Here is a 112,558-nt window from a genome sequence, read left to right as displayed (position 1 = left end):
GGCGTACGGCGGCGACGGCGTCTTCGTCCCCCGCCGTCATCCCCACCAGTTCACCCTGCTCGGCGGGAATGCGGGAGCCGGAGACCGGAGCCTCGACATACCTTCCGCCCGCCGCCCGGACGGCATCGTGCAGACCGGCCGAGTACTCGGCCGAGGTCGTGCCCATGTGGACGACGGTCCGTCCGGCCACGCAAGGGGCGAAGGCCGGGGTACCGCGCCCCAGCACGGCGTCCACGGCGGCCTCGTCGGCCAGCATGAGGAACACGGTCCCGGCCCGGGCGAAGACCTCGGCCGGGCTCCCGGCGACCTCCGCTCCGGCGGAGCGCAGGGCCTCGCTCCGGCCGGGGGTGCGGTTCCACACCACGAGAGGCGTCCCGGCCCGCGCGAGGTTGGAGGCCATGGGCTGCCCCATGGTTCCGAGGCCGATGAATCCCACGTACACAAGGCACCGCCTTGTCCGGCTCACGCCGAAGCCGAGCCGTTGCCGCACGCTATGACAGCGGTCATAGTAAGCGCAGCTATGACGGCGGTCATAGAGTGAACCCCCAACAGAATCCGGACGTGGAGGTCGGCGATGGCGGTGTCCGAGAGGGGAGCTCGGGAGCGGATGGTCTTCAGCGCGGCCCAGCTCATCCGGCGCGACGGGGTCGCGGCCACCGGCATGCGCGAGGTCGCCGCTCACGCCGGTGCGCCGCGCGGTTCGCTCCAGCACTACTTCCCCGGCGGCAAGGAGCAACTGGTCAACGAGGCGGTGGGGTGGGCCGGCCGATACGCGGGCAACCGGGTCTCACGTTTCCTCGCCGCCCTGCCCGAGCCGACACCGAGCGGGCTGTTCGCCGCGATGGTGCGCCAGTGGACCGAAGAGTACGAGGGTGCCGGGTTCGCGGGCGGCTGTCCGGTCGCCGCCGCCACGGTGGACTGGGCGGAGTCCACCGCGTCCACGCGGGCGGCGGTGGCGGAGGCGTTCGCGACCTGGACCGGTCCGGTGGCCCGGGCGCTGGCCGACATGGGCGTACCGGAGGAACGCACGGGAGCGCTGGCCACTCTCATGGTCAGCGCGCTGGAAGGAGCGATTCTCATGGCCCGGGCGGAGCGGGACACGCGTCCGCTGACGACCGTGGCCCGCGAACTCGGCCCCCTCCTCGACGCCGCGGTGAGCCGGGAGCGCTGACCGGTTCTGCTACGGCGGGAAGGAGCACAACTCCCTACGCCGACGGCGTCACCGGAGCCCACATGCCCATCCACTGTTCGGCGTCCCACTTCACGAACCGTCGCACCTCGACGAAGCCCAGCTTTGCCGCCAGCCGCATCGAGCGGGCGTTGGCGGTCTGGGTGTAGAGCACGACCGGCACCCCGGGAAGGGCGTCCGCGAACCAGTCGAGTGCCGCTGCGCATGCCTCGGCAGCGTACCCGCGCCCCCATGCCCGAGGAAGGAACAGATAGCCGATCTCGGCCTCCCCGGCGTCCGGCCGGACCTGACCCCGACGCTCCGCGTCGCGCCGGCTGACCTCGACGGTTCCGATCATCGCTCCGTCGAGCTCGATCACGAAATGGCCGGGGCGCTGTCCGGGCGTCTCGGGCACCGAGCGCTCGAGCTCATCGCGCGGTTGAGGGCCGCCGAGGTAGGTGTGCACCTCCGCTGAGGAGAGCAGCTCGACGAACGCCGGACGGTCCCTGGCCTCGGACGCGCGGAGCACCAGCCGCTCCGTTCTGATCGGGGCAACTGGCCAGGAGACAAGGGTGAGTTCAGTCATGGCGGGCAACGTGTCGTGCGTTGCTCACCGGGTTCGTCAGGAGGGCGCTCGTGACCACCTCGAAGAGGTGTTCTGCGCGGGCGGCGAGCGAGGGCTGATCGCTGAGCCAGGCCAGTGACCCGGCCAGCGCGAACAGGTCGGTGCCGTCGATGTCGCCTCGTGCCAGACCCTGCGCCTGGGCGCGGGTGAGGAGGCGTGTGCCGGCGGCGCGCATCGCGACGCACGAGGCGTGCAGCGCGGACTCCGGGTCCTCGATGGCCGTCACCATCAGCTCCACGACGCCGCGGTAGTTGTGCGCGCAGGCGACGAAGTCGCGCAGCCACGACATCAGCGCGTCGTCGGGCTCCCTCGACGTCTCGAGGACGCCCGCCTTGACCGCCAGTTCGTCGAAGTTCGTGCGCAGCAGCGCTTCGAGCAGTGCCTCGCGAGTGGGGAAGTGGCGGATCAGCGTGGCGAGTCCCACGCCCGCCCTGCGGGCGATGTCCCGCAGCGATGCGTCGACGCCCTGCTCGGTGATGACGGCGCCCGCAACGGCGAGCAGGTGGTCGTGGTTCTTCCTGGCGTCGGCTCGCATCTGCCTCACTTGACTATCCGGATCAGCGATCCATATATTCGGATCAGTGGTCCGGATATATGGACCACTGATCCGGACAAGCGTATCCCGCCGCACGACCAGAGGAGAAAACGATGCCGACACGCACGATGAAGGCGATCCGTCTGCACGAGTTCGGCGGCCCCGAGGTGCTGCGCCACGAGGAGGTGGCGGTCCCCGAAGCGGGTCCCGGCGAGGTGCTCGTGCGCGTACACGCGATAGGCCTCAACCCTCCTGACTGGTACGCGCGCGGAGGAATGCCCGACGTACCTCCCGAGCTCAAGCCCCCGTTCGATCTCCCCCTGATTCCGGGGACCGACGTCTCGGGCGTCGTGGAAGCCGTCGCCCCCGACGTCAACGGCTTCGTGGTCGGAGAAGAGGTGATCGGTCTTCTGCGCTTCCCCGCCGCACTCCAGGGCGGCGCCTACGCCGAGTACGTCACCGCCCCGGCGTCCGACCTCGCGCGCAAACCGGCTTCCGTCGACCACGTGCACGCCGCCGGTCTGCCCATGTCGGGGCTGACGGCGTGGCAGTTCCTGATCGAGCTCGGGCACGACCACCCCTCGCCGTTCCAAGCGGCCCGGCACCGCCCGATGCGGCTCGACAGCGAGACCACGGTGCTCGTCAACGGCGCTGCCGGTGGCGTGGGGCATCTCGCTCTCCAACTGGCCAAGTGGAAGGGAGCCCGCGTCATCGCCGTGGCGTCCGGCGCCCACGAGACGTTCCTGCGCGAACTCGGCGCCGACGAGTTCATCGACTACACCAAGGACCGGCCGGAAGAAGTCGCCCGTGGCGTCGATCTCGTCCTGGACGCCGTCGGGGGCCCCGGCAGCAGGCGCTTCCTGCACACCCTCAGGCGCGGCGGGGCCCTCTATCCGGTGTACTTCGGAGAGTTCGACGAAGACGAGAACAAGAAGCTTGGCGTCACCGTCACGGCCACCCAGGTCCGCTCGAACGGGCCGCAGCTCGCCGAACTGGGGCGCCTGGTCGACGCGGGCACGGTCCGCGTCGCGATCGACAGCACGTTCCCGCTCGCGGACGCCCGGGCGGCGCACGAACGCGCCGCCCGGGGACACATCCAGGGCAAGATCGTGCTTACGGTCCCAGAGAACTCCTGACGAGAGGGCTCCCGGCGGCCGGGCGGACGGATACCGGCGCCACGTGGTGCGCCCGGCATGACAAGCTGTGCTTCCCACTGCCCGAACCCAGGAGGTCACGATGACCGAAGAAGCTGCATCACCAGAAGGTTCGGAGCCGGCTGAGCCCGAGACGTCAGCGCTCGCGCCCGACAGCGACGGCAACTACGACCTCAAGCGCAAGTTCCGCGAGGCATTGGCACGCAAGCGCGGTGCCCAGGCGGAGGCCGCCGACGCTGCCACCAACCCCAACGCGTCGAAGATCCGCGGGGCACACGGCCCGGCGTCGAGCCAGCGGTCGTTCCGGCGCAAGAGCGGGGGCTGAGTCGGAGCGGTAACGGAATGCGGGCGGGGCGCTCGATGTCTCTGCGACCGCCTCCGGGCACCTCACGCCCTGCCGTCGGCTGAGGTGCCCGGAGCGTGTTCGAAGGCCCCGGCCCGATACACCGTTGATCGATGTGTCAGCGCCACATAGGTTCCGGCGTATGACGAACGTACGGATCGGTGTGATGTACGACCGCGACTGGGCCCCCGAGGGGCTGCCCGAATTCGCTCGGCAGGCCGAGGCACTTGGCGTGGACGACGTATGGGTGGTCGAGGACCTCGGGTGGAACGGCGGGGTGTCGGCGGCGGCCGTGGCCCTGGGAGCCACGGAACGCATCAGGGTCGGCATCGGCATCGCCCCCGCCCCGTTGCGCAGCCCGGCGCTCCTGGCGATGGAACTCGCCACGCTGGCAAGGCTGTTCCCCGGACGGCTGGTGGCCGGGATCGGGCACGGGGTGCAGGAGTGGATGGCCCAGGTGGGCGCCGCGGCAGGCTCGCCGCTGGCCCTGCTGGAGGAGACGATCACCTCGGTACGCGCGCTGCTGCGCGGCGAGCGGGTGGAGCTGGCAGGCCGTGAAGTCCACCTGGACGGAGTCCAGTTGACGCACCCGCCGGCCGAGGTCCCGCCCGTGGTCGCGGGTGTGGTGCGCTCCCGTTCCCTGGAACTGTCCGGGCGGGTCGCGGACGGCACCGTCATCGCGGAGGGGCACGGCCCGCAGGACCTGGAGAACGCCCGCGCGTCGACCGCCAAGGGCGGTGCCGCGTCCGACCACACCCTGACGGTCTTCGCCTTCGCCTGCGTCGGTGACGACCCCGACGAGGTGGCCCGGACCCTGCACCCGCACATCGAGGGCCACGGCGCCTGGCTCGGTCGCCCGCCGCACGAGGTGTTCACCGTCTCGGGCCCCGCCCCGCAGGCCGCCGAGCACATCCGCGAGCTGGCGACGGCCGGTGCCGACACGGTCGTACTGCGGATCACCGGCCCGGATCCGCTGCGGCAGCTGAAGGCCGTACTGGAGGCGGCCGGGCAGCAGAGCTGAGGAGCAGTGGTGAACCCACCGCGGTGAGGCATGCTGGAACCCGGTGGACCCGGGCCGGGAGGTGCGCAGATGCGACGAGGATGGGCCGTGGGGTGGGTGATCGCGGGGATGGTCGTCCTGATGGCGTGCGGCGGTTCGTCCGGCGGGCCGTCCGGGAGCGGCTCCGCGACGCCGTCGACGGGGGCGCCGACGTCCGAGTCCGGGGCGCCGCGCACGACCCCCGCCGCGAGCCCCTCTGTGTCACCGACCGCGAGCCCGACCGGACGGAGTCCGTCCGCGTCGGCCTCCGCACCCTCCTCGCCGAAGACCTGTGCCACCGGGCACGTGGACGTCACCGTGTCCCCTGACGATCCGCCCCGGCAGCAGGTGTGTGTACGGCCCGGGACCACCGTGTCGCTCGTCCTGCGGCCGCGCACGGACGGCAAGCGGTGGACCGCCGTACGCAGCTCCGCGCGGGTCTTCGTCCTGCCGTCCGGCTGGCAGCTGGACGCGGACGGCACCGCGAGGGCCTCGCTGCGGTGCGCGGGCACCCGGGGTGGCGCCGCCGACATCACGGCCCTGGCGAAGGAACCGGATCTGGCGGGCACGGGCAGCGTGGCCTTCACGCTGCAGGTGAACGTGGTGCCGCACACGACGGCGGGGTGACCCCGGAAACCGGGATCACCCCTTCACCGAGACGCCGATCCGTTCCTCAGTCGCAGTCCCGCACCTGGATCGTGTAGATGCCGCGGCCGTGCGTGGCCGCGTACAGCGTGCGCCCGTCGGGGCTCAGTTTCACCTGGAGCACGGCGACGGCCGGCAGCGAGCCGACACGCTGCCAGCTCGAGCGGCCGGGCGCGCGATAGACGACGCCGAGGTCGGTGCCGACGGCGAGGCCGCCGTTCGGGGTAACGACCGCGGAGTCGGCCGGCACGTCGGGGAAGTTCTTCGAGATGTCCTTCCACGTGGTGCCGCCGTCCTTGGACTCGAAGACGTGGCCGACGCCGGCCCCCGGCCCCTCGGTCCACTGCCGGGAGAACCCGTTGACCGTGAGGTAGACGTGGTCGGCGTTCTTCGGGTCAACGGCGAAGCCGCTGAGGTAGCGGTTGGGTACGGTACCGTCCGCGCCGGTGGCCGGCAGGGCGATGTCGTGCCAGCCGGTGCCGTCGGCGTTCCCGACGGCGATGCCGCGGGCGAAGCCCTGGTTGTTGCAGGGGCCGCACCAGGCCGCGTACACCTTGCCGCCCGAGGCGGCGACGGCGGTCGCGGTGTGGCCTTCGCCGAGGTCGTAGACGCTCTTCCACTCGTCGCCGCTGCGGATGGCGTAACCGTGGGTCTGCACCCAGACATGGCGGCCGCCGGCGATCCACGTCGAGCTGTTCTTCGCGTCGGCCGCGAGCGGGGCGATGAAGCGTGCCTCACCGGTGGCGTTGTCGGCCGGAGCGACGCCGTACGACGTGGCCTTGCTCGGGTCGGTGATCCAACTGCCGTCGTTCACGGCGCAGTTCTGCGTCACCTGAACGGCGAGGTAGACGTACTCCTCGGCGATGTTGCAGCCGTTGGCGGGGTCGGTGAGGGTGGCGCCGCCGTCGCCGCCGAAGTTGGAGCCCATCACCTTGTCGTTGCTGCGCAGGACGGACTGGCCGTTGTCCTGCAGGCCGCCGGTGACGGAGACGCCGCCGTGGTCCAGGTCCTTGCCGACACCGACCGAGTAGTACTGGAGGGTGTCGATGGTGCCGTCGTTGAGCGAGGTCCAGTCGGTGGCGTGCCCGGAGGAGTCCTGGGAGCCGTTGACGGGGCGCTTGTAGACGCCGCCGTCGTTGCCGACGTACACGAAGCTCTTGCCGTGGTAGCGGCCGATCGCGACACCGTGCTGGTCGGAGTGGGTGGTCGGGTTGCAGTCACCGGTCTGCTTGGCCGGGTCGATGCTCCAGCAGGAGAAACCGAAGTTCCAGTACGGCCCGACGGTCGACCAGCTGCTGCCGCCGTCCTTGGTCTCGTAGACCTCCTCCAGACCCGCGTACACGTGCTCGGGGTCGGCCGGGTCGACGGTGAGGAACTGGTTGTACCAGGCCTGCACGCCCGGCATGTAGCCCGGGGAGGTCAGTGCCGAGCCCGCGGCGGCCAGGCCCTGGTAGTCGGCGATCTTCGTCCAAGGCCCGCTCGGAGAGCCCGACTTGGAGACGTAGATGCCCTTGAGACCGCTGTCCGGATTGGTGTTCAGCTGCTCCGGCGACTGGTCGATGGCGTAGTACCGTGAGCCGTCGGCGGAGCGGGCGAAGGTGACGCTGCCGACGTCGTCCGCGTCGGTCGGCAGGTCGCCGAAGCCGCTGCTGATCCTGGTCCAGGTGCCGTTCGCCCTGGTGTAGAAGCCGTTGTAGTCGTCACCGCTGCGCCAGCCGACCGCGAGCACCACCTTGGAGGGGTGCTTCGGGTCGATCGCGATGTCGTTGGTGATGTTCTTGTACGGGGCGCTGGGATCGTCGGCCTTCGAACCGCCGGGTAGGTAGTCGGGGTTGGGCGCGTACTCCAGCTTCCAGGCACCGCCGAGCTTCTTCGCGGAGTGGCTCCACACGCCCTCGTTGGTCGCCGCCCACACCTTTCCCCCGCCGAAACGCAGCTGGTGGACGGTGGTGGACTCCAGTTCCTTGCCGCCGACCCGGCTGCGCGTGGAGAACGTGCCGTGGTGCGGGTCGGACAGGACGTAGACGCCACTGCCGAGGTAGGCGTCCGCGTTGGTGGTCGCCTCGCCGGTGCCCAGCCACAGCCGTCCGCCGCCGTCGAGCGCGAGCGCGCCCGTGGACTGTGCGGGAAGCCGGTCGCTGATCGGCTTCCAGTGCCCGCCGCCGCCTCGGGAACGCCACACGCCACCGCCTGCGCTGCCCGCGTACACATAGCCGTCGTTGTCGGCGGCCATGGCGGCCATCCGACCGGTGACATTGCCCGAGCCGCCGCTGGAGTTGGAGTCGATGTCGCGGTAGCGCGGGTCGTCGGAGTTGTACGGCAGGTCGGTGACATTGCGCCAACTGCCGCCGGTGCTGGGCAGTTTGGTGAGGCTGCTCCATGCGGCCCCGTACGCTCCCGGGGCGACGATGCCCGGCGAGGTGCGGGCCTCGGCGTACTGGTCCGCACCCTCGGCTATCTCGTCGGCCTCATTGCCGTCGTCGCCGTCGTCCTCCTTGACCTTGGGGCTCATAGCGCCCACCGACTGCGCGCGCTCAGCGGCGAGTTGGGCGAGTGTCCGGGCTCCGAAGGGGCTGCTGCCATGTGTGCCGGGCGCGGCGCTCGCGGGTATCGCGACGAGTCCGGCGGTTGCGGTGATGGCGCAGGTCGTGAGCCATCGTCTTCTACGAGTTGGTGCTGACACCAGGTCCTCCCAAGCGGGCGGTGATACAGCCGTCGCTGGAGACCCGACCACGAGGGGGAGGCACCATCCGGAGGTTTGGTCAAGCCTTGACCGGAACCTGCCACTGACGTACCCGAAGCGTGAAGGAACGTTCCGCGGACGAGGTGCGGGGGGTCATGACGTTGCCGACACCGCCGACGGGGAGTTCGGTGTTCCATGAGGGCTGCCGGGCTCCGGAGCTCGGCATTTTCCGACCTCGGTCAGGTACTCGCTCATCGCGTCACGATTGCGGGTGAGGACGTCGATCCGCTCGGTGAGCCGGTCCCGCTCGGCGGCCAGCATGGCCAGCATCTCCGGTGTCGCGTCGGGAAAGTGGATGGATCGAGGTTTGTCCAGGCACGGAAGGATCTGCTTGATGATGCGCGTGGGGAGCCCCGCGTCCAGCAGGCCGCGGATCTGGTTGACCCGGTCCACATAGCGGTCGTCGTACTCCCGGTACCCGTTCGCGCCCCGGTCCGGGACGATCAGTCCCTGCTCCTCGTAGTAGCGAAGCAGCCGGCGGGAGGCACCCGTCCGTCGTGACAGTTCACCGATCCTCACACCGCCGAAGCTACTCGGCACAGGCCGACTTGACCATCACATCTATGTGAGGGTTTCAGGATGCGGTCCATGACCGCCACGTCTTCCGACGCACGGTCCCGGACGCGACAGGCCGGCCTGCCATGGTCGGCGCTGTTGGCGCTGGGGACCGCCGTCTTCATCACGAGCTTGACCGAGACTCTGCCCGCCGGTGTGCTGCCCGACATGTCGGCCTCACTGGGCACCAGTTCGGGTGCCACCGGCCAGGCCGTCACCGTCTATGCGGCCGGGACGGCGTTGACCGCGATCCCGCTCGCCACGGCGACGGCATCGGTTCGGCGGAAACCACTGCTGCTCGGCGCCATGGCCGTCTTCCTGGTGGCCAACACGCTGACCGCGGCCGCACCGGGGTACATCGTCCTGCTCGCGGGCCGGTTCCTCGCCGGTGTGGCCGCGGGCCTGGCGTGGGCGATCCTCGCCGGTTATGCCCGTCGTATCGCACCTGCCCGCCTGGAGGGCCGCGCCATCGCCGTGGCGATGACCGGGATCCCTGTGGCGCTGTCCTTGGGGGTTCCGGCCGGCACGCTGATCGGTGAACAGGTCGGCTGGCGGGCGGCGTTCGGCGTTGTCTCCCTGGTCACTCTTGCCGTCATCGGCTGGATCGGCGTGTCCGTCCCCGGTGTGGGGCAACGCGCCGTCGAACAGGCTGACAGCAACCGTCCGGACTCCGCGCCACAGCCGGTGAAGTCGCCTCTGTTGCAGACCCTGCAGGTGCCCGGTGTCGCGGCCATCATGGTCACGGTCACCACGTTCGTCCTCGGGCACACGATTCTCTACGCCTACATCGCCCCCTACCTGCAGCACGCCGGGCTCGGGTCGGCGACCGACGCGGTTCTCCTTGTTTTCGGTGTCGCGTGCCTGGTGAGCGTTTGGTACGTCGGACGCCATGTGGACCACCGGCTACGGGCGCTGATGGTCACCGGCGCGGTGCTGTTCACTCTCGCCACCGCGGCTCTCGCCGTCACCACGACACACGCCATCGTCTGGGGCGCCGCTGTTCTGTGGGGCCTGGGGTGGGGCGGTGCCCCGACCTTGCTGCAAACCGCGGCCGGACAAGCCGGATTGCGGCGCAGCAGCGCTGCCGCCGACACCGCGCAAGCCGTCCTCGTCACCCTGTGGAACGCGGCGATGGCCCTTGGCGGCATCGTCGGTGGTCTGCTGCTGCAACGCTCGGGCGCCACCGTGGTCGCCGTGGCAGCCGCCGCCCTCGGGGCACTGAGTGTGCTCATCGTCGCCGGGGCCCGACACCACGCATTCCGCACCTCTCAGGCCACGCCATGACACGCGCCAACGCTTCTCCATACGGTCCAGGCACGGAGCCGAGTCGAGCCAAGGGCCGTACCGGCGCAACGTTGCCCGTCCGGTGCGAAACCGGGGACCTCAGCTGCCGGTGCGAACCGGGGACCTCAGCTGCCGCCTCGCATCTCCGCCTCGACCAGGGCACGGAAGCTGCGCGGAGCCCGGCCGGTGAGGCGCTGGACCGTGTCGGTGACGCGGTCCTCCGCCCCCGCGGCGATGGCACGGTCCATACCGGCCAGCAGGGCGGCGAACTCCACCGGGACCTCAGCCGTGAGGCGATCGCGCATCTGCTCGTAGGCCAGGCGCCGGTGGGTCACTGGCCGACCGGTGACCTCGGTGATGATCGTGGCGATGTCGTCGTGGCTGAGGGCCTCGGGCCCGGTGAGGACGAGATCGGTGTTGGGGGCCTGCTCGCCGGTCAGAGCGCGGACGGCGACGGCCGCGATGTCCTCGGCGTCGACGAAGCCGACCCGGCCGCTTCCGGTGGCGGTCCAGATGCTGCCGTCGGCACGGATGCTGCGACCGTGGGCGTGCGCGCCGGTGAAGTTCTGCATGAACCACGAGGGCCGCAGGACGGCCCACTCGGTGAACAGCCCGGGCAGGGCCTGGTGCACCCTTCCCACCGCCGGGCCGCCTTCGGGAATGGCCGAGGAACTCAACAGCACCGCACGGCGCACGCCGGCGGAGCGGGCCCGCTGGAGGAACGGCAGCATGACCGCCGCGGGATCGGAGTCGCCCACGGGCGGGATGAGGTAGACGCGGTCGGCACCGGCGAGCGCGGCAGCGTGGGTGACGGGGTCGTGCCAGTCGAAGGGGACCGGCACGGCGCCGGCCACCGGGGCGCCCCGACGGCTGGCGGCTTTGACGCGGTGGCCGGCGGCCGTCAGCTGTGCGGCGGTGCGGCCGCCGGTGGTTCCGGTGGCACCGATGACCAAAGTGGTCCCTGCGCTCGTCATCGGCCGCTCTCCGCGAAGTCGGTGCCGGGTGCCTGGACGGCCAGGGGATTCCAGTAGTCACGGTACGAGGTGATGCGCCCGTCGCGAACGGTCACGACGGCGATGTAGGTCATGTCGAAGGGAGCGCCGGTCTCCACCAGTCGGCCGACGCCGCGCATCTCCACCACGATGGTCTGCGGATCGGTCGTCCGGTGGATCCGCAGGTCGGGGAAGTCGTGCAGATCGATGTGGTCGGGATAGTGCCGCATGTAGTCGGCGACGGCCTCCTTGCCCTCCAGGCGCTGGGGCCAGCCCGGGGGAGCGAAGGGAAACTCCATGAGGCCGTCCTCGGCCCACAGGTCGACCCACGCGGGAATGTCCTTGTCGAGCAGCAGTCGCAGGCTGTGGCGGTACAGATCCACCGGCGAAGTCGGTGCGGACATGGGTATCCTCCAGTTCAGATGATCCGGACCTCGGGTCCGCTTCGACGATACGGACCGCGGGTCCGCTTTGCAAACGAGGGAGCACCATGCCCGAGCGCAAGTCCCGCAAGGACGCCGTCCGTAACCGGGAAGCCGTGCTCAAAGCCGCCGACGCCCTCTTCGCCTGCCGTGAAAGTCCCGAGGACGTCACCATGGCCGACGTCGCAGCGGCGGCCGGCGTCGGCAAGGGGACGCTCTTCCGCGCCTTCGGTGACCGCGCCGGACTGCTCCGCGCGTTGTACGAGGCACGGCTCGAACCGGTCCGCGAGGCCGTGGAGACCGGCCCACCGCCGCTGGGGCCGGCGGCTCCTCCGCAGGAACGCGTGCTTGCCCTGCTCGACGCCCTCCTGTGTTTCAAGCTCGACAACCGCCGACTCGCGCTGGCGCTGGAAGGGGGAGGAGTGAGCAACAGCCCCTACCAGCCGGAGCATTACGAGCGGTGGCACGGCATGCTTCAAGCCGTACTGGAGCAGATCCCCGGCCTGACCGACAGCGGCTTCGTGGCCCACGCCCTGCTCGCCGCCACGCGAGCGGACCTCGTCGAGCATCTGGCGGGAGCGGAGCGCGTGCCGCGGGAGAGGATGCGGGCACAGTTGGCGAACTTCGCCACCAGGGTCCTGGCCCCGGGCTCGGCGTGACCGCATGGGTCCCCCAGCTTCGTCGCCTCCTGGTCGATCCGATTCGTTCATTGCCAGATGTCGCGCCCTCCGCCCTGGCGAGCGCGGCTCACCCGCTGGTCGCATCACGCCATCACGCCATCACGCCATCACGCCGTCACACAGCCCACCCACAGATCTGGCAGCGCACCGCAGGGGAAAGCGATTGCCGGAGACGGTCGTTTGATTGCTTCGAATAAGACAACCTTTGCCAGAGCCTGAACGTCCAAAGAACAACAGGAGACACGTCGTCTCCGTTTAGGGGGAGCGTTCATGCTCAAGGTGAGCATCGTGGTGCCCGTGTACAACGCCGGTCGCTACATCGACTTGTGTGCGCCGTCACTTTTACAACAGACCCTGGGGGAGGACGCGTACGAGGTCATCTACGTCGACGACGGTTCGACCGACGACTCCGCGCAGCGGATCGATGAGTTGGCCGCCAAGCACGCGCATGTGCGCGTGATTCATCAGGAGAACTCCGGCTGGCCGGGCAAGCCCCGCAACGTCGGCATCCAGGAAGCCCGCGGTGAGTACGTCCAGTTCGTCGACCAGGACGACGAGTTGACCCCGGCGGCCCTGGAACACCTGCACCGGCTGGGCTCCCGCAACGGCTCGGACATCGTCCTGGGCAAGGTCGTGGGCACCATGGCGGGCCCGAGCAACGTCTTCAAACGCACCGTGGAGCGCTGCACGGTCGAGGACGCGCCTCTCATGGAGAGCCTGACCCCGCACAAGATGTTCCGCCGTGACTTCCTGCTCGCCCACGATCTCAGGTTCCCCGAGGGCCCGGTGCGCCTCGAGGACCAGCTCTTCATGGTCCGAGCCTATGTGCACGCCAAGACGGTCTCGATCCTCGCCGACCATCCCTGCTATGTGTGGAATCGCCGCGACGACGGCGGCAACAACAGCAGCCGCGCCGTCACCCCGGAGGACTACTACAGTCATCTGCGCACGGTCGTCGAGGCCATCAAGCAGGACACCGAACCCGGGCCCCTGCAGAACCACTTGCTGCGCCGCTCCTACCGCGTCGAACTGCTGCGCCCGGTCAACGAACCCCGTGTCCTGCAGCGTACCGGCAAGGACCTCGAGCGCCACTTCGACGTCGTACGCCGTATGGCCCTGGAGTCGTATCCGCCCGGTGTCCGCGACGGACTGCCCGCCCTGACCCGGCTCCGGGCGCACCTGTTGGAGGAGGGCCATCTGGACTCCCTCGTCGAACTCGCGCGCCGCACCCGGCGCATCAGGCCCGAACTCACTGTCGACGACATCCGCTGGCGCGACGGAAAACTCCATGTCACCACCACGATCGGCATGCGCCACGCCAACGGTGAACCCCTCGTCCTCGTCGAGCGCTACGGCCGTATGCTCCTCGACCCCGACCTGCTGGCCGGCATCAAGGGCGCCGAGGGCTGGGAGGCCCCGCACCCGCTCGGCCACGCCTACGGCGAACTCCTGGTCCACGACACGGCCCGGAACATGTGGTGGTTCCCGGACGCCGATCTGATCCCGTGCACCCAACCACTCGGCGGTGGCCGCCACCGTGTCGTGGTCACCGGGGAGACGGCCATCGACCCCCTCACCCTGGCCGGCGGCCGGGCGATGGAAACCGGCACCCACGTGGTGTGGGCGAGCGCCCAACTCCTCGGCGTCGGCCGCAGGGCGAGAGTGACACGCAGCGACGACGCCACGCGCGGTGCCGCTCCGGACCTCGGTCTCGGCGCGGGCCTCGGTGTCGGCTTCGGCTCGGTCAGGGTCGGGACCCCGCCCCACCTGGTGATCCCGGCCTGGGCCGGGGCGGCCGGCCAACTCCGCCTCTCCGTCCGCCCACCGGGCCAGGCCACACTCCCGCACCGCCTCTACCTGCGCACCACATCGGCCCCGCCCCTGCGCCGGGCAGCCCGCACGGTCCTCCACCGCCTGCCCCCGGACGTACGGCGCCGGGCGAAGAAGCTGGCGCGCAGGGCGGACCCCTGGAGCGGCGCCTGAGAAGAGGCGAAGGGGGGAGGAGAGCAGGCCTGCCGGCCCTCGCTCCGATCTCTCCTCACCAGTGCCGGCACCGGGCGACGTTCGCGTTGTCTGGTGCCCGGCAGAGGTGGCTGTGCAATGCACAGGGACGTGCGCCATGACTTTCGGCGGCGGGTCCGGTCTGCCCTGGCATGACTCGGATCAGTGCTGACATCTCTGTCTCGCTCGACGGCTTCGTCACCGGACCCGCCGCCGGCCCGGAGAACGGGCTGGGCACCGGTGGCGAGGCTCCACACACATGGGCGCTCTCCGACGACCCCGATGATCTCCGGGTCCTGTGCGAGGGGACGGACCGCTCGGTCAGGACGGCTGGACCTGGTCGAAGAGGGCGACGGCTTCGGCGGGGTCCGGGCTCACCAGGCGTTCCAGACCGGCAGCCGTGATCTTCGCCCACCTGCCGGCCCGTGCCCACATGCGTTCCTCGAAGGCGCGGACGGCCTTGTCCAGATCTCCAGATCCGGCAGCGGCGATGGACTCGGCGAGTTCGGCTCCTTCCAGCATCGCGAGGTTGGCGCCCGCCCCCAAGGGGGGCATCAGGTGCGCGGCGTCGCCCAGGAGCGTCACCCCGGGCACGTGGGTCCAGGTGTGGGACACGGGCAGGACGTGGATGGGGCGGTGGACGAAAGCGGCGCCGTGGCGGAGGAGGTCGAGGACGGGGGCGGCCCAGCCGTCGAACAAGGCCAGCAGGCTCGATCGCGCGGCCTCGACGTCGTCCAGGTCCAGGTTCGTGTGCCAGTCCAGCGGCGCGCGGAACTTGGCGTACACCTTGACGTGGCCGCCGCTGTTGCGCTGTGCGGTGAGGCTTCGGTTCACGCCGTACACAGACAGGGAACCGTCACCGATCAGCCGGGCGAGGTCAGGGTGGCGGGTGTCGACGTCGTCGAGGGAGGTCTCGACCGAGGTGACGCCGGTGTAGTGGGGCGTCACCGACGAGACCGCCGGGCGGACCCGGGACCAGGCACCGTCCGCGCCGACCACGAGGTCGAACGCCTCCTGTCGTCCGTCCGCGAAATCGACCCGTACGCCATCCCGAGTCCCCGGCACCACCTGCGTCACGCCCCGGCCCCACTGGACGGCGAGAGGGCCGAGCAGCAGGTCACGCAGTTGTCCGCGGTCGATCTCGGGATTGGCCAGGTCATCGGGACGGGGTCGCCAGTCGCGCAGGACGGTCCCGTCGGGGTCCAGGATGCGCATGGCCTGCCCCTCGGGACGAGACAGCGCCTGGAACTCCGCCAGCAGGCCCGCCTTGTCCAGCGCGAACTGACCCAGCCCCTCATGCAGATCCAACGTGCCGCCCGGGGGTCGGGCGTCGGGGGAGGGGGCGCGTTCGAGGACGGTGAACGGGTGGTCGTGGCGGTGCAGGACGCGAGCGAAGGTCAGGCCGGCAGGGCCGCCCCCGACCACTGCGATGCGATGTCTCATGTCGATACACTGTATTGGTCCGGTACAGCGCATCACAACGGTACGGTGTGAGCATGACTGTGTGGGACCGGCCGGAGCCGCTGCCTCGCCCTGTGCCGCTCGACCGAGCGCGGATCGTCGCCGCCGCCGTTGCGCTGGCCGACGAGGGCGGGCTGGAGGCCGTGTCGTTGCGCAAGGTCGCGGCCCGCCTGGATGCCGGCCCGATGCGGCTGTACAGGTACATCTCCACCAAGGAGGAGCTGTTCGACCTCATGGTGGACGAGGTCCAGGCCGAAATTCTCCCCGAGGAGCAGCCCGGTGACTGGCGGGGGGCGCTGCGCGCCCTCGCCCATCGCACCAGGCAGGCCGCTCTTCGTCATGAATGGCTGGCCGACCTGCTCGGCGGCCGCCCGGCTCTGGGCCCGAACGGCCTCGCCGTGACCGAGGCCACGCTGGCCGCCCTCGACGGCCTCGCTGATGTCGACACCGTCATGCGCGCCGTGGAGACCGTCAGCGCCTACTTCATCGGCGCGATCAGGCGCGAGATCGCGAATCTGCGGGCCGAGCGCGCCACGGGCCTGTCCAAGCGTGACTGGCAGCGCGCCCACGGCCCGCGCGTGGCGAGCATGTTGGCCACCGGCCGCTTTCCGGCGCTGGCCAAGGCTGTGTACGACGGCACCGACGTGGACGCCGAGACATCCTTCGCAACCGGCCTGGACTGGGTCCTCGACGCCGTGGCCACCAAACTCACCATGCCGTCGGTATAACGCTTTGCTCCACGTGGACGTTGGCCGGAATTCAACTGGACTCTTTCTGGCGGAGTCTTGCGCAGGTGACTGAAATATGGCCTGAAGCTGGTCATACGAAAAAGTGGAGCGCATTTTCGCGAGATTTGGGCGCCCGATCCTGGCACGCTTGCGGCGGCGCAGGCAGCCGGTACGAGCTGTCGCGTCAACGCATTCATTGTCGATCGGAAAGAGGAACCCATGCGAACTTCTCTGACCAGGGCACTTGTTGTCGCGAGCGCCGTCGTCGGCATGGCCGCCGGAGGACTCGCGGGTGCCGGTGCGAGCGTGGCGGCTCCCCAGCACGCCACCAAGCCTGCGGTCAGCAGCCCGCGTGCCTCGATCCTCGCGGTGAACAACCTCGGTCTGAACACGGCCCGGGCCAAGAACTGGCAGAACTGCCTGAACGCCTGGGGCTTCAACGCCGGTACCGAGGACGGCCAGCTGGGCACCAACAGCTGGAAGGCCGCACAGAGGATGCTCAACGCCTGGGGCTACAACGCCGGCACCGTCGACGGGGTCGTCGGATCCAACACCATCACGGCGCTGCAGAAGTTCTTGAACGCGGTCGGAGAAAACGCGGGAACTCCCGACGGAATCGCCGGACCGCAGACCAGGGCGGCGTTCTGGAATTACAACGCCACCGGCTGCTGAGTAATCCCGCATATCGCGTCGGGCTGGTCGATCGGGGAATTCCCTGATCGACCAGCCCGGAAAGTGAACGGTCAGGGCCGGCCATAATCCAGGAGCTGGTCGGTCTACTGGCTGCGTACGACGGCTTCCAACATCTCGTGGACGGTCTTCGCGGGGCGACCGATGGTGGCCTCCAACGTGGGAGCGGTGGCGTCGAACTCGCCATTGCGTGATGCCGCGAACATCGTCAGAGAGAACTCGGCAGCCGGCCGCGGCATCCCCTCGGCGACTGCCGCGGATGTCCACTCGTCGTCGTCCATGACGACTCGGGTGATGGTCCGGCCGGTGATGCGGCTGAGGATCTCGGCGACATCGGCGAAGTCCAGCGTGCGGGGTGCTGTCAGCGGCGGTGTGATTCCTTCGAGCGCACCGTCGTCCGCCAGGGCGGAAGCCGCGGCTTCTGCCAGGTCCTCGTGGGCTGTCCAGGACACCCGGCCGTCGTGCGGCACGGCCAGCTTGCCGGTTTTGAGCGCTGCGCCGACGTACAAGCCCAAGGTGGAGCCGTAGAACCCGTTGCGAAGAGCGGTGTACGGGACTCCTTGCCGTCGGAGATGCTCCTCCGTGGCCGCGTGGACCTTCTGCGGCGGGAAGAGAGAGGTGGGGGACGCGGCCTGGTGGCTGGTGTACAGGATGCGCTGGGCGCCCGCTTCCCGTGCTGCGTCGATGGCGGCGGTGTTTGCGGTCAACGCACCGCTGCCGCGTATGGACGCGGAGATGACCATGACGCGCTCGGCGTCCTCGAACGCGTGCTTGAGAGTGCCGGGTTCGGTGAAGTCTCCCGCCCGGACTCGGACGCCGCGCTCGGCGAGGTGGGCGGCCTTGCTCACGTCGCGCACACTGACGCCGATCCTGTCGGCCGGTACCCGTTCCAGGAGGCGGTTGACGATCAACGCCCCGAGTCGGCCGGTGGCTCCTGTGACGATCAGCATTGGTGGCTTCCCATCTGACGATGCCTCCAGTGGAACGAAATAAACGGTATCACTGATACTATCACTGGTAGCAGCGGGCGGTTGTTCAGCGGCGTGCTGCGATATCACCGATAACATCGCCTGTCTCACATGGGCGGTACCATCGGCCCCATGGCATCGAACGCGCAGCGGCGAGACATCACCCGGGACCGCATCGTGAAGGCTGCGGCGAGCCTGCTGCGCGACCAGGGGCCGGCCGCTGTGACCACGCGGCGCGTCGCCCAGGAGGCCGGACTGCAGCCTCCCGCTCTCTACCGCCTGTTCCAGGACAAGGACGCCCTGCTGGATGCCGCCGCTGAGCATGTCTTCGCCGAACACGTGGCGAGCAAGCAGACCGTCGCGCCCTCGGACGACCCCCTGGAAGACCTCCGCGCGGGATGGAACACGCAGATCGGCTTCGGCCTGGCCAACCCGCATGTCTACGGCCTGTTGTTCGACCCGGCCCGTGCACGCGACACCCCGGCCCAGGACCAGGGAGTGCGGATCCTGGCCGAGCGTGTGCACAGGGTCGCCGCCGCCGGACGGCTTCGGGTGAGCGAGGAACGCGCCGTCAACCTCATCCGCTCGGCGGGCACCGGAACCGTCCACACCTTGCTGACCCTGCCGCCGGAGCAAAGCGACCCGCACCTGGCCGATGCCGCCTTCGACGCGATCGCTCGCGCCATCCTCGCCGATGAACCCGCTGTTCCCACCCGGGACCCGGCGGCTGTCGTTGCGGCCTTCCGCACTCTCCTGCCCGAGCTGCCCAGCCTCACCGAAGCTGAGGCCGCGCTGCTGGATGAATGGCTGCAACGTTGAGCCGACACCAGTTCTCTGAGAGCCCATCAGCTCGATCCGGTGCCAGTGGCGCAGATCACTGAGTCCTCCTCACATCGGTCTCGTCCGACCCGCAACCCCAAGGGCCTTCGGACGTCTGTCCGGGTGGAGGCGCCTCCACTGCAGGGCCGCCGCACGGGAAACCGCCCGTGACGGACGGCCCGCCACCAGACCTCTACGATCCCTGTCACGGCCCACGCCGCATCCACCTCGTCGAACGCCCCCGCCGATTCGCGGAAGGCGCGCGCAGCCTCTCCGGCGAAGTCCACTTCCACCGGTAAGCACGCCAAGCCCTACGTGTCCGGCTCGGAGACGCCCGTTCCGGGTTCGGTGGAACCGGATCTACGGCGTGGGAATCGCGCCCTGAGACCGGGATCCGAGCGCACGACGCCGACACCAGGGGTTGGCTGAAACATCAACTCATCACACCTGAAACGCAGTTGTCGTACAGCCCTCTGGTTGGCAGACTCACCTCGCCGACCAAATTATGCGGACATGTGTGCGAATCCGTGCGCGGAAGCATCACGTCGGCGAACCGGAATCACATGACCAGACAGGGGGAACTTCCTTGAATCTCAGCATGCCCAGACGCGTCCTGGCCCGCGCCACCGCCACCCTCGGGCTGGCGCTGGCCATGGCCATCGGCACCACCGGCCTGCTCTCCGGCACCGAAGCGCACGCCCTGCCGGTCGCCCAGGGCTCCTTCAGCTTCAGCGGCGACGAGGGCGACTACATCAGCGGCGGCCAGTCCTACGCCTACACGACGGCGTCCCAGGACCGCATGAACGTCTCCGGCAACACCGACAACAGAGTGGTCTCCGTCTCCGTCGACGGAGCGAACGGCGACTGGTGGTACCTGGACCTCGCGGCGCCGGCCGGCAAGACGCTGACGCCCGGGACGTACACGGGAGCCACCCGCTACCCGTTCAATGACGCGACCGAGCCGGGCCTGTCGCTCAGCGGCAACGGCCGCGGCTGCAACCAGCTCACCGGCACCTTCACCATCTCCGCGGTGGAGTTCGGCCCCCAGGGCTATGTGAAGAAGCTCGACGCCGACTTCGTACAGCACTGCGAGGGAGGCACCCCGGCCGCGCGCGGCGAGATCCACATCGAGAACCCGGCCCCGCCGGCCGAACTCGGCCTCGACCTCGACATCGCCCTGAACGGCACCGCGAGCTCCCTCAACGGCAAGGCCACCTTCAACGGCACGGTGAGCTGCAACAAGCCGGTACAGGTGACCGTCGCGGGCGACGTCACCCAGGTGAAGAAGCGGGACCTCATCCGCGGTTCCTTCTCCACGTCGGTGTCCTGCACCCCGGGCGCCCCGGTCGCCTGGACCGGTACGGCCGTCCCCACCGGCTCGGTCCCCTTCCAGAAGGGGGACGTCGAGGTCGAGGGCCGTGCGACGGCGACGGACCCGGACTACGACCGGCCGTTGACGGTCAGCGAGACAGTGGCAGTCCGCCTCACCCGGGTCTGACCCACGCGTCGTAACGCACAGCCAGCCACAGCCACACCGCCTGGCGCGGGCGGTGTGGCTGAAGGCAACACCGATCGTCTGCCGCAAACGGAGCTACGGCCAGACGGTGGCCTGCGCCTGGAAGACCTCGGGATCACTGTCCACGGGCACCACGCAGACCAGATGCCCACCGGGTACGCGAAGAACGTGACACTCCAGCCACTGTGAGATCTGCTCCGCACCCAGACCGATCAGGCGCGCGGTTTCCGCCTCGACATCGTCGGTCTCGATGTCCAGATGCATCCGGGGCGCGTCGTCGACGGCCTGCACGGAGGTGATCAGTCCCGGCAGAGCCTCATGGAGCGTGGTGAACTGCGGTGCCGGTGGAAACGGTTTGGCGACGACGCCGAGAGCCGCCGACCAGAAGTCTGCCGCCCGGGCGGCCTCGGCTTCGGGCGTGTCGATGATGACCGCGTATACACGACTCCTGTGCACGTACAGGACCTCCCTCAGGGTTTGCGGGCGAGGGCGGCGGCGATGAGGTGTTCCCAGACCGTGAGTTGCCGTTCTCCGCTGTTGTTCCAGGGAGTCTCGGTCTGGTCCGGGCGCCACAGGGGCGCCGGGACGATACCGGGGTCGAGGATCTCCAGGCCGTCGAGGAGGGAAGCGATCTCCGCGTCCGTACGCCACCGGCCGCGGCCGAACGTCTGCTGCAGGACCTTCTCGGCCTCCTGCGTCTCCGGGTTGTTGCCGGAACGGAAGTGGCTGACGAAGAAATAGCTTCCGGACGGCACGCTCTCGCGCCAGTAACGCACGATGCCCGCCGGGTCCTCGTCGTCGTTGACGTGATGGAGGATGGCGCTGAACACGACAGCGACGGGCCGGGTGAAGTCGATCATGTCCCGGGTGTCGGGGTGCGTGCGGATGGCCTCGGGGTCGCGTACGTCGACCGCGACGACCCGGGTCCGGTCGTCCTTCTCCAGCAGCGCACGCCCGTGGACCAGGACCTGGGGGTCGATGTCGACGTAGACGACCCGGGTGTCGGGGTCGTGCCGCTGCGCGACCTGGTGGACGTTGTCGGCGGTGGGCAGGCCGCTGCCCAGGTCGATGAACTGCCGGATGTCGGTGGTTCTCACGATCTCCCCGACCGCGCGGGTCAGGGCCGCGCGGTTGGCGAAGGCGATGGCCACCGAGCCGGGCAGGTCCCGTTTGAACACGTCGCCGATCTCTCGGTCCACGGCGTAGTTGTCCTTGCCACCCAGCAGGTAGTCGTAGACACGGGCGATGCTGGGCCTGGACGGGTCGATGGAGGAGCCTTCGTACGTCATGCCGGCCATTTTTCCCTGCAACGGCCCCTGCTGACCACGGTTTTCGGATCCTGGACCGACTCCCGTGCGGGCGGCCAGGTTTTCCTGCCATGTGGGAACGGTGGGGGGTGCGCGCGGTCGTGGTGATCCGGGGCGATGTGCCGTGGCACGTGCTTCTCGACGTGGCCGGGCAGAGGGCTTCGTCGGCCCAGTCGGCCCCGTCGGTCACCGTCCGCGCCGGACAAGCTGCCGGCGTGCTTCAGCACGGACTGTAGTGCGACGGCGGTCCGGCCGGCACGGCGCTTGCCGACTTCTCGGTTGCCGGGGGTGGGGTGATGTTGCCGCTTCGGGGCATTCGGGAGGTAACACGTCAGCCAACACCAGGAGGAACGTCATGATCGCCCTCGGCATCATCCTGCTTGTCGTCGGTTTCCTCACCGGCATATCGATCCTGTGGACCCTCGGCATCATCCTCGCCGTTCTGGGTGCCGTTTTCTGGGTCCTGGGGTCCATGGGGCACGCGGTCGCCGGCCGACGTCACTACTGGTGACCGGGTCTGACCTCGAACGGCGTCTGACTCAAGGCCTGCCTGTCAAGAGAAAGGCTTTCGCAGCTGAACAGCCTCGGCGGCTGGGCCGACCAAGGCGCAAACCCCCTGATGCCCGGGCCGGCCGCCCGGGCATCAGGGGGTTTCGTGTACGAGCAGCGCCTACTGATAGCAGGGAGTCCCGCACCGGACCGTGACGGTGCCGATCTGTCCGTCTGTGGCGGCCGGGACTGTCGGGACGGCTGGGACCGCTGGGACCTTGCTGGCTTCCCACTGCATCGGCACCGCCATGGCGGGCGTACCAAGGCCACCGAGGGCGGCCTCTAGCGCACCGTGATCGTCACGCGCTGAGCCGGTGTCGACCCTGCAGCCAGGACAGAGCAGCAGCCGAGCACCAACAGTGCGATCAGTGCGGCCTTCACGGCACGCCCCATGTGGATCCCCCCGTAGTTCAACGGTTGCGAAGACAGTGCCACGCACCTGTACGAGCCGCTATGTTTTCGATCCCCTTCGAAACGTCGTCCCCGTGCCGGCGAGAAGGTTGAGTGCCAGAGACGTCGCCGTGTGCTCGACGTGCTTACCGTCGCGCCTGCTGACGACGAGTCCCGCCCCGCGCAGTACGCCTATCTGATAGCTCGCGCTGGCCGGTGCGAGTTCGAGGGCCTGCGCCACCTCGGTGGTGGTCCGTGTGGAATGGCCCGCCACGTCGACGAGAACCGCACTCCTGGTCCGGCCGAGCAGTCGCTCCAGCCGTTCCTCGCCGGCACGGGCGAGGTCGAGCGGCTGCTTCCTGACGGGGTAGACAAGGACGGGATCGAGACCGGGATCGGCAAGCGCTGTGGGCCTGCCCCAGCAGAAGTACGACGGTACGAGCATCAGCCCCCGCCCCTCCAGCCGCAGCTCCCGGTCGACGGGATAGTCGACGTCCAGATACGGCGGGTTCCACTGGGCGAAGGGGCGCAGGCCGCCAAGGAGGGCGGCGGTGCCTCCGTCCAGGACGGCGCGGGTGCGGACCGAGATGTCGTCACCCACGGCTGAACGGACATGCCGCCAGTAGGGCTCCAGCAGTGCCCGGAACGAGGCCCGCAGCGCCTCGGAGACCAGCTTGAGCGAGGAACCGGGCCGTTCATGCGGGCCATGCATCCAGCTCGGTAACGGTCGCGAGCCGGCGAAGCGGCTCAGTTCCGCGGCCAATCGGTCACGGGGCGTCGCCCGTAGCCTTTCGAGCCCCGCGTCCAGGCACTCGCCCGTGACCGGGGGCGTCAGGAAGTCGGGGATGTAGCCGGAGGCCGGGATGATGGTGCGCAGGGTGCCCAGGGCATGGGAGGCTCGACGGTCTCGCGACAGCCGCTGACCTGCCTCCCGGCGCCAGTGCCCGAACTCCACGACCCCCTGACGCGTCTGGAGACGGCAGACCGCGCACATCAACTCCCACAGGGGATCGGGCTGTTGAGCGACCCGGATGTTCTCGAGATCGCGCCAGCCGAAGTGGATACGAAGCAAGTGACTCCTCGAGAAGGGCGCTGCGGGCACAACCGCCGTCGCCCATCGATCCTGATGGACTGGGCCCGGCGGGGAAAGATGAGCGCGAGAAGAGGATGACCGCCTTGTCGATAACCTTTCACCTATGAGTGCCGGTGGCGGATCCAGTCCTAGGCGAGAGCCGAGCCTCCACCAACTCCGACTCTTTCTGGTCCTGGCCCAGGAGCTTCACTTCGGGCGCGCGGCAGCGCGGGTCTACGTCTCTCAGCCCGCCTTCAGCCAGCAGATCAGGTCACTGGAACAGCGGCTCGGAGTCGTACTCGTCGAGCGTGGCAGCCGGAACGTGCGGCTCACCGCGGTCGGCCAGTCCATCGCCGAGGAGGCCAGGACCGTGGTGACCGCCATGACCCGACTGCGGCAGGCGGCCGACCGGCATGCCGGCACGGCGCGTGGGCTCCTGAGGATCGGCAGCCTCGGGGCCGAGGCTGCCATGCCCTACGCGCAGGCCGCCCTCGCCCACCTCCGCGGTCACCACCCCGAACTGGAGATCGAGGTCCGCAACCTGACCTTCGTCGACATGTTCAGCACCCTGCTCAGCGGGGAGGTCGACGCCGCCTTCCTCCGCGGTCCCCTGCCCGGCGGGGTCCAGTCCCTGCGCCTGGCGTCCGAGACACGGGTGGTCTGTCTGTCCGACGACGACCCGCTCGCCGACCGGGACATCCTCACACTCGGCGACCTCGCCGATCGCAGAGTCGTCGACATGCCGCCGGAAGTACCCCGCTCGTGGTGGAACCACCTGACGGTCAATCCCCGCCCCGACGGCACCAGGGTCCGCTTCGGGCCTGTCGTCAGAGATACCGAGGCCATGGTCCTTGCGGTCACCCAGGGCAGTGCCATCACCTTCCTGCCCGCGGCGGCCCGGCGTCTGTACCCGCGGGCCGGCATCACCTACGTCGACTGCCCGGAGCTGGGCCTCTCGACGTCCGAACTCGCCTGGCTTCCCGGCAACCGCGACGAACCGTCCGTCTCCGCCTTACGCGAGGCGGCCCGCGAGACCGTCCGGAAAACCGACGGCCCGGTCTTCGACTCCACGTCCGGCGACTGAGGGGGCGGGTCCGCCGGAGAGACAGTGCGGGGCGTGAGGATCACGGCACGACCGGACGAGCTGCCGCCAAGGGGGACTGCTTCGCGGGCGTCTGGATCGTCCTGCGGTGGTGGGGATGGCTGCGCGCGAGTGGCGTCGCGGTGCCCGGCGCCGCTGGTGGCTGGTTCTGCCGATGCTCGTCACGGCCTGGTCCGGCAGGTCCTTGCCCCGCTCGGCCCGATGCGGGCGGCGATAGGCGTCGGACTCCTGTTCCGGACGGGACTGACGGCGGCCGAGGACGCGGGGCGCATGCGCAATTCCGCGACGGCGTAACTGATGCTCGTGTCCGGTGCGACGTCGGCAAGCCTCCGGCCTGCTGACGATCGCTGCGGGCGGCAAGGCCGACGTCCCGGAGTCCGGGATGCCGACCTTGCCGCAGCAGCTGGATCAGGCGGGACGGATGTTCTCCGCCTGCGGGCCCTTCTGGCCCTGGGTCACGTCGAACTCGACCTTCTGGCCTTCCTGCAGCTCACGGAAACCCTGGGCGGCGATGTTCGAGTAGTGGGCGAAGACGTCGGGGCCGCCGCCCTCCTGCTCGATGAAGCCGAAGCCCTTTTCGCTGTTGAACCACTTGACAGTGCCCTTGGCCATAACCGTCTCCTTCGAGGGAAACCGGGCCCGCGACCTGCGCGCCCGGAGGTGATCGCCCTGGTCCGGAGAGGCGCTGACACGCAAGAACGCCCGTGACGGCGATCACGGGCGAACAGGACTTCGGAACCACGACTGCTGAATCATGACGCTACACCCGAGAAGTGGCAGCCGCCACCGACACGGCGTCGGACTCACCATCAGCTGAGCGAGCCGGCGCTGCTCCATGATCGCTGAACCTGACTGTGGCGGGTCAGTAGTACTGGACCAGGCAGAATTCGTGCTCCTCGGGATCGGCCATCACGACGACCACACCTTCGTCGTAGTCGTGGCGTTCCCCGGTGAACCGGCCCCCGAGGGCGATGACCTGCGCGATGCCCTGGTCGATGTCGTCGACCGCGACATCGAGGTGCAGGCGTACCTTGTCGTGCTTCGGCTCGGTCACGGGCTGGAAGGTGAGGCGGGGCTGCGGGTCGCCGGGGCGGCCGAGGTAGACCCAGCCGGGGCGGGACGGCAGGGGCGGGCGGTCCAGCAGTGCGCTCCAGAATCTCGCGGTCCGTTCCACGTCGAGACAGTCGATGGTCACTCCGACCCAGCGGTTCGTCATGTCGTCAGCTCTCCTGTCGTTGTTCCTGGCGAACGCGCTGCTGGGCGAGTTCGCCGGCCGCGTCGGCCGGTGTGATCCCGTGGGTCCGGGCCGTGCGGAAGACGTGTCGGAGTGTCGTCGCGATGCCGGAGAGACGCCCGGTCAGCTGTTCCTCGGATTCCCCGCGCAGGTCGACTCCGGTGGCGTGGATGACTCCCCCCGCACTGACGACCACGTCCGGCGCCCAGAGGATGCCGCGCGCGGCGAGCAGGCGGGCGGTGGCCGGTTCGTCGAGTTGGTTGTTGGCCGGACCGGCGACTGCGGCGCAGCGCAGCAGCGGTACCGTGCGCGCGGTGAGGAGGCCGCCGAGTGCGGCCGGCACGAGGATGTCGACCTCCGTCGCGAGTGCGTTGTCCGGGTCCACCCAGGTCGCACCCATCTCCTCGGCCAGATCGCGGGCGGCAGGGTTGATGTCCGTCACGACGAGGCGCGCGCCGGCACGACTCAGGAGCCGGGCCACGTGGGCACCGACCGCACCGAGGCCGATCACACCGAACGTCCGGCCGGCCGGCTCCGGGGAGCCGAAGGCCTCGTCGGCCACCGCGCCCAGCGCCGCGAGGGTCCCGCGCGCGGTGTGGAAGGAGGAGTCGCCGCTGCCGCCGTCCTCGACGGGCCGACAGCAGACATGCGAGGTGCGTTCGCCGATCACCGACATGTCGACCGGGCCGCTCCCCACGTCCGGGCCCGCGATGTAGCGGCCGCCGAGCGACTCGATCGCGTCCCCGAGGTCGTGGAGCAACGCCGTACGCTCCGCGCCGATGGGCCGAGCCGCGGTGGGGAGGGCGACGACCGCCTTCGCGCCACCGTGGTCGAGACCGGCCAGCGCGTTCTTCTCGGTCATCGCAGCGGCCAACCGCAGCGCGTCCTCGATCGCGGCGGCGGGGTCGGGGTAGTGAGCGATCCGGCACCCGCCGGCGGCCGGGCCGAGCGCGGTCGAGTGGACCGCGATGGTGATCGCGAGTCCACTGCGGCGGCCGCGCACGACCTGCACCAACTCGTGCGAAGGTTCCCGGACGTGGGGGGCCAGAGCTTCCGTAAGTGCGACTGTCATAGGGCGAAGCTAGCCATTCCGGCGAGGGCCACGACCATCCACCGAACGAAATTCGGCAGGACGGCCATAATCGCCGTATGGACGAACTTGATTCGGCGATCGTCCGGCACCTGCAGCGCGATGCGCGGCAGACCAACCGCGACCTCGCCCGCACCCTCGGCATCGCCCCCTCGACCTGCCTGGAACGCATCCGCGCCCTGCGCGCACGCGGAGTCATCACCGGCTATCACGCGGCCGTCGATCCGGCCGCCCTCAACCGCCACGTCCAGGCACTCATCCACTTCCAGATCCGTCCCCTCAGCCGAGCGGTCATCGAGGCGTTCAAGACCTATGCGGCCGGCCTGCCCGAGGTCAGCACCGTCTATGTCGTCACCGGCGGCGACGACATGATCGTCCACGTCTCCGCGCCCAGCGTCGACCACCTCCATGGCTTCCTGATGGACAAGTTCACCGCACGCCGGGAAGTCGTCGGCTTCCGTACCTCGGTGATCTACCAGCACACCCACAACCAGGTACTCGCGCCCCTCACACCCTGACCGGACGCGGCCTCCCCTGCTGTCGCCGTTTACACTCCACCGGTGGGAGATACTGGGAAGCAAGACGCGGGCAAACAGGGGTGACGGCGTGGACAGTTCAGGGGAGGCGGACGCGCCGTCGGCTTCGCCGGCCCAGTCGGCGGGAGCTCTGCGCGTGCTGCCGCTGACGGACCGCCCGGGCTGGCAGGCGGTCGGCGAGGTCAGTCTGCTCACTCGCCCGGCCTGGGAACAGACGCTGCACCGCCTTGCCCGGAGCGACGAAGAGACGTGCCACTTGGAACTTTCCGCCGTTACCTTCGTCGATGTCGCCGGCGTCTCCGCCCTCGCGATGACCGCCCAGGGCCTTCCACGGGGGCGACGCATCGTGCTCGAAGAGCCGCCTGCCACCCTGCAGCGCGTACTGGACTTGTTCTGGCCGGACCTGCTCACTGTCGAGGTGATGGGGCGATGATGGAGCCCAGCACCGAACCGTTTGTTCATCCCGCTTTGTTCTACCAGGGCGAGAAGGAGTACCTGCACGGCACGGTGCCTTTCATCCGCGACGGTCTGAAGGCCGGGGAGCCGGTGGCGGTGGCCGTGCCCGGGGCGAACCTCGCCCTCCTCAAGAGGGCCCTGGGCGAGGACGTCGCCCGGGTGAAGTTCCTCGACATGACCGAGGCGGGGCGCAACCCGGGACGGATCATCCCCAGGGTGCTGCGTGCCTTCGCGGACTCCCATCGCCACCAGCGGGTGCGGATCATCGGAGAGCCGATCTGGGCCGGGCGCAGCACGGTGGAGTACCCGGCCTGCGTCCAGCACGAGGCACTGATCAACCCGGCATTCCAAGGGCGGGACGTCACCATCCTGTGCCCCTACGACGCCGACCGCCTCGACGAGCAGGCACTCACCGACGCCCACGCGACCCATCCCGTGATCATCTCCGGCGGCAGGGAGCGGCCCAGCACCGCCTACGCGCCGGAGCATGTGGTCGCACGCTACAACCAGCCCCTGGAGCGGCCGGCGACGGCCGAGGAACTCGACTTCCGGGCCGGCGAACTGCCGACAGTCCGGCAGTTCGCGGTCGAACAGGCCGCGCGGTGGAACCTTGCGGGTGTCCGTCTGGAGGACGTGGCCCTGATCGTGGCCGAGCTGACCACCAACAGCGTGGTGCACGGCGGGGGTTTCGGCACTCTGCGGGTGTGGGCCGATGACGGCCATGTGGTGTGCGAGGTACGGGACAAGGGGCACCTGAACGATCCGCTGGCCGGCCGTCGCCCGCCCGCACAGGACAAGCTCGGCGGCCGCGGTCTGTTGCTCGTGCACACCCTCGCCGACCTCGTACGCATCCACACCGCCCCCGACGGAACGACCGTTCGCTGCTACATCAGTCAGCACTGATCCGTTCCGCCGGGTGGTCATCGCCCCGCCGGTCGCCGCCCGTCACTGCGACCCGGTGGCCACCAGTGTCGCGGTGATGGGTTCGAGCTCGGCGACCAGCTCGTCGAGCTCGGCGGGGGACAGGGCCTCGTACGGCGGGGCGGCGAGCTCGTCGGTGACGGCTTCGATGCGCTGCTTGGTCTCGCGGCCGGCGTCGGTGAAGCGGCCGTCGGCGTCGACGAGCCCGCGTTCGCGCAGACCGGCCATGACCGTGGCCAGCCTTTCCTTCGGCAGGTGATGGACGCGCCCGAAGGACTCCGGGGGGTGGATGCCCATGTCCAGCGCGGAGAGGATGTGGGCCTCCGTGGCACCGACGCGCGCTCCGACGAGGGCGGCGACATGTCCGTCACCGCGGTGCTCGCGCAGCATGGTCGCCGAATGCCACAGCCGGGTGACCGGGTCGCCCGGGACCGCGAGGGCGCGCATCCCGGCGTACATCACGCGGCCTTCCATGGGTGCGCTCGTCGCGGCTTTGGTGGTCAGGTCGGCGGCGCGCACCAGGCCCGGGGAGCCGGCCAGTTCGGCGCCGAGGATCCGCCGCAAGGAGGCCGCGCTGCCCCGCTCCCGCGCCGCGACGGATGCCTCCGGCGGAATCTTTTCCCACGCGCTCGGGATGTGCCGCGCGGCCTCCCCGTCGGCGAAGCTGTAGAACGCCGCGTGCACGACCTGCGCCGGTACCCGCCCCAGCGGCGCGGCGCGGCTGGCGAAGTAGCCGTCCCAGTAGGTGCGGTGGCCGAGCGCGGCCAGCTCCTCATTGCACTCGTCGGCGAAGAAGGTGACCAGGCAGATCGGCTCCAGAAGCTCGAACATGCGGCGGGCGCTGTGAGTCATTGCCACATCATGCCTGCGCTCACGGCCCCGTGGACCGGTACGGGCCGAGGCCCACGACCGGGTCGGACCGATCCCCCTGCACGCTACGGACTCACGCATGTCCTCGGCGTATCGAAAACCGCATACGGACCGGCAACACCGCCCTGTATTGGATGGCGGGACGTCCTACGCGAATCAGGGGAGGGCCCACCAGTGAGTCGAACCACGCCCCAGCGGGGAGCCTGGGCCGCGGGCGGGACGCTGAGCGTCGGGCCGGTCAGCGCCGCCGAGCACTCGGCGTTCGTGCGGGCACAGCGGTCGGTCAGCTTCTTGCAGACCCCGGCATGGGCCCGCGTCAAGACCGAGTGGCGTGGCGAGTCCCTCGGCTCCAGCGCTTCACACTGGCCTATCTGCCCGAGGGCCCGGTCATCGACCGGACCGGTGAGATCAACGCCTGGCTCGACCCGCTGGCGGCCCATCGCAAGGCACACGGGGCGTTCGCGATCCGGCATCGACAGGTCCGACATGTTCGAGAGGGGATACGTGGCCACCAAGTCGGGTCACAGTCGGGGCAGCACCGTCGACGTGACGCTGTATCACCTGGACACCGGTGAACTCGCTCCCATGGGCGGGGGCCATGACCTGATGGATTCCCGCTCCCACCATGGGGCAACGGAAATCGAGCAGGCCGAAGCGCGAAACCGTGAGCACCTGCGTTCCGTCATGGAGGACTGCGGCTTGAGCTCGTACGCGTGCGAATGGTGGCATTACACACTGCGGGACGAGCCTTATCCGGACACCTACTTCGACTTCCCCATCACCTAGATCGGCGAGGGCCCCGGGACGTTCTGCCCCGGGGCCCCGATCCGACAGGTCGCTCCTCACACGAAAGCGCTCTGGCCGGTGATCGACTTGCCCACGATCAGGGTGTTCATCTCGCGGGTGCCCTCGAAGGAGTAGATCGCCTCGGCGTCGGCGAAGAACCGGGGGATGTCGTGGTCCAGCAGGATGCCGTTGCCGCCGAAGATCTCCCGGCTCCAGCCGACGACCTCCCGCATCCGCGAGGTGACGAACGCCTTGGCCAGCGAGGAGTGTTCGTCGCGGAAGATGCCGGCGTCCTGCAACCGAGCGAGCTGCACCAGCATGCCCCAGGACGCGGTGATGTTGCCGAGGCTCTTGACCAGGAGGTCCTGCACGAGCTGGAAGCCGCCGATGGGGCGGCCGAACTGCCGCCGTTCCCGGGCGTAGTCGAGGGCCAGTTCGTAGGCGCCGGTCATGACACCGAGCGCCTGCCAGGCCACCCCGGCGCGGGTCGCGCGCAGGATCTCGGCGACGTCGCGGAAGGAGTTGATGTTCTGCAGGCGGTCGGCTTCCGGGACGCGGACGTCGGTCAGGGTGATCTCGGCGTTCTCGACGATGCGGAAGGCGAGCTTGTTCTGGATCTTCACCGGGTCGAAGCCGGGTGTGCCCTTCTCGACGACGAAGCCCTTGACGTGGTTGTCGTCCTCGTCCCGCGCCCACACCACGACGTAGTCGGCGAAGGTGGCGTTGCCGATCCACTTCTTGGCGCCGTTCAGGACCCAGGTGTCACCCTCGCGCCGGGCGGTGGTGCGCATGCCGCCCGCGACGTCGGAGCCGCCGAGGGGCTCGGTCATCGCGAACGCGCCGATCTTGTCCATCGCGGCCATCGCCGGCAGCCAGCGGTCACGCTGTTCCTGGTCGCCGCCGGAGTGGACGGAGTACATGGCCAGCCCGTTGTGGACGCCGAAGAAGGTGGCGACCGACGCGTCGGTACGGCTCATCTCCATGGCGAGCATGCCGGTCAGGAGGTTGCTCGCGGCGGGCTTGTGTGCGCCGTAGCCCTCGTAGGGCAGTCCGGCGAGGCCGCTGTCGCGGAACAGGCCGATGAGTTCCCCGGGGAACTCGCCCTTGGCCCAGTTGGCGTTCACGAGCGGCTTGACCTGGTCGCGCATGAGGGAGCGGGCGCTGAGGAGGATCTTGCGCTCCTCGTCCGGGAGCAGCGACTCGTAGTGGTAGAAGTCGGCGGTCAGTTCGTCGGCGACGGGGCCGGGGGTGGTGGGTTGCGCGGTGGTGGTCATCTCAGTTCTCCTCCTTCGAGGTGGTCGTCCCGGCGCTGTCCAGCGCGTCCAGGACGGCCAGTTGCTTGCGGTCGCGCGTCTCGGCGAGTTCCGGGTACGTGGCGGAGCCGTAGGCCTTCTCCACGGCTTCGATGAGCCGTTCCCGCTGGTCGGGGGTCTGCGTGGGGCGGCCGAGGCCGTCCCCCATGTCCTGCATGGAGGCGCCGATGTGTTCCATGAGGTGCCGGTAGCCGCCGGGGCCGCCGCCCAGGTGCGAGCCGAGGAACGGGCCGACCGTGGCCCAGCGCAGGCCCAGGGAGTTGGTCACGACCTTGTCGAGGTCCTCGGGAGTCACCACGCCCTGCTCGACGAGGTACACCGCCTCGCGGCTGAGCGCGTTCTGCAGGCGGTTGCCGACGAAGCCGGGGATCTCCTTGCGCTCGACGACCGGGGTGCGCCCGACCGAGGCGTAGAAATCCGACGCGGCCTGTACGGCGTCCTCGCCGGTGCGTTCGCCGGGGACGACCTCGACCAGCGGGACCAGGTGCGGCGGGTTGAACGGGTGGCCGATCAGGACGCGCGCGGCATCCTCGTCCGCCAGCTCGCCCGTGAACGCGGTCGCCGGGATCGCGGACGAGGAACTGAGCAGCAGCGCGTCGGCAGGTGCCTCACGGGCCAACACGGCGAACAGGTCCTTCTTGAACTCGACACGCTCCGGACCGTTCTCCTGTACGACGTCCACGTCCCGGACCGCATCGGTCACGTCGGCCGCGATGTGCACCCGGTCGGCAAGGCCGGTCACGTCCAGGCCGCGGGCGGTCAGGTGCGGCGCGTACTGCGCCAGGGAGTCGGCGACGGCCTCGGCGAGGTCCTCGCGCGGATCGCTCACGCGGACGGTCAGGCCGTACGCCGCGAACAGCGCCGTCCAGGACAGTCCGATGGTTCCGGCGCCGATGACGGCGGCCGCACGGACGGGGCGGGTCATGAGGATGCGCCTCCCTCGAGGTAGTCGTGGACCGGCTCGACGCCCGACAGCGTCAGGTCGGTGAGGATGTGGCCGGCGGAGACGACCTCCAGCACCGGCAGGTCCGCCAGCGGGGCGAGCACGTGCTGGAAGAGCTGGAGCCGGGCCGGGCCGGTCCAGGCGCCCTTGACGGTGAGGTCGGTGATGCGGGTGCGGACCAGCTCCTGCACGCGCGGCAGGCCGTCGTAGCCGGGGATCGTCTTGAGCATGAACGTCGGTACGGCGATCTGTGCTTCGGCCTCGCGCCGGTCCAGCTCGTGGTGCTTGTAGCCCATGGTGGCGGTGGCGACCCGCAGGGTGCCGTAGTCGAGAGTGCCGACGACCGCGCCGCAGTCGACGTAGAGCGACGGGGAGCCGATGACCTTCGGGTAGGCGGCGACCTCGCGGCCGGAGGCGGTCGCCGGGAAGTTGTCGAGGTACATCGCGTGCAGGTACTCGCCCTGCTCGCCCTCGAAGCTGACGGGGATCGCCTGCCCTGCCTCGGTGTAGGGGCCGTAGCCGCTGACGTCGCCCATCTTCATGACCTCGAAGCGGACCAACGGCTCGTCGATGCGCAGCGGTTCGGGGACGACGGCCCGCAGTGCGTCGGGGTCGGTGCGATAGACGATGTTGAGGTACTCGCGGTCGGTGAACCGGGGGACCATGGGCGCGAACGCCGGGCTGGTGAGCGGAGTGGTCAGGTGCTGTCGTACCTCCTGTGCACGCATGGCCGTCACCGCCCCGTCCAGCGCGGGGCGCGGCGCTCGGCGAAGGCGGTCATGCCCTCGCGTACGTCGTCCGAGGCCATCAGGGTCTTCATCTGCGTGCGTTGGAAGGCGAACGCCTCGGTGTCGGGGGCGCCGTCGGCGGCACGGACCACGCGCTTGACGGCCGAGAGGGCCAACGGGGCGTTCTCCGCGAGGCGTTCGGCCAGGCGGAGGGCCTCCGCGACGGCCTGCCCCTGGGCGGTGACGCGGTTGGCCAGGCCCAGGTCGCCGGCGCGGCGGCCGTCGATCGGCTCACCGGTCAGCAGCAACTCCATCGCGAGGTGGTGCGGGATGCGCTTGGGCAGGCGGATCACTCCGCCGCCCGCGGCGATCAGACCGCGCTTGACCTCGGGCAGGCCGAACCGGGCGTCCTCGGCCGTGACGATCAGGTCGCAGGCCAGGGCCAGTTCGAAGCCGCCGCCCATGGCGAAGCCCTCCACGGCGGCGATCAGCGGCTTGGTGGGCTCGGCCTCGGTCAGGCCGCCGAACCCGCGGCCCTCGACCTCGGGTGACTCGCCGCGCAGCGCGGCCTTGAGGTCCATGCCGGCGCTGAACGTGCCGCCCTCGCCGGTCAGGACGCCGACCCGCAGTGTGGGGTCGGCCTCCAGTGCGTCGAGTGCGTCGGCCAGGGCGGAGGCGACCGCGGCGTTCACGGCGTTGCGGGCCTCGGGACGGTCGAGGGTGATCAGCAGGGTGGAGTCGATGCGCTCGGTGCGGACGACGGTGGGTGTGGGGGTGCTCATGCTGGTTCTCCTGTGACGGCTGACGGCTGACGGCTGACGGCTGACGGTCAGCGGGTGGCGGCGTCGAGTTCGGCGAGGACGTCCTCGGTGTCCTGGCCCGCGACCGGCGCGAGCCGGCGGATCGAGCCGGGGGTGGCGGAGAACCGCACCGGGATGCCGATGGTGCGGACCGTGCCCTCGGTCGGGTGCTCGACGCTGTCCAGCAGATGGCCGTCGCGGACGTACGGGTCCTCGTGGGCGCGGTCCAGTTCCAGCACCGGGGCCATCGGGATGCTGTGCTTGGCGCACACCTCCGCCCACTCCTCGGTGGTCAGCGCCGGGGCGCAGGTCTCCAGGAGCGCGGCCAGGTCCTCGTGGTCGGCGCTGTCGATGGCTTCCCCGTTGACGCGCGGGTCCTCGGCGAGGTCCGGGCGCCCGGCGGCGGTGAGGAAGTCCCGGTAGTTCTGCGGGTTGTACGGCATGACGCAGGCCAGGCCGTCCTTGGTGCGCACCGCCTTGTGGCCCTTGAGCATCGACAGCGGGAAGCCGGTGGGGCCCGTCTCGGGCACGTGGGTGTGACCCGCCAGGTGCTCGACCAGGTTGAACGCGATCAGGGTGTCCGTCATCGGGATCTCGACGAGCTGGCCCCGGTCGGTGCGGTCTCGGTGCAGCAGGGCGGCGAGGACGCTGTAGGCGATGGTCAGCGAGGAGACCTTGTCGCCGATGATGGTCGGCAGGTAGACGGGCTCGCCGAGCGCGCGGTCGGCGATGTCGACGAGGCCGGAGGCGGCCTGCACGGTCTCGTCGTACGCGGCGTTGCCGGCCCGGTCGGAGTCGCTGCGGAACCCTTGGGCGTGCGCGTAGACCAGGCGGGGGTTGCGGGAGGCGATGTCGTCGTAGGACAGGCCCAGGCGGTGCAGCGCGCCGGGACGCATGTTGGTGATCAGCACGTCCGCCGTGTCGATCAGCTCGAGCGCCCGCTCGCGGTCGGTGTCGTCCTTGAGGTTGAGGGACACGCTGCGCTTGTTGCGGTTGACGTTGAGGTTCAGCGGGGTCATGCCCGGCGTGGTGCGGTAGTGGCCGACGCGGACCGTGTCGGCGGGCGACTCGATCTTGATCACGTCGGCGCCGAGGTCCCCGAGGATCTGGGCGGCGTAGGGACCCATCACCACGGTCGACAGGTCGATCACGCGGATGCCCTCCAGGGGCCCGGTGACGGTGACGGTGTCTGCGAGGTCCGTCATGGCTTTCCTTCACTCCTTCTTCCGCGCTTTCCGTGTATCTGGAAACTAAGTTACAGCGAAAGGTGTCGGAGAAGAAAGCTCAGGGAATGACCGAATAAGGAAAGGCGGTATGACCGCAGTGGTCATACCGCCTTTTGTGAAGGTTTCCCGGTGATTATGAGTGGAGCGGTTCGGTGAACACCTCGCGGGCCGCCGTCACGACTTCCTCCAGGTCACCGCCCTGAGCTCGGTCCTTGCGCCAGATCAGCCCGGTCTCAAGGCGGGGATGGAAATCGGAGAACGGGAGAATGGTGACATTTTCCAGGTGGTAATTCTGGACGGGGCTTCTGGGGTCCAGCATGGAAATGGAGAAGGCGAGCCCGCTGGACACTATCTCGGAAATTCCTTCGAATGCGGCACTGTTGATTTCGATGCGTTTCTTGATGCCGAGTTCGGACAGTTGCTGGTCGAGCCCGCGGAAGTAGGCGTTGGTGACTGCCGCCGGGGAGACGACGTAGGCGAGATCGGCCAGTTCCGTCAGGGCGACGGACTCGCGCCCGGCGAACCGGTCCTTGGGGACGACCGCGCCGAGCCGTTCCGACATCACCGGCAGCAGCTCCAGCGCGGGATCGCCACCTGCGGGGAGGCGGGCCAGGGTCAACGCGAGTCTGCCGTCGCAGACGGCGTCGACGAGCCGGTCCGTGCCACCCGGCCAGCGCTTGATCTCGAACCGGTCGCGGACCCGCTCGGCCAGGGCGTCCATCCGCTCCCGCAGATCCGGATGGATGCCGCTGGGCACACCCAGCAGCATGGTCGCCCGCCGCGGCCGGGCCGTCTCGTCGAGGCGCCACTGGATGGAGTCCACCTGCTCCAGCACGCCCCGCGCGATCGGCAGCAGGGCGTTGCCGGCCTGAGTGAGCGTCACATGGTGGGTGTCGCGGTCGAACAGTCGGTGTCCGAGTTCGTTCTCGAGATCCTTGATCCGTCTGCTCAGCGGGGAGGCCGCCATGTGCAGCTTGCGGGCCGCCACGGAGAAATTCAGTTCCTGGGCGACAGCGACGAAGTAACGCAGATGCAGGAGTTCCACGGTGCCCACGTTAAAGGGCCGACCGGTGGCTGTGATCAAGGCCTCGGCCGAGCCGTGAGTGGGGTCGGAGACTTGGGCGGGCTGGCGAGGCTGTGGTCAGAACCAGTGCAGGCAGTGCGGGGGGCGGTCGGTGCGGAAGAGGGCGTCAGCGACGGTGGCCGCGTCCGGGCGGTGGGCCCGGATGTGTCCGGCGCGCACGAGCGTGCTGGGGGCGGTGCCGCCGAGGTAGACCGAGCCCAGGTCCCTCACGTCCAGGGACAGGTCGGGCTCCCGGTCTGTCGGGACGCACTCGGCCTTGCCGTCCTGGACGGTCAGCAGATAGCGGCCGTGCTCCCCGAGGAAGGGATCCTCGACGTCGAGGACGAGCTCGCCGTCCGTGAACCAGCCGCGCGCGGTCAGCGCACGCGGGACGTCCAGCAGCCGTACCCAGAGCCAGTCCATGTCGCCGCCCACCTCGCCGGCACGGAAGTCCGCGAGCTGCAGGCGCAGCGGATGCTGGGGCGGGACGTGGTGGAACACGACCTGGGAGACCAGGTCGTGGCCGAGCACGAACCGGGCCAGGGCCGTGAAGACGGCGTCGTCGCCGGTGATGGTCTCGTCCACGGTCAAGGTCCGGGACTCGTCGACGGAGTAGCTGGCGTACCCGTCCGGTACGCCGTCGGCGTCACGGTGAACGGCGACGTAACGCGGTGCCGGCGAGATTGGCGGCTGCCCCGCGCGCAGGGTCCACCAGCGGTGCGGCCGGGACAGCGCACCGGGCTGGGCGCGGCGGTACCGGTCGTAGACGTCTTCCAGGATCTCGCCGCACTCGGCACGACGCAGCACCTCGACCGAGCCGTGGTCCGGACCCGTCACCGGTGCGTCGGCCGTTCCGCGTGCCCGGGGGAGGGCGAGGGCGGCCCGGTGGCGCTGCACTGTGAGCCGCTGCGTGTAGGTCGCCGGTCCGTAGCCGAACCTGCCGTAGATCGAGGCCTCGGAGGCCAGCAGCACGGAGAGGAACTGCCCGTCGGCCCGCAGCTCGGCGAGCTGATGCCGCATCATCGCGCCGAGCACGCCCTGACGTCGGTGGGAGGGCAGGACGCCGACGGCGGTCACCCCGGGGGCCGGGACGAGGGTTTCACCGGGCAGGGTGAGCTCGAAGGGGTACGTGGCCGCGGTGCCGACGGGCCGCCCGTCCGCCGTCAGCGCGAGCAGACAGCGGTCCATCTCGAGCGCCGACCACCAGAGCCCGCCGCCTTCGACCGGGGTTTCCGGGAAGCGCCCGAACGCGGCGTGGACCGTGTCGACGAAGACGTCGAGATCCTTGTCGGTCGTGGGACGTATCTCCATCGCTGCCGCTGCCTCCTCGCAGTACCGGCACCACGACTGGTGGCGGCTGGCCACAGTGCATCCTCGACCCGTGTCCAGGTCAACCGAATTACGCCTCAACTCACGGCAGGTCACGGCACAGTCGGCGGACAACGGGAAACGGCCTGCGGCCCCGAGCCGTCACCAGGCTCACCGCCCAGCTCCTCGTACCTGTTCCAGATGCGACCGGTGCGGGACGTAGAGCCAGTCCGCATGCGGTCCCAGACGCGCGTCGACCGGTTCCTCCCCGCGCCGGAGCGCGTCGATGTAGGCACGATCCGCGGCGAGACGAGCCGCCACCTGGGGACCCTCGGCAACGGCGCCATGGCCGGGGACCAGGACGTCGACGCGCCCGGCGGCCTCGTCCAGCCGGTCGAGTGCCGCCTCGTAGGCGTTCACCTGATCGTCCTGGCGGATGTCGAGGAGCGGGATCAGTACGTCGGAGAGCATGTCGCCGGCGATCAGGACGCCACGGTCGGCGAGAAGGATCGCGGCGTGGCCGACGGCGTGCGCCTGATGCTCGATGACCTCACCCGGCACAGGTCCGCGATCCGTGGGCAGCGGGGTGAGGAGCCCGATCAGCTCGAGGGGGATGCCGGGCGCGCTCTCCGCCGCCATCGCCTGGGCCCGCTCCCGGGCCACACCGGCCAGGACGGCGGCGGGGGTGGAGTAACGCGGCACGTCACCGAATCGGTGATGCCAGAGCAGGTGGTCCCAGTGCGGGTGGGTGCAGAATCCTGCGATCACCGGGATACCGAGTCGGTCCACGGCATCGGCGAGCTGGTCCAGCTCGGAGCCGTTGATACCGGGATCGACGATGATCAGCCCGTCGTCTCCGCGCACCACGACGGAGTTGTTCCAGACCTATTCGCTCTGCCGGACCCAGACGCCGTCGGCCACGTCAGTCAGCTTGTCCATCTCCACTCCCGTCGGTCGGTCACAGTGCTGAGACTGTGATCCGTGGCCGAGCTCATCGCAGGTGCCGGGGTGAGGCGTGGTGATCTTTGCAGTAGGCCGGTGGGCCGCGGCGCACGCAGGCTCGGTCCGCTCACGTGTCCCGTGCCGTCTGCCGAGTCGTGTAGGCGGCGGGCGTGAAGCCGGTGTGGTGACGGAAGAAGCGGCCGAAGTTGGCGGCGTCGGTGAAGCCGAGGTGGGCGGCGATCGCGTGGGCGGTCCACTGGGCGTGGTCGAGGAGACGGCGGGCTTCGAGGAGTCGCCGTTCGTCGGTGACCTCTCGTGCTCCCTTGCCGACGGCGGCCCGGGCGGCCCGGCTGAGAGTGCGTACCGAGCAGCCGAGCACCTGGGCGGGGTCCTCGACGCGGAGCAGCTCGCGGAAGTTCAAATCCAGGGCGTCCAGGAAGCGTTCGTAGGTGGGGTGGCTTCCACTGCTGCCTGAGGCGTCGGCTCCGGGGGCGTGGGCGAGGCGGAGCAGCAGGGTTTCGAGGAGGCTGCACCGCAGGGCGTGCTGGGCCGGGAGCGGGCGCCGCCCCAAGGCCCGGTGTTCGTCGAGGAGTTGGAGCGAGGTCTGCTCCAACCAGGGCACGTCGTCGGGATGCGGGGTCAGGACGGCGGCGGGGGCGTCGTGCGAGGTGAGCGGAGCCAGGAGGCGGGCCGGTGTCGGGCCGGAGCACCTCCGGTTCGAAGAGGATGAACGGCCCTCGTGCGGTACGGGGATCGTGCCGGCACTGCACATGCCCGGCACGTACCCACAGCCACTGCCCGGGCGTGACGGTACGGGTGATGTGGTCGACATCGTGCCGCAGTACCCCCTCCGTGACCAGGATCAGGTTGTGGAAGGTGGCCAGGCACGGGTGGGTTCCAGGGCCAGTCGTCGTGGTGGACGCAGAAGTCCTCCACCGTGGTTACTTCCAGGCCGTACGGCGTGCCGACCGGTGGCAGGAAGCCGCACAGCGGGACATCGGCCGAGGGCCGGCCCGGCTCCGGTCCCGGTGAGTGTCACCTGGTGACCATCATGTGTCCGCAGTCTACGGACCGGATTGTCGACCTTGAGGACAGGATCAGGACGGGAGGACACCCGCGCGAACACACGAATGCACGAAACCACGAATGCACGAATGAAGGAGCTCATCCCCCATGGACGCAACAACGTTGCTCAAGACCGTGGCCGCCCACACCGAGGAACTGCCGGGAAGCGGCTTGGAGCATCCCTTCGGCCCCGAATGGGAGGTCTACAAGGTGCGCGGCAAGGTCTTCATGCTGATGACCGAGGTGCCCGGCCGCCCCGTCGTGATCCTCAAGTCGGACCCGGGCGAGGCGAAGGCACTGCGCGAGGAGAACGCGCACATCACCCCCGGCTTTCACATGAACAAGAAGCACTGGATCACGCTGGAGGGCGGGGAGGGCATCGACGAGGCACTGCTCAAGGAACTCGTGACCGAGTCGTACCGTCTTGTGGTCACCCAGCTCCCCAAGTCCCAGCAGCCCGTGGACCCGCACACGTACGGCCGTAGCGGCTGACCCGACGACCGCGACGAACTCGTCCTTGCCCTCAAGGCGGAGCCGGAGTACGGCCCGACCAACGGGCGTCCGTCCTGGGACGCAGCGAGCCCTGGGGCTCGAACGCTGTCACGGACCCGGTCAGGGGGCCGTCTGTTCCTCCGCGGGAAGGTGCAGCGCGTCTGCGACCGAGGACAGGGCGGGGCCCAGCGGGAGGCCGACGCGGGTGTGGGCGAGTTGGTCGCCGCGGGTGGGGTCCCGGTTGATGATGAGGACCCGTTTGTCCTCCTGAGCGGCTTGGCGGACGAACCTGAGACCGGACATCACCGTGAGAGACGAGCCCAGAACCAGCAGTGTGCGCGCCGCACGGACCAACTGACGGCAGTGCTCGATCCGTTGCGCGGGCACGGTCTCACCGAAGAACACCACGTCGGGCTTGAGGATGCCGCCGCAGTCCGCGCAGGGCAGGACCCGGAAGCCGGCGACCTGTTCGTCGGAGAGGTCGGCATCACCGTCGGGATTGACTCCCGCGGCCACCGGCTCGAATGCCGTATTGGCCGCTTCCAGCCGTACGGCGAGATCACGGCGCGAGCTGATGGCGTCGCAGGCCAGGCAGCGAACCCTCGCCAGGCTTCCGTGCAGTTCCACGACCCCCTCCGCGCCGGCGGCCTGGTGCAGACCGTCGACGTTCTGGGTGATCACACCCGAGAGCAGACCGTGCCGAGCGAACGTGGCGACGGCCTGGTGCCCGGCATTGGGACGGGCGCGGCCGAAGGTGCGCCACCCGAGATGGCTGCGTGCCCAGTATCTTCGCCGTGCGTGCGCGCCGGCGGTGAAGTCCTGGTACGTCATCGGCGTGTGCCGACTCAGGCTCCCGCCCTCGCCCCGGTAGGCGGGGATGCCCGACTCCGTGGAGATGCCCGCCCCGGTGAGCACCAGCACACTGCCGGCGCTCAGCGCGTCGACCACCGGCTCGAGGTCGGTGGTGCCCGGAGGCAGGTCCGGGGGAGGGGTCCAGTGCAGCGTGGGACGGGTCCGCATGCCTGCCAGGGTACGAAACCGGCCCCTGTCAGCGCTCCTGGGCTATGCCGAGTCCTGGTCGAGCAGGTAGCCGATGGCTTCGATCACGTCGTCGACCGTGTGGTGTGGTGTCACCAGTCCGTCGGGCCAGGGGCGGCCGGTGACCCATATGGTGCGCAGTCCCGCATCGTGGCCGCCGGCTATGTCGGTCTCGGGGTTGTCGCCGGTCATCCAGTCCCCGGGAGTGAGCTGCGTGCCGCACCGTGCGGCCGCGAGTTCGAAAAGCCGTGGGTCGGGTTTGCGGATGTCGATGTCGCCGGACGCGGCGATCCCGTCGATCAGGTCGGAGAGACCGGTGGCTTGGATCTTGGCCCGCTGGATGTCGCTGGAGCCGTTCGTGGCGACCCCGATGCTCCAGCCTGCCTCCTTGAGACGCTCCAGGCTGTGCAGGACGGCAGGGCGGCAGTGGATGGACGCCGCCATACGGTCGATGTAGACGCGCCACAGATGGTCGGCGCTCTCGCTGACGGGGAAGGCGGCGCGCAGCCGGTCGAAGTCACCGTGCTCGGCGTGGTCGGCCAGCTCGGTCAGCAGCCACTGTTCGACCTCCGGGCCGTAGCCGTGGTCCTGGCTCAGGGAGGTGATGGCATCGGCGAAGGCGCCGGTGCGGTCGACCAAGGTGCCGTCCAGATCGAAGATCGCGAGTCTCACGATGATGGACCCTACTTGCCGCGGTGAGCGACCGGTACAGGCCTGTTCTGCTCCGGCTGCTGTGGGGGTCGGTTGGTCACGGTCCCCGCTGCCGGGAGATTGACTCGCGCTGCGGGCGGGAGTTCGGCCCTTGAAGTCGCCGACACGCCCGCCAGTCCGCGGCAGACTTCTGCCGGTCCCGCGCCGGCCGGCGCCACGGCGGCGTCACACGTCCAGCGTGGCAGGGACGCGGTCGCGGGTGTCGGCGGCGGGGGCGATGAAGATGGCCGAGGCGACGAAAACCAGGACCGCGATCATGGCCGTACGCAGCCCGTAGTGGTCGCCCAGGAAGCCGAGGGCCGGCGGCCCGACGAGGAAGGCGATGTAGCCGATGATGGCGACCAGGGAGACCCGCGCGGTCTGGTCGGGCCCCGAGTCGCCGGCCGCGGACAGGGCCACCGGGAAGCCGAGCGAGGCGCCAAGTCCCCAGAAGACGACAGACGTTGCCGCGACGGCCACGTTGTCGGAGAAGATCACGAGAACGAGGCCGAGGGCACCGGAGAGGGCGCTCGCGCGCAGGACGGCGGCACGCCCGAAACGGACGAGGAAGAACGTGCCGCAAAAGCGCCCCAGTGTCATCGCGGCGGCGAACCCGACGAAGACGAGTGAGCCGACGGCCGCGTCCAGGCCATGGCCGTCCACCATGAGCAGCGGCAGCCAGTCGTTGGCCGCTCCTTCGGCCAGGGCCATGGCCAGCACGATGGCGCCGATGAGGAGCAGTTTCCGGTCCTTCCAGACCTGCGGCCCGGAGCGCTCGGCCTGCCCGTGGGACGGATGCCGGGTGCTCAGACCGACACCGGTCGGCAGCGCGCGTGAGGCGTGGATCAGCATCCCTGTGGCGACGAGTGTGATCACGGCGAGGTGCCATGGGACGGGAATCCCCGCGGCTGTGGCGGTCATCCCGGCCAGGCCACCGACCACTGTGCCCAGGCTGAAACAGCCGTGCAGTGTGGGCAGAACCGGCGTGGCGGTGATGCGCTCGACGTCGGCGCCGTCCACGTTGATCGCCACCTCGCCCGACCCCATGCCTGCGCCGAACAGGAAGAGCCCGGCAGTGACCAGCGGAGCCGACGGAACGGCGCTGCCGACGCCGATGACGATCGTGGCCGAGATGATCAGAGCGGTGCCGAGCACGATCACGGGCCGGGTGCCCAGGCGTTCCACGAAGCGGCCGGAACAAAGGATGCCGATCATCGATCCCACGGACAGGCCGAACAGGATCAGCCCCATCTCCGCGGTGGATGCGCCCAGTTGGTCCCGTACGTCGGGGGTGCGCGTGACCCAGGAGGACATGGCGATACCCGGGAGGAAGAAAAAGAGGTACAGGGCTCGGCGGCGCCGGCGCACGGCGGGGTCGGTCAAGAGGAGGCTCCGCGGGGCTCGGGAGAATGGGCGGGCAGACGACGGGCCCCCGACCATCGATTTTGTACAAATGTACATAACTGCTGGGTACAGGAGAAGAGGAGCCGGGCCACGCCGGTGACCAGGCTGCAAGGATGCCGCCATGGAGCAGGTATGGAGTCGGCAGGAAGCATCAGAGGCGGTCCAGGACTACGGGTGGCGCTTCTTGCTGGGCACTTTGCAAACGTCGGTCCGGGTCGGATCGCTGGCTCAGGCGATGGGCTTGGCGGCAGACGCTGTCGCGGTGTGCGGCGACGACGCCGATCGGCACCTTCGGGTCGATGCCCGCCCCGATCGGGTCGTCTTCACTCTGCAGTCGTTGGAGCACGCAGCGATTACCGCCCGGGATGTCGAACTCGCGCGTCGGATCTCCGCCACGGCTGACAGGTCCGGTTTTCTGACAGAGCCCGAAATCGCAACGGGCGCACCACGATCCGTCCAGGTTCTGGAGATCGCGATTGATGCACTGAACATCGCGGGGATTCGGCCGTTCTGGAAGACGGTGCTGGGCTATACGGATGAGGCGGGTGCCGAGGGACCGGAGGATCCGCTCATCGACCCGGTCGGGCAAGGCCCTGCCCTCTGGTTCCAGCGGATGGACCGGGCGCGCCCACAGCGCAATCGCATCCACTTCGACATCTGTGTTCCGCATGACGAGGCACCCCGGCGGATCGAGACCGCACTGGCGGCTGGAGGCCGGCTTGTGTCGGCGACCCGTGCCCCAGCTTTCTGGGTACTGGCCGACCTGGAGGGGAACGAAGTCTGCGTCACCACATGGCAGGGTCGCGACGGCTGAAAACCGTGATGCAGGACATCGAGGGCAAGAGTGCCGTACCGATTGAGCGAGCCCGCCGGACGTCAGGGCGAGCACCATGGGGGCGGCCAAAGCCGTCCTTCGCCGTGGCGCAGGTGAAGGTCATAGCGGTGAGCTCTCGCGCCGGCATGATTGTCCGGGCCGAAGTCGCTGTCCGGAGTGGCCGTAGCCGCAGCCGCCAGGCCGTGTCGATCGCCGCGTCCAGATCCAACGGCGCAGCCGTCCATCGCTACCGGTCATCGAACTGTTCAGGCCACGACGTTGAGAAGCCGCACCCCCCGGGGAACCGTGGTCCGCAGTTCTCGCACCAAGGCGCGTACGACCGCAGATCTGGCCAGTTCGGCGGTGGTGACATAGCCGATCTGGCGAGTCGGACGCTCGGGGCCGAGATCGGTGACCGTGACCGAGTTCGGTGCTCCGACCAGGGAGAGCGCAGGCATGATCGCCATTCCGTGGCCTCCGCTCACCAGGGAGAGCACCGCTCCGTCGTCCTCGGCCTCGACGGTCGCCGTAGGGATCCAGTCCTGTGCAGCCCACCAGTCGCGGGTGTACGAGCCGCAGTTCTCGGCCCAGTCGACCAGCGGCAGCGAACGCGGGGCGACGTGGTGCGCCGCGTGGACCAGAGCGTACGGATCCTCGAAGAGTCCGCTCGCGACCAGTCCCGGGGCGATCGGGGCGGACCCACCCAGTGTGGCGATGCCTATGTCGGCTTTTCCGTCGGCCACTTCGCCCGCGGTTCCGCGCCCCACCTCCCGTACGATCCGCACCCGCGGCTCGATCCCGGGATGCCGGGTGCGCAGCCGCTAAAGGACGGTCGGCAGCAGGTGGAGAGCCGCACTGCGGAAGGCCGCGATCCGCAGCGGCCCCTCCGCCACGTCGGACCGAGCCGCACTGCGCGCCTCAGCGGTCAGGACGTCCAGCAGGCGCAGGATGCGGCGGGCGTGTGCCACGGCCTTCTCTCCGGCAGGGGTGGGGCGGGCGCCGGTGCGGCCCCGTTCGAAGAGCACGGCACCGATCTTGCGCTCGCTGCCGCGAACCGAGTGGGAGACCGCGGACTGAGTCAGACCGAGCGTCCTGGCCGCGGCCGAGAAGCCGCCGGTGTCCGCGACCGCCAGCAGGACGCGCAGTTCGTGCGGGGCGAGATCGGAGTCGGTCGCGCGGGCCACGGGGCGCTCACCTCAACGTATGAGAACTGCTCATGGAACGGGGTGTCGCATGAGCCCAACTGGCTGCCCACCAGGGGTATTCCTTCCCTACGGTCCGGTCATGAACGAGATCGCCCTCACCGTGCACCAGACCGCCCGCCCCCATGGCTTTCCCGCCGCCGAGCACTTCACCTTCGTCGAGTCACAGCTTCCCGATCCCGCAGCGGGCAGCGCGCTTGTGGAGAACCTCTTCTGGTCTGTCGACCCCTATCACCGCGAGTTGATGGACGACGGGCCCGGCGGCTTCGCGCTCGACGCACCGCTGGAGGGCCGTACCATCGGGCGGATCGTCGCCTCGCGCACACCTCGTCTGGCCGAGGGTGAGATCGTGTTCCACCGGCAGGGCTGGCGCACGCACGCGGTGGTCACCCCCGAGGAAATCCGGCGGCTGCCCCGCTTCGACGGGGTGCCCCTGACCGCATACCTGAGCATCCTCGGCGGAACGGGCCTGACCGCCTACGTGGGCCTGACCCGGATCGCCCGGCTCCGGGAGGGCGAGGACCTTTTCGTGTCGGCGGCCGCGGGCGGGGTCGGCACTGCGACCGGGCGGTTCGCCCGGCTGCTCGGCGCCGGACGGCTCGTAGGCAGCGCGGGCTCGGCCGCGAAGGCCGACCATCTCACGCGGGAGGTCGGGTATGACGCTGCCTTCAACTACCACGACGGGCCCGCCGCCGAACTGCTCGGCAAGGCCGCACCGGACGGCATCGACCTGTTCGTCGACAACGTCGGCGGTGAGTAACTGGCCGCGGCGGTGGGAGCGCTGCGCGAGTTCGGGCGCGTTGTCCGCATCGGCACGATCAGCCAGTACAACACCCCCGACGCGCCGCCGCCGCGCTTCAACTACGCCGACATCGTCGAGAAAAGCCTCCGGATGGAGGGCTTCTTGGTCAGCAACTACCGAGATCTGCAAGAGGAGTTGTACGAGTTCGCCGTGCCGCAGCTGCAGAGCGGCCGACTCGCTCTGGACGAGACGGTGGTTGACGGGTTCGAGCACATCGTGGACGCGTTCCTGGGAATGCTGAGCGGTCAGAACACCGGCAAGATCATCGTGCGAGACCGCACACAGGCCCCGTCCGCACACTGACGCCGACCGGCCCTTTGAGGCCTCGAGCACCTCGAAGAGTGATGACGCTGCCGACGTCGTGTTCTGCTGCCGCTCTCCAGGCGGCTCGACGCTCCTTGGCGTCACCCACTGAAAGCTGTCGCCGGGTCAAGGGGGCGTCGGTGTGCACAAGTTGCACGGAATCTGATGTCCGAAGGGTTGCCGAACCACTCAGGTCAACATTTAAATCAAGCCCTGAACTAAGTGGCCTTTCGTGATCATCCTTCATCCACCCGCAGGGGAGACTTGGCATGGGCCTCAGATCTCTCGGTGTCGCGCTCGCCAGTACGGTGGCGCTGATCGCCCTTCCCGTCGTCGCACCACCCTCGGCCCTGGCGGCCGACGCCAATCTGTCGCAGGGCAGGACGGCCGTGTCGTCCTCGACGGAGAACGCAGGTACCCCTGCCGCCGCCGCAGTTGACGGTGACACGGGCACCCGCTGGTCCTCGGCCGCGGCCGACGACCAGTGGCTCCAGGTCGACCTGGGGGCCACGGCCTCGATCAACCAGGTCGTCCTCAACTGGGAAGCGGCCTACGCCGCGGACTACAAGATCCAGGTCTCGCCGGACGGCGGTTCCGGATCCTGGACCGACCTTCGGACCGTCACCGGAGGGGACGGCGGCACCGACACCCTCACCGTCTCGGGCCAGGGCCGCTATGTCCGTATGCAGGGCATCCACCGGGCCACCCCATGGGGTTACTCGCTCTGGGAGTTCCAGGTCTACGGGACCCCCGGCACCACCCAGCCCGGCAGCTGCTCGACCGCCAACTCGGCGCAGAACAAGACCGCTTCGGCGTCCTCGACGGAGAACGCCGGCACCCCCGCGTCCGCGGCATTCGACGGCAACGATTCCACTCGCTGGTCCAGCCAGGCCACGGACCCGCAATGGCTGCGCGTCGACCTGGGCTCGTCCCAGGGCATCTGCAAGATCGACCTGAACTGGGAGGCCGCGTACGGCAAAGACTTCCAGCTGCAGGCTTCCGCCGACGGGCAGAACTGGAACACCCTCAAGACCGTCACCGGCGAGACCGGAGGCCGTGCGTCCTACGACGTGAGCGGCACGGGCCGCTACGTCCGCGTTCTCGGAACGGCCCGCGGCACGGCGTACGGCTACTCGCTCTGGGAAGTCGCCGTCCACACCACGTCCGGCGGCACCGGAGGCCCGGTCCAGGGCGGCGGTGACCTCGGCCCGAACGTGATCGTCGTCGACCCCTCCACCTCCAACCTCCAGCAGAAGTTCGACCAGGTCTTCACCCAGCAGGAGTCCGCGCAGTTCGGCTCCGGGCGCTACCAGTTCCTCCTCAAGCCGGGCACCTACAACGGCATCAACGCCCAACTCGGCTTCTACACCTCGATCTCAGGTCTCGGACTGAACCCCGACGACACCCAGATCAACGGCGACATCACCGTGGACGCGGGCTGGTTCAACGGCAACGCGACGCAGAACTTCTGGCGCTCGGCGGAGAACCTCGCGATCACTCCGTCCAACGGCACCGACCGCTGGGCCGTCGCCCAGGCCGCGCCCTTCCGCCGTATCCACGTCAAGGGTGGCCTCAACCTGGCACCCAACGGCTACGGTTGGGCCTCCGGAGGCTACATCGCCGACTCCAAGATCGACGGCGCCGTGGGCCCGTACTCGCAGCAGCAGTGGTACACCCGTGACAGCTCGGTCGGCGGCTGGACCAACGGTGTGTGGAACATGACGTTCTCCGGTGTCCAGGGCGCCCCGGCGACCAACTTCGACACCGGTCCGTACACCACGCTGGACACGACTCCGGTCTCCCTCGAGAAGCCGTTCCTCTATCTCGACGGCAACGACTTCAAGGTCTTCGTCCCCGCCAAGCGTGCCAACGCCCGCGGGGTGTCCTGGCCCGCCAATGCCGGGACCTCGCTCCCGCTCAGCCAGTTCTACGTCGTCAAGCCCGGTGCGACGGCCGCCACCATCAACACCGCACTGGCCCAGGGCCTCAACCTCCTCTTCACCCCGGGTGTCTATCACCTCGACCAGACGATCGACGTCACTCGGTCCGACACCGTGGTGCTCGGGCTGGGCCTGGCCACGCTCGTCCCCGACGGCGGCATCGACGCCATGCACGTCGCGGACGTCGACGGCGTCCGGCTCGCCGGATTCCTCATCGACGCCGGCGCGACCCGGTCCGACACCCTGCTCCAGATCGGCCCGGCCGGCGCGGCCGCGGACCATTCCGCGAACCCGACCACCATGCAGGACGTGTTCATCCGCATCGGCGGCGCGGGCCCCGGCCTCGCGACCAACTCCGTAGTGGTCAACAGCGACGACGTCGTCGTCGACCACACCTGGATCTGGCGCGCCGACCACGGCCAGGGTGTCGGCTGGGACACCAACCGGGCCGACTACGGTCTGGTGGTGAACGGCGATGACGTCCTCACCACCGGCCTGTTCGTCGAGCACTTCAACACATACGACGTGCTGTGGAACGGCGAACGGGGCCGCACGATCTTCTTCCAGAACGAGAAGGCCTACGACGCCCCCAACGCCGCCGCCATCACTCACGACGGCATCGTCGGCTACGCCGCATACAAGGTCGCCGACACGGTCAACGTGCACGAGGCGTGGGGTCTGGGCAGCTACTGCAACTACACCTCGGACCCCTCCATCGTGCAGCGTCACGGCTTCCAGGTGCCGGTCAAGCCCGGCATCAAGCTGCACAGCATCCAGGTGATCTCCCTGGGCGGCAAGGGACAGTACGCCCACGTCGTCAACGACACCGGTGCGCCCACCTCGGGCACCGACACCGTCCCATCCAAGATCACCCAGTTCCCGTGACCTGCGGCGGGTGAGCGAGACCGCCACCGACCAGGACACCGCCCCAACGTGCTGGGACCGCGCTCACGGTCCCAGCACCGTCCTACCGGGCTTTCCCGCCCTCGGCATCGCCGTCGTTAGGTGACCGGTGTAGCTGCATCGTTGGGAGAACGGATGACTGTCGCCGCCGCGAGGAGCACGACGATCGCCACCCGCTCGTCCGCCCGTCCGCTCCACGATGCGGGCGGATTAGGCACGCGTGCGCACACGGCACCGCCGTGATCATCGGCCTCGGATCCGAGCCAGCAGTCCCCGAGCAAGCAGCTGGAGATCGCTCACGAAGGCCAGTCGGAAGGAAGTCCGTCGTTCTCGTTGTAAAAGTCTTCCCCAGCTTTAGCGATCGCCGCCACGGCGCTCCGGTAGGCGTAGCCGTATTCGGAGACCGACAGTGACTCGCAGCCGGCCGGCCGGGTCTTCGGAGGGGTCGTCGGCGACCAGCCCGTGGCGTAGAGCGCGTCGACACCCGTGATACAGGCGCGGATCGCCTCGGCGTCGGCCGGGGGAGCAGTGGTGGCCGTCGACGAGGACGCTGTGGCACTGTCCGCCGGGCTGCCGGAGTCTCCTGATCCGTCCGAACAGGCGGCAAGTGTCAGCAGCAGGGCTGCCGTGGATATGAGCGCTGCCTTGGTCCGCATGGCTCTTGCCCCCAGGTGTTGTGAAGATGACATCGCATAGTGGCAGATACGGGCAGGTGACGCACTGGTGTGTGCTGGGCCCGACCTGCGCTCCGGCAACGGGAGTTCGAGCAGAGGAACCCACGAGCCCCGTCCCGACTCAGGGGACCGGGGTAGTCGCGTACCGCCCGGTTGGTGGCGGACTGTCAGCTCAACGGCGGTGCTCTTGGGACGTGACAGGCACGGCTTCCAAGGTCATGGAGTTCTGTACGCCCCGTGATCCGAGTGGCAGGCCGTGCCTGCCAACTCGTCATGTTCAATTCCGCCAGGCGGGCCGAGGTGCCGGACCCGCGTGACCCACGCGGGGTGCGCCACCGCCTGCCAGGACCACCGTCACATCGATCTACGCAGTCACCAGCCTGACCGCCGAGCAGGCCACCGCGTCCCAGCTCGCTGAACTCGTCCGCAGCCACTGGAAGTTCGAGGCCCGGCAACGCATTCCACGTGATCACAAAACAGGCGTCAGTCCGTCAGAGCCGCTGCCGGAGATGCCCGGAAACCATCGCCGAGCTTTGGGCGGACGTTGCGAGAGGCTCGAAGCGGCGTCACGACATCACCCGCCTTCGCGACGCCCTCGACCCTCCGGTCCCTCCACCTGAGGAAGCCTTCAGGAATTGGCCGAGCACGGTGGCATGGACATCCGGGTGCGGGGCACTTGAGGGCTGCCTGACGTGCCCGGTGGTGAGCCGTGGGTGTCAGAGCTCGGATGCAGCCAGTTCCTCGCGGTGCGGCCCGCCGCCCTGCGAGAGGGGTTTGAGGGGAAGGTATGACTGTGATCATTCCGGCGGAGAAGGAACTGCGCGCTGTACTGGCCCGGTTCGCTCAGGCCCGTATCGAACATGACGTGCTCCCCACCGGCCGCACCAGCCGTGCTCTTGAAGACTCCACTTACACGCTGTGCGTGATGACCGGGGCCCGCACCGCCGAGCAGGCTCTGCGCGCGGCCGATGCCCTGCTGGAGCAGTACAGCAGGAGCCGCGCAGGCGTCCTCAAGGAGGATGAGACGCTGGCCGCGTAAGAGTGACGACTCTTTGCCCTGCTGTGGGGTCAGGTCACTGCCGCGTGCACAGGCAGCGGCAGTGACCATGCCGACGAACGGCTCATTCAGCACCCCCCGTCCGATCCGGCCCGAGCAACGACCCAGGGACTTCTTCACCTCCTTGGACCTCGCCCTGTGAAGACAGCATCACCCGATGGTCGGCCAGGTCGCCGACTGGATCGTCACACCACGTGACTGCCGCGACCACCCGCTTGCCCACCGGCTCACGGTGGACCTCGAAGCTCTGGCTGACGGCCGTGACGACTTCCAGGCCGTGCCGTCCCACCCGCTGAGGATCTCTGGCCAGGATCACGGGCAGCTGCGGCTCGGTGTCCCACACCGCGACCGCGACGGCCTCTCCGGTGAGTGCCAAGGTCAGCAGGAAGGGGCCCGGGGCGTATTTCCGCGCGTTGGTCACGAGCTCGCTCACCACGAGCTCCACCGTGCCCATCGCTCGGTCCGACACCGCCAGGGCATGTTCTTCTCGCAGGTTCGTCAGGAAGGCCCGGGCGAGAGAGCGGGCCTGGCCGATCTCCTCATCGCTGCCCTCGAATGCGGCGGACATCTCCACCCGACGGTCCGCAAGCGGCTGCTGCCCCTGATCTTGCCCAGGCAGGTTCATACAGTCCGCCTCACTTCCGAAGCGCCGCTCATTGCCGCGACCGCCTACCCCCGAAACATCACCACAATCACCATCAACGAGCAGCCCCAAGGGCTACCGTGCGCGAGCTGCGCTCATGCCTGCGCCGGCCGCGGCTGTCCGCGGCCGGCGCCTGGGCGGTCGTGTGCGTGCTCGTCGTTACCGGTGTCCTTCTTCCTGTGGCGGGCCCGCGTCGGCTGCCGGGACTGCGTCGGGTGTTGTGAACCGGTGGCGCCGGGACGGACTCTGGGCTGCGGTCAGTGACGGACCTTCACCTTGCTGAGGGCCGCTACGCCGACGGCGGCGAGGGCGATCTGGATGAGCCACTCGATCCAGTCGACGCCGTCGGTGTCGGCGACGCCGAGGCCGGCGGCGATGGCGGCGCCGATGAACGCGGCGATGATGCCGATCAGGATCGTCCAGAGGACGCCGATGTGCTGGCGTCCGGGGACGACGAGTCGGCCGAGGACACCGATCACGATGCCGATGACGATCGCGCTGATGATGCCTGAGATCTCCATGGGCGGTCTGCCACTCCTCGGTTCAGTCGTTGGTGACATGCGAGTGCCCGTTCGATCCGAGACCACTCTGACCTATGTATGAGACAGATAAAGAACTGCGCGTTCTGCGGATGCGGCGTGATGGTGCAGCGGGCTCGCCGCCCGCAGTCACGGCCGATTCCGACGGCGGACTGTCAGCGCACGTCCGCCGCATCGAGCAGGGCGGCCACCGTGGGGGTGATGAGGCCGGGGAGGCTGTCGACTCCGATTCCCGCGCGGGCGCTGGCGCCGTCGAAGACCAGGCTGAGCTGTCGGGCCAGCAGGTCGGGATCGGCGGCTCCCCCCTGTTCGGCCTCCGTCCGGAAGAAGGCTGTCAGTTGGCTCTTGACCCGGTGGGCCACTTGGCTCGCGGGGTGGTTCCGGTCCTTGAGTTCGATCTGCACGGACAGGTACCTGCATCCTCGGAACTCGGGCGCCCCTGCCTGCCGTTCCACCTGTTCGAAGACGTGCAGAGTCCGCGCGCGAGGTGACCGGCCGTCACCCGCCTCGGGCAGGAGGGTCGCGATGAAGGCGGCAGCGCGTTCCTCCAGGCTCGCCGCCAGCAGTTCGTCCTTGCTCTCGAAGAGCTGGTACATGGAGCGCTTGGACACCCCCGCCGCCTTGCACAGCGCGTCGATGCCGATGCCGACGCCGTCTCGGTAGGTGAGCGTGGCCGCCGCCTCCAGCAACCGCTCCCGGGGGCCGGTCTTCACTTCGGTGCTCATGCTGTGAGGTTAACTCGATTCGACCACATGTGAAACCGATCGGTTTCCCTGGTGTTGACGGCGGCTCGGCGAGAGCCTCAAAGGGCCGTCGCCGAGCCGTGCGAACTGTGCCTGCCTCAGTGCGCGATGACGGACTCGCCCTCCGACGGCTGCAGGGCCGCATTCGGCATCAGGAACGCCGTCAGCACCGCACCGACCACGAAGATCCCGGCGCCCCACGCCAGGGTGGCCGTGTAGCTCTCGACTCCGGCCTGAGCCACGGTCAGCGCGCCGGGCTTGCGCGAGGACAGGTAGTCGGTCGCAGCCGATGAGGCGACGGTGGTCAGCAGCGCCGTGCTGATCGAACCCCCCACCTGCTGGCTGGTGTTGATCAGTGCCGAGGCAACGCCCGCGTCCTCGTGGTGCACGCCTGCGGTCGCGCCCTGGAACGCGGTGGTCATCACCCCGCCGATACCGAGGCCCAGCAGGATCATGCCCGGCATGATGTTGACGGCATAGGCGCTGTTCAGCGTGAGCTGGGTCAGCAGGGCCATACCCGTCGCGGCGACCAGGAAGCTGACGGTGACCACGGCCTTCGGACCGACCCTGGGCAGCACCAGCGAAGGCACCGTGGTCGACGAGGCGACGATGCCCGCGACCATCGGCAGGAAGGACAGGCCGGCCTCGATCGGCGAGTAGCCGATGCCGGCCTCCAGGTAATAGGTCAGGAACAGGAAGATCGAGAACATTCCCATGCCCATGACGAACACGGCCAGGAACGAACCGCCCCGGGTCCGGTCCAGCATGACTCGCAGGGGCAGCAGCGGATGCGCGACCCTGAGCTCCAGCCACGCGAACACCGCGAGCAGCACCACGCCGCTGATCATGGAGCCGAGGGCGACCGGGTCGGTCCAGCTGGTGGATTCGACGTGCGCGAACCCGTAGACGATGCCGAACAGTGCGGCGCTCACCGCGATGGTGCCTGGCACGTCTATCTTGGGCCGCTCGGTGACCACAGGCCTGGCCAGCCAGAGCAGCGCACCGACGAGCGCAATGCCCGCGAAGACGACGTTCACGTACATCACCCAGCGCCACGACGCCCACTCGGTGAGCATGCCGCCGAGCAGCAGTCCGACCGCGGCGCCCGCACCGGACAGCGCACTGAAGATGCCGAAGGCCTTCGCCCTCTCGCCGGGCTGGGTGAACGTCACGCTGAGCAGCGAGAGCGCCGCCGGTGCGAGCAGTGCGGCGAAGAGACCTTGGGCCACACGTGCCCCGACGAGGATTTCGAAGCTGCCGGCCGCGCCGCCGACCACGGATGCGCCCGCGAAGCCGATCAGGCCGGTCACGAAGGTGGTACGTCGGCCGAACAGGTCACCGAGCCGGCCTCCGAGCAGCAGCAGGCTGCCGAACGCCAGGGCGTACCCCGTGATGACCCACTGCCGGCTGCCGTCGCTGAACCCGAGGTCGTGTTGTGCCGCGGGCAGCGCGATGTTCACGACGGTCGCATCGAGCGTGACCATCAGCTGTGCCACGCCCAGCACGACGAGCACCCACCAGCGCACGGCATGTGAGCCGCGGCGGCCCGAGTCTGGTTTCCCGGTGGCGGACGCCCCGTGATCGAGCGTGGAAGTCATGTCTGCCCCTTGGCGCTGGTCGAAGTGTGAAGAGCGTTCGGAAACCGATCGGTTTCCCATAGGAAAACAGATCGGTTTCCTCAGCGCAAATGAACAGGCGATCTCGGCGTCGACGACCCGCCTACGGCTGTCAGCAGCCGCAGTCCGTCGTACCGGCTTCGGTCGTCGCTGCCGGCGCCGCCGAGGTGCCGGAGGCCGCCTCCCGGTCCTGGGCGATGCGGCCGCGGAGCATGTTCTCCATGACCTTCATGAATCGCTGTGCCCCGGACGTGCCGATGACAAAGGAGCTGTCGCGGCCGTCGGGCGCGGCGCGCAACTCTTCCAGGCGCTCCAGGCGCTCCAGGCGCTCCAGGCGCTCCAGGCCGTAGTCGGCGAATGCGTGGTTGCTCAGTTCGACGTCGACCCCTGCCCGCCGCATCCGGGAGGCGAAGGTGAGGATGGAGGAGAGGTAGGTCTCCTTGCTCGCGGTGGCCCTGGGCGGGTTGGTCCCGCCCCAGGTCATCGCGGTGTACGTGCAGTGCTGTCGGCGGGCCGGGAAGATCGGCGAGACCGTGCCGGGTGTGTGGCCCGGGGCGCGGTGGAGCGTGACCGTGGTATCTCCCAGGCGCAGCCTCTGGCCGTCGGCGATGTCCAGGTCCCGGATCGTCCAGGGAGACCGCGAAGAGCTGTTCGGCCCGCCGCAGCCGCAGCGTGTTCTGGTGGATGTGCAACTCGCCGCTGGCCGCAGCGACATCGCCGAAGTGCCGCAGGTACGCGAGGAGCGTGACCGCGTACTCGGTGGCGTGCTCGGCGTCGTGCGCCCGCAGGCGTTCCGCCGTCCCGGTGCGCAGATCGGCGTCGTCGCGTACGGCGTGCGCGAGCCGTCGCAGCACCAGCGCCGGGCGCAGGTGCTCGGTGCGGTCCGCGCCCCGGTCCGCGCGCTGTTCCAGGAGGTGGTCCAGCGCGGCGTCGATGTCGCGCGGGCCCGGAGCAGAGCGGAAAATGCGCCTGCGGTCGAACAGCGGGGTCCGCTCGGCCGGCTTCAGCACCAGCGTGAAGTTCTTCACCCACCTCGGACAACCGGTCAAGCGCGTCCCGAAGGGCGAGGGCACCCCCGGAGTCGGCGACGCGGTACGGGTGGTGTACCCCCTCGGCTTCCCCGTCGAGTTCTTCTTCGCCGGGACCCGGCGCATCGCCCTGGTGCAGGCCCGGCTGGCCCGGCTGCTGGCGCCCATCGCGGCGGTGCGGGTGGTGGAACCGCCGTACGAGGCGGTGCCGTTGAGGGAAGCGCTGTGGTGGCATCCGGTCCACACCCATGACGCGGCGCACATCTGGCTGCGTGAGACGGCCGCGCGGGTCGGGGCGCAACTGCCCCGCACGGGCGAGGAGTGACACGAAGGAAGGCACCTCACCAGGAGTCGGCCCTCTCGCGTACCGCTCGCATCCTGGAGGCGTTCAGCCAGGAGGAGCCGGCGCTCACGGTCTCCGGGATCGCCCGCGCTGTCCCTGCGGGACGCTGCGATGCCGTTCATGGAGGGCGCGCACGACGTCGTGGGCCACCGTGTGCAGCTGGAGGGTCCTCGACAGCGACGAGGTGTACGCCTCCTCGTGCGGCCTCGTCGGATCAGCCTCCGGGCCCGGCCGGCTTCGGTCTTCCTCTGCTCCGCGCCAAGCCCGCCCCACTCACCTCCAATGAAGTGGGCAATCTCCTCCATGGCGGAGCAAAGAATTCCCTGCGCCACTGCCGGTTCGCCCGCGGTCCGATCTACGTTCCTCTCGCACCCTGTCATGTCACGTACATCAGACATCACGGGTCAGTCGAATGTCATGCTCATGGCTGCGCGGTTTCGCCGCCGCTACGCGCGTCACGGGCCTGCCAATCCAGTGCGCATCCCCACGTCAACGGAGGCAGAACCCCATGCGTGAGTCACGTCTGAGCAAGCGGAGACGGAGTCTGCGAAGACTCCTCGCCGTCTCCTTCCCGGTCCTCGCCCTCACCGTCGCCGGACTCGTCGCGGCACCGACGGCCGGCGCCCAGCCCACCGCGGCCCACCCGCACACCACCAAGGTCACGCAGAACAGCAAAGCGCTGACCGCCCCCGCGCGTCAGACCTTCCACTCCACCGGCAGGGCCGGCCAGAAGGTACCCACCACTCACCTGTGCGCCACCGCCGAGCCGGGCCACGCGTCCTGCTTCGCCCAGCGCCGCACCGACATCAAGCAGCGCCTCGCCTCGGCGCTCGCCGCCGCGGCCCCCTCCGGCCTCTCCCCGGCCAACCTGCACAGCGCCTACAACCTGCCCACCACCGGCGGCAGCGGCCTGACGGTCGCCGTGGTCGACGCCTACAACGACCCCAACGCCGAGTCGGACCTCGCCACTTACCGCTCCACCTACGGTCTGTCCGCCTGCACCAAGGCCAACGGCTGCTTCAAGCAGGTCAGCCAGACCGGTTCGACCACCTCGCTGCCGACCAACGACAGCGGCTGGGCGGGCGAGGAAGCCCTCGACATCGACATGGTCAGCGCCGTCTGCCCGAACTGCAACATCATCCTCGTCGAGGCCGGCTCCGCCAACGACTCCGACCTCGGCATCGCCGAGAACGAGGCCGTCTCGCTCGGCGCCAAGTTCGTCTCCAACAGCTGGGGCGGGGGCGAGTCCTCCTCCCAGACCAGCGAGGACACCTCGTACTTCAAGCACCCGGGTGTCGCGATCACCGTCTCCTCCGGTGACTCCGCCTACGGTGCCGAGTACCCGGCAACCTCCCAGTACGTGACCGCAGTCGGCGGCACCGCCCTGTCCACGTCCTCCAACTCCCGCGGCTGGACCGAGTCCGTGTGGAAGACCAGCTCCACCGAGGGCACCGGCTCCGGCTGCTCCGCCTACGACCCGAAGCCGACCTGGCAGACCGACACCGGGTGCACCAAGCGGATGGAAGCCGACGTGTCCGCGGTCGCCGACCCCGCGACCGGCGTGGCCGTGTACGACACCTACGGCGGCTCCGGCTGGGCGGTCTACGGCGGCACCAGCGCCTCGTCGCCGATCATCGCGGGCGTGTACGCCCTCGCGGGCACCCCGGGCTCCAGCGACTACCCGGCGAAGTACCCCTACTCCCACACCTCCAACCTGTACGACGTGACCAGTGGCAACAACGGCTCCTGCTCCACCTCGTACTTCTGCACCGCGACCACCGGTTACGACGGCCCGACCGGCTGGGGCACCCCCAACGGCACCACCGCCTTCGCCTCCGGCACCACCTCCGGCAACACGGTGACCGTCACCAACCCGGGCAGCCAGTCGACGACGACCGGCGGCTCGGTCAGCCTGCAGATCAGCGCGAGCGACAGCGCGGGCGCGACCCTCACCTACAGCGCCTCCGGGCTGCCGACCGGCCTGTCCATCAGCAGCTCGACCGGCAAGATCACGGGAACGGCGTCCACCGCGGGCACCTACCAGGTCACCGTCACCGCGAAGGACTCCACCGGCGCCTCCGGCTCGACCTCCTTCACCTGGACCGTCGGCTCCGGCAGCGGCACCTGCACCTCGACCCAACTGCTCGGCAACGCCGGCTTCGAGTCGGGCAACACCACCTGGACCGCCGCCAGCGGGGTCATCACCAACTCCACCAGCGAGACGGCACACGCCGGTTCCTACTACGCCTGGCTGGACGGCTACGGCTCCGCGCACACCGACACGCTCTCCCAGTCGGTGACCGTGCCGAGCGGCTGCAAGGCCACCTTCACCTTCTACCTGCACATCGACACCGCGGAGACCTCGACCAGCAGCGCCTACGACAAGCTGACGGTGACCGCGGGCTCGACGACCCTGGCCACCTACTCCAACCTCAACAAGGCATCCGGGTACGCCCAGAAGTCCTTCGACCTGTCCTCGTACGCCGGCTCCACCGTCACCCTGAAGTTCAACGGAGTGGAGGACTCCTCCCTCCAGACCAGCTTCGTCGTGGACGACACCGCCCTGACGACCAGCTGACCCACCCGAGGGGAACACCCGATCCCGCACGCGGAGACCGTCCGCGTGCGGGACACCCGTTGTCCACTCGGTGTGCCTTGTCAGGGCCGGAAGGTGCGGCGATAGGTGTCGGGTGGGACCCCGACGCTGCGGTGGAAGTGGCGGCGCAGCGTGGTGGCGGTGCCCATACCGGTGGCCGCGGCGATGGTGTCCACGGTGGCGTCGGTGGTCTCCAGCAGTTCCTGGGCATGGCGGATGCGCTGGGTGTGGAGCCACTGCAGTGGCGTGGTGCCGGTGAGGGTCTTGAAGTGCCGAGCGAGGTGGCGTGAGCTCATACGGGCCCGGCGGGCCAGGTCCTCCACGGTGAGCGGTTGGTCCAGTCGCTGCAACGCCCAGGGGATGAGTTCGCTCAGGGGGTGGTTGCCGGGGGCGGGCAGGGGGGTGGCGATGAACTGGGCCTGGCCACCGTCGCGATGGGGTGGGACGACCAGACGCCGGGCGATCTTGTTGGCGTTGGCCGAGCCGTGGTCGAGGCGGACCAGGTGCAGGCACAGGTCCATGGCGGCGGCCTTGCCCGCGGAGGTGAGGACGTCTCCGTTGTCGACGTAGAGGACGTCCGGGTCGACGGTGGCCGCTGGGTGGCGCCGCGCCAGTTCCCGGGTGTGAGCCCAGTGCGTGGTGGCGCGCCGGCCGTCGAGCAGTCCTGCCGCGCCCAGAATGAACGCGCCTGTGCACAGGGAGGCCACGCGGGCGCCGGCCGCATGAGCGGCGCGCACCGCGTCGACCAGTTCGCGGGGCGGTTCGTGATCCGTGTCGGCCCAGCTGGGGACGATCACCGTGTCCGCGTGCGCGAGGTGGTCGAGTCCGTGGTCGGGTTCGAGGCGGAAGCGGTCGACTCGGACCGGGCCGTTGCCGCAGAGGAAGAAGTCGTACCAGGGGTCGACGACGTGGGTGAGGTCGGACCCGAAGATCTCGACGGCCACGGCCAGTTCGTAGTGGAGCATGCCATCGGTGACGGCCAGCGCGACGGTGGGCATGTCCGAAACTGTACGCGGCATGTCGTTTCCGACACTCATGCGGGGCGCTGCCGCACGGACAGGATGGGGGTGTCAGGCCGCAGCGGATCAGCATCGCAGCGGGTCTACGAACGTAGGGGAGCAGTCTCATGGGGTCAGGTCAGCTGGTGGCGGTCTTCGGGGCGTACGGTCACACGGGGCGGTTCGTGGTCGCGGAGCTGGCCGCGCGGGGGTTCGTCCCGGTGCCCTCGGGGCGCAACGCGCGGGCGGTCGAGGAGCTGGCCGGCGAGCACGGGCTGGAGGCCCGGGTGGCGTCGGTCGAGGATCCGGCTTCGCTGGACCGGGCCCTGGCGGGAACGGTGGCGGTCATCAACTGCGCCGGACCCTTCGCCTCGACCACCGGCCCCGTCATCGAGGCCGCGCTGCGCGCGGGCATCCCCTACCTGGACGTGGCCGCCGAGCTCGAGGCGAATCTCGACACCTTCGCCCACTACCGCGAGCGGACCCTGGAAACGGGAGCGGTGATCGTTCCGGCCATGGCCTTCTTCGGCGGTCTCGGCGACCTGCTGGCCACCGCGGCGATGGGCGACTGGACCGAAGCCGACGAGGCCCACATCGCCTACGCGCTCAGCAACTGGCATCCCACCAACGGCACCCGGCTCTCGGGCGCGGTCTCACGCGAGCGGCGCGGTGACCATCGTCTGCGCTACCGCGGCGGACAGTGGGAGCACCGCACCGACCAGGCGCCCACTCTGGAATGGACCTTCCCGGACCCGATGGGCCCCCGGAAGGTGATCGGGGAGTTCACGATGGCGGACGTCGTCACCGTCCCCCAGCACCTGTCCATTCCCGATGTGACCACCTACATGACCGCCGAGGCGGTCCGTGACATCGCCGCCCCCGACACACCGGCACCGACCGCCACCGACAAGAGCGGGCGCTCGGACCAGACCTTCCTCGTCGACGCCGTCGTGCGCTCGGGCGGCGCCGAACGCCGGGCCACGGCCAGCGGCCAGGACATCTACGCCGTCACCGCCCCCTTGGTCGCCGAGGCCCTCGAACGCGTCCTGACCGGCCGCATCCGGACCACCGGCGTCGCTTCCGCCGGGGAGATCTTCGACGCCGCGGACTTCCTGCGCGCGCTCGCCCCGCACATCACCCTCGACCTGGGCCCACAGAAGCAGCTCGCCTGATCTCGCCCCCGCCACCCACGAGGTTGTCGTCTGCCCGTGGAGAACAAGCACGCGCCGCCAACACGCCCTGCCCGCGATCGCCCCGCCCACGCGGTCCGCCGATGCCCAACGGCTTTCTGTTGCCCGGGACTTGGCAGTCGGGTCGTCGACCCGGCCACTCGCCCGCCGCCGCTTCCCTCGTGTCCTCTCCGTGTCGGCGCGCCTGGTTGCGAGCATCCAGGCTGGCGGTCGAACAGAATGAGTCGTATGGACGCTGAAGTGCAGACCTACGTCGACGGGATCGCACCCGAGCTCCGCCCCCTGTTCGACCGGCTGCACCGGCTGATCCTGGCGGCGTTTCCCGAGGCGAGCCTCGTGCTGTCCTACGGGATGCCGACCTACCGGGTTGGCAACCGAAAGCTCCATGTCGGGGTGTGGCAGCACGGGGTCTCGGTCTACGGGTGGGACAAGGACCGGGGCGCGGACTTCACCTCCCGCCATCCGAACCTCGTCAGCGGGAAGGGGACCATCCGGCTACGCCCCCAAGATGCGGCGGACGTGACCGACGACGAGTTGGGCGATCTCATTCGCGCTTCGCTGGCAGGCGGGAGCACCTGATCAGGCGAAGGCCGCCCCGGGCTGCCTTCGAACGCTCCGTTGACACCCTCCGCCCCGCGTGTTTCGATCTCGCCATGCCGTCGCCGGAGCCTCTGACTCGCCGCCGCGCCGTGGACCTCGTCCGGGTCGCCGCCGCGCTGTGTCGGACGAGCGGCTGATCGCGCGCCTCCCCGTTCTCTGACAGCGGCTCTGTCAACCACCTTGCGGGAAAAGTCAGTTGGGCCTGGCTGCCGTGGGACTGCTCGATGTCCGGGCCCTGCCCCTTGCCGCCCCCTGCCCTGTTCCATCGCCCCCATGACGAGGACCCGCCATGTCTGTTCCCACCCCGTCCGGTCACCGCCTCGAAACCGACTACGACCGCCGAAGGCTGCGTCAGTGGCTCGCCGGTGAGGCCAAGGCCGACGGGGTCACCCGCCGCCGGCTGCTCACCCTGCTCGCCGCCACCGCCGCCGGGACCGCACTCGTGAGCCCCCGCTCTGCCCGCGCCGCCGTCGCCGGGATCGTCAAGCCGCTGCCGCCCGAGTGGTTCATCGAGCGCGGCACCAACGCCGAGACCCGCTGGGAGGCGCTGCGGGGAACCGGCCGGAACACCCCTAACGAGAAGTTCTTCGTCCGCAACCACACGGCCACCCCGGTCCTGGACGCGGGCGACTGGCGGCTGCGGCTGTGGGGGAGCGGGCTGCGCGGCACCCCGGGTGAGGACCGGCCGGTGGAGTTCGGGTACGACGATCTGCGCGCGCTGCCGGCTGTTTCCCGGACCGCCTTCGTCGAGTGCGCCGGCAACGGCCGCTCCTACTACACGACGCAGCAGGGCGAGACCGTCACCGGCACGGCCTGGACGCTGGGCGCGATCGGGGTTGCGCACTGGCGCGGGGTGCGCCTCGCCGACGTGCTGCGCCGGGCCGGCCTCCTGCCCCATGCCGTGGACGTGCAGCCGCGTGGACTGGACGCCGAGTACGTCAGCGGTGGCGAGAGTCTGGGCCGGGTACGCCGTCCGCTGCCGCTGGCCAAGGCGCTGGACGACGTACTGCTCGCCTACGAGATGAACGGTGAACGGCTTCCGTACGACCACGGTTATCCGGTGCGGGTGCTGGTGCCCTCCTGGGTGGGGATCGCTTCGATCAAGTGGGTCGGTGACATCGAGGTGTCCGCGCAGCCGCTGTTCTCCCCCTGGAACACCACCTTCTACCGGCCGTTCGGTCCGGCCCACCCGGAGGGCGGCAGCGCGCCGCTCACCCGGCAGGCGACGAAGAGCGCCTTCGAGCTGGCCGACGGGGCCACGTTCCCGGCAGGCCGGGTGCACGTACTGCACGGGCGGTCGTGGTCGGGCGCGGGCGCCGTGGCCCGGGTCGACGTCAGCACCGACGGCGGGGCGAACTGGCGCCCTGCCCGGCTGCACGACCGGCCCCGCGCCGGCACCTGGACCCGCTGGTCCTTCAGTTGGCGGCCCGAAGAACGCGGCGCCACCCACCTGCTGGCCCGTGCCACGGACACGTCCGGCCGCACCCAGCCTGACGTCGCCGTGCCCAACACGCAGGGCTACCTGTTCGACGCGGTGGTACGGCATCCGGTGAGCGTGGTGTGACGACTCGCTGAGCGCTTGTGGAGCAGTTCGCGCACGAGCGAGGCGACCTGCTCCGTCTCGATCAGGAAGCCGTCGTGGCCGTAGGGCGACCCGATCAGGCGCAGGTGCGCCACGGGCACGAGCAGCGGCCCCCGGCCGAGTTCGGACACGGCCGAGACACACTCCTCGTACGGCCGCCGGCCCGGCACCGCACGGTGTCCGGCGGGTGCCGCGCACCAGCAACGTGGGTAGGGCGTAACGGTGTTGGCCGTCGGGGGTCTCCTTGGGGGCGCCGGGATGAGGCGATTCGCAGCCGTGCACCGACAGCACCTCGTCGACCGGACGACGCGCCTCGGCACGGTCGGCGCGTACTCGCTCGAGCACGTCCGCCGACGCCGCGTCGGCCACGAGCCGACCGACATCCAGGCCGGGTACGCCCGAGGTCGCGGGTACCGCCGACGCGGGAGTGTCCGCGGGCTCCCCGAGCACGAACACGCTCTCCCGCAGTCGCCGTAGCACCCGGTAGGCGACTTCCGCGCCCCGCGCCTCGGCCGCCTTGGCGACCAGCGAGGCCGGCCACGAACTCGCGGCCACGCGCCGGAGGCGAACCGCCCGCGCGGCCTGGGTGTGGGCGCTGACGTCCTCGCCGTAGCGCGCGTACCAGGCGGTTTCCGCGGCGGGGTCGGGCGCGGGGTCGTCGTCGTGGTCGAAGAGAATGCAATACACCCGACGCCGACGGACCTGCCCCGCGAGCGCCGCGCGGAGCCGACGGAACACGGGCTCCGAGCCCAGGCCCAGGGACGCCACGGAGTACTGGACGTTGTCCTGGTTCGTCGCTTCGATCGCCACGGTGGGCGGCGCGCTGGGATCGGGCCTGGAGAGCGACGAGGCGATCCGGGCAGCCGCCTACTCCAGGCGCGAACAGGAACGTCGCGGCGCGCTGCGGGACAACGACGGTGATTGGCCGACGACCCTGCGTCGGAGATGTGTCGTCGGTCGGTGGTCGTCCGGGTCCGGAGAATGCGCTGACCGGTCGGTGATTGGCCTGTTTGGCGTCGGGGGCCGACGGGGACCCGATGGGCGCGCCGCCGGAACGCCGAAGCTCCGTCTGGGGGGCCGGTGGCGGCGCCACCGTTCCGCCCGATCCGGGTGAGCGGTCCGCCGAGGCGTGCCGGAGCCATGGAACTTCCCCGGCGAAGCGACTTCCGGGAGCAGGCTCTGTGCGCGGTCTCCATCACCGCTGTGCTGGGCTCATGCCACAGCACCGAGGGAAGTCATCATGAAAGCAGCGGTATATGAAGGTCCCCGGACGGTCACGGTGAAGGACGTACCGGACCCGAAGATCGAGCACCCCTGCGACATCATCGTCAAGATCACCGCCACCAACATCTGCGGTTCGGACCTGCACATGTACGAGGGTCGCACCTCGTTCGAGTCCGGGCGCACCCTGGGACACGAGAACATGGGCCAGGTCGTGGAGGTCGGCCCGGCCGTCCGCAAGGTGCAGGTCGGCGAGTACGTGGTCCTGCCCTTCAACATCGCCTGCGGCTTCTGCAAGCAGTGCGAGCAGGGTCTGACCAACTACTGCCTGACCATGCAGCCGGAACCGGCCCTCGCCGGAGCCGCCTACGGGTTCGCCGACATGGGCCCCTACCAGGGCGGCCAGGCGGAACTGCTGCGCGTGCCCTACGGCGACTTCAACGCGCTGCGTCTGGGTGAGGACGCCGCCGACCGGCAGACCGACTACGTGATGCTGGCCGACATCTTCCCCACCGGCTACCACGCCACCGAGATGGCCCACGTCAAACCCGGTGACCAGACGATCGTCTTCGGAGCCGGCCCCGTCGGGCTGATGGCGGCCTACTCCGCCCTCCTCAAGGGCGCCGGCCGCGTCTGGGTGGCCGACCACCAGCCCGACCGGCTGCGCAAGGCGGAGGAGATCGGTGCCATCCCGATCAACACCGCCGAGCAGAACCCGGCGGAGGTCGTCAAGGAGGCCACCCTCGGTCTGGGCGCCGACAACGGCTGTGAGTGTGTCGGCTATCAGGCGCACGATCCCGAGGGACACGAGGACGCCAGCCTCACGCTCAACGGCCTGATCGACTCGGTCAGGTTCACGGGCGACATCGGCGTGGTGGGCGTGTTCCTGCCCCAGGACCCCGGCGGCGAGGAGGCCCAGGGCGAGCTGGAGGCGCAGGGCAAGGTCCCGATCGACTTCGGCATGATGTGGTTCAAGGGCCAGCGCATGGGCACCGGGCAGGCGCCGGTGAAGAGGTACAACCGGGCGCTGCGGGATCTGATCGCCGGTGGGAAGGCAAAGCCGAGCTTCGTCGTCTCCCATGAGCTCAGCCTGGACGACGCCCCCACCGCCTACGAGCACTTCGACGCCCGCGACGAGGGCTGGACCAAGGTGGTCCTGCATCCCGACGGACACGGCAACGGCCACAGGAGCTGAACGGCCGGCCACAAGAGCCAAGAGACCCAAGGGTTGCCGTCCGCCTGCTCCCCGGGACCGGTTCGGCCGACGAGTCGCGATCGGCCCCGGGGTCCGGCCGGGACGGCACGGACCCGGATCCGCACCTGCAGCGGGAGTCGAGGATTGGATGCGGGCCATGCGGCACCTCCGGCGTGGTCCGGCTGCACGCTTCACCTTCTCCCCCAAGCGACCCGCACTCCCTTCACCTCACCGCACGTGAGGAGCATCCATGAGGACAGACACCCGCTCCACCTCCCGCCTACGGCATGATCCGCTCACACGCGGCCTGGGCTGGGCAAGCGCGCTCCTGGGCGTGCCCCAGGTCGTCGCCCCGGCAGGCTTCGCCCGGGCCCTGGGCGTGCACGAGAGCTCGCGGCACAGCCTGGCCACGACCGCCGGCGGAGCGCGCGAGCTCGCGGCCGCGGCCGGTTTCGACGCGGGTCCAGAGCCAGGCCGGATGCGGCCGCCCGAGCACCCGGGCCCTGCGGAACCGCAACGGTCGCGGCCTCGGCCGCACCGTCGCCGCGACCGCCGCGGTCACCGTCATCACCGCCACGGACGTCCACGCGGCCGTGACCCGCACCCGTAGGAGCACCCCCGCGGAACTGACCGCGACCACCACCGTCACCGATCCTCCGGACGAGGTCTACCGCTTCTGGAGCGACCTCGAGCGACTGCCTGACTTCATGGCGCACCTGGACGAGGTGCGCGTGACCGGGCCGGGCAGTAGCCACTGGCGGGCGAGCGCGCCGTTCGGCAAGGTGGTCGAGTGGGACGCCGAGACCACCCAGGACGTCCCCGGCCGGCTGATCGCCTGGCAGTCGGCGGACGGTGCCGACATCGGCAACTCCGGTGAGGTCCGGTTCGTGGGCGCCCCTGGCGGCCGGGGCACGGAGATCCGGGTGACCCTGCGCTACGACCTGCCCGGCGGGGCGCTGGGCAAGGCCGCGGCACGCTACTTCGGTGAGGAACCGCACCAAGCGGCTCGACGACGACCTACGCCGCTTCAAGCAGATCGCGGAGACCGGCGAGGTCGTCCGTCCGGAGGGGGCACCCGGCGGCAAGCGGGCCCGCGGTGAGTTTCCGCAGCACCCGGCCCGACCGCTGACCGAGGAGGAACCGAAAGAGGCCCTGACATGAAGGCGAACTGCTGGACGGGACGCAACTCGGTCGAGGTGCAGGACGTCCCCGAACCGTCGATCCTCAACAGCCGCGACGCCATCGTGAAGATCACCTCGACGGCGATCTGCGGCTCCGACCTCCATCTGCTCGACGGCTACGTCCCCACCACGGAAAAGGGCGACATCTTGGGCCACGAGTTCATGGGAGAGGTCGTCGAGGTCGGCCCCGCCGTCAGCGACGACAAACTGCGTGTCGGCGACCGGGTCGTCGTGCCCTTCCCGATCGCCTGCGGCGCGTGCGCGTCCTGCTGCGCGGAGCTGTACTCGTGATGAACAGGTCCCCGACCCTGCGCACCGGGCAGTGCCATGTGCAGAAGTACATGAAGCCGCTGCTGAGCCTGATCGAGGAGGGCAGGATCGACCCCACCAGGGTCATCACCCGCCGGCTGCCCCTGACCGAGGCCCCCACCGGCTACGACCTGTTCAAGAACAAGAAGGATCACTGCGAGAAGGTCGTCCTCACGCCCTGAGGGCCGCGCCGATGAACTGCGGCGCGGCCCTCGCGTCGAGCAGGCCCGCGCCGCAGCGGCGCGGGCCCGGGCTCACCTCAGCGCGTCACCCACCAGGGCCAGATCCTGGATGGCCGCGAGACCGTACAGGGCCGTGGAGTTGCTGCTGACCCAGGGCGCGTCCGACCCGGCGTTGAGTACGGTGGGCCCGTCGATCTTCGTGGTCGCCCACGGGGTGCTCGCGTCCGGGTAGCCGTCGCTCGCGGTGAAGTTGCGCCAGGCCCGCGCCGCCAGCACGTCCTCGCCGGTCAGTTTCGCCGCGTACGCGTCCAGGCGGGAGTGGCCCTGGACCAGGCTGACCTTGAAGCCCGCGCCGTAACGGGCGGTCTTCTCGGCCGTGGTGGCGTTGAAGTAACGGCAGTAGTCCAGCCAGGCGGCCCGGAAGCCGGGGATGTCCTTCTCGTCGACGGTGTCGATCAGTTCGGCCGCCAGCTCGGGCAGACCGAAGCTCGCGGAGAGGTGGGAGACGTCGATCACGGGCTTGCTCTGGAGAGCGAAGGCGCCCGTGTCGAGGTCGTACAGGCCGCTGCCCTGGACGAAGCCGTTGGGCTGTGCCGCGATGGTCGAGGCGCTGGCCAGCAGCTTCTTCTTCGCCGTACGCCACTTGGGGCCGCGCCGCTCCCACTCGGTCCACCAGGCCCAGCCGAGCCCGCTCCAGTCGGTACCGAAGCCGATGGACAGGGCGTGCCGGTCCCCGGGGACGTAGCCGTCGGTGCGGACCTTGCGCTGGGGGTCGAGGCGCAGGAACGTCTCGTCCGCGTCCACTTGGGCCTGCATCAGGTCGCCGGTGCGCTCGTCGGCGGTGAGGTAGTAGAAGAGGCGGCGGTAGACGGGCGTCGAGATACGGACCTGTTTGGCGCTGTCGCCGAAGTGCTGGACCCCGTGCCGGGTGCCCAGACCGGCCCACTTGCCGAGGTGGTAGACGTCGACCTCGCCGGTGTGGCGGGTCATGGCCTCGGCGAAGCGGTAGATGTCGGCCCGTCCGGAGCGCAGGTAGGCCAGCCACAGCCACAGGTCGGTGGAGAGCTCGGAGTTGTCCCAGGCGTAGCCGCCGACGTCGTAGCACCAGGTGTGGCGGTCGGGGTCGTAGGTGTGCTGGACGTCGCCGTAGTCCAGGAAGCCGTACCAGCGGCGCTGTTCGCGCTGGTCCCGGTAGTAGGTGAAGAGCAGGTCGAGGCGGTCCTCGATGGTCTTCCTGGCGGGGGTCGAGGGGTCCACGGGGGACCAGAGCCCGGCGAAGACGCCCGCCTTGTGCAAGGTCTCGGGGGCGGCGACCAGCTGCGGTGGGGTGGTCAGCGCCTCCTTCTGGGCGACCAGGGTGCCGGCCGCGGGGGTGGCGGCGTTGGCCCACAGGTAGAGCTCGGAGGTGCGGGCGATGCCGTACGGGGTGCCGAAGCCGGGCTCGTAGTCCTCGTAGGTGATGCCCAGTCCGGCGGTCTGCTCCTCGTAGGTGTCCTGGCCGAGGCCGTCGTGGTAGAAGCGCAGGTCGAGCGGCTGGGCCTCGGGGGACCAGAGCCAGAGGGTGACGGCCGCCTCGTCGGAGGCGGCGTTCTTGATGTCGAGCTGCGCGGGGTGCTTCTGCCAGAAGTCCCGCAGGCCGAAGGAGAGTCCGCCGCTGACCCCGCCGACGTAGCCGAAGCCGGGGGCACGGGTGCCGCCGGTGGTGTGGATCCAGCCGTGACCGGCCTTGGTCCGCTTGCGGACGGTGAAGCCGTCGGCCGAGAGCTGGGCGAGGGTGTAGTCGCCCCAGGCCGGTACGTACTGCAGCGCGGAGGAGACCCGGGTGTCCCAGGAGGAGATGTCCGGCAGCTTCTCGCCCTCGACCTGCGCGGAGCGCACGGCCGCGCCGGGATCGCGGCGCAGGCCGGTGATGCCCTGGACGGCCTCGGTGAGGAATCCGTCGTCGGCGCCGGCGAGACGGACGTGGCGGTTGTAGAGCTCGTCGGTGAGGGGGACGCGGATGCGCAGGCCCAGGCCCTTGATGAAGTCACCGCTGCTCTTGCCGGGCTCTTGCGCGCCGTCGTACGTGATGGTGTGGACGACACGGATGGCCTCGGACCCGGCGTAGAGGTAGAGCCGGATGACGAAGGGCAGCCAGGAACGGCTGCCGCGCTCGTGTCTGCCCTCCAGTCGGATGACGGCGCGCACCGGGCCGGACTGCTCGACGGTGACGGAGCCGACGCGGCCGGTGAAGCGTTCCCAGCGGGTGCTCGAACCGCTGCCCTCGTAGTCGTCGTCGATCTCCGGCTGGCGCAGGACGACCAGTTCGGCCTTCCTCGCGATGTCGGTGGTGCCGCGCCTGATGCTCCGTACGACGTCGTGCGCGCCGGCCTTGGCGATGCTGACCTGGATGACGCCGGTGTCGACGTCGATCGTGCCCCCCTTGGTGTCCACGGTGAGTGCGGTGACCGCTTTCGCGGGCGTGCCCGGGGCCAGGGTGTAGCTCTCGGCGGCCTTGGCGGTGGCGCCCACCGCGTGGGCGGTCCACTTCAGGCTGCCGTCGGGCCAGTAGGCGGTGGGCCAGGACTGGACGGGCACGGCGGTGCCGTCGCCGGCGGTGAGAGCGAACGCATGGTCGGCGGGGAGTGCGCCCTGGGGCCAGGCCACGCCGAAGGTGGTGCCGGGAGCCGCGGCGGGCGTGCCGCCCTCCAGCCAGGCGAGCTTCACCGGGCCGGCGGAGGCCTCGGCCGGGGCTGCTGCGGCCGGGTCGGCGGCGAGCGCCCAGGAGAGCTGGGTTGCCACGACGGCCGCGCCCGCCGCCTTGAGGGCGTCTCTGCGCGACAGCTCAGGCACGGTGACCGCCTCCGAGCCGCCAGACGCGGAAGTCGGTGACGTGGAAGTGGCTCCAGGTCGTGCGGAAGGCGAACCAGCCGCTGGTGTAGGCGTCCTGGTCGGTGTAGTCGAAGACCAGTTCACCGTTGTCCCAGTACTGGATGTGCCTGCCGTCGGAGACCAGCCGGATGCGGTTGGGCTCGTTCGCGGTGAGCAGCGGCGAGGTGTAGTCGTAGATCAGCGGACGGGAGCCCGCGACGCCGACGTAGCGGCGAAGCCGGGTGGTGGTGTTGTAGTTCGCGCCGAGGCCCGCGTAGTACGTGGTGAGGTGGTCGTAGTCCGCCAGGGCGCCGCTGCGCGCCGTGGCGAACAGGTCCCCGGGGGACCGTGAATCCCTGGCGTTCCAGAACGAGTTCAGGTCGCTGACGCGGTCGTTGGCACCGCCCGCGGAGACCGGGGTCGCCGTGAAGTCGATCTCGTACCGGCCCGAGAACGGCCGCTTGAACCACACCGATGCCCCGGCGGGCACGTCGACGTCCAGCACACCGCCCTTCGCCGTGACGCTGCCGCCCTGCTCCAGCTCGGCCCGCCACTGGCCGGTGCCGTGCCGGAAGTCGTCGCGTGCCAGCAACTGGCGGTGGTGGTACGGGTTTTGACGGGAGGGTGCGGCGGCGGCGCCGGGGGACAGCGCGGTGGTGACTGCGACCGCGAGGCTCACCGCGACGGCGGCCCAGGTGTAGCGCATCGGAAGATCCCTTTCTGTGGACGGCCAGGATCGTACGGAAGCCAACCGTTCCGATCAGCAAAAGCAACAGAAGTGAAAAGAAGCGTTCATGATCAGTCGAATTCGCTGTCGAATCCCGAATGTCGGGACCGAATGTGACGTGGCATTACATCTGCATGGCCATTGCTCCCCGATCTTCGTGCGGAGCCGCCGGGACAGGCAGGCTCGGGACAGACACCTCTCCCCAACCTCCCCCAGCACCACAGGAGTTGACCGCATGTCGTACGACAGCCCGTTGTCCCGCCGTACCGTCCTCGCCTCGGCGGCGGGAATCGCCCTTGCCCTCGCCACCCCCGTCAGGGCCTCGGCCGCGGGCTTCGGCCACACCGACGACGGCACGAACTACGTCGTCGACACGGGTGCCGGCCTGGTCTTCAAGGTCAACCACAGCAACGGTGACCTCTCGTCCTTCGTCTACCAGGGCACCGAGTACCAGGGCTACGACGGCAAGAACTCCCACATCGAGAGCGGCCTCGGCACCTCGACGGTCACGATCTCCACGCCCGCCACGGGAGTCGTCCTCATCAAGGTCGTCCACGGCACCCTGATCCACTACTACGTGGCGCGCAGCGGCGAGAACAACATCTACCTCTTCACCTACAAGCCCGACACCTCCGTGACCGCCAGCCGCTACATCGCACGCCTGAAGCCCGGCATCTTCCCGACCACCTACCCGGACACCTGGTCCAACTCCGACACCGTCATCGAGTCCGCCGACGTCTTCGCCAAGGCCGACGGCACCACCCGGTCCAAGCACTTCTCCCACCTGCGGACCATCGACTACGACTACTTCGGCTTCAGTACGTCGGCCGCCTCGGTCTGGGTCGTCCGATCCACCAAGGAGAAGGACTCCGGCGGCCCCTTCATCCGCCAACTCCTGCGCCACGGCAACGAGTCGGGTGCCGGGCTCTACGAGCACCTCTACTACGCCGAGGGCCAGACGGAGGCCGAGCGCTTCGGGCTGCACGGCCCGTACGTCCTCGCCTTCACCGACGGGGCGGCGCCCACCGCCGCCGTGTCCGGGCGGGACAACACCGCCTGGGTGGACGCCCTCGGCCTCACCGGCTGGACCGGCGCGAGCGGTCGCGGGCGGATCGTCGGCAACGGGCTCGCGGGGCGGGACATTTCGCACCCCTACGTCGTGGGCGTGGCCAACGCCGACGCGCAGTACTGGGCGAAGGCGGACGCGAGTACGGGGAAGTACGCGATCACCGGCATCCTGCCCGGTACGTACACCCTCACCGTCTACAAGGGCGAACTCGCCGTACACACCCAGGACATCACGGTCACCGCGGGCGCCGTCACCACGGTGCACACCATCACGATCACCGGCGACCCCGCCGCCGACACCGCGATCTGGCGCATCGGCGACTGGAACGGCACCCCGGCCGGCTTCAAGAACGCCTCCCTCGTCACCTACGCCCACCCCTCCGACTCCCGCGCCGCCGCCTGGACCGCCGCCACCTATGTCGTCGGCACCTCGACGGCCTCGGCCTGGCCCGCCTACCAGTTCAAGGAGATCAACCAGGGCCTCCTGGTCTCCTTCACCCTCACCGCCGCCCAGGCCTCCACCGACCGCACCCTGCGCATCGGCATCACCACCGCCAAGGCGGGCGGCCGCCCCCAGATCACCGTCAACGACGCCTGGACCTCCGCCGTCCCGGCCGCCGCGACCGAGCCGTCCACGCGGACCCTGACGGTCGGCAGCTATCGCGGCAACAACCACACGTACGAGTACGTCATCCCCGCCGCGCACCTGGTGACCGGCACCAACACCCTGCGCATCGACGCCGCCAGCGGCTCGGCGGGCGGCGGGGGCTACCTCAGCCCCGGCTACGGCTTCGACGCCCTGGACCTGCTCTGAGGACGTGACCGACAGGGGCGCGCTGTGCCGGCGCCCCAGCAGGATCAGGAGTCACGTTTGCCTGGGCCTGAGGTGAGACGACCGAGGTGTCGGCGCGCGGGGCAGGCTCCCGCTGGTGCACGTGGCGGGGCTTCCATGCGCGTATCCGACGGCCTGCGGTGCGCCCGCGGACGCGGGGCGGCTACGCGACGGCGAGACAGTTCTGATCCATGGGGCAGCGGGCGGAGTCCGTTCGGCCGCGGCGCGTCCTGGGCTACGACGCGGCCCGCCGTTCCCCTGCCACGATCGGCGAGCACCTGCCCAGGGCGTCCTTCTGCCTGACGCGGGCGGCCCGAGAGCACCGTGCCGACGGACTGCCAGTCAGCGAGGGCCCGTACGTGCGGACTGCCGCCGATGCGAGGCTGCGCTCATAAGGTCCAGACCATTGACGCGTACACCGCTTCCGGTTAGCGTCTGCGACACGCTTTCAAGGACCAGCCCCTGTGCCCCCACCGCAGTGCTCGGCAAGCCTCGGGAGTTCTTCCATGCAAGCCAAGGGATCGTTGTCCGCCGCACTTCTGCCAAGTTTCCTGATAACGATGTCAGTCGGCCTGGCTCAGGTCGCTCCCACCGCCTCCGCGGCCGCGGCGGCAGCGGTGTGCAACAAGTACTGCGACGCGCGGGACCCGGCCCTCAGCGGCCAGGACCGCAGACCCGTCACCGCGACGCTCTTCGCGCGCACATTCGTGCTGCACTTCGACGACGCCGACGCCATGGGCTGGGCGTCCGTGGGCAACGGCAGCCCCGGGGACGAGGTGTGGATGGACCGTTCGTTCGACGGCGGCCGCACGTGGTCCTCGGGCAGCAGGATCGGCGCCACCACGATCCCCGCCGGCCGGACCGACTGGCGGACCCTGATGTACAACGTCGACGACTGGGCGAACCACGGCGTCGGCGCGTTGCGCGCCTGCGGCAGGGCCGCCGACCGCACCGACATCGTCAGCTCGCCCTGGGCCCGCTCCACCTGGAACGCCGCCGACCGGCGCACCGTCGCGGCCACCGCGCAGATGCAGTTCTACGACTACGACACCGGCCTGTTCGACACCACCGGCTGGTGGAACTCCGCTAACGCGCTGCACGCCGTCATCGACAACGCCCGGGTGACCGGCATGCGGAGCTACACATACGCCATCAGCCGCACCTACGACCTACAGGTCAACGCCGCTGCCGGGCAGTTCCGCAACGACTACATCGACGACACCGGATGGTGGGGCCTGACCTGGATCGCGGCCTACGACCTGACCGGTGACAGCCGCTACCACGCCACAGCCCGGGCCGACGTGGATCACATGGCCTCCTACTGGGACAACACCTGTGGCGGCGGTGTGTGGTGGAGCACCGTGAAGACCGTGAAGAACGCGATACCCAACTCCCTCTACATCGAGCTCAACGCAGCCCTGCACAACCGCCTCCCGGGTGACACGACATACCTTCAGCGCGCGAAGGCGGACTGGACCTGGTTCCAGGGCACCGGCATGGTCAACTCCGACCGGACGGTGGGCGACGGAATCAGCCTGAGCACGTGCAAGAACGCCAACGCCGCGGTCCGGTCGTACAACCAGGGCCAACTGGTCGGCGGTCTGACCGAGCTCCACAAGGCCACGGCCGACTCCTCCGTCCTCACCGCTGCCCGTCGGACCGCCGACGCCAATACCACCTCCAGCAAACTCAACACCTCGGCCGGCATCCTCAAGGACCCCTGCGAGAGCGGTGACTGCGGCGCCGACGGTCCCTTTTTCAAGGGCGCCGACGTGCGCGGCCTGGCGAAGCTCGACGCGGTCCTGTCCGACCGCCCGTACAGGGCGTACCTCAGCAGGCAGGCCGCCCAGGCGTACGAGTCCGACCGCAACGCGCTCGACCAGTACGGCTTGCGCTGGTACGGCCCCCTGGACAAGACCGGCGCCGCCCGCCAGCAGAGTGCCCTCGATCTGATGAACGCCGCCTCCTGACTCCCACCAGCCGGCGGGCCGCAAGAGGAGGAGACCTCACCGGCGACGGGCAGGACGGCCGGAATCCAAGCCCTTCCCCTCACGTCTGCGCACCAGGAACAAGGAGAAGAATGTGTCCATCTCAGTGACGCGAAGGACGCTCGCCGCCGTACTGGCAGCCCTGGCCATCGGTCTGGGTGTCACCGTGACGGGCCCCGGCAGCCACGCCCAGGCCGCCGTGCCCAGCACCATCCCGCTGACCATCAGCAACAACTCGGGGCGCGGTGACCAGGTCTACGTCTACAACATCGGCACCCTGCTCACCACCGGCCAGCAGGGCTGGGCCGACGCGAACGGTACGTTCCACGTCTGGCCCGCCGGGGGCAACCCGCCGACAAACGCGCCCGACGCGTCGATCGCAGGACCGGCCAACGGCCAGGCGATGACGCTGCGGATGCCGAAGTTCTCCGGTCGGGTCTACTTCTCCTACGGCCAGAAGCTCGTCTTCAAGCTGACCACCGGCGGACTCGTCCAGCCCGCGGTGCAGAACCCGTCCGACCCCAACAGGAACATCCTGTTCAACTGGACCGAGTACACCCTCAACGACTCCGGACTGTGGATCAACAGCACCCAGGTCGACATGTTCTCCGCGCCGTACGCGGTCGGCGTGAAGGCCGGCGACGGCACGGTGAGGAACACCGGCCACCTGAAGCCCGGCGGCTACAACGGCTTCTTCAGTGCGCTGCGCGGCCAGCCGGGCGGCTGGGCGAACCTCATCCAGACCCGTTCCGACGGCACGGTCCTGCGGGCCCTGGCACCGGGACACGGCATCGAGGCGGGCGCGCTGCCGGCGAACGTGATGGACGACTACGTCAACCGTGTGTGGCAGAAGTACAGCACTTCGACCCTGACGGTCACGCCCTTCGGTGATCAGCCGAACACCAAGTACTACGGGCGGGTCTCCGGCAACGTCATGAACTTCACCAACGGCGCCGGCGCCGTCGTCACGACCTTCCAGAAGCCCGACTCCGACAGCATCTTCGGCTGCTACAAGCTCCTGGACGCACCGAACGACCTGGTACGCGGCCCGATCTCCCGCACCCTGTGCGCAGGCTTCAACCGCTCGACGCTGCTGACGAACCCCAACCAGCCCGACACCAGCGGTTCCGGCTTCTACACGGACGGGGTCACCAACCACTACGCCCGCAAGATCCACGCGCAGATGGCCGACGGCAAGGCGTACGCCTTCGCATTCGACGACGTGGGCAACCACGAGTCGCTGGTGAACGACGGAAATCCGCAGCAGGCGTACATCACCCTCGACCCCTTCAACTGACCCCGGGATCCCGGGGCTTCCCGGGCCGACGGAGAATCGGTTGCCGCCACCTGCGGTGCCAGGCATCCCATTCCCGAGGTGGACCTGAAGGTGCCGTTGCTGACGGCTCCCAGGGCCGCCGGAACGGCGTCGCGCAGCGCAGCAGCCGTGAGCCGGTACCGGAGTTCAGGATCGCTGGACTGCGTCATCAGCGGTGCCTGGCCGGTCGCCGTACTTCTCGGCGAGTCCGCGGAAACGCCAGAGGGCGGCGGCGCAGAGCCAGGACGCCGCGAAGATGGCGACCACGATGTAGCCGAGCAGTTCGAAGTGGTCGGCCAGGGAGGCGTAGGCGGTGACGAGCGTCCCGGCGTTGGTGGCGTCGGCGACGAGCCCCGCGACGTAGACGCTGGCGATGAAGGCGGCCACGGCCACCGTCATGCCGGTCGTGGCGATGTTGTAGTAGAGCCTGCGGGCGGGGCTGCGGTACGCCCACGAGTACAGGCGGGACATCAGCATGCTGTCGGCGGTGTCGAAGGCACTCATCCCCGCGGCGAAGAGCAGCGGGAGGGAGAGGACGGCGAGGAGGGGCAGGCCGGACCCGTGGGCGGCGGCGCTGGCGGACAGGGCGAGCAAGGTGATCTCGCTGGCGGTTTCAAGACCGAGGCCGAAGAGAATGCCGACCGGGTACATGTGCCATGACGAACGGATCAGTCCGCGGGCGCGGCGGCCGAGGATACGGTTCATCAGGCCGCGGTTGAGCAGGTGCTCATCGAGCTCACCCTGGTCCAGACGGCCCGAGGTCATACGCCGCCACAGGCCGACGATGCCGGCCAGCACCATGAGGTTGAGCACGGCGACGAGCAGCAGGAACACCATGGCCACGATCTGCGAGACCAGACCGCCGACGTGGCGAAAGGTGTCGATGCCCGAACCGGCGGCGCCCGCGGCAAGGGCGACGACGAAGGCGAGAGCGAGGACCACGGTCGAGTGGCCCATGGCGAAGAAGAAGCCCACGCCGACGGGTCTGCGTCCGCGTTGCATCATCAGGCGGGTGGTGTCGTCGATGGCGGCGATGTGGTCGGCGTCGAAGGCGTGTCGCATGCCGAGCGTGTAGGCGAGGGTTCCGGCTCCGGCGAAGGCCCCCGCGCCGGCCGGGCCACTGGCGTAGAAGAGGTACAGGCTCCATCCGATGACGTGCAGGGCGGCGATGACGCCGACGATGCCCGTGATGCGCAGCCGTTCGGCGCGGGTCCATCGGCCGGCGGTGATGGTCGTTGTGGTCACACACACATCCTTGGCGGGGGGCACCGCGCGGTGCCGTCAACAGTGGGAGAGGGCGGGCCGCACCCGCTGGTCGTGCGCCATGAGCGGGTGCGGCCCCGGGGGACGGGCCGTTACGGACGTCCTGGTGGGCGAGCTCTTGGAGCGGTTTACGCCCCGAGCAGGGCACGCATCTCGTCGTCGGCGACCAGGTCGTGATCGACCAGTACGCCTTCGAGCGCCGCGAGCCAGTGCTCGTAGTACTGCCAACCGCCCTGCTCGGTCGCGGCGGTGGCCTCCCATGCGCCGATGGCGGCGATGAGCCGCTGCTGGAACGCGTCCCACGGGTAGTGGCCGAACTCGGACAGGGCCACGGCGACGCCGAACGCCCGGCGCTGCCAGTCGGCGTCGAAAGTGGGCGCGTTCATGTCGGTGACGCAGGTGTGGTGCAGGGGCGAGGCGGGCGAGGTGGGCGTGGTGGTGGCGGTGGCCTCCATGGATTCCCTTTCTGTGGTGTCCGGGTGCGGCTCAGGCGGCAGGTGAGGGAACCTCGGCGATGCCGATCATCGATTCGGTGGTGATCAGGGCGGCGAGTTCCTCCTCGCTCATGCCGTCGGTCCCGGAGGGCCGCCGCGGAATGACGAACCAGCGGGAATGACCGCTGCTGTCCCACACCCGCAGTTCGACGGAGGGGTCGAGGTCCAGGCCGGTCTCCTTGAGCACCACACGGGGCTCCCGGGCCGCGCGGGCGCGGAAGGTCGGGTCCTTGTACCAGTACGGCGGGAGGCCGAGCACGGGCCAGGGGAAGCAGGAGCACAGGGTGCAGATGACCAGGTTGTGCACGCCGGGGACGTTGGCCACGGCCTGCAGGTGTTCGCCCTCGGCGCCGTCCATGCCGATGGGGAGGTCGAGTTCCGCGACGGCGGCCGGTGTGTCCTTGACGAGTCGTTCCGCGAACTCCGGGTCCGTCCAGGCACGGGCGACGATCTTGGCTCCGTTGAGCGGCGTCATGTCGGTCTCGAAGTAGCCGAGGACCTTGTCGACGGTGGCGTCGGTGATCACGCCCTTCTCGATGAGCAGGGCTTCCAGCGCCCGCACGCGGGCGGCGCTGCGGGCTTCGCGGTCCTCGGGGTAGCCGAACTGCACGGTCACTGCTGTTCCTCCGTCGCGTGGGTGAGGTAGGCCTGGTAGAGCTCGCCGTAGAGCACGGCCCCGGGTTCGGCGAGTTCTCCCCAGAGGTCGGTCGGTTCGAAGCGGACGGCGTAGACCGGCATCGGCTCTCCGATGCCGTCGGGGCCGGTGGAGCAGAAGTAGCCGTAGTTGCCCTCGAAGACGCGCTCCACGGTGCCGGTGCGGCCGCGCAGATTGCCCGGCAGCCGGGTGTGTTCGGTGGGCGGCACGTCCGTGACGGTCACCCGGTCACCGACGGCGAAGGCCGGGGACTCGGCCGGACCCTGGCGGGGGGAGTCGCCCTCGCGCAGGTAGCGGATGACCTGGTCGTCGATGCGTTCGTCCCCGCCCTCGGGCAGGTCGAGTCCCGGCTCCTGGAGGTACTCCGCGGCCTTCGCCTCCAGCTCCTCCTCGGTGATGTAGCCCTGGGAGACGAAGAACCCGCCGATGCCGCCGAGCCACTTCTCGTAGTAGCGGTACTGGAAGTAGGCGAAGGGGTGCATCGCCTCGGCACCCTTGCGCAGGTCCGCCCAGGTCCACACGGAGGAGAAGGCAGTGGGAACGTCGTCGATCGGGTACTGGGGCACAGCGTCGGTGAGGTGGGCGCTCAGTCCCATCATCGCGACGTGGATGCCGAAGATGCGCTGCTCCCAGTCCTCGACGAAGACACGGGGCTCGTAGGCGACGGAGCCGAGGTTTTCCAGCCCTCCGAGATGGTGCTGAAGTTTCATGACTGTCCTTCCGGGGCCGGCTCGGCGGCCGTGCGGGCGGTCATCGCGGCTCCCCAGTACTCCGAGGCGATGCCGAACACCGCGCCCAGCACCATGGACAGGGCCGCGACGAGCGCCGGGTTGCTGATGGACGCGGTGGTGATGTCGTGGCCGGTGGCGGCCACGGTGCCGACCGTGGAGGCGAATCCCCACACGATGGCCGGGAGTTTCGAGAGCAGGGGGATCTTCGACGCCTGCACCATGGCGGCGCTGCCGACACCCACGGCGATGGCGGCGACGGCGGTGCCGCCGCCCAGTGCGTGGATGACCAGCAGCGTGAGTGAGGCGATGGCAATGCCGGTCAGGTTCGAGGCGATCGACCTCGCCATGCCGTCGGTGCCGGCTCCGAGAATGAAGAAGGAGGCCCAGGCAATGAAGATGACCCAGACCGGAACGGTCAGGACGGTTGCGGTCAGCAGCGTGGCGACTCCGCCGAGTACGCCGATGCTGATCGACAAAGCATTTAGCTGGCGCATGGCCAAACCACTCCTCTGGCGCCGGGTTCGCACGGCCCGGCGGAATTCGTGCCCGAACACGGGCAGGCGATAATTGGCCCGCTGAGAGGCGGAAAAGAATGGAATCCATGCCGCAGAGGTTCTGTGCGGGGATTCTGACGTGAGCAGGCGTGCTTCTTCGGCTTCTGCTGCCGAATATGTCCTGGCAGGGTGCCCCGCGACGACCGGGATTACGGCGGTGCCAATTGTGTCGGCTACGGCGCGGTGAGACATCAATAGGTTCCGGCTACCGTGTTTCACTCAAGTTAACGACGGCTGAATAAATGATGTCCGCAATTGACGGTTGCGGTATTGGTGTGGCAATGCAGAAAAAGCCGCCCAGGCCTGTCGCTCAGGCCATGGGAGGCTGCAAGGTCTATGTGGGCACTGGACCAATCTGGTCTTCGTGCGGTTAGTATTCCTCACCCGGTATTTGCGGGAACCCGGATACCCGGCCAGGTGATTTGCTCGGCTCCTAACGTTCCCGCCCGGAGGGGACACGGGCCAAGGGCTGCAACGGACACACGAGCCACGATTTCGGACACGAGGGCAAGCCTCGCGCTCCACCACCACCGCCTGAGGAGGTCGGACTATGAACCGGAGTATCGCGGCCGCGGACCGCGGAGCCGAGCGGACCATGGCCTTCGTCCTGTACGACAAGGTGACGCTGCAGGACGTGGCGGCGCCGCTGGAGATCTTCGCCCGGGCCAACGACTTCGGGGCCCGCTACCGGGTGCTGCTGATCTCGCCCACGGGGCAACCGGTCGGGACCACCGCGTTCACCCGGCTGAGCGCGGACATTGCCGTGACCGATGCTCCCGACTCCATCGACACCCTCCTGGTGCCGGGAGGTGTACCGGCCGACTTCACGTTCGCCTCGGGCACGCACGACATTCCGGAGGAGCTGACCCCGGACACGGTCCCCGAGGCGCTGGCGATGGTCCGCGAACTGGCGCCCCGGGCATCGCGGATCGCCTCCGTCTGTACCGGGGCCTTCGTGCTGGCCGCCCTCGGGCTGCTGGACGGACGTCGGGCGACGACCCACTGGGCGCACTGCGCGCGGCTCGCCCGGGAGTACCCCCGTATCGACGTGGATCTGGACGCCCTCTTCGTCCAGGACGGCCCCTACGTCACCGGGGCCGGCATCAGTGCGGGCACCGACATGGCCCTGGCCATCGTCGAGAACGACTACGGCACCGACGTCGCCCGCAGGGTCGCCCGGTGGATGGTCGTCTTCCTGCAACGCCCGGGTGGCCAGGCCCAGTTCAGTGTCTGGTCCGAGGCGGGCGCCCCCACCACGCGCGGCCTGCGCCAGGTCCTGGACTCAGTGGTCCTCGATCCGGCGGCAGACCACTCGAGCGCGGCGATGGCCGGCCGAGCGGCGGTGAGCGAACGTCACCTGGGGCGGATGTTCCGCGACGAGGTGGGCATGACGCCGGCCCGCTACGTGGAGCAGACCCGGCTGGAGGCGGCCAAGCTTCTCCTGGTGAGCGGCGACGAGAGTCAGGAGTCCGTCGCACGGCGTGCGGGCTTCGGCTCCCCGGAGACGATGAGACGGATCTTCCGCCGCAACCTCGGAGTCTCACCGGGCGGTTATCGCAGCCGGTTCCGTACCACCGGCATCGACCGCCAGGAGACGGAGCCCGACGAGGACGGATGATCCGGTGAAGTCCTCACCCCCGTGCGTCCCCGACCGTTGCACACGTACGCAGCCGCGCGGACGGCGCCGTACGCCCTCCGCGCGGCTGTCGCTCCGCAGAGCGGTCAGCTCGTCGCCCGTACCGCGTCGCGGATCAGGGCGGCGACCTCCTTGGGCTGGGAGACGGCGACCGCGTGGGAGGCGCCCGCCAGCTCGACGATCGTCGCGCCGGCCCGCTTCGCGCCGAAGCGCTCCACCTCCGGGTTGATCGCCTGGTCGGCTTCGGCCACCAGCGCCCAGGACGGCTTGGTCTTCCACGCGGCGGCCGACGCCGGCTCGGTGAACGACGAGGCGGCCAGCGGGCGTTGGGACACCGCCAGCGCCTTGGTGACCGGGGCGGGCACGTCGGCGGCGAAGATGCCGGGGAACGCGTCGGCCTGGATGGTGACCTCGACGGCCGTCTCCCCGCCCTCGACCGGGTAGGTCCACTCCTTGAGGTTGCTGACGAGCTGCGAGAGCGGGAAGCGGCCCTGCAGCTCACCGAGGCTCTCGCCCTCCTCGGGGACGTAGGCCGCGATGTAGACGAGGCCGACGACGTTCTCCGTCGTACCGGCGACGGAGATGACCGCGCCGCCGTACGAGTGCCCGACCAGGACGACCGGGCCGTCGACCTGCGCGGCCACGGAGGCTATGTACGCGGCGTCGGCGGCCAGCCCGCGCAGCGGGTTCGGCGGAGCGATCACGGGGATGCCCTGGTTCTGCAGCTCCGCGACGACACCGGCCCAGCTGCCGGCGTCGGCGAAGGCGCCGTGCACGAGAAGGGCGGTGGGTGTGGTGGTCATGTTCTGTGTCTCCCGGGTCAGTTGGTGTGCAGGGCCGTGCGCAGGGTGGCGACGGCCTGGTTGATGGCGGCTTCGGCGGCGTGGGTCCCGCGCAGGGTGTTGAGCATCACGAAGTCGTGGATGATGGCCTGGTAGCGCACGGCGGTGACCGCGACCCCGGCTTCGCGCAGCTTGTTGGCGTACGCCTCGCCCTCGTCGCGCAGCACGTCCGCCTCACCGGTGATGACCAGGGCCGGGGGCAGCCCGGCGAGCTGCTCGGTCGATGCCCGCAGCGGGGACGCGGTGATCTGCGCCCGCTCCGCCTCGTCCGTCGTGTACTGGTCCCAGAACCACTGCATGCCGTCCCGGCGCAGGAAGTAGCCGGTGGCGAACTGGTGGTAGGAGCCGGTGTCGAAGCTCGCGTCGGTCACCGGGTAGAACAGCACCTGCTGCACCAGCGGGACATCGCCGCGCTCCTTGGCCATGAGGGTCAGCGCAGCCGTCATGTTGCCCCCCACCGAGTCACCGGCCACCGCCAGCCGGGAGCCGTCCAGGTCCTTGGTGAAGCCCTGCTCGACGACCCACTTCGCGACGGTGTAGTTCTGCTCGATGGCGACCGGGTAGCGCACCTCGGGGGAGAGGTCGTACTCCGGGAAGACGACGGCCGCCCCTGCGCCGACGGCGAGTTCGCGCACCAGTCGGTCATGGGTGTGGGCGTTGCCGAACACCCAGCCCGCGCCGTGGATGTAGAGGATGACCGGGAGGGTTCCGGTGGCGCCGGCGGGCTTGACGATGCGGGCCCGGACGCTGCCGGTCGGGCCGCCGGACACCGTGATCCACTCCTCGTCGATCGCGGGCTTGGCGATCTCGCCGGACTGCACCTCGTCGACGGCCTTGCGGCCCTCGGCGGGCGGCAGATCGAAGAGGTAGGGCGGGTTGGCGGTGGCCTCGACGAAGGCCTGGGCGGCCGGTTCGAGGACCGGCTTGACCGGTTCGGCGGTCTCGGACATGGAGTTCTCCCGAAATTTCTCGCTGGTGATGCGCGGGCGCGTCGACGAGCACGCTAGGAGCGCGGGACGGTGGTGAGTTGTCCACCAGTGCATGGGCGCTGATCCACCAGTGCACCGGAACGCGCGCCCGCCGAAGACGCGCCGGGGTACGGCGTGCGTCCGCCGGCCGTGTCCCGCCACTCGCTCGGGGACATCCCGTATGCGGCGCGGAACACCCGGCTGAAGTGCGGGGCGTTGAGGAAGCCCCAACGGGCGGCGACCGCCGCGATGGTGCGCCGGCCCCGCACCCGGTGCAGCAGATCGCGCCGGCACTCCTCGAGGCGACGGCGCTGGATCCACCGGCCGACCGTCGTGCCCTCGTCCTGGAACAGTTTGTGCAGATAACGCACCGAGATGTGATGTGCCGCGGCGATCGTCTCGGGCGAGAGGTCCGGATCCGCGAGACGGCGGTCGATGAACCCCTGGATCCTGGACAGCAGTGACTGCGTACCCGACGGCTGGGCGGTGCCCTCGCCCGACTGCTCGGTGGCCAGCGTGGCCAGGAGGTTCACGGCGTTCCAGGCGAGCATCTCGCGGGTCGCGGGCGGCGAGACGGAGACCGTGTCGGCGAGTTCGGACAGGAACGGCGACAGCAGACCGCCCAGCCGGGACGACCGGCTGACCGGGGCCGCCATGACCCGCCGCAGCGCGTGGTCCGGCAGCCCCAGCGCCTCGCGTGTCACGAGGAACACCTTCAGCCGGGCCCGGGGAAGCTCCAGCGAGGGTGGACGGTCCGTGTCGTAGAAGCAGATGTCGCCGGGGTCGAGCGGGATGTCCACAAAACCCTCCGGGGCGGGGATGCCGCCCCGCACGCCCACGAAGAGGAACTCGCCGCCGACGCGGGCGGACAGCCGGTGCGCCCTGGTCCGCGGCCACCGCCCACCCGGCAGCCGCACCGGCGCCGTGTCGGTGACGACGATCTCGACGCCCAAGGGCATCCGGCGCACCTCCGAACAGAGTCGAACAGAATCTTTCATCGCATCGGAGCCTAGGTGCGAAGGTGTGAAAAAAGAGTGACAGAGAAGTGATGACGGCGCTCTGGCCTGAGGTTATGGTCGCCGGTCGAGCTCGGCGGCGAACACCCGCAGCAAGACGTGGGCGGTGTAGCGGCCGGGCGCGGCTTCGTCGACGAGATGGGCGTCGGCAAGCTCGTCGAGGAGTCGGCGGGCCGTGCGCACGGGCAGATCGGCCACCGCGGCGGCAGCATCCGCGGTGAGGTCCGGGCCGCCCCCGGGGGACAGCAGACGCAGCAGCCGGGCGGCGTCGTCCGACAGGCGCCGGTAGGAGGCGGCGAACGCGGCGCGTACGTCGGCGAGGGCGTCGAGGCTGCCTCGGGACCGGCGCAGCTCGGCGGCTACGGCCGCGAGGGGGAGGCCGGGGCGGGCCGCGGCCCCGGCGGCCACGACGGCCAGGGCAAGCGGCAGCCGTCCGCAGTACGCCACGATCTCCCGCGCCGCCGCGGGATCGGCGGCCGGTCGCTCCCGGCCGAGGTGCCGGGCCAGAACGGCGAGGGCGTCCGCGGTGGATGGCAGGTCCAGGTGCAGCGGCCGGGCCCCGGCGCCGACCAGGCCGGACAGGCCGCGCCGGCTGGTGATCAGGGTCAGGCAGCCGGGCGAGGCGGGAAGCAGGGCACGTACCTGCTCGGTGTCGAAGGCGTCGTCGAGCAGGAGGAGCATCCGGCGGCCGGACAGAACGCTCCGGTACAGCCCGGTGAGCGCGTCCGGACCGCTCGGCAGGCGGTGCCCGGGCACGCCGAGAACGGGAAGCAGGAAGCGCAGGGCCGCCTCAGGGGTCAGCGGGGCGTTGAGCGGGTCGAAACCCCTGAGATTCACGTGGAGTTGACCGTCGGGGTACCGTTCGGCGACCTCGTGGGCCCAGCGCACCGCCAGAGTGGTCTTTCCGATGCCCGGCATGCCGGTGAACAGGACGGTCGAGCAGTCGGCTGCCGTGCGCAGGCTGTCCAGTTCGGCCTGCCTGCCGGTGAACTGCTCGGACTGGGGCGGGAGTTGGGCGGGCCGTGCGAGGTCCCGCTTGCGCGGTGCGGACCGGACCTCCTGGCGCAGTACACGCGTGTGGGCCGCGGTCAGCTCCGCGCCCGGTGCGACATCCAGCTCCCGGGCCAGCAGCCGCCGTACCGACTCGTACGCCGCCAGCGCCTCGGCCTGCCGGCCGCAGGCGGCGAGTGCCAGGACGGTCCTCGCGTGCAGGGACTCGTTGAGGGGGTCGAGCCGGGCCGCGCGGCCGAGGTGGGGCAGTACGGGTTCGGGCGTGCCGCACAGCAGGGCCGCGTCGGTGGCCATCACCGTCGTACGGACGAGTTCGTGTTCGATCTCGGCGAACACGGCGTGCTGCCGCACGGGCGCGGGGATGCAGGCAGCCACCGGGCCCCGCCACTTGTCCAGCGCCTCGACGAAATGCCGCAGCGCCGGTTCTGGCCGCCCCGTGGCCGCCTCCCGCTTGGCCCGCCGGGTCAGGCCCCGGAACCTGAGCAGATCGACCTCGTTCTCGGCCACCTCCAGCCGGTATCCGTCGGCGCCGCGCGGCAGCCGGCGGCCGGGAGCGCGCGGCGGGAGTCCCGGCTCCAGCAGGCGGCGCAGGGAACCGACGTAGCGCCGGACCACGTTCATGGCGCTCGGGGGCGCGCCCTCCGGCCACAGTACGGCGACGATCTCGCCCGCGGGGACGGGCCGCCCCGCCCGCACCAACAGCAGGGCCAGCAGGGCGCGTTGCTGGGGAAAGCCGAGGTCGAGTTCGCTCTGGCCGCGGGTCGCCCGCAATGGGCCCAGTACCTCGAAACGCAGCGACTCGTCGTGTGCCATCGGTCGCCCCCTCAGGCGAGATCGCGTCCGCTGCCCCGGGCGGCGTGCAGCCGCTCCCGGACCTGTTCCGCGTCCGGGTGGCCCAGAGAGGTGAAGAGGGCGAGAGCCTGGCGCCAGGAGGTCTCCGCCTCCTCGGGGGCGCCCATGGCGAGCTGGGTGTCGCCGATGTGGGCGAGGGTGCAGGCCTCCAGGTAGGGGACACCCAACTCCCGGTACAGCGTCAGCGCGTTGTGGTAACCGAGCAGGGCGTGCGGGTGGCGGCCCAGTCCGTGCTGGGCGTAGGCGATGCTGTCCCAGGTGACCGCCTGACCGTAGCGGTCGCCCAGGTCCTGGAGCAGGGGGAGGGCCTCGAAGCAGTGGCTCAACGCCTGCCGGTACCGGCCGAGCAGCGCGTGGTACCAGCCGACTGAGTTGAGCACGCTGGCCTGCGCGGCCGGCGGTCCGCTCTGCCGGAACAGTTCCAGAGCCTGCTCGTTGTGCCGCAGGGCGCCGGGGAGGTCGCCCTGCTGTTCGCACTCCCAGCCGAGGCTGCGGTGGGTGTGGGCCTGCCCGGTCGTGTCGCCCAGCTCGGTGAAGAGATCCAGGGCGCGCCGGAGCCGGGCCACGGAACTGTCGTGCAGGCCCAGCCGCCCCTCCGCCCGGGCCAGCCCGCGCAGTCCGCGCGCCTCCCAGGCCGGATCCGACAGCCTGAGCGCGCAGTCGAGCGCCGTGCGCTGGGCGGCCGCTCCGTCGTGCCAGTGGCCCCGTCGGTCGAAGAACGGCTCCAGGGACCAGGCGAGTTGAGCGGCGAGGTGGTCGCGGCCGGAGCGTGCCGCCGCGTCGATCACGGCGAGCAGGACCCGGTACTCGGCGGCAAGCCAGGCCAGCGCGTCCTGGTCGTCGGACGGGGCTTGCGGGACGACGCCGGGCGGAGGCGGGTCCGGTGGCAGGGGATCGGCGTGCGGGGCGAGGAGCCGGTCGGCCGCGTGGGCGGTGTGCAGGTGGTGGGCGTACAGCCGCTCGACGGCCGCGGCACGGTCGTCCTCGTCCCGCACCAGTTCGGCCGCATGGGCGCGCACCAGGTCGTGCAGGGCGTACCGGCCGGGCGCGTGCTCGCGCGTCAGGTGCACGTCGGCGAGTTCCGCCAGCAGACCGCGCGCCTCCGGAACCGGAACCGCCGCCAGCGCGGCCGCGGCCGGGGCACCGACGTCCGGGCCGGGGTGCAGGCCGAGGAGCCGGAAGAGGCGGGCCGCGCCGGGCGAGACGGCACCCAGCGACCAGGAGAACACCGCGCCGAGGTTCACGGCCGGGTCGGTCCTGTTGAACGCGTCGAGACTGCCGTGCGCCGCCCGCAGTTCGGCCGCCACCGCCGACAGCGGGAAGTGCGGACGGGTCGCCGCGCGCGCCGCCACGCAGGCCAGCGCGAGCGGCAGCCCGGCACACAGAGCGGTGATCTCGCCGACCGCCCGGGACTCGCCGGCCAGCCGGGCCGCGCCGAGCCGACGCTTCAGGAACGCCCTGGCCTGCCCAGCGGCGGTGAGCGGGCGCAGGGTCAGCGCGTGCGCTCCGTGCGCGGCGATGAGTCCGGACAGGCTGCTGCGGCTGGTGACGATCGTCAGGCAGCCGGGGGTGCCCGGCAGCAACGGGCGTACCTGATCGGTGTCGCGCGCGTTGTCCAGCACGACCAGAAACCGCCGCCCGGCCAACAGGCCCCGGTAGAGGGCGGCCTGGGCCTCCACCGCGTTCGGCACCCGCTCGGGCGGCACCCCGAGCGCGTCCAGGAAGAGCCGGACCGCTTCGCCGGCGCTCATCACGGCACCGGACGGGTCGAAGCCGCGCAGATTGACGTAGAGCTGCCCGTCGGGGAACCGCTCGGCGACCCGATGCGCCAGGTGCACGGCGAGGGTGGTCTTCCCGATGCCGGCCATACCGCCGATCGCCGTGATGACCACCCTGTCGGTCGGGTCCGACCGGGCCAGTACGTCGTCCAGTTCGCTCTCGCGGCCGGTGAACGTCGGCAGGTCGTGCGGGAGTTGGGCGGGCCTGGGCAAGGAGGACTGCGGTGCGGCGTCCGGCAGCGACGCGCGGTGGGCTTCGCGCAGTTCGGCCCCGGGGTCGATGCCCAGCTCGTGGGCGAGGCGGGTGGCGGCGGTGCGGTAGGTGTCGACGGCCTCGCAACGCTGCCCCATGGCCGCCAGCACGAGGATGAGCCGGGCCAGCACCGGTTCGTCCAGCGGATCGTCGGCGGCGGCCTGCCGCAGCAGGGGCAGCACCACGCCCGGCACACCGGCGCGCAGCGCGGCGTCGGCGGCCTCCCGCACCGCCGCGTGGCGCTCCCGGTCGACGGCACCGAAACCGGCGCGCTCACGCACCTCGGCGGCGATGTCCCCGGCGACCGGTCCCTGCCACGACGAAAGGGCCTGGACGAGAAGCTCGACGGCGAGCCCGGCCTCCGCCCGCCGGGCCTCGTCCCGCAGCCGGCGGAACCGCAGCAGATCCAGCGAGTCGGCGTCGGCCGTCCACAGGTAACCGCCCGCGTCCCGGGCCAGCCACCGTCCTGCGGCCCGGACGGGCAGCCCGGGCTCCATCAGGCGACGCAGGGAGCCGATATGACGTCGGACCACGTTCACCGCGCTGTGCGGCGGACGCGCACCCCACAGCACGGTCACGATCTCGCTCACGGCCACCGGTTGCCCGGCACGCACCAGCAGCAGCGCCAGCAGGGCCCGTTCCTGCGGACCGCCGAGGGCTACGTCCGCCCCCGCCCGCTGCACCCGGACCGGCCCCAGAACCGAGAACTGCACCGGCTCCACCGGTCCTCCCCCTTGCTGATCTTCCCCACCCCGACTCTACGTGACGCTTCGCGTTACCTCGGGTCAGCTCAGGGAGGGCCGTACCGGCCCCTAATTCACCGGAGCACGACCGTGACGCCCCGCCGTTCGAGGAGCTGCACGATCTCCTCGAAGTAGGAGAGACCGTTCTCCGGATCCTCCACGACATCCCCGAGGGCGCGGCGTGCCACGTCGGAGTCGTGCCAGGTCAGGGTGAAGGGCGGGGCCACGCCGAAGCCACCGGTCAGGCAGTCCCTGAAGGCATTCCACTCCCGGCCGAAGGAGCGGCCCGGCCCGAGCAGGGCCTCGGCGATCGCGCAGTGCAGCCCGGGGACGTCCGTGACGAACCGGCCGTCGAGATGGTGCTCACCGCCGGGCCAGGAGTTGTGGTGCGGTCATCCAGGACGGGACAGAGCGGGATCCACCGGCCGATGACCGGGCCCCTCCGGTCACGTGCCGGCAGGACAGGCCGGCCACCATTCCTGTCGCCTGGTGGACATCTGGGGGCGCGTCAGGGGAGTGCGTGGAACTGGGGGCCGTATGTGCTGTGAGTGCCGGGGATCTTGGTCTCCATCAGTCGTACGGCGGGCTCTTCCAGGGAGCGCATGGCGTGGATGGCCGCACCCAGGGAGGGTGGGCCGCCCTCGCCCCAGGCGGCGTCGAGGGAGTCGAGCAGGGTGGTGTAGGTGGTGTCGAACCGGTGCAGGAGCTGTTGCACGGGCGCCGACGGGCGGGGCCAGCCGCCGGCCGGGACCCGGGCCATGGGGCGTGCGTCGGGGAAGGGGACGGGCGCCCCGGTGAACGTCCAGCCCGCGTCGGTCTGTTGCAGTTGCCGGCCGTGGTAGATCTCGCCGAAGGCGTAGTAGTGGGCCGGGTGGTCGTCGGCGAAGGAGTCGGCCGGGGAGCTGCTCGTGCCCTCGCCCTGCTCCCTGATGATGTCGATGGAGCGCTCCACGTCCAGGAGGGTCTCGATCGGCCGCAGTTCGTCGGACCCGATGTGGGCGTTCAGCTGCCCGCGGGCAGACAGCTGCGGGGCCACGGTCATGAAGCACTCCAGAACGGCGCCGTAGAAGGCGCCGATGGTGGGTGGGGCGCTGTCCCTGAGGGCGAGTGGTTCCTCGGGGGCTTCGACGGCCATCATCACGTCGTGCACGTAGGACCTGGTCAAACCCGACAGATACACGGTCACGCCGGCGCGTACGCCACCGGGCAGCGGGCCGGGGTAGGTGGGTGCCGCCGCCCTGATCCGGGGCCTGTCGCCCACGGCCACGAGCAGGTTGCACACCATGCCCAGGTGGTACATCTCGTCGTCGATGATGCGCCGGATCAGTCGCGCGGCATCCGCGCCGCGGTCCCTGATGGACCACCAGCCGCACAGGTACGGCGGGATGGTGGACAGTTCCAGTCCCACGGCGACCTGTAGCGCCGACCTGAGCCAGTCGATACCGCGGCCGGCCTCGGGCATGGCCAGCAGGCGCGCCACGGAATCGAGAGGCCACGGGTCGGCAGGTCCGTCGTGGGAACCCACGGCGGACGCCGGTGCGGCTGTCGCGGTGGCCGACGCGGCCGTCGCGGCGGCAGTGGCCAGGAACGTCCTGCGCTTGAATGGAGCCATCGTCGGCCTCTCAGCGTCTTCTCTCACGCCAGTCTTCCTCGCCTCGCAGTCGTGGCCCTGCCTCCGCCGCAGGCGTACGGGACCATAGATCAGCTGGCGAAGCTAGCAGTCGTCACCGCAGATGAGAGGCGTGACGGGCAGACGTGGTGCCACGGCCACCCTGTCAGACCAATCCGGTGAAAGCCCGGGAGGCATCCCACCCGAGCCAGTTGCCCGGTCTCGCCGGGCAGTCCGAGGGCTCGTGGCCGGGAGGCGTGCAAACCTGCGCGTCTGGCGGGCGATCCGCTTGGTCCCTGGTTCAGGTGGCGTGCGGCCAGGCGCGCATCAGAACGGCGATTCTCTTGGCCGTACATGCGGGATCACGCAAGAGGTCGCGCAGGGCAACGGCGTCTTCGCGGCTGGGCTTTACCTGGATGCCGGAGGCTTCCAGATACATCACGCCGGTCGCGGCGGCGACGGCCATGTTCGACCGCTCGAGCCAGCGGCAGCGGCCGAGGATGTGCACGAGGGCGGCTGCACGAGCGTAGGGACCGTCGTAGACGGGTGTTTCCAGCAGTTCGGCCCGGTGGCCGGCGACGGCTGCCACCGGAACGCCGTAGTCGTCGGGGGCGGGATCTCCTGCGCCTGCCAGCTCGGCAACCTGGAGGATCCAGGGAACGTCGATGAGCAGGTCCATTACGCGGCGTGCGCCCCTGATGCGTGGTGATCCACGTCTTCCACCTCGTCGAATACCGACTGGTGCTCGTCCAGGAACCGCCTGGCAGCGTCCAGCCCTCGCTGCTTCAGCCCTTCCGTGTCTTCCCGGACGAGGGCAGCGATGTAGTCGCCGAGGCTGAGGCCGCGATCAGCGGCACGGGCTTCAGCCAACGCCTTGACCTCGCGATCAACGCGCGCACCTAGCTGTGTCTTCGCCATAGCCTGATGGTAACAGCCGTTACCACAGCGATCTCCCCGCGTCCGGGAGGGTTTCTCTCGTCGGTGCCGCCCGCTTCTGGGAGGAATGGAACGTCGTCAACTCCTGCCATCCCCACTCGGAACAGCACAGCCCCGGGGAAGTGCCGTGGACCGGCCGAGCGAAGATCCACCGCTGCTCGGCTCCATCCGCCGAACTTTCAGTCGCCGCCACCAAGGCTGCGGATCATCCGGTTCCACAGGCGCGCCCGGCAGCGCCGAAAAGGCGCCGGCCTTCGCGTGCCACCCGTGGAACACGCCACGGAAAACCGGGTGGGGTTCGTGCGGTGCAGGACCCCTCAATAAGCCCACTGCGCTCTCCTTCGCTGTTCCGTGACCGTTGACGTGACCGGTAACGTGACCGTTAACGGCATTCTTGCTCAGGGGAGCGGATCCCGTCAACGCCCCACCGCCGCACGGCTCACGATCCGCCGGTGACCTCCTGGCGTGATGGCGTGATGGCGCGGTGGGCCGGTGAACCTGATTGACTTGAGCGCAAGGCGGCACAGGAACAGAAGTGAGTGGGCGGCGTGGCCGGACAGCGGGAAACGGAAGACCAGCGGGCGCGGGGGGTGAGAGCCGTCAAGCGCGTCACGCTCCGCGACGTTGCTCAGGCGGCAGGCGTGTCCCATCAGACCGTGTCCCGAGCGATCAACGGCAAGGGGGAGATCGACCCGGGGACGCAGCAACGCGTGCTCGATGTCGCACGGCAGTTGCGGTACCGGCCCAGCCGGTACGGCCGGGGGCTGGTCCGCCCGGACGTCGTTTCTGTCGGGCTCATCGTCCCGGACGTGGTCAACCCCTTCTTCCCGGAGTTCATGGCAGGAGTGATCGCGGCCGCGGACGAACGCGACTGGCAGGTGCTCGTGGCCAGCACCGAGAATGATCGGTCCCGGGAGTTGGCCCTGGTCCGCTCACTCGGCCAACAGGTCGACGCTCTTGTCGGCTACATCAGCCATACCGATGCCGAACTCGAGCCGTACGCGGGCGCCGTGCCACTGGTTCTGGTCGATCGCGGACTGGACTCGTCGCACCACGCGTTGGTCCACATCGACACCGCGGCCGGATTCCGGGCCGGGGTGCAGCACCTCATCGACCGGGGGCACCGCCGGATCGGCCTCATCGACTGCGAGTGCCTGACCGCCCCGCTGGTCCGGCGCGGCACCTTCCTCGAAGTCGTCCGCGAACATGCGCTGCCCGTCGACGAGGGCTGGGTTGTCATGGGTGAGCAGTCCCCGGCAGGGGGCGCCGCGGCGTTCGAGGCGCTGCGCGCCGCGCACCCTGACCTCACCGCCGTGGTCGCCTTCAACGACCTGGTGGCGATGGGCGCGCTCCGGGCCGCACGTCGGCTCGGCGTCCGGGTACCGGACGACTGCGCGCTGGTCGGCTACGACGGGCTGAGCGTCGTCGATCTGGTCGACCCGCCCCTGACCACCGTCCACCTCGACAAGAGACGACTCGGTGAACTGGCCATCCGCCAGGTCGACCAACTCCTCGCGGGTGAACTGCCACCTCCTATCGTCCTGACACCGAGCTTGCATGTCCGCGGCACGACGTGACCTACCTTTGACCCCGCTCCGTCAGCGGGTGCTCAGTCGCTGAGTGGGTCGGCGGTTCGCCCGTAATGTCCCCAGACGTCGAGGGTGGACCGTCGCGTGACGGGGGGACACCGAGCCTGGGGCGGTCGAAGCTGCGGCCACGACTTCGTCCCCAGGACGGGTGCCACCACTACTCGAAGGAGAGAACGCCCGTCAGGGCCTGTATGCCGACGGATGGGCGGTCAGACAGGCACGTCCGTACCGCACGAGCCAGCCGTCGCGTGTCGAGTGGCTGTCGGCGCCGACGAGTCCGATGACGGGGGCGGTGAGGGCGGCATAGAGGTCTTCGGGATGGGGGTCGGAGTCCCCATGCAGAGTGCACCGGTCGCCTTCGGTGGTCAGGCGCCGGTGGTGTGCGTGTCCGCGATCGGGTCGGTCGGTGGGGTCGTTGAACCACATGCCCGTGTCCCAGCTGCCGTCCGGGGCATGGGCGCACAACCGTACGGTGACCGTGACCGTCCCGTGTGCGGCTGGTGAGGTCGTGGAAGTCGCGCCGCGGGCCGTTCGACGTGGGCTCCGCCGGGCGGGCGGCGGAGCGGCTGTGGCGGATCGCGGAAGCGGTCGTCGCCTGGTCCAACCTCAACATCGGGCCGCCCCCCGACCACCTGGGCCAGATCTTCGCCGCCGCCACCGCCGACCCCCGCGTCGCCGACGCCTTCGTCACCAACTACAACCACCCGGCGGCGATGTGGCAGGCCATCGAGTCGCCCGAGGCCACCGGATCCCGGCTGGAGAAGGTCACGGCGGCCGGCTGACCGTCGGGCCCCTCAGCACGCGGACATGGAGCCGACGAGGGGGCCGGAGGGGGTGTTCCACACAGTCATCGCCATGTCCACCAGGCCGTGCAGCTGGGCGCGGTCCGCCCCGTCGCGGGCCTGGAGGGACAGGCCGTTGAGGAAGGTGGTGTAGAAGCAGCGATCCGGTCCGTGTCCGTGTTCCTGTCCAGCTCTCCGGTGCGCACCGCGGCGTCCAGGCGTGCCTGGACGGGGAGGGTGCCCGACCGGGCCGGCTTGTCGAGGGCGCCGTGTGACCGTTCAGCCCGGTTGCCGCGGCTGAGGTCGGTGGCAACGGGTGCCTGCCATCACATGTTCAGGCGCACGCTGTGGCAAGGACTGGTGGCCGGTACCGCCGGAGGGGTCGCGATGACCCTCGGCGAGAAGATGGAGCAGGGTGTCACCGGCCGACCCGGCTCACACGTCCCGGCGTGGGTCCTGCAGCGGCTGACCGGCCTGAATGAAGGTCCCCCGCGAACAGCCGCGGACCATCAACTGGGCCACGCGCTACGGCCAGGGTGCCCTGCTCGGTGTGCTGCGGTCGATCATGGCCCAGGCGGGACTGCGCGGACCGGTCGCCTCGGCCAAATTCGCCGTCATACGGCTCACCAACGACCAGATCCTTGAGAACGCCACCGGGGTCGGTGCCCCGCCGTCCACCTGGCCCCGCCAGGAACTCGTCGTCGACGTACTGCACAAGGCCGTATACGCCTTCAGCACCGGCGCCGTCGCCGACGCCCTTGCCGCCCGCGACGGCTTCGGCCCCGGGCAACGCCATGCGGCGATCCGCACCGGCCGTCGCGCCGACGTGGGGCCGCTGCCCCGCAAGGACGCTCACAGCTGGTAGCACGACCGAGCTCGCTCTGCCGGGGCGTTCCACGGTGGTTGTGGCCGGGTTTCGTCACCGGTGGGTCACAGGTCGGCGTGTGGGAGAACTGCCGGCTCCACGGTTCTGTCTGGTTCGACGGGGCGGCGAGGAGCCGTGCTCCACACAACTGCGACTCGGGGGACAGCATGCGGCACGTGAACGGAATGCGCGGCTCGGCGGTGGCGGTCATCGCGGCTTCGGCGGCGCTCGCGATGGCGGGATGTCAGCCCGGCGGGGGTGGTGTGGACAGCGGAGACGGCGGCGTCACCCCGTCCGGGGCCGTCAGCTCAGCGGTTTCCTCCGCCACGCCCGGCGCCCCGAAGCCCAGCAGCTCCGCCTCCCGGCCGGCGTCATCCGCGCCCGCCTCCTCCGCACGCCCGTCGTCCGTGCCCGCTCCGGGCGGTGCGGCGGCGACCTGTTCCGCGGCCGGTCTGAAGGCGACCGCCCGTCAGGCCGCCGTACGGCCGGCCGGTACGGGGACCGGGGCGGCCGTCGTCGAGTTCACCAACGTGTCCGGACGGACGTGCGTCCTCAAGGGGCACCCCACCGTGGCCGGCGCCGGGAACGGTTCTCCCGAGATGAACGTGCCGCTCACCGCCAAGCCGGCCGGAGCCGCGGCGTCGGTGAAGGTGGCCCCCGGCGGCAAGGCGTGGGTGAAGCTGACGTTCGTGCAGGTGCAGGGGGAGGCCGACGGGTACTGCGTGTCCGGTTCGGCGCCCGTGGTGTATCCCACGATGGTCGTCCGGCTGCCGGGGTCCGGGGCGCACCAGGTGGCCCTGGACGACGGGCAGTTCGCCGAGTGCGACGACACCGTGACCGTCACCGCCGTATCGGCGGTCAGGCCTTCTTGACCGATTCCAGCCACAGCACCAGCACCCGCAGCAGGACGAATATCCCGGCCTACCTCTGTGCGGCTGCCGTCGTCGAGACCGTGAGGACGGCGGTGTGGAGGCGGAGGAGTGCCGGATGTGGGTGCGCGCTTGCGGCCACGTACGGCCGGTCGACGAGTCGACTACGACTGGGTCGTCACCGAGAAGCTGGACGAGGCGCCGCAGTCGACGGTCCGTAACGTCCTCGGGAAGCGCCGACGGTTCCTGATATGGGCGCATCGTCGGCGGACCGGAAGCGGACTGGCGCGGCGAAGCCGACGCGCAACACGGGTGAGACACCGAAAGGGGGAACAACAGGCCGGACGAACCGGACGATCACGCCCTGGGCCGAGCGCCCGCTCCCAGTCCTCGGCCGACCCCACCGCAGGCCTGACCAGGCGGCAATCCTGCTGTGGGCGAGATCCGTTTCCCCTACGCTTCGGGGATCGACTCGGGCCTCAGGTACCGACTCCAAAGCCTCCTGACCTGTCGGGCCACGGAACAGTAGGTGCCTTGATGCGCGGACGGCAATCGCAACGGCACGCAAGCGCCCCGGACGGCTCGGGGGAGAGCCGTCCGGGGCGGTTCTGAGGCGGCGTGCGAAGGGTGAGTCATCGGGTTTCTCCACCCCAGTGCACTAGCCGCACGGGAACGGGGAGATGCCGGCCCAGTGCCTAAGTGGGCGATGGCGCCACTTCCTCGGTCAGGTGCTGCTCCGGTTCGGGGACGGGAGGCGGCGCGAACATCAGGCGCAGTCCCAGGACGGCGCAGAGCGGGCCCAGGGCGCACATCGCGGCGGCGCTGATGAAGGCGGCGCCCAGGTTCCCCGCGTCGTAGCCGAATCCGCCGAAGTACGTGGCGAAGGTCGACGCGAAGCCGAAGAACATTCCCGGGATGAGGGCGAACGGCTTCAGCCGTCCGGTCGCCAGCAGGGTGCCGTTGACGAAGAAGATCACCACACCCAGTGCCAGGGTCTGGGCGAGCTCCCCGGTGCCGAACATCGTGCCCGTCTCCCGGTTGAGGAGTACGGCCGCCACCGCGAACCCCGCGCCCGTCGTGGTGGCGGTGATCATGGAGATGGCGTTGGCGATGCTCGGGCCGCCCTGGAGGAACGTTCCGGCCCAGGTGATGAAGATGGCCCAGGTCGGCATGTGGAGGGGGCTCAGGAGCAGGAGGACCGTGGCGAAGGCGACGATCGAGGCGCTGACCTCGTGCGGCAGTCTGATGCGTCCGCTGCGGACGGTACGTACTCTGCTCATGACTATGCCAACCCGCCCGGCTTGGCCAGCAGTTCCCTGATGCCCGTGTCGATGAACGCGGTGTCCTCGGGGCTGCTGCCGCCGCCGGCGAAGTGGCCCCAGATGCCCGGGATCACCCGGAGTTCGGCGCCCGGTATGTGACTGACGGCCCACGCCTCGTCCTCCGGCGGGAAGTAGAGGTCCTTCTCCGCGGGCATGTCGAGCGTGGTCGCCCTGATGGAGCCCAGCGCGGCCTCGGTGTCACCGTCGAAGCCGGGGGTGAGCCCGACGTCGCCGTTCTGCCAGGTCCACAGCATGGTGAGGAGGTTGTTGGGGTCGCGGCCGTCGAGGAAGAAGCCCTCCCAGAAGCCGACCAGGAAGTCCTCGAGGGAGGTGTAGCCGAGCTTCTCGTACTCCTTCTCCCAGTAGAACGCCTGCGAGAAGCCCCACCCCGCGTAGACCCGGGCGAGCGCGCGCAGTCCGGTGGTCGGCCACTTGTCCTTGTCGTACCAGCCGCCGGCGTAGACCGCGTCGGCGGTCAGTGCTGCCTTGACGCCCTCCAGGAAGACCTTGTTGTGGGCGCTGGTGCGCGGCGAGCCACAGAAGGGGGCGATCCGCTCGACCATCTCCGGGTGGCTGACGGCCCACTGGAAGGTCTGCCCGGCCCCCATCGACCAGCCGGTCACGAGCGCGAGTCTCTCGATGCCGAACTCCTCGGTGACCAGCTTGTACTGGGCCTCGATCTGGTCGTACACCGTGATGTGCGGGAAGCGGGCACGGTCGTACGGTGGCGGGGTGTTGCTCGGGGAGGTGGACAGGCCGTTGCCGAGCATGTTGGGGACGATGATGAAGTACTCGGCCGGGTCGAGGGCCATTCCGGGGCCGATGAGCCACTCGTTGTCCCAGTGCCGGCCGGAGTACCAGGTGGGGTAGACGATCGCGTTGGACTTGTCGGTGTTGAGTTCGCCGTACGTGGTGTAGGCGAGGTGCGCGCCGCGCAGGGTGGCGCCGTGCTGGGTGGTGAAGTCGCCCAGCTGGAAGGTGAGATGGTCGCTCATGGGGCTGCCTTTCGGGACGTACGGGTGTTTCAGGAGGAGACGGCGCACTGGCCGCGGTCGGCTTTTCTCGGGCCCTCGGCACTCGGCCGGATGTCGAAGTCGAAGATCGCCGTGGGCAGGTAGAGGGTGCTGCACGCGTTCGGGATGTCGACGACGCCGCTGATCCGGCCCTCGATCGGGGCGGAGCCCAGCAGGAGGTAGGCCTGCTCGCCGCTGTAGCCGAAGGTCATCAGGTAGTCGACGGCGTTGAGGCAGGCGTTCTTGTACGCCATCGTCGCGTCGAGGTAGTGGTTGGTGTCGGTCTCGTGGTCGACGGAGATGCCGACGAACGAGATGAACTCGGTGTACTGCGGCGCCACGTTGCCCGGCATGAAGATCGGGTTCGTGGTGACCCCGTACTTCTCCATGCCGCCCTTGATCAGGTCGACGTGCAGGTCGATGAAGCCGCCCATCTCGATGGCACCGCAGAAGGTGATCTCGCCGTCGCCCTGGCTGAAGTGCAGGTCGCCGCCGGAGAGCAGGGCGCCGGGGACGTGGACGGGGTAGAAGACCCGGGAGCCGCGGGTGAAGTTCTTGATGTCGTGGTTGCCGCCGTTCTCCCGGGCCGGGACGGTACGGGCGCCCTCGGCGGCGATGCGCCTGCCGACCTCGCCACTCGCCGTGCCGGCCAGGGCGTTGTCGGCGAGGGGCGGGAGCGCCAGGGCCGGCACCCGGTGCGGGTCCGTGTCGATGAGGGCCTGCTCACGGGCGTTCCAGCGGGCCAGCAGTTCGGCGGAGGGCGCGGTGCCGAAGAGGCCGGGGTGGGTGATCCCGGTGTAGCGGACTCCGGGAATGTGGCGGGAGGTGGCCTGCTGGCCGTGGAAGTCCCAGACGGCCTTGTACGAGTCGGGGAAGCGGTCGGTGAGGAAGCCGCCGCCGTTGTCCCTGGCGAAGACGCCGGTGTAGCCCCAGCCCTGACCCGAGCCCTCGCCCGCCGCCTGCGGTACGGGGCCCAGGTCGAGGATGTCCACGACGAGCAGGTCGCCGGGTTCGGCGCCCTCCACGGCGATGGGGCCGCTGAGCATGTGCGCGTGGGTGAGGTCGACGTCGCGGACGTCGTTGGCGGAGTCGTTGTTGCCGATCTGGTTGTCGGTCCAGTCGCGGCACTCGATGCGGAAGTCGGTGCCGGGCTTGACGGTGACGGCGGGCGGGATGTCGGGGTGCCAGCGGTTGTGGCCGGGCACTTTCTGGTCACGCATGGACAGAGCCTGGTCGACACTGAAGACGACTTCGGGCATGGACTGCCTCCGTAATCCGGTACTTCCGTGGTCGGGTGTTTCGCGGTGTGCCTGGAGGGTCAGGGCTTGGGGAGTCCGGCCTGCCGGGGATCGGCCGACCGGGTCGGCCGCCGGCGGGCGGGGGGTACGTCGTTGACGACCCGCGGCTCATGGGCGCTGGCCTCCTGGGCGTGCAGGGCACGGGCCAGGGGGGCGGAGGTGCGGGCGAGCATCGGGGCGGTGAAGACCCGGCGGGCCGGGCCTGCGCAGTTCCCGCACGGCTCCTCGGCGAGAGCCCGGCCCATCGGCCGGATCACGTCGAAGGGACCGCAGCCCGCACAGCGGTACTGATACGTGGCCATGGGCTATCAACCTCCAAAAGCTTCGAGAAAAAAGTATTTTCTGCCGAAGCAATTGGACAAGAGTCGGGTGTTACGGGGAGGTAAAAAAGAACTCCCCGCCGGTCAGGGAAGTTGCTGCAGCACGTCCCACTGCAGACCGTCGGCCGCCGCGAGGAAAACACGCTGCTCGAGGTGGCGGTCACGGATCTGCACCGTGCCGCGGGGACTCTCGTACTCCAGTCCCTCGGCGGTCGCCTGGATGCGCCGCACATCCGTGTCACCCGCCCGGCGCAGCAGCTCGGTGAGCATGCGCACGCCCTCGTAGCAGGACTCGCCGAGGCTGTTGAGCACCGGTGCGCCGGGGCCGAACCGGCGGAAGTAGGCGGCGGCGAAGTCGAGCCCGGCCGCGGTCGGCAGGTCCTCGAAGTATCCGGCCGAGGTCATCAGGCCCCGGGTGTTCTCCGCCCCGGTGGCCAGCAGGACGTTCTCCTCGATCAGGGAACTGAACCGGATCAGGTCGCGGTCCAGGCCCGCCGCGGTGAAGGCGCGGTTGAACAGGACGGCGTCCTGTCCGATCAGCAGCATCAGCACGGCCTCGCAGCCGCTTGCCGCCACGCGTGCGAGGACCGGCCCGAAGTCCTGGGTGCCCAGCGGCACATACATCTCGTCACAGACCTCGCCGCCCAGTTCGCGCAGATAGCGGTGGGCGGCGCGGGCCGACGAGCGGGGCCAGACGTAGTCGTCGCCGACGATCGTCCAGCGGCGGATGTCCAGTTCGCTCGCGAACCACCGCAGCGCGGGCCGCAGTTGGCGGTTCGGGGTCTCGCCGGTGAGGAACACGCCCGGGGAGCGCTCGCCGCCCTCGTACAGCGCCGTGTAGACATAGGGCACCCGGCCGTCGATGCGCGGGGCGACGACCTCGCGGACGGCGGAGATGTGCCAGCCGGCCACCGCGTCGACGACGCCTCCGGAGATCAGTGCGTCGACCTCCGTGGCCACCTGCTCGGGCGGCGCGCCGCCGTCGACGAGCACCAGGCGCACCTCGCGGCCCAGCACGCCCGCGTCGGCGTTGACCTCCTCGGCCGCGAGCTGGGCGCAGCACTCGCAGGACGGGCCGAAGATGCCGGCCGGGCCCTGGAGCGGTATCACCAGGGCGACATCCAGTGCGTCACGGGCCCGGTTCGCCGGGGCGCCGAGCCGGACAGACGCCTTCTCGATCATAGGCGCTCACCCTAGCCATTGCTTGCTACGAGAATATTTCACGCCGATAAGGAAAGGACTGTATCGTGGAATCACTCCACCCGTAGATCACGACGACTCTGGCAGGGCGATGACCACGACCACCCCGGCGGCCGTAGCCGAACTCGACCTCGCGCGAGCGCTCACCCTCGTCGAGCGCAGCGTCGTGCTACGGCTCGGTGAGGCGCTGAAGGCCGAGGGCGGCACGCTCGAGGAGTGGCGGGTGCTGTCGTTCCTGGGCGACGGCGAAGGCCGTGCCATGACCGAGATCGCCGAGTTCGCGCTGCTGTCCGCGCCCACCCTGACCAAGGTCGTCGACCGCATGGTCTCCCTGAACCTCGTCCTGCGCCGGGTGGACGACCAGGACCGGCGGCGCGTGCTGGTCTTCGCGTCCGAGCGGGGCAACGAGGCGCTGAGCCGCTGGACGGCGGCGGTCGAAGAGGAGCAGGAGAGCATCGTGTCCGCTCTCGGCGCGGAGGAGACGGCCCTGCTGAGGGCATTGCTCCAGCGGGCCTCGCGACGCCTGGCCTGAGGAGTCACCGGTCGGGTAGAGGCCGGTGTCTTCGACTGCCTGGGGCCTGCAATAGGTGGTGGCCTGCTGGTTCGGCCTTTGCTCGCCACCTGTGGCCCGGCCTGCGCACATCGATGTGCTCACCCGTGAGGCACCAGCCCGGGCGCAGCACGACGCCCGCGCCGGCACGTGCGGGTCGATCGGTTTACGGCACCGAGCGGCCGTATGCGAGCGGCGAAAGCCGAATCACGCCAGGGTGCCGGGTTCACCGCATGCACGCATCTCCTGCCGGCCTGTGTCGGGTTTGTGAAGGGCGCAGATGCGGCACTCGGATCAGCCCGGCGGTGGGAGCAGTGAGGCGCATCGCGCGCCGGGCACGGCGCGGCAGTGAGCGGAGCAGAGGGCGATTGATGACGACGATCGGCGTTGAAGAAGAGTATCTGCTGGTTGACCCCGTCATGGGCTTTCCGGTACCGCTGGCTGACAAGGTTCGCATGGCAGCCGGCCTGGAGCCTCTCGTGGCCGATCAGGAGCTGCAGGGCGAGCTGCTGCAGGCGCAGGTGGAGGTGGCCACCCCGGTGTGCGACTGTCTCGAGGAGGTCGCGGGGCACCTGCTGCGTCTGCGGCATGGTGCCGGGACGGCCGCGGAGGCGCACGGCTGCCGCATCGCGGCTTGTGGGACACCGCCGCTGCGCGGTGACCACCCGGTGGCGGTCACCGACGAGGCTCGCTACCGGGCCATGCTCGCCCAGGCACCTCAACTCGTGGCGGAGCAGCTGATCAATGGCATGCATGTACACGTCGCGGTACCCAGCCGTGCGGTGGGCGTGCAGGTCCTGAACCGGATCCGGCCCTGGCTGCCGACGCTGACGGCGATGTCGGCGAACTCTCCGCTGTGGGACGGCCACGACACCGGCTTCGCCAGCTGGCGCACCGTGATCTTCAGCCGTTGGCCGGTCAGCGGGGTCCCTCCGTACTTCCAGGACGAGGCCGACTACGACAGGCGTGTGCACCAGCTGGTGGAGAGTGGTCTGATCTCGGACACCGGCCAGTTGTACTGGCAGGCCCGCCTGTCGGAGCGGTACCCCACGGTCGAAGTGCGCTGTCTGGACGTTCAGCTGCGTGTGGACGACGCGGTCATGTTCGCCGGGCTCGCCCGGGCCCTTGTGGAGACCGCCCTGGCCGAGGCAACCGCCGGCTCTCCTGCCCCGGACTGTGCCCCGGAACTGCTACAGGCCGGCATGTGGCACGCGGCCCGTCATGGCCTGAGCGACACCTTGATCGACCCGAGCGGCAGTCGGCGCCGCGCCGGCGATGTGCTGTGCCAGCTCCTGCTCCATGTCGCCCCCGCACTCGATGCCGCCGGCGACGCCCGGGAGGTGACGGGCCTGATCCACCGGCTCCTGCAGCACGGAACCGGAGCGGACCGGCAGCGTGCCGCCCTCGCCGCCGGCGGTCCGGAGGCGGCCCTCGACCTGATCACCAGCGAGAGCACCACGCCGTGAGTGACCAGTACGGAGGTCGGTCAGCACCTGTTGGGCGGCCATCGGCGCGGGACTTGGAGGGAAGTGCGGGGAGCGTCGTACGGGGGCCCACGCGGCGTCCCTGAACGCCTCCGCGTCCGCCTCGTTCCAGGGGCTGAGCGAGCCGGCACGCGACGTGCTCCCGAACTCCTCGCACCTTCCCGGACTGGAATGAGACGGCACCAGACGCCCGGTCGAGGCCGCGGAGCAGGCCACTCGTTCACGCCCTGCTCCGCGGCGCGGACCGGTCAGTAGTTGCGCAGCCCGTACCAGGTGTTTTTGCCGACGACGCCGTCAGCGCCACCGGGGACCCCGTACTTCTTCTGGAAGGCCTTGACCGCGTTTTCGGTGTCCGCGCCGAAGTCACCGTCGATGCCGTGCTGGCCCACGCCGAAGCCCAGGCTGATCAGCAGGCACTGCGCCTCCCTGACGGTGTCGCCCTTGGACCCGCGGGAGATGGTCGGCGGCGTCGCCCGGTCGTCCCAGCCGCAGTAGAAGCCGGCCGCCTGGGCGGCCGCCGTGTGGCCGGCCAGGGGAGCGGCGTCCGCGGACGCGGTGGTGACGGCGACTCCGCCGAGCGCCAGGACCGACGCGAGGGCGGCGGTCGTGGTGAAGCGGCGGACATGGGTGGTGATCACAGGAGTCTCCCTCTTGGTGAGCATGGGTTCTCGTGGCCTTGGCCCCGGGCGCTCTTTCGGCGCCCCGTACCGCACCTCGCGGGACGGGCCGTCATGTGGACCACCGTGTCGCTTCGCCCTTCGGGGAACCTTCGGAAAGTCTTGAATCGGGCTGGCTCGGCTGATCAGCGGCGGGTAAGCAGGTGATCACGAGAACGCAGCGGGAGGGAGCGCACCGTGGCCGTCCGCTTCGGCATGCTGGGCACCATCGAGGCGTGGTGGGACGGTGTGCCGATGGACCTGGGGCACGCCCGACAGCGCAGGGTGCTCGGGGCGCTGCTCGCCGATCCCGGCCTGGTTGTGCCGGCCGACACCCTGCTGGACCGGGTGTGGGGCGAAGCCGCACCGCGGCGCGGCCGCGAGGCGCTCTACGGGTACGTGTCCCGGCTGCGACGGGTCCTGGCCGCGCCCGGACTGGACATCGTGCGGGAGCAGGGCGGCTACCGACTGTCGGCGGCAGTGGGGTCCGCGGACGTGCACCAGTTCCGCAGCCTGGTGGACCGCGCCCGCGACACGCACGCGGACGAGCAGGCCGTCGCGTTGTGGGAGTCGGCGCTGGGACTGTGGCGGGGAGAGGCGTTCACGGGCGCGGACACCCCGTGGTTCAACGCCCAGCGCCATCTGCTCGACGCGCAGCGCCTGGCCGCGCAGCTCGACACGGCCGATGTCCGGCTGCGTCTGGGGCAGCACCGGCGGATGGCGAGCGAGCTCTCCGCGCTGCTGGAAGCGCATCCGCTGGACGAGCGACTGGCGGGCCAGCTGGTCCTCGCCCTCTACCGCAGCGGCCGTTCCTCCCAAGCCCTTGACGCCTACCACCGCACCCGACAGCAGCTGGCCGAAGAACTCGGCCTGGATCCCGGGCCCGCGTTGCAACGGCTCCACGAGGACATCCTCACCGGCGGCGCGCGGCTCGCGCCCGCCCCCCACGGACGTACGGCGTGCCGCACCCGCGCCGGCGGAGCGCCCGTTTGGGGAGCGTCGGCGGACGCTGGTGGGACGCGACGAAGAGCTCTCAGTGCTGCGCACCGTGCTCGATCACCGGGACCCGCGCGCCCCGCGGGTGCTGGAAGTCGTCGGGGAGCCCGGCATCGGCAAGACCGGACTGCTCACCGAGTTCCGCGCGCTCGCGGAGGCGGGCGGTGTGCCGGTGCTGGCCGGGCGTGGCGCGGAGATCAGAGAGATTCCGTACGGTCCTTTCCTCGATGCCCTGGACGACATCGACGCCCTGGACGCGCTTCGGGACACGCGCAAGGCGTTGTCGGCCATGATGGCCGCGCGGGACGCGCTGCCCGCCGAGCGTTTCCGGCTGCACAAGGCCGTACGCGCGATGCTGGAAGACGCGCACACCGGTTCCGGACTGGCCTTGGTCCTCGACGACGTGCACTGGGCCGACGAGAGCAGTGTCGAACTCATCGAGTACCTCGTACGGCATCCGCCGCGCGGAGCGGTGACTCTCGTGCTCGCCCACCGCCCCCGGCAGACCCCGCCGAAGCTGGCCTCGGCATTGGCCAAGGCGGCCGCCGAAGGCCGTCTGACCAGGCTCGCACTCGGGCCGCTGTCGCTGTCGGCCGTCGCCGAACTGTGCGGTCCGCAGGTCAGCCGGATGATGTGCCGGCGGCTGTTCGACACCACCGCGGGCAACCCGTTCTACGTCCGGACGCTGCTGCACCGAGCGGGCGACGGGGGACTGCTGGATGACCGGTTGCCGCTCACCGCGCGGGCCACGCTCCTCGACGAACTGGCCGACCTGCCGCAGGAAACACTTCTCGTCGCGCACGCGGCGGCCGTCCTCGACGACCCGTTCGACACGGAGATGACCACCGTGGTCGCCCAGGTGGCGCACGCCGACGTACTGGCGGCCCTGGACGAGCTGACCCGGCGCGATCTGGTCCGCCCCCTGGGCGCCGCCCGGCAGTTCGAGTTCCGCCATCCCCTGGTGCGCAGCGCCGTGTACGACGGGATGGGGGCGGGCTGGCGGCTCGCGGCGCACGCCCGTGCCGCGGACGGCCTCGTCCGGCGTGGCGCCCCACCGGTCGTCCGGGCACCGCACGTGGTGCGCTCCGCGCACGCCGGGGACGAACAGGCCATCGCACTGCTCGTCCAGGCCGCCGACGACCTGCGGGCCAGTTCCCCCGCGACCAGTGCTCACTGGACACACGAGACGCTGCGGCTGCTCCCGGCCGACGATCCGCGCCGACCGCTGTTGCAGATGAAGGAGGCGGCGGCGCTGGGAACGGCCGGACGCCTGCGCCAGAGCCGCGACGTGCTGCGCGAACTCACCGAGTCCGCACTCGTGCCCCGGCACCCGCAGCGGACCCAGGCGGTCGTCTCGCTGGCCGTGATGGAACGGCTCCTGGGCAGGTTCGACGCGGCAATCGACGTACTGCGCCGCGAACTCGACCGGAACACGGCGCTCACACCGGCGCAAACGGCCGCACTGGACATCCAGATCGCCGCCGCCGAACTGCGCGGCGGCCACTTCGCCGCAGCGGTCACCTCCGGCCGTGGCGCGCTGCACTCCGCCCTGAGCGCCGGTGACGCCGTGCAAGTGGCGGGCGTACAGGCGCTGCTGGCCCTCGCCCACACCTGCACCGGAGAGGCGATCGAGGCAGCCGGCTGTCTCGATGCCGCGCTGCGTGTCCTCGACGACTGCGAGGACCGGCACCTGCTGACCCATCTCGACGCGTTCATGCTGGTCGGGTGGACGGAGATACTTCAGCGTCGCTACCGTCCGGCCCTGCGCCATCTCGACCGCGGGCTGGTCCTGGCCCGTCGCACGGGCCAGAACTACCTACTGACCGAACTGCTCATCGCGACGGCGTTCGCGCACCTGTGGCTGGGTGACCTCGATGAGGCTGCCTCGCACGCCGATGACGCCCTGGAGGCGGCCCTGCTCCTCGGCACCGGCGAACCACGGGCGATGGCGACGGCGGTGGAGGCCGCGGTGTCCCTGTGGAGAGGACGCTTTCCGGAAGCCCTCAAGATCTGCGAGGAAGCGGCCGCGGCACACCTCGGGGATCCGTCGACGCAGGCAGTGGCGCTCGTCGGACTGCTCGCCCAGGCCAGGCTGCTGTGCGGAGATCCCGCAGGGTGCGTCCATACCCTGCTCGACGGGGGAGGCGGCCCAGAACTGTCCCGTTTCGAGGCGTCGGAACGGCCGCTGTGGTTTCGTACCCTCGCCCAGGCCGAACTCGCCCGGGGTGACATCGACGCGGCGAAGGCATGGGTGGAGCGCGCCCACTGTGCCGTGACCCCTGGTATGCCTGAGGCTGTGAGTGCCTTCGCATTGTTGGGACAGGCGGAGTTGACCTTGGCTCAGCGTGATGCGGGCGCGGCGAGGGCGGCGGCGGATGCGGCGGCGGTGGCCTTCGGCGAGGCTGAGATGCCGCTCTACGAGGCTTCGGCCCGCGCTCTCGCGGCGAGTGCCCTGGCAGCGCTGGGTGATCATGCCGCCGGCCTTGAGGAGGAAGCACGCGTGCAGGCGCTCTTTGAGCGCGTCCTGTGACCCTGGTGGGGGATGACCCGGTGAGGGCGAGATCACCGACCACGCCTGATACCGGCGCCAAGCGGGTCCACTCCAAGTGACAGGCACCGAGGGAAGAACGGCGTCCGCCCGCGACTCAGGACGGCAGGTCCTGTCCTGGTTCACTGTGGCCCGCCAGGATCCCCGAACCGCACGCCGGTGCTGCAACTCCGCCCTGACGCTGATGAGGATCTCCGAAACGGCTGTCGCAGCCCGGGCGATCCACCAGACTTGCTCTTGTTCTCCACGAGGAAGGGACGGCGGGCATGGCGAACAGCGCACTTCTCGTGATGGACGTCCAACGGGATGTCGTGGCCATCGCCGACGACGGCTCCGGATATCTGCCGCGTTTGCGCCGCGCGATCGACGGTGCCCGGGCGGCTGGAATTTCCGTGATCTACGTGGTGATGGGGTTACGGCCGGGCGATCCGGAAGTCAGCCCCCGCAACAGGGTGATGACAAACGCCGTGCGGGCCGGGCTGTTCACCGAGGGGGCTCCTGGCACCGAGATCCATGACGACGTCGCGCCCCAGCAGGGCGACGTCGTGGTCACCAAGAGGCGGGGGAGCGCCTTCTCCGGCAGCGACCTCGACCTGGTACTCAGGGCTCGCGATATCGACAGCCTCGTCCTCACCGGCATCGCCACCAGCGCCGTAGTGCTGTCCACGCTGTGGCATGCCATCGACCTGGACTTCGGCCTCACCGTCCTGGCGGATGCCTGCCTCGACACCGACCCCGAGGTGCACCGGATGCTCACCGAAAAGCTGTTCCCGCAGTGGGCAGATGTCGTCACCGTAGAGGACTGGCTCAAAGCCATCGCACCGCCTTAGCGGGAGGCCGATCTTCTCGTCCGCGGCTTCGATCCTGGTCGCGAGCGGGTAGTGGACCCGCCGGTGGGGCTGACCGGCCGCACCGCTCGGGTGATGCGTCACGCCTCGGAAGTCTTCATTTCGGCGAACGGAGCGACCGCGGCGACGGCGAGGTTGAAGAGGAACAGGAACCACAGGACCGGGCGGGGCGGCGTCTTCACGGAGGCTTCCTTTCGGGAGTGCGCGGGCCCTCGATGGGCAACCGCTGAACTTGCGTAAGGCGACGATCGCAAGTCGCGCCGCACGCTTCGAGGGAGCGAGCTCCCCAACAGCCGGTATAGCCGACTACACCATCCGCAGCCCCGCCCGCCCGCCACCGGGCCGCGGACTACGCGGCGCCGCAGTCCTGTCCGGACACACGCTGCGACGCCGGCCTCCGCCCCCATGCGGGGACGCGCCGCATGCCCGTCAGCCGTCGGTGGTGAGGGGCGCCCACGCCGATTCGGGGTCGAGTGGCAGGTCGGGCCGGTCGCGCTTGAACGCCTCGGCCTGTTCCTCGACCTTCGGCAGAGTGTGACCGGGCGCGCCGAAGCCGCGGAACAGCGTCGCGCAGTACTCACGGGACAGGAAGGGCGCGTCCCACGGTCCGTCCGGCTTGACCCACTGGTACGTGTGGTTGTGGAGGTTCAGGAACTGCAGGGTGGCCAGCCGCGGCGCCAGTTCGCGGAAGATCCCCTGGTCGACGGCCTCGGCGAGCAGCCCCGAGATCAAGTCCTCGAAGTCCGAACGCTGAGCGAGCAAGGTCTTCAACTCCGGTCCGCTCAGGCTGCGGTAGTCGTGCTCGTAGACCCAGATGTGGTCGAGCCTGCGGAAGATGATCGTCAGCAGGGACTCCGACAACAGGCGCAGCCGTAGGACGGGGTCGGTGTCGAGCTCCGCGATCTGCCGGGTCCGGGACAGGAGTGGGCCCATCACCCGTGACTGGATCTCGACGAGCAGGTTCTCCTTGGAGCCGATGTAGTAGTACAGGGCTCCCTTGGCCAGTCCGACCGCCCGGCCCAGGTCGTTGACGGAGGTCGCCGCGTACCCCTGCCGGGCGAACAGCTCCGCCGCGACGTCGATGATCTTCTGTCGTCTGATTTCGAAGCCCGGTCCGTGGCCCGGCGGTCGTGGCATGGGTCCTCTCCCCGCTCGGCGTGACGAACTGGCGATTGAAGCCGCGCGCGGGACCACGTCGGACGGCTTCCGTACGTCCGGAGGGAAGGTGGACTTCGGACATCTCCCAGTTCGTTGGACCAAACGGTACGTCAAAAGAAGGAGTTCAAGGGCTCCGGCCCCCGAGCGGCCCGCTACGGGGTGAGGGACCCGACTGTGGCTTCGGGTGCGGTGCTGAGCGTTCCCGTACTGGTCGTAGGAACGGCGGCCTGCTCCTGGCGGGTCCGGCACCAACCTGAACGGATCAGCGGCTCCAGCACAGCGGACGTGACCGTACCGCGCACCTGGTCGCGGTGCGCGGTACGGTCACGTCCGCAGACAGGTCAGCGGGGCTCGCGGACCACGGCGACGCCTCCCGGCGGGACGGTGACGGTTCCGCTGACCGGTGTGCCGGTGAGGAGTTCGACGCCTTCGGCAGGTGCTTCGGCGCCCTTGCCGGTGTGGTCGATGAGGAACAGGTAGTCGGCCTCCGGGCCGCGGCGCCGGACGACCTCGATCCCGGCGGGTGCGTCGTGTTCCGGTGTGACCCCGGCCTCCTGCCGGATGCGGTCGAGCAGGGCGGCGAGCGTGTCCTGGTCGGGGTGGGTGCCCAGATACCAGGCGGTGCCGTCGCCGTGCCGGTGGCGGGTGACGGCGGGGTGGCCGGCCAGTGGGCCGTCGGCGTGGGAGGCGACGGCCTGTGCGCCGGTGAGCCGGATGCGTTCCGACCACAGGTCGGCCGTGGCGCCCGACGTCACGTCGCCGGTCAGGCCGGTCGTCTCGCCCGGCAGCAAGGGGAAGAGCTCGTCGGTGACCACGCCGAGGACGTCGCGGAACGCGCCGGGGTAACCGCCCAGGTACACATGGGTGTTCTCGTCGACCATGCCGCTGTGGAAGCCGATGGCCAGCGTGCCCCCGCGCTCGGTGAACCCGGCGAGGTTCGCCGCGGCCGCCTCCGTGACCAGGTACAGCGAGGGTGCCAGGACGAGTTTGTAGCGGTCGAGTTCGGGGTCGTCGGGGCGTACGAAGTCGATGGCGACGCCTGCCCGCCACAGGGGGGTGTACCAGTCCCGTACCAGGTCCTGGTAGCGCAGTTCGCCGCTGGGCTGGGAGGGCAGTTCCAGGGCCCAGCGGGCGTCCCAGTCCCATACGATCGCCACCTGCGCCGTGCTGGTGGAGTCCCGTACCTCGGCCAACGCCCGCAGGTCTGCGCCCAGTTGGACGACGTCCCGCCAGATCTGGCTGTCGGTTCCGGCGTGCGGCAGCATCGCCGAGTGCCATTGCTCGGCGCCCGCCTTCGCCGCCCGCCACTGGAAGAACGCGATGCCGTCGGCACCGTGCGCCACATGAGCGAGGGCGTTGCGGCGCATCTCTCCGGGCCCCTTGGCCCGGTTGACGGGCTGCCAGTTGACGGCACCGGTCGAGTGCTCCATGAGGAACCACGGTCCGCCCGCGAGCGAGCGCATCAGGTCGCCGTGAAGCGCGATGTCGACCTCGGCCTCCGGGTCGTCGGACAGCAGGTAGTGGTCGTTGGAGAGGATGTCCAGCTCCGGTGCCCAGCGCCAGTAGTCGAGAGCGTCGATGGTGCGCAGGACCAGGAAGTTGGTGGTCGCGGGGGTGTCCGGAGCGGCCCGGCGCAGTACGTCGCGCTCGGCGGTGCACAGGGAGAGCAGTTCGTCGGAGCAGAAGCGGCGCCAGTCGAGTTGGTGGGTGGGGTTCGGGGGAGCCGCGGTGGTGCGGGGCGGCAGGATCTGGTCCCACGTGTAGTACCACTGGCTCCAGAACGTGGTGCCCCAGGCGTGGTTGAGGGCGTCCAGGGCGTCGCCGTAGCGGGCGCGCAGCCAGGTGCGGAAGGCGGCGGCGCTGGTGTCGCAGTAGCAGGCGTCGTTGTGGCAGCCGTACTCGTTGTGCACGTGCCACATGGCGACGGCCGGGTGGTCGGCGTAGCGCTCGGCGAGCGCCCCGGCGACACACAGTGCCGCTCGGCGGTAGGCCGGGCTGCTGGGGCAGAACGTCTGGCGGCTGCCGTACGACAGTCTCCTGCCGTCCCTGTCGACCGGCAGCGCTTCCGGGTACGTGTGGAAGAACCAGGCCGGCGGTGCCGCCGTCGGTGTCGCCAGGTCGGCGGCGATGCCGTTCTCCTGGAGCAGGTCGAGGATCTTGTCCATGCGGGTGAAGTCGTAGACGCCCTCGGCCGGTTCGAGCTGGGCCCAGGAGAAGATGCCGACGCTGACCATGGTCACCCCGGCCTCGCGCATGAGGCGCATGTCCTCGGCCCATACCTCCTCGGGCCACTGCTCGGGGTTGTAGTCACCCCCGTAGGCGATTCCAGGAATGTGAAGACGGCGTGCGGTACTCACTGGTGGTGCTCCGGGAGGGGTATAGGGGGAGGTGGGGGAGGGGCAAGTGGGCCTGGGTCAGCCCTTGTTGGCGCCCAGCGTGAGTCCGCTGACGAACTGCCGCTGCAGCGCGAAGTAGACGATCAGGGTGGGGATCGCGGTGAGCAGAGCGCCGGCGGCGACCAGGTTGGGGTCGGTGAAGTACTGGCCGGACAGGTTGTTCAGGGCCGAGGTGATCGGCATGTTGTCGCCGGTGGAGATCAGGACCAGCGCCCAGAAGAAGTCGTTGTAGATCCAGATGGACAGCAACGTCGCCAGAGCCGCCATCGCGGGCTTGCACAGCGGCAGCACGATCTGCCAGTAAAGCCGCCAGACGGAGGCGCCGTCCACGAGGGCGGCCTCGGTCAGTTCGTGCGGGAGCGAGCGCATGTAGTTGGCGAGCACGAAGGCGCAGAACCCGGACTGGAACGCCACGTGGATGAGGACCAGGCCCAGGGCGGAGTCGTAGAGCTTGCCGCTCATGGTGATGCCGGGCAGGTCGATGAGCAGGTACATGCGGTACAGCGGGGTGATGATGACCTGCTGGGGCAGCAGGTTGCCGGCGGTGAACACCAGCAGCAGGAACAGGTTGACGCGGAAGTCGAAGCGGCTGACGTAGAAGGCGACCATCGACGACAGCAGCAGGGTGACCAGCACCGCCGGGACCGCGATGAGCAGCGTGTTGCCGAAGTAGTGGAGCATGTCGGACTGCTCGAACGCGTTGGTGAAGTTGTCGAGGCTCAGTTTGTCGGGCCAGGACACGTAACCCTTCTCGCTGGTCTCGGAGTAGGGCCTCAGCGCTGAGAAGGCAGCCCACAGGAGAGGGGCCAGCCAGGCGAGGGCCGTCACGACCAGGAAGGTGTGCAGCAGGACGCGGGTGGGACGGACGGGGGTGCGCTGCTTGGTCACCAGGGCGGTGCTCATGCCTGCCGCTCCTTCCGGAAGGTGGCGATCAGGTAGGGAATGATGACCGCGAGGGAGATGACCAGCAGGACCACGGCGATCGCCGAGCCGTAACCGATCCGGCTCGACTCACCGATGATGTTGTTGGTGATCAGGATCGACAGCAGTTCGGTGCCCTGGGCGCCCTTGTTGAAGACGAACACCAGGTCGAAGGCGCGCAGCGCCTCGATGATGGTGACGACCAGGACGACGGTGTTGGTGGGGCGCAGGGTCGGGAAGATGACGTTCTTGAACGTCTGCCACTCGT

The 112,558-nt window shown here is 69.8% G+C and carries 103 protein-coding genes and 8 pseudogenes (2 of these 111 cut by a window edge); 48 read left to right on the top strand and 63 right to left on the bottom strand.

Annotation, left to right across the window (positions count from 1 at the left end):
- On the bottom strand, positions 1-442 hold the start of the coding sequence (locus tag ACIRP7_RS20675) for an NAD(P)-dependent oxidoreductase (protein WP_403661291.1). Its footprint begins 476 nt before the window's first position; the window shows 442 of its 918 coding nt (coding positions 1-442); its start codon is at positions 440-442; its stop codon lies beyond the left edge, outside the window.
- A 132-nt stretch (positions 443-574) separates the two neighbouring features.
- Between ACIRP7_RS20675 and ACIRP7_RS20670 the strand changes: the two genes are divergently transcribed.
- Positions 575-1,171 (top strand): TetR/AcrR family transcriptional regulator, encoded by a 597-nt coding sequence (locus tag ACIRP7_RS20670; protein ID WP_403661289.1) that lies wholly within the window; start codon positions 575-577, stop codon positions 1,169-1,171.
- 34 nt (positions 1,172-1,205) lie between these two features.
- Here ACIRP7_RS20670 and ACIRP7_RS20665 read toward each other — a convergent pair whose 3' ends face one another.
- Both ACIRP7_RS20665 and ACIRP7_RS20660 read right to left on the bottom strand, forming a co-directional pair.
- Positions 1,206-1,754, bottom strand: a complete 549-nt coding sequence (locus ACIRP7_RS20665) for a GNAT family N-acetyltransferase (protein WP_403661287.1) — start codon at positions 1,752-1,754, stop codon at positions 1,206-1,208.
- On the bottom strand, positions 1,747-2,328 hold the full coding sequence (locus ACIRP7_RS20660; protein ID WP_403661753.1) for a TetR/AcrR family transcriptional regulator: 582 nt from the start codon (positions 2,326-2,328) through the stop codon (positions 1,747-1,749). Before ACIRP7_RS20660 ends, ACIRP7_RS20665 begins: the two co-directional genes overlap by 8 nt.
- A 113-nt stretch (positions 2,329-2,441) precedes the next feature.
- Here ACIRP7_RS20660 and ACIRP7_RS20655 point away from each other — a divergent pair, with 113 nt between their 5' ends.
- From ACIRP7_RS20655 to ACIRP7_RS20640, 4 genes are all read left to right on the top strand, one after another.
- Positions 2,442-3,464 carry an NADP-dependent oxidoreductase gene (locus ACIRP7_RS20655; RefSeq protein ID WP_403661284.1) on the top strand — a complete coding sequence of 341 codons (1,023 nt, stop codon included), beginning with the start codon at positions 2,442-2,444 and terminating at the stop codon, positions 3,462-3,464.
- Positions 3,465-3,564: 100 nt separating this feature from the next.
- Positions 3,565-3,807, top strand: coding sequence for a DUF5302 domain-containing protein (locus tag ACIRP7_RS20650; RefSeq protein ID WP_403661281.1), 243 nt, complete (start codon positions 3,565-3,567; stop codon positions 3,805-3,807).
- A 160-nt stretch (positions 3,808-3,967) separates the two neighbouring features.
- Positions 3,968-4,846: an LLM class flavin-dependent oxidoreductase gene (locus ACIRP7_RS20645; RefSeq protein ID WP_403661278.1), complete on the top strand. Its 879-nt coding sequence runs from the start codon at positions 3,968-3,970 to the stop codon at positions 4,844-4,846.
- An 87-nt stretch (positions 4,847-4,933) separates the two neighbouring features.
- The gene (locus ACIRP7_RS20640) at positions 4,934-5,491 is read left to right on the top strand and encodes a hypothetical protein (protein WP_403661275.1); all 558 of its coding nucleotides are present in this window, start codon (positions 4,934-4,936) and stop codon (positions 5,489-5,491) included.
- Between the two features lie 46 nt (positions 5,492-5,537).
- Here ACIRP7_RS20640 and ACIRP7_RS20635 read toward each other — a convergent pair whose 3' ends face one another.
- The gene (locus ACIRP7_RS20635) at positions 5,538-8,192 is read right to left on the bottom strand and encodes a glycosyl hydrolase (RefSeq protein ID WP_403661272.1); all 2,655 of its coding nucleotides are present in this window, start codon (positions 8,190-8,192) and stop codon (positions 5,538-5,540) included.
- Positions 8,193-8,345: 153 nt separating this feature from the next.
- Entirely contained in the window at positions 8,346-8,771 is a 426-nt protein-coding gene (locus ACIRP7_RS20630) for a MerR family transcriptional regulator (protein WP_403661269.1), read from the bottom strand.
- Between the two features lie 69 nt (positions 8,772-8,840).
- Between ACIRP7_RS20630 and ACIRP7_RS20625 the strand changes: the two genes are divergently transcribed.
- Complete coding sequence (locus ACIRP7_RS20625) at positions 8,841-10,091, top strand: MFS transporter (RefSeq protein ID WP_403661266.1); 1,251 nt, start codon at positions 8,841-8,843, stop codon at positions 10,089-10,091.
- 125 nt (positions 10,092-10,216) lie between these two features.
- On the opposite strand, the gene ACIRP7_RS20620 is transcribed toward ACIRP7_RS20625, so the two are convergent.
- Positions 10,217-11,065 (bottom strand): NmrA family NAD(P)-binding protein, encoded by an 849-nt coding sequence (locus ACIRP7_RS20620; protein WP_403661263.1) that lies wholly within the window; start codon positions 11,063-11,065, stop codon positions 10,217-10,219.
- A complete protein-coding gene (locus ACIRP7_RS20615; protein WP_403661260.1) occupies positions 11,062-11,487 on the bottom strand; it encodes a nuclear transport factor 2 family protein in 426 nt (141 codons plus the stop codon). The genes ACIRP7_RS20620 and ACIRP7_RS20615 overlap by 4 nt, the downstream gene beginning before the upstream one ends.
- An 86-nt stretch (positions 11,488-11,573) precedes the next feature.
- Between ACIRP7_RS20615 and ACIRP7_RS20610 the strand changes: the two genes are divergently transcribed.
- The 3 genes and pseudogenes from ACIRP7_RS20610 to ACIRP7_RS20600 form a co-directional block, all read left to right on the top strand.
- Positions 11,574-12,164, top strand: coding sequence for a TetR/AcrR family transcriptional regulator (locus ACIRP7_RS20610; protein WP_403661257.1), 591 nt, complete (start codon positions 11,574-11,576; stop codon positions 12,162-12,164).
- Between the two features lie 291 nt (positions 12,165-12,455).
- The gene (locus ACIRP7_RS20605; protein ID WP_403661255.1) at positions 12,456-14,168 is read left to right on the top strand and encodes a glycosyltransferase family 2 protein; all 1,713 of its coding nucleotides are present in this window, start codon (positions 12,456-12,458) and stop codon (positions 14,166-14,168) included.
- A gap of 170 nt (positions 14,169-14,338) precedes the next feature.
- Positions 14,339-14,545: pseudogene (locus ACIRP7_RS20600) on the top strand (dihydrofolate reductase); the annotation flags it as partial.
- Here ACIRP7_RS20600 and ACIRP7_RS20595 read toward each other — a convergent pair.
- Positions 14,508-15,629, bottom strand: coding sequence for an FAD-dependent oxidoreductase (locus ACIRP7_RS20595; RefSeq protein ID WP_403661252.1), 1,122 nt, complete (start codon positions 15,627-15,629; stop codon positions 14,508-14,510). The pseudogene ACIRP7_RS20600 and the gene ACIRP7_RS20595 sit on opposite strands and share 38 nt — an antisense overlap.
- Positions 15,630-15,682: 53 nt before the next feature.
- Here ACIRP7_RS20595 and ACIRP7_RS20590 point away from each other — a divergent pair, with 53 nt between their 5' ends.
- Both ACIRP7_RS20590 and ACIRP7_RS20585 read left to right on the top strand, forming a co-directional pair.
- Entirely contained in the window at positions 15,683-16,375 is a 693-nt protein-coding gene (locus ACIRP7_RS20590; protein WP_403661249.1) for a TetR/AcrR family transcriptional regulator, read from the top strand.
- A gap of 219 nt (positions 16,376-16,594) precedes the next feature.
- Positions 16,595-17,047: a peptidoglycan-binding protein gene (locus ACIRP7_RS20585; RefSeq protein ID WP_403661246.1), complete on the top strand. Its 453-nt coding sequence runs from the start codon at positions 16,595-16,597 to the stop codon at positions 17,045-17,047.
- 104 nt (positions 17,048-17,151) lie between these two features.
- Here ACIRP7_RS20585 and ACIRP7_RS20580 read toward each other — a convergent pair whose 3' ends face one another.
- Entirely contained in the window at positions 17,152-18,015 is an 864-nt protein-coding gene (locus ACIRP7_RS20580) for an NmrA family NAD(P)-binding protein (protein WP_403661243.1), read from the bottom strand.
- Positions 18,016-18,165: 150 nt separating this feature from the next.
- On the opposite strand from ACIRP7_RS20580, the gene ACIRP7_RS20575 reads away from it, so the two are divergent.
- Positions 18,166-18,852, top strand: coding sequence for a TetR/AcrR family transcriptional regulator (locus ACIRP7_RS20575; protein ID WP_403661240.1), 687 nt, complete (start codon positions 18,166-18,168; stop codon positions 18,850-18,852).
- 598 nt (positions 18,853-19,450) lie between these two features.
- Positions 19,451-20,350, top strand: coding sequence for a hypothetical protein (locus ACIRP7_RS20570; protein WP_403661237.1), 900 nt, complete (start codon positions 19,451-19,453; stop codon positions 20,348-20,350).
- Between the two features lie 93 nt (positions 20,351-20,443).
- On the opposite strand, the gene ACIRP7_RS20565 is transcribed toward ACIRP7_RS20570, so the two are convergent.
- Together ACIRP7_RS20565 and ACIRP7_RS20560 are read right to left on the bottom strand one after the other, a co-directional pair.
- The gene (locus ACIRP7_RS20565; RefSeq protein ID WP_403661234.1) at positions 20,444-20,824 is read right to left on the bottom strand and encodes a VOC family protein; all 381 of its coding nucleotides are present in this window, start codon (positions 20,822-20,824) and stop codon (positions 20,444-20,446) included.
- A 14-nt stretch (positions 20,825-20,838) separates the two neighbouring features.
- Positions 20,839-21,657 carry an SAM-dependent methyltransferase gene (locus ACIRP7_RS20560; RefSeq protein WP_403661231.1) on the bottom strand — a complete coding sequence of 273 codons (819 nt, stop codon included), beginning with the start codon at positions 21,655-21,657 and terminating at the stop codon, positions 20,839-20,841.
- Positions 21,658-22,030: 373 nt separating this feature from the next.
- Between ACIRP7_RS20560 and ACIRP7_RS20555 the strand changes: the two genes are divergently transcribed.
- The gene (locus ACIRP7_RS20555) at positions 22,031-22,186 is read left to right on the top strand and encodes a DUF6131 family protein (protein WP_352389676.1); all 156 of its coding nucleotides are present in this window, start codon (positions 22,031-22,033) and stop codon (positions 22,184-22,186) included.
- 489 nt (positions 22,187-22,675) lie between these two features.
- On the opposite strand, the gene ACIRP7_RS20550 is transcribed toward ACIRP7_RS20555, so the two are convergent.
- Complete coding sequence (locus tag ACIRP7_RS20550; protein WP_403661228.1) at positions 22,676-23,686, bottom strand: helix-turn-helix domain-containing protein; 1,011 nt, start codon at positions 23,684-23,686, stop codon at positions 22,676-22,678.
- Positions 23,687-23,810: 124 nt separating this feature from the next.
- Between ACIRP7_RS20550 and ACIRP7_RS20545 the strand changes: the two genes are divergently transcribed.
- A complete protein-coding gene (locus ACIRP7_RS20545) occupies positions 23,811-24,770 on the top strand; it encodes a LysR family transcriptional regulator (protein WP_403661225.1) in 960 nt (319 codons plus the stop codon).
- 426 nt (positions 24,771-25,196) lie between these two features.
- Here the strand turns inward: ACIRP7_RS20545 and ACIRP7_RS20540 are convergent, their stop codons facing one another.
- From ACIRP7_RS20540 to ACIRP7_RS20530, 3 genes are all read right to left on the bottom strand, one after another.
- Positions 25,197-25,400, bottom strand: coding sequence for a cold-shock protein (locus tag ACIRP7_RS20540; RefSeq protein WP_007379522.1), 204 nt, complete (start codon positions 25,398-25,400; stop codon positions 25,197-25,199).
- A 250-nt stretch (positions 25,401-25,650) separates the two neighbouring features.
- A complete protein-coding gene (locus ACIRP7_RS20535) occupies positions 25,651-26,004 on the bottom strand; it encodes a VOC family protein (protein WP_403661221.1) in 354 nt (117 codons plus the stop codon).
- Positions 26,005-26,008: 4 nt separating this feature from the next.
- Positions 26,009-27,094, bottom strand: a complete 1,086-nt coding sequence (locus ACIRP7_RS20530; protein ID WP_403661218.1) for a Glu/Leu/Phe/Val dehydrogenase dimerization domain-containing protein — start codon at positions 27,092-27,094, stop codon at positions 26,009-26,011.
- Between the two features lie 77 nt (positions 27,095-27,171).
- On the opposite strand from ACIRP7_RS20530, the gene ACIRP7_RS20525 reads away from it, so the two are divergent.
- The 3 genes from ACIRP7_RS20525 to ACIRP7_RS20515 all read left to right on the top strand — a co-directional run bounded on the left by ACIRP7_RS20525 (position 27,172) and on the right by ACIRP7_RS20515 (position 29,007).
- Positions 27,172-27,630 (top strand): Lrp/AsnC family transcriptional regulator, encoded by a 459-nt coding sequence (locus ACIRP7_RS20525; protein WP_403661215.1) that lies wholly within the window; start codon positions 27,172-27,174, stop codon positions 27,628-27,630.
- Between the two features lie 154 nt (positions 27,631-27,784).
- Positions 27,785-28,081: an STAS domain-containing protein gene (locus tag ACIRP7_RS20520; RefSeq protein ID WP_352389670.1), complete on the top strand. Its 297-nt coding sequence runs from the start codon at positions 27,785-27,787 to the stop codon at positions 28,079-28,081.
- Positions 28,078-29,007, top strand: a complete 930-nt coding sequence (locus tag ACIRP7_RS20515) for an anti-sigma factor RsbA family regulatory protein (RefSeq protein WP_403661212.1) — start codon at positions 28,078-28,080, stop codon at positions 29,005-29,007. The genes ACIRP7_RS20520 and ACIRP7_RS20515 overlap by 4 nt, the downstream gene beginning before the upstream one ends.
- Positions 29,008-29,049: 42 nt before the next feature.
- Here the strand turns inward: ACIRP7_RS20515 and ACIRP7_RS20510 are convergent, their stop codons facing one another.
- Complete coding sequence (locus ACIRP7_RS20510; protein ID WP_403661209.1) at positions 29,050-29,877, bottom strand: MarR family transcriptional regulator; 828 nt, start codon at positions 29,875-29,877, stop codon at positions 29,050-29,052.
- Positions 29,878-30,069: 192 nt separating this feature from the next.
- Between ACIRP7_RS20510 and ACIRP7_RS20505 the strand changes: the two are divergent.
- Both ACIRP7_RS20505 and ACIRP7_RS20500 read left to right on the top strand, forming a co-directional pair.
- Positions 30,070-30,365: pseudogene (locus ACIRP7_RS20505) on the top strand (peptidoglycan bridge formation protein FemAB); the annotation flags it as partial.
- Positions 30,366-30,372: 7 nt separating this feature from the next.
- Positions 30,373-30,681: pseudogene (locus tag ACIRP7_RS20500) on the top strand (M15 family metallopeptidase); the annotation flags it as partial.
- A 56-nt stretch (positions 30,682-30,737) separates the two neighbouring features.
- On the opposite strand, the gene ACIRP7_RS20495 reads toward ACIRP7_RS20500, so the two are convergent.
- The 9 genes from ACIRP7_RS20495 to ACIRP7_RS20455 all read right to left on the bottom strand — a co-directional run bounded on the left by ACIRP7_RS20495 (position 30,738) and on the right by ACIRP7_RS20455 (position 39,776).
- Positions 30,738-31,955 (bottom strand): acyl-CoA dehydrogenase family protein, encoded by a 1,218-nt coding sequence (locus ACIRP7_RS20495; protein ID WP_403661206.1) that lies wholly within the window; start codon positions 31,953-31,955, stop codon positions 30,738-30,740.
- 1 nt (position 31,956) lies between these two features.
- Positions 31,957-32,919: a 3-hydroxyacyl-CoA dehydrogenase NAD-binding domain-containing protein gene (locus ACIRP7_RS20490; RefSeq protein WP_403661203.1), complete on the bottom strand. Its 963-nt coding sequence runs from the start codon at positions 32,917-32,919 to the stop codon at positions 31,957-31,959.
- Positions 32,916-33,665, bottom strand: a complete 750-nt coding sequence (locus ACIRP7_RS20485; RefSeq protein ID WP_403661200.1) for an acetoacetate decarboxylase — start codon at positions 33,663-33,665, stop codon at positions 32,916-32,918. The genes ACIRP7_RS20490 and ACIRP7_RS20485 overlap by 4 nt, the downstream gene beginning before the upstream one ends.
- 5 nt (positions 33,666-33,670) lie before the next feature.
- A complete protein-coding gene (locus tag ACIRP7_RS20480) occupies positions 33,671-34,447 on the bottom strand; it encodes a crotonase/enoyl-CoA hydratase family protein (RefSeq protein WP_403661197.1) in 777 nt (258 codons plus the stop codon).
- Between the two features lie 47 nt (positions 34,448-34,494).
- Complete coding sequence (locus ACIRP7_RS20475) at positions 34,495-35,670, bottom strand: CaiB/BaiF CoA transferase family protein (protein ID WP_403661194.1); 1,176 nt, start codon at positions 35,668-35,670, stop codon at positions 34,495-34,497.
- 154 nt (positions 35,671-35,824) lie between these two features.
- A complete protein-coding gene (locus tag ACIRP7_RS20470; protein WP_403661191.1) occupies positions 35,825-36,736 on the bottom strand; it encodes a LysR family transcriptional regulator in 912 nt (303 codons plus the stop codon).
- A 96-nt stretch (positions 36,737-36,832) separates the two neighbouring features.
- Positions 36,833-38,065, bottom strand: a complete 1,233-nt coding sequence (locus ACIRP7_RS20465) for a GNAT family N-acetyltransferase (RefSeq protein ID WP_403661188.1) — start codon at positions 38,063-38,065, stop codon at positions 36,833-36,835.
- A gap of 168 nt (positions 38,066-38,233) precedes the next feature.
- Positions 38,234-38,929 (bottom strand): MBL fold metallo-hydrolase, encoded by a 696-nt coding sequence (locus tag ACIRP7_RS20460; RefSeq protein ID WP_403661185.1) that lies wholly within the window; start codon positions 38,927-38,929, stop codon positions 38,234-38,236.
- Between the two features lie 202 nt (positions 38,930-39,131).
- A complete protein-coding gene (locus ACIRP7_RS20455; protein ID WP_403661182.1) occupies positions 39,132-39,776 on the bottom strand; it encodes a helix-turn-helix domain-containing protein in 645 nt (214 codons plus the stop codon).
- Between the two features lie 401 nt (positions 39,777-40,177).
- On the opposite strand from ACIRP7_RS20455, the gene ACIRP7_RS20450 reads away from it, so the two are divergent.
- Positions 40,178-40,561 carry an MmcQ/YjbR family DNA-binding protein gene (locus tag ACIRP7_RS20450; protein ID WP_403661179.1) on the top strand — a complete coding sequence of 128 codons (384 nt, stop codon included), beginning with the start codon at positions 40,178-40,180 and terminating at the stop codon, positions 40,559-40,561.
- Between the two features lie 120 nt (positions 40,562-40,681).
- On the opposite strand, the gene ACIRP7_RS20445 is transcribed toward ACIRP7_RS20450, so the two are convergent.
- The 3 genes from ACIRP7_RS20445 to ACIRP7_RS20435 all read right to left on the bottom strand — a co-directional run bounded on the left by ACIRP7_RS20445 (position 40,682) and on the right by ACIRP7_RS20435 (position 43,672).
- A complete protein-coding gene (locus ACIRP7_RS20445) occupies positions 40,682-41,581 on the bottom strand; it encodes an NAD-dependent protein deacetylase (RefSeq protein WP_403661176.1) in 900 nt (299 codons plus the stop codon).
- A gap of 42 nt (positions 41,582-41,623) precedes the next feature.
- Positions 41,624-42,271: an HAD family hydrolase gene (locus ACIRP7_RS20440; protein WP_403661173.1), complete on the bottom strand. Its 648-nt coding sequence runs from the start codon at positions 42,269-42,271 to the stop codon at positions 41,624-41,626.
- Between the two features lie 204 nt (positions 42,272-42,475).
- Entirely contained in the window at positions 42,476-43,672 is a 1,197-nt protein-coding gene (locus ACIRP7_RS20435) for an MFS transporter (RefSeq protein ID WP_403661170.1), read from the bottom strand.
- A 142-nt stretch (positions 43,673-43,814) separates the two neighbouring features.
- On the opposite strand from ACIRP7_RS20435, the gene ACIRP7_RS20430 reads away from it, so the two are divergent.
- The gene (locus ACIRP7_RS20430; RefSeq protein ID WP_403661167.1) at positions 43,815-44,507 is read left to right on the top strand and encodes a VOC family protein; all 693 of its coding nucleotides are present in this window, start codon (positions 43,815-43,817) and stop codon (positions 44,505-44,507) included.
- A 266-nt stretch (positions 44,508-44,773) separates the two neighbouring features.
- Here ACIRP7_RS20430 and ACIRP7_RS20425 read toward each other — a convergent pair.
- Positions 44,774-45,691: pseudogene (locus ACIRP7_RS20425) on the bottom strand (LysR family transcriptional regulator).
- Between the two features lie 100 nt (positions 45,692-45,791).
- Between ACIRP7_RS20425 and ACIRP7_RS20420 the strand changes: the two are divergent.
- Positions 45,792-46,814, top strand: a pseudogene (locus ACIRP7_RS20420) (NADP-dependent oxidoreductase).
- 269 nt (positions 46,815-47,083) lie between these two features.
- The gene (locus ACIRP7_RS20415; protein ID WP_403661164.1) at positions 47,084-49,639 is read left to right on the top strand and encodes a discoidin domain-containing protein; all 2,556 of its coding nucleotides are present in this window, start codon (positions 47,084-47,086) and stop codon (positions 49,637-49,639) included.
- A gap of 314 nt (positions 49,640-49,953) precedes the next feature.
- Here the strand turns inward: ACIRP7_RS20415 and ACIRP7_RS20410 are convergent, their stop codons facing one another.
- Positions 49,954-50,313: a hypothetical protein gene (locus ACIRP7_RS20410; protein WP_403661161.1), complete on the bottom strand. Its 360-nt coding sequence runs from the start codon at positions 50,311-50,313 to the stop codon at positions 49,954-49,956.
- A gap of 811 nt (positions 50,314-51,124) precedes the next feature.
- Between ACIRP7_RS20410 and ACIRP7_RS20405 the strand changes: the two genes are divergently transcribed.
- The gene (locus tag ACIRP7_RS20405; protein WP_403661750.1) at positions 51,125-51,370 is read left to right on the top strand and encodes a DUF5133 domain-containing protein; all 246 of its coding nucleotides are present in this window, start codon (positions 51,125-51,127) and stop codon (positions 51,368-51,370) included.
- An 82-nt stretch (positions 51,371-51,452) separates the two neighbouring features.
- Here the strand turns inward: ACIRP7_RS20405 and ACIRP7_RS20400 are convergent, their stop codons facing one another.
- The 5 genes from ACIRP7_RS20400 to ACIRP7_RS20380 form a co-directional block, all read right to left on the bottom strand.
- A complete protein-coding gene (locus tag ACIRP7_RS20400; protein ID WP_403661158.1) occupies positions 51,453-52,013 on the bottom strand; it encodes an ATP-binding protein in 561 nt (186 codons plus the stop codon).
- A 275-nt stretch (positions 52,014-52,288) separates the two neighbouring features.
- Positions 52,289-52,552, bottom strand: a complete 264-nt coding sequence (locus tag ACIRP7_RS20395) for a GlsB/YeaQ/YmgE family stress response membrane protein (RefSeq protein WP_403661155.1) — start codon at positions 52,550-52,552, stop codon at positions 52,289-52,291.
- Positions 52,553-52,725: 173 nt separating this feature from the next.
- Positions 52,726-53,295 (bottom strand): TetR/AcrR family transcriptional regulator, encoded by a 570-nt coding sequence (locus ACIRP7_RS20390; RefSeq protein WP_403661152.1) that lies wholly within the window; start codon positions 53,293-53,295, stop codon positions 52,726-52,728.
- Positions 53,296-53,411: 116 nt separating this feature from the next.
- Positions 53,412-54,911, bottom strand: a complete 1,500-nt coding sequence (locus ACIRP7_RS20385) for an MFS transporter (protein ID WP_403661149.1) — start codon at positions 54,909-54,911, stop codon at positions 53,412-53,414.
- Between the two features lie 80 nt (positions 54,912-54,991).
- Positions 54,992-56,083 carry a helix-turn-helix domain-containing protein gene (locus ACIRP7_RS20380; protein ID WP_403661146.1) on the bottom strand — a complete coding sequence of 364 codons (1,092 nt, stop codon included), beginning with the start codon at positions 56,081-56,083 and terminating at the stop codon, positions 54,992-54,994.
- Here ACIRP7_RS20380 and ACIRP7_RS20375 point away from each other — a divergent pair.
- Positions 56,064-56,282 (top strand): annotated as a pseudogene (locus ACIRP7_RS20375) (LysR family transcriptional regulator); the annotation flags it as partial. The gene ACIRP7_RS20380 and the pseudogene ACIRP7_RS20375 sit on opposite strands and share 20 nt — an antisense overlap.
- A gap of 526 nt (positions 56,283-56,808) precedes the next feature.
- Positions 56,809-58,878 carry a putative Ig domain-containing protein gene (locus tag ACIRP7_RS20370; RefSeq protein WP_403661143.1) on the top strand — a complete coding sequence of 690 codons (2,070 nt, stop codon included), beginning with the start codon at positions 56,809-56,811 and terminating at the stop codon, positions 58,876-58,878.
- Positions 58,879-58,958: 80 nt separating this feature from the next.
- On the opposite strand, the gene ACIRP7_RS20365 is transcribed toward ACIRP7_RS20370, so the two are convergent.
- Positions 58,959-59,894, bottom strand: a complete 936-nt coding sequence (locus ACIRP7_RS20365; RefSeq protein ID WP_403661140.1) for a helix-turn-helix domain-containing protein — start codon at positions 59,892-59,894, stop codon at positions 58,959-58,961.
- Positions 59,895-60,022: 128 nt separating this feature from the next.
- Here ACIRP7_RS20365 and ACIRP7_RS20360 point away from each other — a divergent pair, with 128 nt between their 5' ends.
- The 3 genes from ACIRP7_RS20360 to ACIRP7_RS20350 all read left to right on the top strand — a co-directional run bounded on the left by ACIRP7_RS20360 (position 60,023) and on the right by ACIRP7_RS20350 (position 63,248).
- Positions 60,023-61,066, top strand: coding sequence for a saccharopine dehydrogenase family protein (locus ACIRP7_RS20360; RefSeq protein WP_403661137.1), 1,044 nt, complete (start codon positions 60,023-60,025; stop codon positions 61,064-61,066).
- Positions 61,067-61,312: 246 nt separating this feature from the next.
- The gene (locus ACIRP7_RS20355; protein ID WP_403661134.1) at positions 61,313-61,663 is read left to right on the top strand and encodes an iron chaperone; all 351 of its coding nucleotides are present in this window, start codon (positions 61,313-61,315) and stop codon (positions 61,661-61,663) included.
- A 310-nt stretch (positions 61,664-61,973) separates the two neighbouring features.
- Complete coding sequence (locus ACIRP7_RS20350; protein WP_403661131.1) at positions 61,974-63,248, top strand: sulfite oxidase; 1,275 nt, start codon at positions 61,974-61,976, stop codon at positions 63,246-63,248.
- On the opposite strand, the gene ACIRP7_RS20345 is transcribed toward ACIRP7_RS20350, so the two are convergent.
- Complete coding sequence (locus ACIRP7_RS20345) at positions 63,203-63,397, bottom strand: hypothetical protein (RefSeq protein WP_403661810.1); 195 nt, start codon at positions 63,395-63,397, stop codon at positions 63,203-63,205. The genes ACIRP7_RS20350 and ACIRP7_RS20345 overlap by 46 nt on opposite strands.
- 145 nt (positions 63,398-63,542) lie before the next feature.
- Here ACIRP7_RS20345 and ACIRP7_RS20340 point away from each other — a divergent pair, with 145 nt between their 5' ends.
- From ACIRP7_RS20340 to ACIRP7_RS20320, 5 genes are all read left to right on the top strand, one after another.
- Positions 63,543-63,743 carry a hypothetical protein gene (locus ACIRP7_RS20340; protein ID WP_403661128.1) on the top strand — a complete coding sequence of 67 codons (201 nt, stop codon included), beginning with the start codon at positions 63,543-63,545 and terminating at the stop codon, positions 63,741-63,743.
- A gap of 763 nt (positions 63,744-64,506) precedes the next feature.
- Positions 64,507-65,682, top strand: a complete 1,176-nt coding sequence (locus ACIRP7_RS20335) for a glutathione-independent formaldehyde dehydrogenase (RefSeq protein WP_403661126.1) — start codon at positions 64,507-64,509, stop codon at positions 65,680-65,682.
- A 593-nt stretch (positions 65,683-66,275) separates the two neighbouring features.
- The gene (locus ACIRP7_RS20330) at positions 66,276-66,782 is read left to right on the top strand and encodes an SRPBCC family protein (RefSeq protein ID WP_403661123.1); all 507 of its coding nucleotides are present in this window, start codon (positions 66,276-66,278) and stop codon (positions 66,780-66,782) included.
- Between the two features lie 57 nt (positions 66,783-66,839).
- Entirely contained in the window at positions 66,840-67,154 is a 315-nt protein-coding gene (locus ACIRP7_RS20325) for an alcohol dehydrogenase catalytic domain-containing protein (protein WP_403661120.1), read from the top strand.
- Positions 67,154-67,354: a hypothetical protein gene (locus ACIRP7_RS20320; RefSeq protein ID WP_403661117.1), complete on the top strand. Its 201-nt coding sequence runs from the start codon at positions 67,154-67,156 to the stop codon at positions 67,352-67,354. The genes ACIRP7_RS20325 and ACIRP7_RS20320 overlap by 1 nt, the downstream gene beginning before the upstream one ends.
- Positions 67,355-67,426: 72 nt before the next feature.
- Here ACIRP7_RS20320 and ACIRP7_RS20315 read toward each other — a convergent pair whose 3' ends face one another.
- Both ACIRP7_RS20315 and ACIRP7_RS20310 read right to left on the bottom strand, forming a co-directional pair.
- A complete protein-coding gene (locus ACIRP7_RS20315; RefSeq protein ID WP_403661114.1) occupies positions 67,427-70,186 on the bottom strand; it encodes a Tat pathway signal sequence domain protein in 2,760 nt (919 codons plus the stop codon).
- Positions 70,179-70,910: a DUF6250 domain-containing protein gene (locus ACIRP7_RS20310; protein ID WP_403661111.1), complete on the bottom strand. Its 732-nt coding sequence runs from the start codon at positions 70,908-70,910 to the stop codon at positions 70,179-70,181. Before ACIRP7_RS20310 ends, ACIRP7_RS20315 begins: the two co-directional genes overlap by 8 nt.
- Positions 70,911-71,166: 256 nt before the next feature.
- Between ACIRP7_RS20310 and ACIRP7_RS20305 the strand changes: the two genes are divergently transcribed.
- From ACIRP7_RS20305 to ACIRP7_RS20295, 3 genes are all read left to right on the top strand, one after another.
- Positions 71,167-72,813: a rhamnogalacturonan lyase B N-terminal domain-containing protein gene (locus tag ACIRP7_RS20305; RefSeq protein ID WP_403661108.1), complete on the top strand. Its 1,647-nt coding sequence runs from the start codon at positions 71,167-71,169 to the stop codon at positions 72,811-72,813.
- 578 nt (positions 72,814-73,391) lie between these two features.
- Positions 73,392-74,801: a glycoside hydrolase family 76 protein gene (locus ACIRP7_RS20300; protein WP_403661105.1), complete on the top strand. Its 1,410-nt coding sequence runs from the start codon at positions 73,392-73,394 to the stop codon at positions 74,799-74,801.
- Between the two features lie 112 nt (positions 74,802-74,913).
- Positions 74,914-76,116, top strand: coding sequence for a glycoside hydrolase family 64 protein (locus ACIRP7_RS20295; RefSeq protein ID WP_403661102.1), 1,203 nt, complete (start codon positions 74,914-74,916; stop codon positions 76,114-76,116).
- Positions 76,117-76,281: 165 nt separating this feature from the next.
- Here ACIRP7_RS20295 and ACIRP7_RS20290 read toward each other — a convergent pair whose 3' ends face one another.
- The 5 genes from ACIRP7_RS20290 to ACIRP7_RS20270 form a co-directional block, all read right to left on the bottom strand.
- A complete protein-coding gene (locus tag ACIRP7_RS20290; RefSeq protein ID WP_403661099.1) occupies positions 76,282-77,379 on the bottom strand; it encodes a HoxN/HupN/NixA family nickel/cobalt transporter in 1,098 nt (365 codons plus the stop codon).
- 146 nt (positions 77,380-77,525) lie between these two features.
- On the bottom strand, positions 77,526-77,852 hold the full coding sequence (locus ACIRP7_RS20285) for a nitrile hydratase accessory protein (protein ID WP_403661096.1): 327 nt from the start codon (positions 77,850-77,852) through the stop codon (positions 77,526-77,528).
- Positions 77,853-77,883: 31 nt separating this feature from the next.
- Positions 77,884-78,507 carry a nitrile hydratase subunit alpha gene (nthA, locus tag ACIRP7_RS20280; RefSeq protein WP_403661093.1) on the bottom strand — a complete coding sequence of 208 codons (624 nt, stop codon included), beginning with the start codon at positions 78,505-78,507 and terminating at the stop codon, positions 77,884-77,886.
- On the bottom strand, positions 78,504-79,256 hold the full coding sequence (gene nthB / locus ACIRP7_RS20275; protein ID WP_403661090.1) for a nitrile hydratase subunit beta: 753 nt from the start codon (positions 79,254-79,256) through the stop codon (positions 78,504-78,506). Before nthB ends, nthA begins: the two co-directional genes overlap by 4 nt.
- Positions 79,253-79,771: a DUF1097 domain-containing protein gene (locus ACIRP7_RS20270; RefSeq protein WP_403661747.1), complete on the bottom strand. Its 519-nt coding sequence runs from the start codon at positions 79,769-79,771 to the stop codon at positions 79,253-79,255. The genes nthB and ACIRP7_RS20270 overlap by 4 nt, the downstream gene beginning before the upstream one ends.
- Positions 79,772-80,381: 610 nt before the next feature.
- Between ACIRP7_RS20270 and ACIRP7_RS20265 the strand changes: the two genes are divergently transcribed.
- Positions 80,382-81,449, top strand: coding sequence for a GlxA family transcriptional regulator (locus tag ACIRP7_RS20265; protein ID WP_403661087.1), 1,068 nt, complete (start codon positions 80,382-80,384; stop codon positions 81,447-81,449).
- Positions 81,450-81,553: 104 nt separating this feature from the next.
- Here the strand turns inward: ACIRP7_RS20265 and ACIRP7_RS20260 are convergent, their stop codons facing one another.
- The 9 genes and pseudogenes from ACIRP7_RS20260 to ACIRP7_RS20220 all read right to left on the bottom strand — a co-directional run bounded on the left by ACIRP7_RS20260 (position 81,554) and on the right by ACIRP7_RS20220 (position 91,457).
- Positions 81,554-82,270: an alpha/beta fold hydrolase gene (locus ACIRP7_RS20260; protein WP_403661085.1), complete on the bottom strand. Its 717-nt coding sequence runs from the start codon at positions 82,268-82,270 to the stop codon at positions 81,554-81,556.
- Between the two features lie 17 nt (positions 82,271-82,287).
- Entirely contained in the window at positions 82,288-83,259 is a 972-nt protein-coding gene (locus tag ACIRP7_RS20255; protein WP_403661082.1) for an alpha/beta hydrolase, read from the bottom strand.
- 53 nt (positions 83,260-83,312) lie between these two features.
- The gene (locus ACIRP7_RS20250) at positions 83,313-84,236 is read right to left on the bottom strand and encodes a helix-turn-helix domain-containing protein (RefSeq protein ID WP_403661079.1); all 924 of its coding nucleotides are present in this window, start codon (positions 84,234-84,236) and stop codon (positions 83,313-83,315) included.
- 111 nt (positions 84,237-84,347) lie between these two features.
- Positions 84,348-86,117 carry a BTAD domain-containing putative transcriptional regulator gene (locus ACIRP7_RS20245; RefSeq protein WP_403661076.1) on the bottom strand — a complete coding sequence of 590 codons (1,770 nt, stop codon included), beginning with the start codon at positions 86,115-86,117 and terminating at the stop codon, positions 84,348-84,350.
- A gap of 11 nt (positions 86,118-86,128) precedes the next feature.
- A complete protein-coding gene (locus ACIRP7_RS20240) occupies positions 86,129-88,909 on the bottom strand; it encodes an ATP-binding protein (protein WP_403661073.1) in 2,781 nt (926 codons plus the stop codon).
- 95 nt (positions 88,910-89,004) lie between these two features.
- A pseudogene (locus ACIRP7_RS20235) lies at positions 89,005-89,277 on the bottom strand (barstar family protein); the annotation flags it as partial.
- Positions 89,278-89,438: 161 nt separating this feature from the next.
- Positions 89,439-90,542, bottom strand: a complete 1,104-nt coding sequence (locus ACIRP7_RS20230; RefSeq protein ID WP_403661070.1) for a ferritin-like protein — start codon at positions 90,540-90,542, stop codon at positions 89,439-89,441.
- A 298-nt stretch (positions 90,543-90,840) separates the two neighbouring features.
- Positions 90,841-91,218, bottom strand: a complete 378-nt coding sequence (locus ACIRP7_RS20225; RefSeq protein WP_403661068.1) for a fic family toxin-antitoxin system, toxin component — start codon at positions 91,216-91,218, stop codon at positions 90,841-90,843.
- On the bottom strand, positions 91,218-91,457 hold the full coding sequence (locus tag ACIRP7_RS20220) for a hypothetical protein (protein ID WP_403661065.1): 240 nt from the start codon (positions 91,455-91,457) through the stop codon (positions 91,218-91,220). The genes ACIRP7_RS20225 and ACIRP7_RS20220 overlap by 1 nt, the downstream gene beginning before the upstream one ends.
- A 557-nt stretch (positions 91,458-92,014) precedes the next feature.
- Between ACIRP7_RS20220 and ACIRP7_RS20215 the strand changes: the two genes are divergently transcribed.
- The 4 genes from ACIRP7_RS20215 to ACIRP7_RS20200 all read left to right on the top strand — a co-directional run bounded on the left by ACIRP7_RS20215 (position 92,015) and on the right by ACIRP7_RS20200 (position 95,583).
- Complete coding sequence (locus ACIRP7_RS20215) at positions 92,015-93,052, top strand: LacI family DNA-binding transcriptional regulator (RefSeq protein ID WP_403661062.1); 1,038 nt, start codon at positions 92,015-92,017, stop codon at positions 93,050-93,052.
- Between the two features lie 503 nt (positions 93,053-93,555).
- Positions 93,556-93,846: a hypothetical protein gene (locus ACIRP7_RS20210; protein ID WP_403661059.1), complete on the top strand. Its 291-nt coding sequence runs from the start codon at positions 93,556-93,558 to the stop codon at positions 93,844-93,846.
- A 478-nt stretch (positions 93,847-94,324) separates the two neighbouring features.
- Complete coding sequence (locus ACIRP7_RS20205) at positions 94,325-94,711, top strand: hypothetical protein (protein ID WP_403661056.1); 387 nt, start codon at positions 94,325-94,327, stop codon at positions 94,709-94,711.
- Positions 94,712-94,878: 167 nt separating this feature from the next.
- Positions 94,879-95,583, top strand: coding sequence for a DUF4232 domain-containing protein (locus ACIRP7_RS20200; protein WP_403661053.1), 705 nt, complete (start codon positions 94,879-94,881; stop codon positions 95,581-95,583).
- A gap of 692 nt (positions 95,584-96,275) precedes the next feature.
- On the opposite strand, the gene ACIRP7_RS20195 is transcribed toward ACIRP7_RS20200, so the two are convergent.
- The 5 genes from ACIRP7_RS20195 to ACIRP7_RS20175 form a co-directional block, all read right to left on the bottom strand.
- A complete protein-coding gene (locus ACIRP7_RS20195; RefSeq protein ID WP_403661050.1) occupies positions 96,276-96,860 on the bottom strand; it encodes a DUF1097 domain-containing protein in 585 nt (194 codons plus the stop codon).
- A 2-nt stretch (positions 96,861-96,862) separates the two neighbouring features.
- Positions 96,863-97,897: an alpha/beta fold hydrolase gene (locus ACIRP7_RS20190; protein ID WP_403661047.1), complete on the bottom strand. Its 1,035-nt coding sequence runs from the start codon at positions 97,895-97,897 to the stop codon at positions 96,863-96,865.
- Between the two features lie 29 nt (positions 97,898-97,926).
- Entirely contained in the window at positions 97,927-99,174 is a 1,248-nt protein-coding gene (fmdA, locus tag ACIRP7_RS20185; protein ID WP_403661044.1) for a formamidase, read from the bottom strand.
- 59 nt (positions 99,175-99,233) lie between these two features.
- A complete protein-coding gene (locus ACIRP7_RS20180; RefSeq protein ID WP_403661041.1) occupies positions 99,234-99,515 on the bottom strand; it encodes a zinc ribbon domain-containing protein in 282 nt (93 codons plus the stop codon).
- Between the two features lie 102 nt (positions 99,516-99,617).
- Positions 99,618-100,715: a substrate-binding domain-containing protein gene (locus tag ACIRP7_RS20175; protein WP_403661038.1), complete on the bottom strand. Its 1,098-nt coding sequence runs from the start codon at positions 100,713-100,715 to the stop codon at positions 99,618-99,620.
- Positions 100,716-100,824: 109 nt separating this feature from the next.
- Between ACIRP7_RS20175 and ACIRP7_RS20170 the strand changes: the two genes are divergently transcribed.
- Positions 100,825-101,265 carry a MarR family winged helix-turn-helix transcriptional regulator gene (locus tag ACIRP7_RS20170; protein ID WP_403661035.1) on the top strand — a complete coding sequence of 147 codons (441 nt, stop codon included), beginning with the start codon at positions 100,825-100,827 and terminating at the stop codon, positions 101,263-101,265.
- A 389-nt stretch (positions 101,266-101,654) separates the two neighbouring features.
- Entirely contained in the window at positions 101,655-102,749 is a 1,095-nt protein-coding gene (locus tag ACIRP7_RS20165) for a glutamate--cysteine ligase (protein ID WP_403661032.1), read from the top strand.
- Positions 102,750-103,015: 266 nt separating this feature from the next.
- On the opposite strand, the gene ACIRP7_RS20160 is transcribed toward ACIRP7_RS20165, so the two are convergent.
- Positions 103,016-103,405 (bottom strand): peptidoglycan-binding protein, encoded by a 390-nt coding sequence (locus ACIRP7_RS20160; RefSeq protein ID WP_403661029.1) that lies wholly within the window; start codon positions 103,403-103,405, stop codon positions 103,016-103,018.
- A gap of 234 nt (positions 103,406-103,639) precedes the next feature.
- Here ACIRP7_RS20160 and ACIRP7_RS20155 point away from each other — a divergent pair.
- From ACIRP7_RS20155 to ACIRP7_RS20145, 3 genes and pseudogenes are all read left to right on the top strand, one after another.
- Positions 103,640-104,278, top strand: a pseudogene (locus tag ACIRP7_RS20155) (BTAD domain-containing putative transcriptional regulator); the annotation flags it as partial.
- Between the two features lie 157 nt (positions 104,279-104,435).
- Positions 104,436-106,949, top strand: a complete 2,514-nt coding sequence (locus ACIRP7_RS20150) for an ATP-binding protein (RefSeq protein ID WP_403661026.1) — start codon at positions 104,436-104,438, stop codon at positions 106,947-106,949.
- A gap of 284 nt (positions 106,950-107,233) precedes the next feature.
- Positions 107,234-107,797, top strand: a complete 564-nt coding sequence (locus tag ACIRP7_RS20145) for a cysteine hydrolase family protein (protein ID WP_403661023.1) — start codon at positions 107,234-107,236, stop codon at positions 107,795-107,797.
- 447 nt (positions 107,798-108,244) lie between these two features.
- Here the strand turns inward: ACIRP7_RS20145 and ACIRP7_RS20140 are convergent, their stop codons facing one another.
- From ACIRP7_RS20140 to ACIRP7_RS20125, 4 genes are all read right to left on the bottom strand, one after another.
- A complete protein-coding gene (locus ACIRP7_RS20140; RefSeq protein ID WP_403661020.1) occupies positions 108,245-108,952 on the bottom strand; it encodes a TetR/AcrR family transcriptional regulator in 708 nt (235 codons plus the stop codon).
- A 362-nt stretch (positions 108,953-109,314) separates the two neighbouring features.
- Complete coding sequence (locus ACIRP7_RS20135; RefSeq protein WP_403661017.1) at positions 109,315-111,330, bottom strand: beta-galactosidase; 2,016 nt, start codon at positions 111,328-111,330, stop codon at positions 109,315-109,317.
- Positions 111,331-111,387: 57 nt separating this feature from the next.
- Positions 111,388-112,272: a carbohydrate ABC transporter permease gene (locus ACIRP7_RS20130; RefSeq protein ID WP_403661014.1), complete on the bottom strand. Its 885-nt coding sequence runs from the start codon at positions 112,270-112,272 to the stop codon at positions 111,388-111,390.
- A protein-coding gene (locus tag ACIRP7_RS20125; RefSeq protein ID WP_403661011.1) for a carbohydrate ABC transporter permease crosses the window boundary here: on the bottom strand, positions 112,269-112,558 show its end. The gene runs 691 nt beyond the window's last position; 290 of the gene's 981 nt are visible here — the last part of the coding sequence; its start codon lies off the right edge, out of view; its stop codon occupies positions 112,269-112,271. Before ACIRP7_RS20125 ends, ACIRP7_RS20130 begins: the two co-directional genes overlap by 4 nt.

The sequence above is a fragment of the Streptomyces sp. NPDC102270 genome (genome assembly GCF_044766405.1).
In the GTDB taxonomy this organism is placed as follows: domain Bacteria; phylum Actinomycetota; class Actinomycetes; order Streptomycetales; family Streptomycetaceae; genus Streptomyces.
The sequence above is the reverse complement of the archived record's forward strand: the minus strand, read 5'-3'. Positions and strand labels throughout refer to the sequence as shown.

Coding starts and splice junctions, on each gene's coding strand:
- ACIRP7_RS20670 (WP_403661289.1), top strand. CDS start 575: ATGGCGGTGTCCGAGAGGGGAGCTCGGGAGCGGATGGTCTTCAGCGCG.
- ACIRP7_RS20665 (WP_403661287.1), bottom strand. CDS start 1,754: ATGACTGAACTCACCCTTGTCTCCTGGCCAGTTGCCCCGATCAGAACG.
- ACIRP7_RS20660 (WP_403661753.1), bottom strand. CDS start 2,328: ATGCGAGCCGACGCCAGGAAGAACCACGACCACCTGCTCGCCGTTGCG.
- ACIRP7_RS20655 (WP_403661284.1), top strand. CDS start 2,442: ATGCCGACACGCACGATGAAGGCGATCCGTCTGCACGAGTTCGGCGGC.
- ACIRP7_RS20650 (WP_403661281.1), top strand. CDS start 3,565: ATGACCGAAGAAGCTGCATCACCAGAAGGTTCGGAGCCGGCTGAGCCC.
- ACIRP7_RS20645 (WP_403661278.1), top strand. CDS start 3,968: ATGACGAACGTACGGATCGGTGTGATGTACGACCGCGACTGGGCCCCC.
- ACIRP7_RS20625 (WP_403661266.1), top strand. CDS start 8,841: ATGACCGCCACGTCTTCCGACGCACGGTCCCGGACGCGACAGGCCGGC.
- ACIRP7_RS20620 (WP_403661263.1), bottom strand. CDS start 11,065: ATGACGAGCGCAGGGACCACTTTGGTCATCGGTGCCACCGGAACCACC.
- ACIRP7_RS20615 (WP_403661260.1), bottom strand. CDS start 11,487: ATGTCCGCACCGACTTCGCCGGTGGATCTGTACCGCCACAGCCTGCGA.
- ACIRP7_RS20610 (WP_403661257.1), top strand. CDS start 11,574: ATGCCCGAGCGCAAGTCCCGCAAGGACGCCGTCCGTAACCGGGAAGCC.
- ACIRP7_RS20605 (WP_403661255.1), top strand. CDS start 12,456: ATGCTCAAGGTGAGCATCGTGGTGCCCGTGTACAACGCCGGTCGCTAC.
- ACIRP7_RS20595 (WP_403661252.1), bottom strand. CDS start 15,629: ATGAGACATCGCATCGCAGTGGTCGGGGGCGGCCCTGCCGGCCTGACC.
- ACIRP7_RS20590 (WP_403661249.1), top strand. CDS start 15,683: ATGACTGTGTGGGACCGGCCGGAGCCGCTGCCTCGCCCTGTGCCGCTC.
- ACIRP7_RS20585 (WP_403661246.1), top strand. CDS start 16,595: ATGCGAACTTCTCTGACCAGGGCACTTGTTGTCGCGAGCGCCGTCGTC.
- ACIRP7_RS20580 (WP_403661243.1), bottom strand. CDS start 18,015: ATGCTGATCGTCACAGGAGCCACCGGCCGACTCGGGGCGTTGATCGTC.
- ACIRP7_RS20575 (WP_403661240.1), top strand. CDS start 18,166: ATGGCATCGAACGCGCAGCGGCGAGACATCACCCGGGACCGCATCGTG.
- ACIRP7_RS20570 (WP_403661237.1), top strand. CDS start 19,451: ATGCCCAGACGCGTCCTGGCCCGCGCCACCGCCACCCTCGGGCTGGCG.
- ACIRP7_RS20560 (WP_403661231.1), bottom strand. CDS start 21,657: ATGACGTACGAAGGCTCCTCCATCGACCCGTCCAGGCCCAGCATCGCC.
- ACIRP7_RS20555 (WP_352389676.1), top strand. CDS start 22,031: ATGATCGCCCTCGGCATCATCCTGCTTGTCGTCGGTTTCCTCACCGGC.
- ACIRP7_RS20545 (WP_403661225.1), top strand. CDS start 23,811: ATGAGTGCCGGTGGCGGATCCAGTCCTAGGCGAGAGCCGAGCCTCCAC.
- ACIRP7_RS20540 (WP_007379522.1), bottom strand. CDS start 25,400: ATGGCCAAGGGCACTGTCAAGTGGTTCAACAGCGAAAAGGGCTTCGGC.
- ACIRP7_RS20535 (WP_403661221.1), bottom strand. CDS start 26,004: ATGACGAACCGCTGGGTCGGAGTGACCATCGACTGTCTCGACGTGGAA.
- ACIRP7_RS20530 (WP_403661218.1), bottom strand. CDS start 27,094: ATGACAGTCGCACTTACGGAAGCTCTGGCCCCCCACGTCCGGGAACCT.
- ACIRP7_RS20525 (WP_403661215.1), top strand. CDS start 27,172: ATGGACGAACTTGATTCGGCGATCGTCCGGCACCTGCAGCGCGATGCG.
- ACIRP7_RS20515 (WP_403661212.1), top strand. CDS start 28,078: ATGATGGAGCCCAGCACCGAACCGTTTGTTCATCCCGCTTTGTTCTAC.
- ACIRP7_RS20510 (WP_403661209.1), bottom strand. CDS start 29,877: ATGACTCACAGCGCCCGCCGCATGTTCGAGCTTCTGGAGCCGATCTGC.
- ACIRP7_RS20495 (WP_403661206.1), bottom strand. CDS start 31,955: ATGACCACCACCGCGCAACCCACCACCCCCGGCCCCGTCGCCGACGAA.
- ACIRP7_RS20490 (WP_403661203.1), bottom strand. CDS start 32,919: ATGACCCGCCCCGTCCGTGCGGCCGCCGTCATCGGCGCCGGAACCATC.
- ACIRP7_RS20485 (WP_403661200.1), bottom strand. CDS start 33,665: ATGCGTGCACAGGAGGTACGACAGCACCTGACCACTCCGCTCACCAGC.
- ACIRP7_RS20480 (WP_403661197.1), bottom strand. CDS start 34,447: ATGAGCACCCCCACACCCACCGTCGTCCGCACCGAGCGCATCGACTCC.
- ACIRP7_RS20475 (WP_403661194.1), bottom strand. CDS start 35,670: ATGACGGACCTCGCAGACACCGTCACCGTCACCGGGCCCCTGGAGGGC.
- ACIRP7_RS20465 (WP_403661188.1), bottom strand. CDS start 38,065: ATGGAGATACGTCCCACGACCGACAAGGATCTCGACGTCTTCGTCGAC.
- ACIRP7_RS20455 (WP_403661182.1), bottom strand. CDS start 39,776: ATGTGCAGTGCCGGCACGATCCCCGTACCGCACGAGGGCCGTTCATCC.
- ACIRP7_RS20450 (WP_403661179.1), top strand. CDS start 40,178: ATGGACGCAACAACGTTGCTCAAGACCGTGGCCGCCCACACCGAGGAA.
- ACIRP7_RS20445 (WP_403661176.1), bottom strand. CDS start 41,581: ATGCGGACCCGTCCCACGCTGCACTGGACCCCTCCCCCGGACCTGCCT.
- ACIRP7_RS20430 (WP_403661167.1), top strand. CDS start 43,815: ATGGAGCAGGTATGGAGTCGGCAGGAAGCATCAGAGGCGGTCCAGGAC.
- ACIRP7_RS20415 (WP_403661164.1), top strand. CDS start 47,084: ATGGGCCTCAGATCTCTCGGTGTCGCGCTCGCCAGTACGGTGGCGCTG.
- ACIRP7_RS20410 (WP_403661161.1), bottom strand. CDS start 50,313: ATGCGGACCAAGGCAGCGCTCATATCCACGGCAGCCCTGCTGCTGACA.
- ACIRP7_RS20400 (WP_403661158.1), bottom strand. CDS start 52,013: ATGAACCTGCCTGGGCAAGATCAGGGGCAGCAGCCGCTTGCGGACCGT.
- ACIRP7_RS20395 (WP_403661155.1), bottom strand. CDS start 52,552: ATGGAGATCTCAGGCATCATCAGCGCGATCGTCATCGGCATCGTGATC.
- ACIRP7_RS20390 (WP_403661152.1), bottom strand. CDS start 53,295: ATGAGCACCGAAGTGAAGACCGGCCCCCGGGAGCGGTTGCTGGAGGCG.
- ACIRP7_RS20385 (WP_403661149.1), bottom strand. CDS start 54,911: ATGACTTCCACGCTCGATCACGGGGCGTCCGCCACCGGGAAACCAGAC.
- ACIRP7_RS20380 (WP_403661146.1), bottom strand. CDS start 56,083: ATGCGCCGGGTCCCGGCGAAGAAGAACTCGACGGGGAAGCCGAGGGGG.
- ACIRP7_RS20370 (WP_403661143.1), top strand. CDS start 56,809: ATGCGTGAGTCACGTCTGAGCAAGCGGAGACGGAGTCTGCGAAGACTC.
- ACIRP7_RS20365 (WP_403661140.1), bottom strand. CDS start 59,894: ATGCCCACCGTCGCGCTGGCCGTCACCGATGGCATGCTCCACTACGAA.
- ACIRP7_RS20360 (WP_403661137.1), top strand. CDS start 60,023: ATGGGGTCAGGTCAGCTGGTGGCGGTCTTCGGGGCGTACGGTCACACG.
- ACIRP7_RS20355 (WP_403661134.1), top strand. CDS start 61,313: ATGGACGCTGAAGTGCAGACCTACGTCGACGGGATCGCACCCGAGCTC.
- ACIRP7_RS20350 (WP_403661131.1), top strand. CDS start 61,974: ATGTCTGTTCCCACCCCGTCCGGTCACCGCCTCGAAACCGACTACGAC.
- ACIRP7_RS20335 (WP_403661126.1), top strand. CDS start 64,507: ATGAAAGCAGCGGTATATGAAGGTCCCCGGACGGTCACGGTGAAGGAC.
- ACIRP7_RS20325 (WP_403661120.1), top strand. CDS start 66,840: ATGAAGGCGAACTGCTGGACGGGACGCAACTCGGTCGAGGTGCAGGAC.
- ACIRP7_RS20320 (WP_403661117.1), top strand. CDS start 67,154: ATGAACAGGTCCCCGACCCTGCGCACCGGGCAGTGCCATGTGCAGAAG.
- ACIRP7_RS20310 (WP_403661111.1), bottom strand. CDS start 70,910: ATGCGCTACACCTGGGCCGCCGTCGCGGTGAGCCTCGCGGTCGCAGTC.
- ACIRP7_RS20305 (WP_403661108.1), top strand. CDS start 71,167: ATGTCGTACGACAGCCCGTTGTCCCGCCGTACCGTCCTCGCCTCGGCG.
- ACIRP7_RS20300 (WP_403661105.1), top strand. CDS start 73,392: ATGTCAGTCGGCCTGGCTCAGGTCGCTCCCACCGCCTCCGCGGCCGCG.
- ACIRP7_RS20285 (WP_403661096.1), bottom strand. CDS start 77,852: ATGGAGGCCACCGCCACCACCACGCCCACCTCGCCCGCCTCGCCCCTG.
- nthB (WP_403661090.1), bottom strand. CDS start 79,256: ATGAAACTTCAGCACCATCTCGGAGGGCTGGAAAACCTCGGCTCCGTC.
- ACIRP7_RS20270 (WP_403661747.1), bottom strand. CDS start 79,771: ATGCGCCAGCTAAATGCTTTGTCGATCAGCATCGGCGTACTCGGCGGA.
- ACIRP7_RS20265 (WP_403661087.1), top strand. CDS start 80,382: ATGAACCGGAGTATCGCGGCCGCGGACCGCGGAGCCGAGCGGACCATG.
- ACIRP7_RS20260 (WP_403661085.1), bottom strand. CDS start 82,270: ATGACCACCACACCCACCGCCCTTCTCGTGCACGGCGCCTTCGCCGAC.
- ACIRP7_RS20255 (WP_403661082.1), bottom strand. CDS start 83,259: ATGTCCGAGACCGCCGAACCGGTCAAGCCGGTCCTCGAACCGGCCGCC.
- ACIRP7_RS20250 (WP_403661079.1), bottom strand. CDS start 84,236: ATGCCCTTGGGCGTCGAGATCGTCGTCACCGACACGGCGCCGGTGCGG.
- ACIRP7_RS20245 (WP_403661076.1), bottom strand. CDS start 86,117: ATGGCACACGACGAGTCGCTGCGTTTCGAGGTACTGGGCCCATTGCGG.
- ACIRP7_RS20230 (WP_403661070.1), bottom strand. CDS start 90,542: ATGGCTCCATTCAAGCGCAGGACGTTCCTGGCCACTGCCGCCGCGACG.
- ACIRP7_RS20225 (WP_403661068.1), bottom strand. CDS start 91,218: ATGGACCTGCTCATCGACGTTCCCTGGATCCTCCAGGTTGCCGAGCTG.
- ACIRP7_RS20220 (WP_403661065.1), bottom strand. CDS start 91,457: ATGGCGAAGACACAGCTAGGTGCGCGCGTTGATCGCGAGGTCAAGGCG.
- ACIRP7_RS20205 (WP_403661056.1), top strand. CDS start 94,325: ATGAAGGTCCCCCGCGAACAGCCGCGGACCATCAACTGGGCCACGCGC.
- ACIRP7_RS20200 (WP_403661053.1), top strand. CDS start 94,879: ATGCGGCACGTGAACGGAATGCGCGGCTCGGCGGTGGCGGTCATCGCG.
- ACIRP7_RS20195 (WP_403661050.1), bottom strand. CDS start 96,860: ATGAGCAGAGTACGTACCGTCCGCAGCGGACGCATCAGACTGCCGCAC.
- ACIRP7_RS20190 (WP_403661047.1), bottom strand. CDS start 97,897: ATGAGCGACCATCTCACCTTCCAGCTGGGCGACTTCACCACCCAGCAC.
- fmdA (WP_403661044.1), bottom strand. CDS start 99,174: ATGCCCGAAGTCGTCTTCAGTGTCGACCAGGCTCTGTCCATGCGTGAC.
- ACIRP7_RS20180 (WP_403661041.1), bottom strand. CDS start 99,515: ATGGCCACGTATCAGTACCGCTGTGCGGGCTGCGGTCCCTTCGACGTG.
- ACIRP7_RS20175 (WP_403661038.1), bottom strand. CDS start 100,715: ATGATCGAGAAGGCGTCTGTCCGGCTCGGCGCCCCGGCGAACCGGGCC.
- ACIRP7_RS20170 (WP_403661035.1), top strand. CDS start 100,825: ATGACCACGACCACCCCGGCGGCCGTAGCCGAACTCGACCTCGCGCGA.
- ACIRP7_RS20165 (WP_403661032.1), top strand. CDS start 101,655: ATGACGACGATCGGCGTTGAAGAAGAGTATCTGCTGGTTGACCCCGTC.
- ACIRP7_RS20145 (WP_403661023.1), top strand. CDS start 107,234: ATGGCGAACAGCGCACTTCTCGTGATGGACGTCCAACGGGATGTCGTG.
- ACIRP7_RS20140 (WP_403661020.1), bottom strand. CDS start 108,952: ATGCCACGACCGCCGGGCCACGGACCGGGCTTCGAAATCAGACGACAG.
- ACIRP7_RS20130 (WP_403661014.1), bottom strand. CDS start 112,272: ATGAGCACCGCCCTGGTGACCAAGCAGCGCACCCCCGTCCGTCCCACC.